Raw genomic sequence first — 115343 nt, forward strand, 5'->3', positions numbered from 1 at the left:
AAGAAAAACAAAGATGGCGACTATAAAATCGTTGCAGATGATAACTTGAAAGAAGTATTATTTGCTAATGCGAAGTCTTTGGAGAAGATGTTTGGTGGGAAGTGATTTAGTTCTTGTAAAAGAGCGATATTCACAAAACGTTAGAGTGAGAATTTGAAAGTAGTAAAAAAAGATGCCAGCATTTGCTGGCATCTTTTTTTATGCAATCTATAAAAATGTGCTTATAACGAGCAATTATTAGTTGGTTATTTGCTTGTATATACTATGTTCCAATATTTATATTAACTATATGATGTTAATAACCAGACAAAGCAAAAATTTTTAGTATAGAGGGATAGGGGCTTACTACATGGAGGGTGTATAAGGTTGGTCATAAAAGCTATTCAAGATGGGAAAGAAGTTAGATGGAATAGTAGACGGGAAATCTTGCATTTTGTAAGTTATAAATGTATTAAATATATGATATATTAATATAATAAATTCAATTAGAGGAATAAATTATGAAAATTGTAAAGTCAAAGAAGTTATGGATTACTTTAGCAGTAATCGTTGGATTAGTAATTTCATATTCAATTGGCGCTAGTGGAGCCAAGGTCGCTATCGAGAAAGAAAAGGTTACATATGAAGAGGCAAAAGTGAAAGCAGAAGAAAAAGAGAATGAATTAATTTACACGAAGAGCAAAGTCAAAGAAGGTATTGATGCAGAGCAAAAGAAGCTTGATGATAAAAAAGTTGAAGTAGAAGAGACTTTGGCTCTAGTAGCTAATAAGAATCAATTAACATCAGAAGTTGATAAGTTGGGCAAAGATGTAGAGGCTAAGAAGGGTGAAGTAGGTAAATTAGATGGGGATATCCAAGCTAAGAATAGTGAACTACAGAAGCTTACAGAAGGCGTTAAAGCTAAGCAGGAAGAGCCTAGAATGTTAGGTGCAGGTGAATACATCGTGGGCAAAGATATTCCGGCAGGTCGTTATAAGGCTACGGCAGTAGGTCATGGTAGTAACTTTGTTGTATTCGATAGCAAGAGTGGTTCAGCAACAGTAAATACCATTCTGGGTAATAGTTCAGTAGGTCGTGGGGATTATACTTTCTTCGCTGGTAGTGGTGATATTATCAAGACAGCAGAGCAAGTTAAACTTATTCCAGTTGAATAAGTTTAAAGAAATACTGGAAAGAAGGAGTTAGAAAGCCTTCTAAAGCAATTACAAGAAGCTAAAGCTAAGAGAATCGACCACAAGTGCAGTCATCTTTGTGAGTAGCGTAGGCTTCATAAAATTAATAAATAATAAGATAGACAACAAGAGTAAATACAATCATGAAAAAATGGATAATTTGGGCGGTAATTTTTATATACATTCGGCGGTACTGCTATATAAGGGAATTGACAAAATCGAAGGGTATTATATGGCTAGTGAATACAGTGAGTTAAATAAACACGTTTATGTGGGGGGAGACGCATATAACTACATTATTAACTCGAATCTACTTAGAGTGTTCTTTGTACTTAGCGCAGCATTCTTTATCGCGGGGACTCTTTTAATCGCTACTGGATCGATTATCAAGGCTCTTAAGGAAAAAAAGTGGCATAAGCGGTTGAATTACCATATAAAAATAGCGATCTACCAACTGGTAGATCGCTATTTTTACGATATGACCCCGGAGAGGCTCGAACTCACGACCTCCACCCTGTCAAGGTGGCGCTCTCCCTGCTGAGCTACGGGATCTTAAAAAATGCTTATGTAATAGCATCTTTAATCATTATGCTAAAGCAATTATATATAATTAACTGAAATTTTACAATATTTTTATAGTAAGTTTTTAAAGAGGGAGCATGTGCAAGTATATTAGTAGTGAATAAAGGGAGAATTAATAAGGAGAGAACTGAATAGAAAGTAGGTTTTGAATGTAGGGGTTATATTATTTTCGATATTTATCTAAAGGATTTTCGTCACTTAGATCAACAAGTAAAGGACATAAGAATAGCAAAGGTAAAGCGGCGTTAGCATGATGAAAGGTATCATTAGACATATATTGTCTTCCGAAACAATACGGACAATCTTTTTCAAATGTTACAAGTATCGACCATACATCTTTTACTTTCCACTTCGTTTTACAATATGTACAACGCGCCATGGAGTTCCTCCTCATTTTAAGGTGTTTTCTAATATATTCCATTTGATTGTACTAAAGTCAAGTGTATTTAGTGTGATAGAATATAAGTTGGTTTGTTTTTTTATATGGATGTATTCCGTAATTTATGACTAAATGAATGTAGTGTGAGGGTTATATAATAAGAGATTTTCATTTTTAATATGCAAATTGGCCAATATATCCTTTTTACAATTTTTAAGAAATCATGTATAAAAGAAGTACAAGATATTTATAAATATTCAGGAGTAGAGGGAGAATAATTGTAATGGTAAGAAAAACGTTTAAGATGCGTGTGTCTAGAAATAGAACGATTTCGATTGATGGTTCGATTCTTGATGTGGATGTGACACATGATGAGTTTTTACAAGAGTTCGTTGAGTGGGTCGATTCTAAAGGTTGGTCGTTTATGGGGATGACAGATGAGATTACACCTGAGGAAGCTAGTCAAAATTTAATAGACTCATTGATTGATGAGAAGGATAAGAAAGAGTAATTCCTTCTTATTTTTTGTTGTATATTTATGTTCCTAATCGTAAAAGTGTGATATAGTAAAAAAGTGAATATTCTTCCAAATTAATACAAATTACATATAGGTTGGTAGAGGTATTTTATAGAATGTGAAAGTAAAGGGAAAAGGGAGAGTCATATGGTAAATTTTAAGAAAATTTCGGTTTTTGTTATGGTTATTTGTTTATTTTTTTTGACACCTATGACGTTATATGCTGAGACGAATATTGGAGTAAATCCGGAGCAAGTGGCACCTCCACCTGCGGAAGGGCCGAATGTTTTTAGTCAGTTTGCGACTACGATTGATGCGAAAACAGGGGATATGTTGTACGACAAAAATGCACATCATCGTGCGTTCCCTGCTAGTATGACGAAAGTGTTAACGGCGATTTTACTGATGGAGCATACGAAGCCAGAGGATCAATTTACGTTTTCACAATTAGCATTAGATCAAGAGAAGAGTAATTATCAAATTGAGTTTCAACCTGGTGAGACTATTAATAGAAATACTGCACTGATGATTTTAATGGTGCTGAGTGCGAATGATGTATCCTATGCGATTGCGGAGCATATTGGAGGAAGTGTTGAAAACTTCGCCAATATGATGAATGAAAGGGCAAAGCAATTAGGGGCTAAAGATAGTCATTTTGTAACGCCAAATGGATTGCATGATCCAAATCATTATACGACGCCATATGATATGGCCATGATTACGAGAGGTGTGCAAAAGTATCCTGAAATTTTACAAGCGATGAATACGAAAAGAACGACGGTTACGACATCTACGCAAACAGTTTCTATTTTTAATAAGTCTACTTATTTTGAAAATCCATATAGCATGGGTGGTAAGACAGGATTTACGAATGAAGCACGCAATACGCTCGTTTTATTAAATGAGAAGGATGGTAATCGTATTATAAATGTAGTAATGGCTTCTCAAAGACCTGAAATTTATGAAGATTTGAAGCAGATGGCGGAATATTCTTTTGGGCAATTTACGAAGCAAACTGTACTAGATAAACATAGTTGGCATCAAAAGACAACGTATTTAAATAAAGATGTTGATTCTGAGCTGGAAAAAAGTGCTGAGCTTATGCTAAAGAAAGATGAAGGGAAAAATATAAAAACGGCTTTTCGGGTTAATTCAGTGGATAAAGAATCTTTGTATCAAAAAGGAATTCATCGCGGTGAAGTAGTTGGTGCGGTAGATATTATAAAGAATAATCAAACGATTGCGACTATAAATGTTCTTTCAAAAGAAGATGTTACTTTTGCGATGCCTAAAAAAGATACAGTTGCACCTGAAGTAAAGGAATCGAATGTGAAAGTGATAAGTGTTGGAATAGGTGCGATTTTATTATTTGGAGCGATTTTATATGTAGTGCTGCGCCGAAATAACCAAGGGATGAAATCAGAAGAAAAATAAATTGCTAGTAGACCGTGATGAGATTTTGTCACGGTCTTTTTTGTATGCATTTCAAAAATGATTTAACTAATAATTGTAAATTTTCACCTTGCATTTCTTGTTTGTTCGTTATATTATTTGTGTATGTTCTTGTTAAAGAACAATTAGAGCGTTATTAATTTCAAAATGATATAAAACAACAGAGAGGGAGAGAGACGATGAAATTAATTTGGAAGGTGATTAGCAACGTTATCTCATTTGTTTTATTTGCGGTAATGGTTTGTTTAGCTTTTGTAGTTATTTCTTCAAAAGCGAGTGGTGGTGATCCAACAGTGATGGGATATCAATTTAAGAGCGTTCTTTCAGGATCGATGGAACCAACATTTTTAACAGGATCAATCATTGCGATAGAGCCAACGAAAGATGGTTCTAAATATAAAAAAGGTGATGTTATTACGTTTAAAGAGAAAGATGACAAAATTATCACTCACCGTATTATCGGTGTGAAAGATACAAATGGAAAAGTAATGTATGAAACAAAAGGAGATAACAACAACGGACCAGATTTAGCACCAGTACTTGCAGAGAATGTAATCGGAAAGTATGCAGATATTACAGTTCCATACGTTGGTTATGGACTGAATTATGCGAGTTCAAAAGCGGGAGCAGCATTACTTCTCATTATTCCTGGAGTCTTTTTACTTGGCTATTCCGCAATTTCTATTTTTGGTGCTATTCGTAGCATTGACGGAGAAAAGAAAGATAAAAAAGTAGAACAATCCGTCTAGTTCGTTTGGTTGTACTTTCCGTTTAGGAAGTTAACAAATATATATATTAAGGGGATATGGACATGACTTTAAAGAAAAAATTAGGAATGGGTATCGCATCAGCAGTATTAGGAGCAGCATTAGTTGGTGGAGGAACATTTGCATACTTTAGCGATAAAGAAGTGTCAAATAATACATTTGCGGCTGGTACACTTGATTTAGCGGCAAACCCATCAACAGTTGTTGATGTATCGAATTTAAAGCCTGGCGATACAATTAAAAGGGATTTTAAACTAGAAAATAAAGGCTCTTTAGATATTAAAAAAGTTTTACTAAAAACAGATTACAAAGTAAGCGATGCGAAGGGCGACAATAAAGATGATTTTGGTAAACATATTAAAGTAACATTCTTAAAAAATGTAGATAAGCATGAAACAATTGTAAAAGAAACAACGCTAGATAAATTGAAGGGTGACACACTTACAGCGGTAGACAATGATTTATCTGCTTGGTTCTGGGATGAAAAAGGTATTTCTGCAGGTAAGTCAGATAAATTTACAGTGAAATTCGAGTTTGTTGATAATAAAAAAGACCAAAATGAATTCCAAGGCGATAAACTAAATTTAACTTGGACGTTTGATGCACAACAAACAGATGGTACAGAAAGATAAATATATTATAAAAGGGGCTATCAATTTGATAGCCCCTTTTATAGTTAAATAGCGTGGATTGGAATGTATTTTTCTAGGATATGGCTATCATTTTGTACAGGTCTTTATTATAATAAAAGTAACGTTCTGTATAAAGAACACATTGTTCGATGGGAGAGATTAAGATGTTGAAAACACCTCGCAAATTAAAAAGGATGCTTATATTGCCGTGTATGTGCTCTATTACGTTTTATTTAGGCTCTCAAGTGATGACGTATACAGAAGCTTCATTTATTCACGAAACGAAAGTAGAAGCCACTCTTTCTACAGCGATTATATTTCCGAAAACAGTTGATACGTTAAAAGAGCAAGCTGAGCAACATAAACAGCTTATTGGACATGAGTATGGAGAAATGAAAGCGAAATTGAAAGTTACTTCTATTGAAGAAATAGAACAAGCAATTGTTGTATGGCAGCAAGGGCGTGAGAAAATTGCTTCTGAGAAGGAGGCTTTACAAAAAGTATATACTTTAATAGAAACGCCTTATAATCAAATACAAGAAGAATTAAAAGTGAACAAAAGTGAATCAATTCATCAAGTATCCTTGTATGTGAACGAAGGTTTTCATAGTATTAAAGAGAAGCGTGATTATGTTGATAAAGAAGCTAGTTTGCAAGCCATTGATGAACAAATTCAGGCTCTACAACAACTATTAAAAGATGAAACAGTAAAGAAACAGAATGAAACAGAAGCACAAAAGAAAGCAGAAGAACAGAAAAAGTTAGAAGAACAGAAGAAAATAGAAGAACAGAAAAAGTTAGAAGAACAGAAGAAAATAGAAGAACAGAAAAAGTTAGAAGAACAGAAGAAAGCAGAAGAACAGAAAAAGTTAGAAGAACAGAAGAAAGCAGGAGAACAGAAAAAGTTAGAAGAACAGAAGAAGTTAGAAGAACAGAAAAAGTTAGAAGAACAGAAGAAGTTAGAAGAACAGAAAAAATTAGAAGAGCAGAAGAAAGCAGAAGAACAGAAAAAGCTAGAAGAGCAGAAGAAAGTAGAAGAACAGAAAAAGCTAGAAGAGCAGAAAAAATAGAAATAGATAAACAGCCTGATCAAGTGGAGCATGAAAAGGCACTTCAACTGATCCAGTGAAACAGCTGGAGAATAACAAAGTGGTGCAAGGTGAATACGAATGCATTAGCTGTAAATAGCTTATAAAAAGGTAATGCTTATATGAGTGTGAGGAAACGTCAGTCCTCACCTCTTTGTCTTATTTTCTTTTCTTATAGGATTAAATATGAATAATGGTTAAGTTATCAAATTATATTTATAAAAAACAGAAAAATCAAAAAGATATTGATAAATAAAAAAAATGAAATATATATTGTATTTATATAGTCTCGTTCGTTATAATGAACTTAAGGTTTTAAAAAAAGAACAAATATTAGCTAAGCTAATATAGTTTTAGTTACACCTCTTATTTTGAAATAAGAGATAAAAATACAAAAAACAGCTAGGGGGAATTGATTGTGAGTCTGAAAAAGAAATTAGGTATGGGAGTTGCATCAGCAGCATTGGGGTTATCTTTAATTGGTGGAGGAACATTCGCTTACTTTAGCGATAAAGAAGTATCAAACAATACATTTGCAGCTGGGACGTTAGATCTTACATTAAACCCTAAAACGCTTGTAGATATTAAAGATTTAAAACCAGGGGATTCTGTTAAGAAAGAGTTCTTATTAAAGAACAACGGTACTTTAGCAATTAAAGATGTTAAATTAGCGACAAAGTATACTGTGAAAGATGCAAAAGGTGATAATGCTGGTGAAGACTTCGGTAAGCATATTAAAGTGAAATTCCTTTGGAACTGGGATAAGCAAAGTGAGCCTGTATATGAAACAACTTTAGCGGATTTACAAAATGTGGATCCAGATCTTTTAGCTAAAGACATCTTTGCTCCTGAGTGGGGAGAAAAGGGTGGATTAGAGGCTGGCACAGAGGATTACCTATGGGTACAGTTTGAATTCGTAGACAATGAAAAAGATCAAAATATTTTCCAAGGTGATTCATTGAATTTAGAGTGGACATTCAATGCTAACCAAACAGATGGAGAAGAAAAATAATAAATAAAAAAAGCGGGGGATTCCCCGCTTTTTTTTATAAAGAAAAAAAGAAGTGCCCGTTTTAAGCACTCTTTTATATGTATTATTGTTGATTTTTCTTCCATTGTGTAAATTCGAGAAATTCACGAAACTGTTCTTTTGAGACACCAGAGCTCATCGCATCTTTAACGAGCTGTGTCCATTCGGAGTCTAGATGACTTTCCGTTGTTGTTTCATCGTGAAGTAAAGTATCAACTGGAATTTGTAGAACAGCTGCAATTTTTTCAAGAAACTGAATAGAAGGGTTTTTTTGTAAATTCCGTTCTATAGAACTAATGTAAGATTTAGCGACACCAGCTTTTTCGGCGAGTTCTGTTAATGAAATGCCTTTTTGTAAACGAAGGCGTTTTATACGTTCTCCTATCATATTTGCGCACCTTTCTATCAATATGTAGTCGTCTTATGATGTGATTATTATAACATAAACTTCGTTAAAAAGAACGAGGCTATTGAGCCTGGCTCGTATGCTTCATACGTTGAAAAAAGTGTTCAATATCTTGCAGGGCAATGCCAGCATCTAGAGCTTCAAGTATTAAATCAATCCATTCTTGATCTAGTGAGTCAGCCTTATCTTTGTACAAATGTAATTCCTCCCTAATTAGTGGTCATAATTGCTGCTACAGAATATATGATAATGCAATCGGATTTTGTATTTTATATAGTGAATTATCAAATATTTTGTAGATGAAACAAAGATAAAATCCCATTAAATTCCCTCTATGGCGATTATAAAGTTTCTGGCAAATATTTTCAATATTTTCTGAAAACATTGTTGAATTGTGATATATTCGTATACTAACTATGAAATTTTTACAAATATATTAAAAAAATTACATAATATAACTAAATATTGAAAATATATTGAATTTTTAATAATATAAAGTATGTAATACATATTTTATATTAGGGGAGGCAATAAGGGATGAAAAAGAAACCATTTAAAGTGTTATCATCAATTGCTTTGACAGCTGTTCTAGGCTTGTCGTTTGGTGCTGGAAGCCAGTCTGTATACGCTGAAACGCCGGAGAATAAGACAGCTACAAGTCCAGTTGATGATCACTTAATCCCAGAAGAGAGATTAGCAAATGCGCTAAAAAATCGTGGGGTAATTGATTCGTCAGCTTCAGAGACAGAAACAAAGAAAGCTGTCGAAAAGTATGTAGAGAAGAAGAAGGGTGAAAATCCTGGGAAAGAAGCGACAAATGGGGACCAACTTACGAAAGATGCATCTGACTTTTTAAAGAAAGTAAAAGATGCGAAAGCAGAAACGAAAGAAAAGTTAGACAAACCGGCAACAGGGACACCTGCAGCGACAGGCCCAGTTAAAGGCGGTCTAAATGGTAAAGTACCAACTTCTCCAGCAAAGCAAAAAGAATATAACGGTGAAGTTCGAAAGGATAAAGTACTCGTTTTACTTGTAGAGTATGCTGATTTCAAGCATAACAATATTGATAAAGAACCTGGCTACATGTATTCTAACGATTTTAACAAAGAACACTATGAAAAAATGTTATTCGGTAATGAGCCATTCGCGTTAGATGATGGAAGCAAAATCGAAACGTTTAAACAATATTACGAAGAGCAATCTGGTGGTAGTTACACTGTTGATGGAACAGTTACAAAATGGTTAACAGTTCCTGGTAAAGCTGCTGATTACGGTGCTGATGCTGCAACAGGTCATGATAATAAAGGGCCAAAAGGACCACGTGATCTAGTAAAAGATGCATTAAAAGCAGCTGTAGATAGCGGTCTTGATTTATCACAGTTTGATCAGTTCGATCAATACGATGTAAATGGTGATGGAAATCAAAATCAACCGGACGGTTTAATCGATCACTTAATGATTATTCATGCGGGTGTTGGACAAGAAGCTGGCGGTGGTAAATTAGGTGATGATGCAATTTGGTCACATCGCTGGACAGTTGGACCAAAACCATTCGCAATTGAAGGTACACAAGCGAAAGTTCCATATTGGGGCGGAAATATGGCAGCATTCGACTACACAATTGAACCAGAAGATGGCGCGGTTGGTGTATTCGCACATGAATATGGTCATGATTTAGGTCTTCCAGATGAGTATGATACAGACTATACCGGTCATGGTGAACCAATTCAAGCTTGGTCTGTTATGAGTGGCGGAAGCTGGGCTGGTAAGATCGCAGGAACAACGCCAACAAGTTTCTCACCACAAAATAAAGAGTTTTTCCAAAAAACAATCGGTGGTAACTGGGCAAATATCGTAGAAGTAGATTACGAGAAATTAAATAAAGGTGTCGGTCTAGCAACATATTTAGACCAAAGTGTTACGAAATCTAGCCGACCAGGTATGATTCGTGTTAACTTACCAGATAAGGATGTAAAAACAATTGCTCCAGCATTTGGTAAACAGTATTACTACAGCACAAAAGGTGACAATCTTCACACAAAAATGGAAACACCACTGTTTGATTTGACAAATGCAACGAATGCGAAATTCGATTTCAAATCATTATATGAGATTGAAGCTGAGTATGATTTCCTTGAAGTACACGCTGTAACAGAAGATGGTCAACAAACGTTAATTGAAAGAATTGGTGAGAAAGCAAATAGTGGAAATGCAGCTACGACAAATGGGAAATGGATTGACAAATCATATGATTTAAGTCAATTCAAAGGTAAGAAAGTAAAATTAACATTTGAGTACATTACAGATGGTGGTTTAGCATTAAATGGTTTCCTACTTGATAATGCGTCATTAACAGTAGATGGTAAAGTTGCATTCTCAGATGATGCAGAAGGTACATCACAATTTAAATTAGATGGTTTCGTTGTTTCTAGCGGAACAGAGAAGAAAAAACATAACTACTATGTAGAGTGGAGAAACCATACTGGATCAGATAGCGCATTGAAATTTGCTCGCGGTCCAGAATATAACTCAGGTATGGTTGTATGGTATGCAGACTCAGCTTACTCAGATAACTGGGTTGGTTTACATCCAGGACACGGTTTCCTTGGTGTAGTTGATTCTCATCCAGAAGCAATTGTAGGAACTTTAAATGGTAAGCCGACAATTGACAGTAGTACACGATTCCAGATTGCTGATGCGGCGTTCTCATTCGACAAAACGCCAGCTTGGAAAGTTGTATCTCCAACGCGTGGAACATATACGTATAATGGCTTAGCTGGTGTACCGAAGTTTGATGATTCGAAAACGTATATTAATCAACAGATTCCAGATGCAGGACGTATTTTACCGAAGCTTGGTCTGAAGTTTGAAGTAGTAGGACAAGCTGATGATAATTCTGCAGGTGCTGTTCGTTTATACCGTTAATACAGTAAAACTACCGGGAGATTTTCTTTCGGTAGTTTTTTGTGAGCAATGAATTTTATATAAAGGGAAAAGTTATATATAATGTAACTTTAAGAATAGAAATTTGTTACATATGAAGTCTATATAAATAATGAAAGAATTGGATAAAAATAGTGGGAGAAGGTGAGTGCATGAGTATTTCCTCTATTGTAAATAAACAAAAGGAATATTTTCACAAAGGACATACGAGAAGTCTAGAGACGAGAAAGAAGAATTTGCAGAAGCTTTATGAAGGAATTCAGCGTTTTGAAGGTGAGATTTTTCAAGCGTTGAAATTAGATTTGAATAAATCAGTTCACGAATCATTTACAACAGAAATTGGATATGTACTAAAAGAGATTTCTTTTCAAATGAAGCATATTTCATCTTGGAGTAAACCGAAGCGTGTTCGCACAGCTCTTACTCATTTTGGATCGAAGGGGAAAGTGGTGCCAGAACCGTATGGTGTGACGCTTATTATCGCACCGTGGAACTATCCGTTTCAATTAGCGATTGCACCACTCGTAGGAGCATTGGCAGCTGGCAATACAGTCGTTTTAAAGCCGTCAGAGTTAACACCAAATGTTTCAAAAGTGCTTACGAGAATGTTAGGTGAATTATTCCCAGAAGAGCTTGTATCGGTAGTAGAAGGCGGCGCTCAGGAAAGCACTGCACTTTTAAAGGAACCGTTTGACTATATTTTCTTTACAGGTAGTGTTGGTGTCGGAAAAGTTGTGATGGAAGCAGCGGCGAAAAAATTAACGCCTCTTACGTTAGAGCTTGGCGGGAAAAGCCCATGTATTGTACATAAAGATGCAAAGCTAGATGTAACCGCAAGACGAATCGTTTGGGGCAAGTTTTTGAATGCTGGGCAGACGTGTGTAGCGCCTGATTATATGTACGTTCATTCTTCAGTGAAAGAGCAGTTAATCGAGGCATTACGACATGAAATCACAGAGCAATATGGAAAAGATGCTTTGCAAAATGACAATTATGTGCGAATTGTGAGTGAGCGTCATTTTGAACGCTTATGTACATTTTTACAAGACGGTAAACCTGTGATTGGCGGGAATTATAAGAAAGAAACATTACACATCGAGCCGACAGTGTTAACGAATGTTACATGGCAAAGTGCTGTTATGGAAGATGAAATTTTTGGACCTATTTTACCAATTATAGAATATGACAAAATAGAAGAGGTAATTGAAACGATTCAGCACCATCCAAAGCCGTTAGCACTATATGTATTTTCTGAAGATAGAAAAGTGCAAGAGAAAGTGACGAGTAATATTTCATATGGCGGAGGATGTATAAATGATGTCGTATATCATCTTGCAACGCCATATTTACCTTTTGGGGGCGTTGGAAGTAGTGGATTAGGCAGCTATCATGGTGAACAAAGTTTTCGGACTTTTTCCCATTATAAAAGCATTTTGTCCCAATCTACAGCATTCGACATGAAAATTCGTTACTCTTCTACAAAAAGTGCTTTAAAATTCATACGAAAGTTGTTAAAATGATGATGGTGTTTATCAGTAGGCGTAGCCGTATGATAAAAACCCCTTCGCAACTGAAGGGGTTTTTCTGTTCGACATATGTATCATGCGAAAATGAATCAAACATACTACATAAAGAATAGAAGAGAACGCTGCTAAACAACCATTTTTGTTTGGATCGAAACAAAAAAATAGTCTATAGAACATAAATATTTATTCATGAATATAAAAATTAAAATTTAAGGTAGATAGGACGGGAAAATGAAAAAGATTATTAAAGTTGAAGCAGTAGAAAAACATTTTGGAAATCAAGTGATTATCCCCCTCTTTCTTTAGATATTAAAGAAGGAGAATTTTTAACAATTTTAGGACCGAGTGGTTGCGGGAAAACGACTTTACTTCGTATGATCGCAGGATTTGAAACCCCAACTAAAGGGAATCTTTTATTAGATGATGAAAAGATTAACGATTTGCCGCCATACAAGCGTCATATGAATTTAGTGTTCCAACATTACGCACTATTCCCACATATGAATGTTGAAAAAAATATTTGTTTCGGTATGAAAATGCAAAAAGTATCAGCAGCAGAACAGAAAGAACGTGCGGAAGAGGCAATGCGTTTAACGCAGTTACTTGAGTTCCGTAATCGTAAACCTTCGAAGCTTTCTGGTGGACAGCAGCAGCGTGTAGCAATTGCAAGAGCAATTGTAAACAACCCACGTGTATTACTATTAGATGAGCCACTTGGAGCGCTTGACTTTAAGTTAAGAAAAGATTTGCAACGTGAATTGAAAAACTTACAACGTAATTTAGGAATTACGTTCATATATGTAACGCACGATCAAGAAGAAGCGATGAGTATGAGTGATCGTATTGTCGTTATGAATAAAGGGCATATCGAACAAGTCGGCACGCCTAAGGAAATTTACAATAAGCCGAAAACATTGTTTGTTGCGACGTTCATCGGTGAAAATAATATCGTGAAAAATGGGGAAAACTACGTAGCAGTTCGCCCTGAAAATGTAAAAGTTCGCTCGGTTGAAGAGCCAATTTTAAAAGAATACCATCTTGGACATATTGAAGATATTGAATTTGTTGGAAATATGGAAAAGCTATATGTACGTGAGGAGAAAACAGCGGAATTACTAATGGCATATCAAACTGCTGAAGAAGCAACGCAGTGGAGCATTGGAGATAATGTATATGTAGGCTGGGAGCAAGAGGACGAGGTGACCTTAAATTGAAGAAAGGGAAATTACTCGCATTACCTACAGTCGTATGGCTGTTACTCTTCTTCCTAATTCCACTTCTGTTCGTATTAGCATTTGCCTTCATGCAGCGCGGAGCATACGGGACAGTGGAAATGAAATTTACATTAGATAACATAGCACGTGTGTTTGATCCATTATATATGGGGACGTTATGGGAAACAGTGAAGATAGCTGTTATTACGACAGTACTATGTTTAGTAATCGGTTATCCATTCGCCTATACAATTACAATTGTTGATCGTAAATATCGTTCTATCCTTCTATTATTGGCAACGATTCCGTTCTGGATTAACTTTCTTGTTCGTTCATACGCATGGATTGTTATTTTACGTTCACAAGGTCTTGTAAACACATTGCTATTGAAACTAGGTATTATTAGTGAACCTTTAAATCTGCTATATAATACGCCTTCTGTAATACTCGGAATGGTATATTCTTTATTACCATTTATGATTTTACCAGTGTATGCAGCAATTGAGCAGCTTGATAAGCGTAAGCTAGAGGCGGCTTATGATTTAGGAGCAACACCAGTAAAGGCATTTTGGAATGTAACAGTACCGATGACGATGTCAGGGATTACTACTGGTTCTATTTTAGTATTCGTTTCTTCTATCGGAATGTTTGTTGTATCAGACGTTATGGGTGGATCGAAAGTAGCATTAATCGGAAACGTAATTCAAAACCAATTCTTAGGTTCACGTGACTGGCCGTTTGGTTCCGCGTTATCTATGATTGTTGTTCTATTCTCTGTTCTGTTAATTTACTTATATTATCGTGCAACGAAAGTATATAAATATGATGGAAACGGAGGGGAATAGGCAAAAATGAAGAAGTTTTTAGTTTCTTATTCTTGGTTAATCTTATTGTTTTTGTATTTTCCAATGATGGTTTTAATGGTATATTCCTTCAACGATTCTCGCATTAATGCGGAATGGGAGGGCTTTACACTCCATTGGTATACAGATTTATTTCAAAAACAAGATGTTATTGATGCGTTTGTAAATAGTATGACGATTGCTGTTATAACGACAATTGTGACGACAGTTCTTGGTGTGATTTTTGCTATTGCATTACACCGTTACAAATATCGTTTTGAAGGGGCCATTAACGGTCTTGTATATTTACCAATTTTAATTCCTGATATTTTAATGGGATTATCTTTACTTATCCTATTTAGTCAATTAGGTATGGAACTTGGAAAAACAACAATTATTATTGCACACATTACATTCAGTATTTCATTTGTTGTTGTTATTTTAGCGGCACGTCTTTCTGGTATGGGACGTGATTTAGAAGAGGCTGCAAACGATTTAGGAGCAACGCCGTGGCAAACGTTTCGTTATGTAACGTTTCCAGCAATTGCACCAGGAGTTATTTCAGCCGCATTATTAACATTCACATTATCGATTGATGATTTTGTAATTAGTTTCTTCGTATCAGGACCAGGATCAACAACATTGCCATTATACATTTATAGTATGGTTAAGCGTGGAGTATCGCCTGAAATTAATGCTCTTTCTACAATATTAATTGTTGTAATTGTAGGATTAATGGTGCTATCGGAAATTTTCCGTAATAAAGGTGCAGACGGTGAAGAGAACTCTGGAGGACACCTTCCTTTATAATACGAATGATATAGAAAGAACGAGGAGGTAATAAACCGATGAAATTAGTGAAGAGATTAGCTGGTATAGCAATTAGCTTCAGTCTTGCTGCAGGTGTACTTGCTGGTTGTGGTGAGAAAAAAGAAGAATTAAACATTTATAGCTGGGCTGACAATTTTGATGAGCAAGTTTTAAAAGATTTTGAAAAGAAATATAACGTGAAAATTAACTACGATAAATATGCAAGTAATGAAGAAATGCTTGCGAAATTACAAGCTGGTGGCGCGACATATGATTTAATTCAGCCATCTGATTACATGGTGAAAACGATGGCGAAGATGGACTTATTAGCGCCTTTAGATAAGAAGAATATCCCGAACATCGAGAACCTTGTTTCTAACTTTAAAACACCTGCGTTTGATCCAGAGAATAAGTATTCTCTAGTATATACTTGGGGTGTAACAGGAATTGCATACAATAAAAAGTATGTGAAAGAAACACCTACAAGCTGGAATGATTTATGGAACGAGAAATATAAAGGACATGTTACTTTATTAAACGATTCTCGTGAAGTATTAGGAATGGGACTTAAGAAAAATGGTTTCTCTAATAGCGCGAAAGAGGATGCACAGCTAAAGACAGCGTCTGCTGATTTGCAGAAGCTACTTCCAAACTTATTAGCATTCGATACAGATAACATTAAACAAAAATTCATTACAGAAGATGCTTGGATCGGGACAGTTTGGTCTGGAGACGCAGCATTCATTGCGAAAGACAATAAAGATGTAGGATACGTTGTACCAAAAGAAGGTGGCACAATTTGGGCTGATACGTTAGCAATTCCAAAAGGTGCGAAAAATAAAGAACTTGCAGAGAAGTTTATGAACTACTTATTAGATGAAAAAGTAAGTGTGAAAAACTACGAGTCAATTGGTTACAGTAATCCAAATGAAAAAGCTCATCCTCTTCATAGTAAAGAATATCGTGATAATCACATGATCTTCTTAACAAAAGAAGAATTAGATCGTACAGAGTGGCTTGTTGATGTAGACGATAAGTTAAAAGACTACGATCGCTACTGGACAGAGCTGAAAACAAAAGGTAAATAAGTAAGAAAATGCGGTTTCTAAAGTAGAAATCGCATTTTTTCATAGTAGGAGGAAATCGATTGAAGAAAAAGTTACATCAGTATGAGTTAATGTGTATCATTTTATTGTTTGTTCTATTTAGCATCATCGCTTGGAGGGTACATGTAGGTGGTGTTACAATGATGGATACATACGTACGTGATATGGTAAAAGGATTACAAACGGAAAGCTCACTTACATTCTTCTCATACTTTACAAAGCTAGGATCTGCAATTGGAGTTATAATGATACTAATTATAAGCTTGCTCGTTTTTTGGAAAAAGCGTTATTATGCTGCTATGATTGTGTATCCAATGGCTATATTAACGACACACCTTGTTAATAAGGGAATAAAAGAAATTGCAAAAAGAGACCGCCCATCATTAAATGAGGCACTTGACGCACTTGGGTATAGCTTCCCAAGCGGACATGCAATGCTATCTATTATAACATTCGGTTTTCTTGCCTATATCATTGCTGCCAATTTGAAGAGTGTAGCTGGAAAATGTGGTATTACGATTTCGATGGGCATATTAATTATATTGATTGGATTAAGTAGAGTTATTTTAAATGTTCATTACCCGACTGATATTTTGGCTGGTTACTGTGCAGGTGGCATTTTGTTAATCATCGCAATTTATTGTCATCGTTTACTTACCGAGAGATTGGGACTTAATAACGAGAGATAAAAAAACGTCTAGAAAAACTAGTATTATAGTTTTTCTAGACGTTTTTTGTTTATGGGGAGATGTGATAAAGTATAAATGACAAGTGAATTATATAAAGTAGGTGAAAATGTGTGAAGACAAATGTACATAAAATTGATAAGTGGGGGAAGTTAGGAACTTTTTTGTATCAATTTCGTTATACAGTAATTGTAGCATTACTACTACTTGCGATAGTGCTCGGTATTTTTGCTCCAAAACTTCCAGGAGTACTGGGCGGTGATGGTTTCCAAACAGAAGGGGATTATCAAAAGACGAAAGAAATTTTAGATAAAGATTTTAAGCAGTCTCAAGATACACTTTTACTCGTTTTTGAGAAGGAAAAGGATACTTCGCATGAGGAGTTCCAAAAGCGTATAGAGGGGATAATAAATCAAATTGAAGAGAAAGAAAAATACGAATCTTTCCATCATCCAATGCAAAATAAAGAGATGTTACAAGATGATATCGGTTATGCGACGATTTTATTTTCCGGGAAAACAAATAAAGAACGAATGGAAAAGACATTACAATTTGCCGGGAAAATCGAGAAGGAAAGTAATAGCGTATTAAAAGTAACACCGACAGGATATCCGAAAATTAATCAAGAGATTAATGAAAGAACGCAAAATGATTTAAAAGTAGCAGAGATGATTGGATTACCTATTGCTTTTCTCGTACTATTATTCTCATTTGGTAGTCTGATTGCGTCTATTTTACCGATTGTAAATGGCGCGCTTAGTGTCATTAGTACGATGGGGATTTTATATTTTATAGGTAGTGATAAAGAGCTATCTATTTTCGTGTTAAATGTTGCACCGATGATTGGACTCGCATTATCAATTGATTTCGCACTGTTATTTGTAAATCGTTTTCGAGAGGAAGTTGCGAAGAGAACAGTGAAAGAAGCGATAGCGATTACGTATCAAACGGCAGGGCGTGCTATCGTATTTTCAGGGTTATGTGTATTCGTCGGTTTATCAGGCTTATTTTTCTTTAAGATAGATTATATTCAGTCTGTTGCTATTAGCGGGATGATTGTCGTTATTATGAGCATTTTGTTTTCGCTCACACTTCTTCCGGCGCTATTATCTTTAATTGGTAAAAAGATATTAAAAAAGAATCAGGCGGCGCCTACGCCATCAAATGTATGGCGTAAATTTGCACAGTTTGTAATGAAACATCCAATCGTCATGATTATTGTTGTTACAACATTTATTGTTATTTGTTTATTACCGCTACGTACAGCTAACTTGCAGTTTCCTGGTGTTGAAGCGTTACCTGAAAAGAGTGATACGAGAGTTGCATTTGAGAAGTATGAAGAAGCCTTTAATAAAACTGTCCAAACACACGCTGATGTGACATTAGTAGTAGAGACGAAGAAAGATATAACAGAAAAAGAAAGTTTACAAAAGATAGAAGCTGTTGTTCAAAAGTTAAAAGACGATAAGCAAGTATATAAGGTGAAAAGTGTATATGACGGGCTAAATGGAATGAAAGCAGATCAAGTTGCTGGAATGTTACAGTCGCCAGAGGCTGCGAAAATAGCTCCTGTATTTGAAGCGTATACGAAAGGGAATAAAACAACAATGGAAGTCTTTTTGGATACGAAGCCAAGTACAGAAACCGCAAAACAATGGGTTCGTGATTTCAAAAAGAATTATAAAGAAAATGATGTTACTTATTATTTGGGCGGTATGACGACGTTCCAGCAAGAGTTAGAAGATGAAATTAAAGATAAAGTTGCAATTGGTATGTCTGTTATATTTGGATCAACCTTTGTCATTTTATTATTCGCATTCCGCTCTATACTCATTCCAATTAAAGCTATTATTATGAACGTACTTAGTTTAAGTGCAACAATTGGAATTGTAATTTGGTTATTTGAAGGTGGTCATTTCGGATTAGAAGAGAGTTCAGTTTTATTTGTATTACCAATCTTTATTTTCGGCCTCGTATTTGGGCTTAGCATGGATTATGAAGTATTTCTTATTTCACGTATTCATGAGCTTTATGAAGAAACAGGAGATAACGATCAAGCAACGTTAGAAGGGCTTGTTTCGACAAGTAGGATTATTACGTCCGCCGCTTTAATTATGATTGTTGTTACCGGTGCGTTCGCCTTTACTGATATTTTACCAGTAAAGCAGATGGGGCTTGGGGTTGCATTAGCAATATTTCTTGATGCAACAATTATTCGTCTCATGCTCGTACCAAGTTTAATGAAATTGTTTGGGGATTGGAACTGGTGGCTACCATTTCGAAAGAAAAGAGAAAAATCATCATAAAAAAACTCATCTATAAGATGAGTTTTTTTTATGAATAGCAGGGCCTATATTTTGCGCATAGTATGTGATAAGAAGATTACATACAAGTAGGTGAAGGCAATGTTTCGTTATTTTAAGTTTAAGCTAAATGATACAGTACAGTTTGCTGAAAACGATGGGCATATGTATCGCATTGTCGGTTATCGGTTAGAAAAAGGGTTTTACCCAAAAGATGAATGGACTCATATTATTTATGAACTACTTAGAGAATTTGACGGGTATACGATGGATGCGGAAGAAGAGGAAATTGTAAAAGTTATTCAAGTAGAGGATGAGTATTACAAAATACAAGAAGTATCGGGGTATCGTTATCCAGTAAAAATGAAGCAAAAGCAGCAAGTTATGAAAGGAGAGAAAATAGACGACTTATTAGATACGTACAACGACTATAAACGATTGGCGGATTTCTTTAAAGATTTGTTGTATGAACAAAAAGCTGAAGAAGTGTTGCAGGAGATGAAAAGGCTTAGAGCGTGAGGGGACAGTCGATTATAAGACTGTCCTCTATTTTTGACGGTGCATCAAAGTATGTTTTCCGTTACAATGAGAGAATCAATAGAAATAAGGTGATTATAGTATGGAAACAAAGAAAAAGGGCGAATGGTGCGAAATTACAGTTCCAACGACGTGGAATGGTATAAGTATTGAGTCGTTGTTAAAAATGGAATGGGAAGTACCAAAAAAGTTATTACATCAGCTTCGTATGGAAAAAGGTGTTACGGTTAACGGAGAACAAAGGAGATGGAATGAACTTTTAAAAGAAGGAGATAAGTTACAAGTTCATATGTTTATGGAGGAGGAGTACGGCGTAGAGCCGGAATATGGTGAATTAAATGTAGTGTTTGAAGACGATCACGTACTCATTGTAAATAAGCAGGGGCAAATGGATACACATCCTTCTGAAAAAAATGGGACGGGAACACTTGCCAATCTTGTTGCTTTTCATTTTCAAATGCAAGGTTTAGAGACGAAGGTTCGGCATATCCATAGATTAGATAAAGATACGACAGGTGGTGTTGTATTCGCAAAACATGGAATTGCGGGTGCAATTATGGATCGTTTATTAATGGAACGGAAAATCAAAAGAACGTATATGGCACTTGTTGAAGGAAAAGTAAAAAAGAAGCAGGGGACAATTGATGCAGCTATCGGAAGAAATCGACATCATGCTACAAGGCGTCGTGTTTCTCCAAAGGGAGACCAAGCTATAACGTATTATAAAGTAGAGAAATATTTTAAAAAACAAAATGCGACGCTCGTAACGTTACAGTTAGAAACCGGTAGAACGCATCAAATTCGCGTTCATATGAGCTATAATGGAAATCCATTAGTTGGGGATGTATTATATGGTGGGCAAACAACATATATGTCCGGGCAAGCGTTACATGCGATGAAGATTAATTTTTTGCATCCGATTACGAAAGAAGAGATCGTTGTTGACGTACCTTTCCCTACAAATTTAAACGATACAATGAAAAAATTTGAAAGAGAAAATAGGTAAAGTGTAAGTTTAAAGTTGAAAAAGGTAGATTTTTGCAGGGATTTCTCTGAAAGAGGCGAAGCCGTTAAGAGAAAAGAGAGGTGAGAATTACTTGATCAAATATAAATATATGCTAGGGATATTTTTCGCTTGTCTTTTACTTACTCTATGTATTTATCCATATTTACCAACTCGTATGGCAGTGCATTGGAACGAGAATGGTGGAGCGAACGAGTTTATGAGTAAACAAGTTGTCGTATTATTTATCCCTGTCCTTATTATTATTTTACATGGATTAGTATATGTTATTTTACATAATATATATAAGTTTAATGAAGGGGAGTATTTCATTATAAATGGATTTATAAAGAGTATTACTTTATTTATGATGTTTGTCCATATACTAATTCTCTTTATTAATTTGGGAAGTATTATATCCTTTCAGACAGGACTAACGATTGGAATTAGTATGTTTCTTTTTATGTTTAGTAAAGTGTTTAAAAAGGTGAAGGATAGAGAGAAAGAACCGATCAAATTACAAAAAATCCGTTTAGTTAGTAGGCGAATCTTTCAAGTGATGGCATGCAGCATATTATTTTCGTTGCTTTTGAGCCTGAAGTGGGGATTTTACTTGTTAATTAGTGTAATAAGCTGCGGGTCTATTTTGTTTATGTTCTACATTTTATACGCATACATATTAGAAAGCTATGAAACATAAAAAGAGAGTCTTCTCCTAGAAGACTCTCTTTTTATTTACTTCGTAATAAATTGTTGTGTCCAGTAGTTGCCGCTTTCTACATAGCCAACACCGATATGAGTGAAGCCACTATTTAAGATGTTTGCACGGTGTCCGGCACTGTTCATCCAAGCTTGTACAACTTCTTCTGGAGTACGTTGTCCTTGGGCGATGTTTTCACCTGCAGATTTATAAGAAATACCAAATTTTTTCATCATGTCAAACGGAGACCCGTATGTAGGGCTGTTATGATCAAAGTAGTTGTTTTTTTGCATATCTTCAGACTTAATGCGTGCTACTTTGCTTAATTCAGTATCGATTTGTAATGCTGATAAGCCTTGTTTTGTACGCTCTGCGTTTGTTAATTCAACAACGCGTTGTTCGAATTCGCTTAAAGATTTTGCTTCTTCAGCAGGCTTTTGCTCAGCAGGTTTTTGTGTTTCGTTTTGAGTATTGTTGTTTTCAGCTGGTTTTTGAGCTTCTGGTTTAGCAACTTCTTCAGCAGGCTTTTGTTCAGCTGGTTTTTGAGTTTCCTCAGCAGGCTTTTGAGCTTCTGGCTTAGCTGTTGGTTGTTCAGTAACAACATTTTCAGTAGGCTGTTGACCAGGAATGAAGCAATCTTGTTGGAATTGTCCTTGGTTCCATTGTGCTAATGATTCAACTCCCATAGATTGTAAGAATGCTTGTAATTCTTGTTGGCTCATTTGCTTCATCATCATTTTTGAATGCTGAATATTTTGAACCTTTATGTTAGATGGTTGTACTGTTGCAGCTTGTGCATCTAAAGAAGATACTCCTAAAGTAAGAGCTGTTGCAGCAGCTACAGATAATAAAACACGCTTTTTCATGATGTGTGTCCCCCTATATAAAGTTTTAATTTGTTTTCACACGATTTGTTTTTGACAGCCTGTCTGACTGACCAATTCATCGTAGCATACAATTTGCGAGAAAAAAGATGGAAAAAAATTCATAGACTTAAAAATTTCCTAATTTATCCTAAGAGGAGGAAAGGGATGAAATAAGAGAAACATAGAGTATAAAAGGAATTTTTAGCATTTTTATACTTGGTTTTAAGAGGGGGTTTTTGGATAAATGTACCTATATTAAAAATGAAGAATCCTATTGTATCAATGATTTTAGCATTTTTTTGAGGAATATACTGGATGTATTTTTACAAAACTGTAATGTTTCTGTTGTTCTTTTTTATAATAAAGTAACATATTTTTAATGTTGTAGCGGACAAAAAAGCGGCTATCTCTTTACGTAGACGAAGGAGATAGCCGTTTTCCTATTATTACGTATGTTACGAGTTATTACGAGTTGGTTTCAATTGCTTCTAATAATAGATCAACAATGTGAATTCCTCTCATTTTATGAGAAAGACCTTCACGTTCAATACCTAGTTTCATTTGTAATAGACATCCAGGGTTTGCAGTAACAATTGTCGCTGCATCTGTTTCATGTACACGGTCCATTTTGTAATCTAGAAATTCCATTGATAACTCCGAATGGACAATATTATAAATACCAGCAGAACCACAGCAACGGTCCGCATCTTTCATTTCGCGGTATGTTGCGCCTTGAATGGCCTCTAGTAACATACGAGGTTCCGAAGATGTTCGCATAACATTGCGTAAATGACAAGAGTCTTGATACGTAATGATTTGCGGCGTGAGTCGTAAGTCATTACGTTTATGGAAATCTAGTTCTACTAGTATAGCAGTAATATCTTTAATTTTAGAAACAAATTGCTTTGCGCGTTCAGCCCATTTGGGATCATCTTTTAACAGATAATCATAGTCTACGAGGTAAGCTCCGCAACCACCTGCATTCGTAATAATATAGTCGATGTTTAAATCTTCGAATGCTTCTATATTTCGTTTTACTAATTCTTTTGCTCCACTCTTTTCACCAGCATGCCCATGTAATGCCCCGCAGCAACTTTGTGTTTTCGGAATAACGATATCACAACCAGCTAACTGAAGAAGTTTCATCGTTGCGTTATTTGTTTCTAAAAACATCGTATCCATTAAACAGCCTGTGAAGAATGCAACTTGTTTCTTCTTTGCCACCTCAGCAGGTAAAAATTCAGGACGATCTTTCATTGCTTTCATTTTAGGGACTTTTGGCAAAACGAGGTCCATCGTTGCAAGTGTTTCAGGGAATAACTTCATAATACCTGTTTTATGTGTTAGCGTTTGTAAACCAGAACGCTGGTAAAATCCGATTAGTCCTGTTAATGTTCGCATTCGGTTTTGATGCGGGAATAGTCCTTCAAAAACAACTTTACGAACAGCTCTCACGGGCATGGAGAACTTTTTATTTTGATTAATAATATCACGAGCTTCTTCTAATAAATGTCCATAATTCACACCAGATGGACAAACAGGTTCACAAGCGCGGCAGCCAAGGCAAACATTTAATGTATCTTCAACATCTTCATCCGGCTCAATTAAACCATCAACGACGGCTTTCATTAAGGCGATACGTCCGCGTGGGGAATGTGATTCTTTATACCCAGATTGAATGTAAGTAGGGCAAGTTGGTAAACAAAAGCCGCATCGCATACAGTTTAGTAGTTCATCTTCACTTAATCGTTCTTTAAATTCCTTTTGAATGTTTTCTTTATTTAATGTGGTCATCGCTCAACCACCACTCTTTTACGAGAGTCTTTCGCGAACATCTTTCCAGGATTCATAATGTTGTTTGGGTCGAAGGCTTGTTTAATCCCTTGCATAGCAGCAATACCTTCTTTACCTAATTTCATTTCTAAATACGGAGCTTTCATTGCGCCAACACCATGTTCACCAGTAATCGTACCACCAAGCTCAATCGCTTTCGCAAATATTTCAGCAAAAGCTTGTTCGGCACGATGCATTTCTTCTTCATTACGGGCATCTGTCATACAAGTCGGATGCAAATTACCATCACCAGCATGACCAAAAGTACAAATAGGAATATTATATTTCTTTGCAATTGCATTAATTGCTTCAACCATTGGAGCGATTTGTGAACGTGGTACAGTTGCATCTTCTAATATTGTTGTCGGTTTTAGTCTTGCAAGTGCTGATAGTGCACTACGGCGTGCTGTACGAAGCGCATCTGCTTCGGCTTCATCTTTTGCAACGCGAACATCGACCGCATTCATAGCACGGCAAACGTTAGCCATTTTTTCGATATCGCGATTGACAACCTCGGGCGGGCCATCTTGTTCAATTAATAAAATTGCTTTAACGTCAGTTGGTAAACCGATTTGTGCAAACTCTTCTACAACTTCAATTGTTGGTTGGTCTAAAAACTCAAGTGTCGCCGGAATAATTTTATTTGCAATAATAGCAGAAACAGCTCGAGCAGCTTCGTTAATATCTTCATATAGCGCAAGCATCGTTTTCTTCGTTTCAGGCATAGGGACAAGTTTTAATATAGCTTCCGTAACAACACCAAGTGTTCCTTCAGAACCAATAAATAAACGAGTTAAATCATAACCAGCTACATCTTTTGCTAATTTACCGCCAGTACGAATGATATCGCCGTTCGGTAAGACAAGTTCAAGCCCCATTACATAATCACGTGTTACGCCATATTTTAAACCACGTAATCCGCCGGAGTTTTCATTAATGTTACCGCCGATTGTAGAAATTTTCATAGAGCTTGGATCTGGTGGATAAAATAAAGCTTTTTCTTCTACTGCTTTAATAATATCAAGTGTAATAACACCAGCTTGTACAGTAATTGTTAAATTCTCTTCGTCAATTTCTAAAATATTGTTCATATGGCGGAAAATAAGGACGATACCACCTTCAAGTGGACACGTTCCAGCGCAAAGATTTGTTCCAGACCCGCGAACGTATACTGGGATTTTATGAGTGTTACACACTTTTAACACGTCTGCTATTTCATTTGTATTACGAGGAGCGATGACTGCATCAGGCATCGCTTGGAAGTTTGGAGTGGCATCATAACTATAAGTTAAACGCCCCATATTGGATGTATCTACATTATCTTCGCCAACAATAGATACGAATGAATCAATAATTTGCTTTTCTAACATTGGAAATCCCCCTCAAACTGTTAACGTATTTCGTCATAATAAAAAACGTTGTAACAGTGCTTTCATTATAATGATAAAAAAGTTGGAGGATTCTTTCTATGTACAATCATCTAAAGATTAATCTATTTTATCGTTATTTTTTGTGTGATTATCTAATAAGAGGAGTGCGAAGTATAAAACATTTAAATCTTTGAATTGTTTCGGGTCAAGTCCTGTATGTTCTTCAATCTTTTTTAGCCTGTAATGCAATGTGTTAATGTGTATATGTAATTGCTCAGCTGTCTGCTTATAAGATTGGTTATAATCGATAAATAAACGTAAAGTGTGCATAAGCTCAGGAGATGATACTAAGTTTTCAATGGTACGCTCTAGAAACTGTTCTCGAGTTTCAGTAGAAATATCTTGTAAGCACATCTCTAAACGTAAATCTTCATTAAATACAATTTTATTCGTTTCAAGTGATACTGAAAGGGCGCGTAATGCTTGTTCGTACGATAAGTTCATATTGCTTGGCGTAACTGTTTGTCCAATCCCGATATATAAAGTAATAGAAAATAAAGTTTCACAGTCTTGTTTTAACCGTTTTAAAAATTGAAAGGTTTGCTCTTTGGATTGGATTGTTGTAAACAAAATAAACCGATCATTTCCCCAGCGAACAAATAAATTTTCTTTTGCTAAAATGTTGCGCATATGTTGCCAAATTTTACGCTGGAGCATCGTATTATCTTGGGCGATTGATAATAAAATAAGTTGTTTCTTCTTATATAAATCAATGCCAAGCGTTTTTGCACGATCGAGAAAACTTGGAGACCAGTCTGTATTTTGAAGCCAATCAAAGACAAATGCTTCATAAGAACGGTGCTCAAGTTCTAGTTGTTCTAAAAAGTAGTTTTCATGAATTAATAATTCGGTCATCTTACGTAATATTTCTCCGTATTGTGAAATATTTTCAGGTTCTCCTGTAATTCCAATCACGCCGATTACTTCGTCATGGAATAGTAAAGGAAGGTTCATCCCAGCTTTTACACCTTGCAGTCGTCGTTCATCGTCTTTTGTAATAATGACAGTTTTCTTTTGTTTCGCACAGCGGAGTGCACCTTCATGAAATTGACCGATTCTTTCCGCATCTGTACTTGCGATAATAACGCCTTGTATATTAATAATAATAATGTTTTCAGTAATTAATCTGCGTACTTCACGTACAATTTTATTCGCTAAATCAGGAAAAAGCATAATTTACACACCTCAAATTCTATTTGTTGTACATTATATATGTAAGTTTATTAATAAAGGAAGATTTCACATTTTCCACACATTTATTTGTTATTTTACAATTATAACGAAATCATCTGAAGATGGAGGGAATCTTTTGAGAAAGTATGTTTTTCTTCTCTGTTTTTTATTTCTATTAGTAGGGTGTCAAGGAAGTTCGTATACACCGATTGCTAAAGATAAAAGTGTTATTATAACAACGAATGTAAAGGAAGGTAGTATTAGTTTTATTGATAAAAAAACAAAGAAGCTATTAACAACATGGGAATTAAATGAGCCGATTGCGGGGGTTACGCTACTTCCAAATGGCGAGGAAATACTTGTTTATGGTAAGCAATTAGAATATATGTATGTATATTCACTAGCAGAAGGAAGACAAGTGGACAAATATAAGATTGGAAAAGGAATTGCTAATGTTATCGCATCAGATGATGGAACACAATTATTTGCTGCCGATCAAAATGAACAAAAGGTAAGGTTCTTTACGATAAAAGGAAAAGAGACAGGGAGTGTTTCAACAGGAAAAGGGCCGATAACGATGGTAGAGCATCATAACCAGTTATCTGTACTCAACTTTTATGATACGAAACTAACGACCATTGATACAATGAAAAAAGAAGTGATACAGTCCTTTATGATTCCACCAGCATCAACAGGAGCTACGGTTAGCGCTGATGGGAAAGAAATATGGATTGGTGGACATGGTGATGGAAGTCAAGTGAATGAGAAAGTATTAGTGTATTCTTTACAGAGCGGAGAGATGATGCGTTCTTTACATGCTCCGTTTATGCCTGTGAATATAACAAAGGATGATAAGTATGTATATGCGCTAAGTCACGGTTCAAATACGCTTAGAAAGTTTGATGCAAGTACGTATCAAGAGGTAGGATTTGCAGAAGTAGGATCTAATCCATTTGCATTTTTGAAAAGCGGTGCAGAAGGATATGTAGCTAGTTATGATAGCGATGAAGTATGCGTAATGGATATGAAGAATATGAAAATAAAACAAACAATTAAAGTCGGAAAAGGACCGTTTCAACTCATAGAGAGAGAAGGGGAAGGACAATGAGTAAATATAACGTGCTAGTCGTAGATGACGAAAGTGATATGAGGCAACTTGTCGGAATGTACTTAGATAACTTCGGATACGAGTGGGGAGAAGCTGAAAATGGAAAAGAGGCACTTCGAAAATTAGAGACGGATCATTACGATTTCGTTGTACTAGATATTATGATGCCTGAGATGGATGGGCTTTCAGTTTGTAAAGAGATTCGAAAAACGTCGGATGTACCTATTATATTTTTAACAGCAAAAGGTGAAGAGTGGAATAGGGTGAACGGCTTACGTATGGGAGCAGATGATTATATTGTAAAGCCATTTAGTCCTGGGGAACTAATTGCTCGTATGGAAGCTGTTTTAAGACGATATACAAAGCAAGAACAGCAAGAAGAGATTCAATTTGGACCGATTCTTATTAATGAAAAAAGTAGGAGGGTCGAGACGAATGGTGAGACGATTCCTCTTACGGTAAAAGAGTTCGATTTACTATATTTTCTTTGCCAACATAATGGACAAGTATTTAGCCGGGAACAATTGCTTGAAAAGGTGTGGGGATATGATTATGCAGGAAGTACAAGAACGGTAGATACGCATGTGAAAACGATGCGTCTAAAGCTGGGGGAAAGTGGAAACTACATTCAAACCGTTTGGGGTGTAGGTTATAAATTTGAGGTGTAACGTATGTTTACGATGGTACAAAAGCTTTGGCTTACAGTAGTATGTGCAGTATGTGTAACAGTTTCCTTTCTTTATTTTGTATCTTTATACTCATATGAAAAGTTATACGTTGATAATTTAAAAGATTCATTAGTAATGGAAGGGAAACGTCTTGCCACGCAATATGATAAACGTGAAGGAGTATCCACTTTTGAAGAGAAAGTAAGGGCATATGATCAAATATCTAGTTCAGATGTCCTTTTCGTATACAATCCGCGTGATTTAAGCGCATGTTTGCCTTTTGATGTTCACCATCATTCTCTTATAAGTGAAGGGGATAGACAGGCGCTATTAGATGGGAAAACTGTGACAAAGATAGGGTATGAAGAACATTTTGATCGTAATATTATGGGTGTTGTCATCCCTGTTTTAGATAATAAAAAATTAGTTGGTATTGTATACTCTTATATTCCTTTAAAAAGTATAAAAGACTTAATATTTGATATGGGTCTTATTTTAGCGCCGTTAGCACTTGCAATGATTTTAATTACAATATGGATTGGTAGAAAAATTATTATCGCCATTACGAGACCGCTTTCGCAAATGGAACGAGTTGCAAATCATTTGGCTACTGGAGATTTCTCAGAGCGGATTACAATTTCTTCAGAAGATGAAATTGGACGATTGGGAAAAGCCTTTAATAAAATGGCAAATTCCTTAGAAACAGAAGATGTAAAGCGTAAGGAATTTTTAGCTAATGTTTCGCATGAACTTAGAACACCGCTTAGTTATATTAAAGGATATAGTGAAGCTATTTTAGACGGTGTAGCGAAGGGGCCGCAGCAGGAAAAAGTAACGCAACTTATTCATAAAGAAGCAGGTCGCATGCAGCGCCTCGTTCATGATTTATTAGATCTAGCGCAGCTAGAAGGTGAACACTTTCCCTTAAAGAAACAACCTATCGTTTTTTCACAGCTTATTGAAGATGTACTAAATACGTACGAGTTACAGTTTGTAGAAAAAAACCTTCGTATTTCAACGAATTTAAATCCTGAAATTATCGTAATGATTGATGAGGATCGTATGCAACAAGTACTTCATAATGTATTAGATAATGCGATACGTTATACAAATCAAAACGGGGATATCATAATAACATTAAAGCAAATCGATGATTATTGTGAATTGCACATAAAAGATACAGGAATAGGTATTGATAGAGAGCATTTAGAAAATCTGGGGGAACGCTTTTACCGAGTAGATAAAGCGAGAAGTCGTCAACACGGTGGAACAGGTTTAGGTCTTGCAATTGTAAGGCAAATTGTTCATATACATGACGGTGAGTGGAGAATAGAAAGTGAAAAAGGTAAGGGCACGACAGTTAGTATTAAATTAAAAGCAGAAGATGAGGAGAGCATATTCTAACTTTTGGAATATGCTCTTCATATTGAAGGTAAATAGTTACGCGTAAATGTATTAATTAATATCAAACAAATATCAAAAATTTGACTATTTTATGAACAAAACATTTGTACTTCTTACTAATTCGTTCTAAAATAGTTATGGATGCTAAGTTCTTATAAAACGTTACAATTGTTGTTTGGAAGATACTGAGGTGATTTAACTGGAGTACAAATCTATTAAACCGAAAAAATTTACGAAGAAGTATCTGAAGCTATTTTAACAATGATTAAAAATGGTACGTTAAAACCTGGTGACAAACTACTTCCTGTTCATCAATTAGCTGAGCAGTTTCAAGTTGGCAGATCTGCTGTTCGTGAAGCGCTAAGTGCGCTAAGAGCAATGGGCTTAATTGAAATGAAACAAGGAGAAGGTACATATGTAAGGAATTTCGATCCTTCTTCATTAACAAAATCACTAAATAACAAGTTATTAATGAAGAAAGAGGATATTTTGAATTTATTAGAAGTACGGAAGGTGCTCGAAGTGGGGGCAGTTCGAGCGGCAGCGGCAAAACGTACGGAAGCTAATTTGCAAAATATGAAGCAGTGGTTAGATGAAATGGCAAAGAGCATTGGAGATGAGAAGGCTGGCGAAAAAGCAGACTTTCATTTTCATATGGGAATTGCAGAATCTTCGCATAATAACATCTTGCTTGAGCTCATGAATCATGTTTCAGAGATGATTGCTGAAACGATTGGTGAATCAAGACGCATTATTTTATATGGTGAACAAACAACATCAGAACGACTTTTAGAAGAGCATCAATCTATATATGATGCGGTGTTAAAGCAAGATGTGGAATTAGCGCAGCAAGCGATGCTAGATCATTTAACAAATGTAGAACATATTGTCACAGGTAAAAGCGATATAAATTCGTAATTTAATCTTTTAAAAATCTAATTTTCTGATAAAATAGAGAGAGATTAAGTAAGCGTTTTCTTTAGAAGAGGGAGAGGATAGGCCATGGTTGAGCCTACTTCTTCTAATCTTAGTCATCTGATGACCATATGATTTTTGGTGGAGTTGTAATGAGGGGGAATTATAGTTATGAAAGTTACTTTATTTGTTACTTGTTTAGTCGATATGTTTGAAACAAACGTCGGTAAAGCAACAGTTGAAGTATTGGAGCGTTTAGGTTGTGAAATTGAATTTCCAGAAGCACAAGTTTGTTGTGGTCAGCCTGCTTATAATAGCGGCCATGTAGAAGCAGCAAAAGAAGCGATGAAACATATGATTGAAACTTTCGAAGATGCAGAATATATTGTTACGCCATCTGGATCTTGTGCGACAATGTTTCATGAGTATCCGCATGTTTTTAAAGATGATCCGAAGTGGGCTAAACGTGCACAAAAGGTTGCTGATAAAACATATGAATTTACACAATTTATTGTAGATGTTTTAAAAGTTACAGATGTTGGTGCAAGTTTACCAGGGATAGCTACTATTCATAAATCTTGTCATATGACACGCCTGCTTGGAGTAAAAGAGGCACCAGGAATTTTATTATCAAGCGTAAAAGGATTAATTGTGAGAGAACTGCCGAACGTGCAAAATTGTTGTGGGTTTGGGGGAACGTTTTCAGTTAAGATGACTCCAATTTCTGAGCAAATGGTAGATGAAAAAGTAGATAGTGTAATGGAAACAGGTGCTGATTATTTAATCGGTGCAGATTGTGGGTGTTTGTTAAACATTGGCGGACGTATTGAGCGTTTAGGAAAAGAAGTAAAAGTAATGCATATTGCTGAGGTCTTGAATAGTCGCTCATGAAGGGGGAACATAAGCTATGTCTATGAAAATCAGTGAGAAAAAATTTAATGATCGCGTTGGCGATGGAATTCAAGATTCGTTTATGCGCGGAGCGGTATCTTCTGCACAAACGCGTTTATATACAAATCGATTAAAAGCAGCTGACGAGTTGGGAAACTGGGAAGAATGGCGTGAACTAGGTGAACAAATTCGTCAACATACGTTAGAAAATCTTGATTATTATTTAATGCAGTTAAGTGAAAATGTATCAAAAAGAGGCGGTCACGTTTACTTTGCGAAAACGAAAGAGGATGCAGCAAAGTATATTCAAGACGTTGCAAAAAAGAAACAAGCGAAGAAAGTTGTAAAATCAAAATCAATGGTAACTGAAGAAATTAGTATGAATCATGCCCTTGAAGAGATTGGTTGTGAAGTGTTAGAGAGTGACTTGGGAGAGTATATCTTGCAAGTAGATAACGATCCACCATCACATATTATTGCGCCTGCACTTCATAAAAACAGAACGCAAATTCGTGATGTATTTAAAGAAAAACTTGGATATGAAAATTCTGATGATCCATACGAAATGACAAAGTTTGTTCGTAAACAACTTCGTGAGAAATTTATGGATGCAGAAATTGGTGTGACAGGTTGTAACTTCGCTGTTGCAAATACTGGCTCTCTTTGTTTAGTGACGAACGAAGGTAATGCCGATCTTGTCATGTCGATTCCGAAAACACAAATTGCAGTAATGGGTATGGAACGTATGGTTCCGACAATGGAAGAATTAGATGTTTTAGTTGGTTTACTATGTCGTAGTGCGGTAGGTCAAAAATTAACAAGTTACGTAACAGTAGCAGGACCAATTCAAGAGGAAGAGGTAGATGGACCAGAAGAGTTTCATTTAGTCGTTGTTGATAATGGCCGCTCTCAAATTCTTGGATCGGAATTCCGTTCAATATTGCAATGTATTCGTTGTGCCGCTTGTGTTAACGTATGTCCCGTATATCGTCACGTTGGTGGACATTCGTATGGATCTATTTATTCAGGACCAATCGGTGCGGTATTAACACCACTTTTAGGTGGGTATGACGATTACAAAGAGCTTCCTTATGCATCTAGTTTATGCGGAGCATGTACAGAAGCTTGTCCAGTAAAAATTCCATTACATGATTTATTATTAAAACATCGTCAAGTCATCGTTGAGCAAGAAGGTCGTGCCCCACTTGCAGAAAAATTAGCAATGAAAATGTTTAGTATGGGTGCTTCTTCAGCAGCTTTATATAAAATGGGATCGAAAATGGCACCGGCAGCAATGAGTCCATTTACATCTGGTAACCGTGTATCAAAAGGTGTTGGACCACTTAAAAACTGGACGGATATTCGTGAATTCCCAGCTCCAAGTAAAGAACGATTCCGTGATTGGTATAAAGATCATAAGAAAGGCGGGGACAAATAATGACAGGATTAATTCAAAACCGTGAGTCCTTTCTAGATAATATCGCAAAAGAACTTGGGCGCGCGCGTAAAACAGAAGGCGTAGAACGTCCAGCATGGAAAAGTAATGTGAATGTAGAAACGTTAAAAGATTATTCACAAGAAGAATTGTTAGAAGTATTTAAAAAGCAATGTACAAACATTCATACAACTGTTGTGGAAACGACAAACGACCGCTTACGTGAAGATATTCAAAAAGTAATCGTTGAAAACGGCGGAGGACCTATTATATTATCAGCAGATGAACGTTTTGATTCCTATGGATTGACTTCTTTATTTAAAGAAGAGCTTCCAAAGCAAAATGTTGAGGTAAATGTATGGGATCCTGAGAAAAAAGAAGAGAATATGCGTATAGCGGAAAAAGCGAATATCGGTATTGCATTTAGTGATTATACTTTAGCTGAATCTGGTACGATTGTTGTACAAAGTCATAAAGGACAAGGGCGTTCTTTACACTTTTTACCGACTGTATACTTTGCTATTATTCCACGTGAAACACTTGTACCTCGTATTACGCAAGCAGTTCAGGATATGAACTCACGTGTGGAAAAAGGTGAAGCAGTCGCATCTTGTATTAACTTTATTACAGGACCAAGTAACTCTGCGGATATTGAAATGAATCTTGTTGTCGGAGTACACGGGCCGTTAAAAGCAGTATATTTCATCGTATAAAATAGGGAAAGCAGGCCGGAAAACGGCCTGCTTTTTTAATAGAATAAAGATAATATGAAGTAGAAGTTCTCTCCTTTTTTTGTTATGTTCTTTTGGAAAGGAGAGGAAGGGATGTTCACTTATTTATATGCATTGTTAATAGGTATGGTGTTTGGTTCTTTTTTTATGGTGATTGCGATGAGAGTTCCAGTAGGGGAATCTATTATTACACCGCGTTCGTACTGTCATTACTGCAAGTATACGTTACAGCCGAAAGAACTTATTCCAATCATTTCATTTTGTATACAAAAAGGGCGTTGTACGAATTGTAAGAGCAAAATCTCAAGTTTGTACATAGTATTTGAATTTGTTACAGGCAGTTTATTTTTTCTTACTGTATATGTAATAGGAATGGAAAGAGAGCTCATCATCATTTTATCGCTTTTTTCGTTACTTCTAATTATTTCAGTTACAGATTTAGTATATATGCTAATACCTAATCGTATTTTAATTTGGTTTGCACTTTTGCTTATTTTAGAATGTATTTTTGTACCGTTAGTTACTTGGATAGATAGTTTAGCTGGTAGTGGAACTATATTCATTTTGTTATATTGCATGCAAAAGATTTATCCAGATGGTCTTGGCGGAGGTGATGTAAAATTACTTTCGTTACTCGGATGTATAGTCGGAGTGAAAGGGGTTTTTATAACTTTATTTTTAGCATCTTGCTTTAGTCTTTGTTTTTTCGGGATAGGTATAGCGCTAAAACGTATAAACATAAGAACTCCAATTCCGTTCGGACCTTTTATTAGCCTTGGAGCAATATGTTATGTGTTGGTCACATATGCAAAATAGAGAGGAGATAGAAAATGAATGTATATATGGATGATCAAAGAAGTTGCCCATACGGATATGTTTTGGCAACTACAGTAGAATCTGCCTTGCAAATTGTTAGGGATAATGAGGTGAATATTATTTCCCTCGATTATAATATGGGATGGCGACAAAAAAGTGGGTTAGATTTCGTAGAAGCTTTCTGCAACGAAGGTTTATATGTTAATGAAATTCACCTTCATACAAATGATGTCATCGGTATGCATCAGATGAAAAAGAGCATAGAGAGAGGGAAGGAAAACGGGGAAATTAATCCTTATATTGCCTTGAAATATGTAGGGAGCTAAAAACTCCAAAGTAAAACTTTGGAGTTTTTAATGTTTCATATGTGCTTGTAAAGGAATAATTTCCTCCGTTTGAGCTCCAACTAATTGAGTTTTCTCTTGTTCAACAACAGGTGCTTTCTTTGTTAAGTAATGATATACCATACCGACAAATACGGATCCGCCAATAATGTTACCGATTGTAACTGGAATTAAGTTATGAATAGCGCCCGCAAAAGAAATTGTCTCAGGATGTGGTGATACTAAAGATAAAGCAAACAGTGATAAGTTTGCAATGCTATGCTCATAACCAGATAAAAAGAAAGTGAAAACGAGCATCATCATCATTAATATTTTTGCTGTGTCACCTTTCACTTGAGAAGGTAAGAAGCAGGCAAGACATACGAGCCAGTTACATAAAATCGCTTTAAAGAATAATTGCATTGTAGGTGTATTCATCTTTCCTTCAACAACTTTATTCATTAAATGACTGTGATCAATTGCTTCGAAAATTCCAGTTGCGTAAAATAGTAAGGCAAAGAATAAAGCGCCAGCTAAGTTACCTGCATAACAAGCAACCCAGTTACGAAGTGTATCAGAAATCGTTGTTTCTTTTCTTAAAGTTGCCACTGTGAAGTACATTGTATTGCCAGTAAATAATTCAGCGCCGCCATATATAATAAGTACGAGAGCAATTCCGAAAAACATGGAGGAAGCTAAATATGTTGCTGGTGAATCTGCAATATGAAAAAAGTTACCTAATTTAAAACATAGTACAATAATAAAACCGATATAAATGCCCGCAAGTGCAGCACGAATGAAATATTGCATTGGATTTATATCTAGCATTTGTTTTTTGCTCTTAGCCAGTTTTACAACGTAATCTAATCCTTGTTCTAGCATGAGTAATACGCTCCTTTAATACATCGTCTATAAATACTCCTTATATGAATAAGGTACATGGATTTGTTCATAGTTTCAATAAGTTTGTGCAATATTTCACAAAAAGGACATACATCTAGAAAGGAAGCGTTTACAAAAGGTAGTATAATGGAATTTTTTCTAAAAATAGAGAGGGGAATTGAAACGAGAAAAAAGAAAAAGCGCTGTAATTACAGCGCTTTTTCGTCTAAATTCTTTTCTACTTTTACTTCTACTTCTTTCGAGAAGAACCAACCGCAAACTGCGATTCCAACTAATACAATCCAGAATGTAAGCTTCCACGGAGTGGATTCTGGGAATGAATGCGGAAGGACATTTAAAGCAGGGTGTGCTAGCGTATAAACTGTTAATTTCACACCAACCCAACCTACAATTAAAAATGCTGCAGTTTCAAGTCCTGGTTTACGTTTTAATATTTGTACGAAAGCAGTTGCTGCAAATCGCATTATAACTAATCCGATAAGTCCACCTGTAAAGATAACGATAAATTGACCTGTATCAAGACTACCAATCGTACCTAATCCTGTTTTCGGTAAAGTCACTGCTAGTGCAACAGCAGCTAAAATTGAATCAACTGCGAAGGCGATATCAGCAACTTCGACTTTAAATACAGTCCACCAAAAGTTCTCTTGTTTTTTCTTTGCTTCTTTTTCTTCTGTTTCTTCATGTGTATTCTTTTTAACATACGTTTTAAATAAGTGATTCCCCGCGATAAACATAAGATAAAGCGCACCAATTGCTTGCACTTGCCATACATCTACTAGGAACGAAATCATAAATAGTGATCCGAAGCGGAAAACGAACGCTCCTGCTAATCCATAAAATAGTGCTTTCTTTCGTTTTTCTTCTGGTAAATGTTTTACCATAATTGCGAGAACGAGAGCATTATCAGCCGCTAAAATCCCCTCTAGTGCAATTAGGATGAGTAATACCCAACCATACTCCAATAATAATGATACATCCATGTACATTCTCCTCTCATTTCTATAAAGACTAAACAAGTGAAGAAGTTCCCCACTGTTTAGTTTCCCCATACTCCTGCTCATCAACGGTGGAAGGAATTTGAAAACAAAAAAGACCTCTGCCGTTGATAGGCAAAGGTCTTGCTAGACATATGTAATGAAAATGCCAACAAAGCCGGAAGAACTAAGTTCTACGTAATGACGACTTTGTTTCCAAGAAATAGTTCTTGGACGCTACTCCCCTTTGGAGATATGCTATTGTAATCTCATTATATGGATAATTTATACGGTTGTCAACCTGTTAAAATATCTTCGTTGGGATATTTTATTTTTCTTTGTTTTTTACGTGCAAATGAAAAGGCTAATGTTAAAGGCCCCATCTTTCCAAAAACATCATAAAGATAATAATTGTTTTGCCGATAATTGTTAAGTGTGGCGTCAAATTCATGCTAAGGCCGACAGTTCCAAATGCTGAAAATACTTCAAAAGCACTCATTAATAAAGGAACCTTCTCAGTGATGCTTAAAATTAAAATGGAAAGAAAAATAAACGAAATTGAAATAATAGTAATCGTTAATGATTTGACAATGAGCGTATCTTTAATGGATTTTTTAAACACGACAATATCATCTTGTTCTTGCAAAAATTTAAATACGCCGAAAAACATAATCAAAAAAGTCGTTAATTTAATCCCACCACCAGTTGAAGCACTGCCAGCACCAATAAACATAAGAAGCATCATTAATAAAAGTGAAGGTTTTGATAATGCAGAGATATCAACAGTATTAAACCCTGCAGTACGTGTTGAAACCGCTTGAAAATAAGCAGCCATACCTTCTTCAAATGGTGTAAAACCTCTCATGGAAATTGAATTATGGAACTCAAATATAAAGATAAAAGCTGTAGCAATAATATTGACGATTAGAGTAGAAGAGAGCATAAGCTTTGAGTGCAAAGTAAGGTTTTTAAAGTTTTTCTTTCTTTTTATATCTACGATAACCGTAAAACCAATCCCACCTAAAATAATGAGGGAAGAAATAACGAGATTGACGAGAATGCTATGGGAGTGCGACATTAAATTATCGCTCCACACAGAAAACCCAGCATTGTTAAAGGCTGAGATAGAATGAAAAAAGCTATAATATATACCTTTGGCAACCCCGTATTTTGGTACCCATTCAAAAGAGAGAAGTAAAGTAGCGATACATTCTACAGTAAAAGAAAATAAAAATAATGCTTTTGCAAGACGAATGATTCCGCCGACATTTGTTTGATTTAATGCTTGTTGTAATAAAATCCGGTTTTGAAGGCCGATTTTTCTACCGAGCATAATTGCGATTAAAACAGCAAAGCTCATAATGCCAAGCCCGCCAACTTGTATAAGTGTTAAAATGACACATTGGCCAAATAAGGTAAATACTTTACCAGTGTCCACAACACCAAGCCCTGTAACCGTACAAGCAGAAACCGTTGTAAATAAAGCATCGAGCCATGAAATAGAAGTTGTTGTAGCAATTGGCAATTTCAATAGGCATGTACCGATAATTGATAGCATAATAAAAGATACAGTAAGAACACGGGGAGGACTCATGCTAATGTTAATCCGTTTCATTTCACATATCGTTCCTTTCGATTTGCTCTTACTAGTATGTGAAGAAGCACTATTATGTATGTTAAAAAAGAAAGAGGCAGAGAATATCTGCCTCTAAGCCATAGGTTATATAGTTATCCGCGTAATTGTTGTTGAGCTAAAGCAACAAGACGTTTCGTTACTTCACCGCCAACTGATCCGTTAGAACGAGATGCTGTATTAGATCCTAAGCTTACACCGAATTCTTGTGCGATTTCATATTTGAATTGTTCAAGTGCTTGCTCTGCACCCGGAACTAGTAATTTGTTTGTTTTCACCATGTTGATACACATCCTTAAAGAGTAATCCAGTTTAGCTAAGTGCTATCTGGTAATGTTATTTTATGTGTAAACGACGTACTCATACACGGAAGTAAACGGTGTGATTAGAAGTTCTTGGATAGAAAAAAGAGTAGCAAATTTGCTACTCTTTTTTCAGTATTGTCGCTGTACCTTCTACGACAATATCATCAGATTGATTATATATGTTTGTTTGCAATGTGATAATTTTTTTATCGTCCCGTTTTTTAATAACTTCTGCCACAACGCGAAGTGTATCACCGATTTTGACAGGAGCACGGAATGAAACGTTTTGTGATAAATAAATCGTATTTTTGCCAGGAAGTTTCGTTCCAAGAATGGTAGAAATAAAACTTGAAACGAGCATGCCATGGGCAATACGTTCTTTGAACATTGTCGTTTTTGCAAAAGAGTCTAGAATGTGAATAGGATTTACATCTCCAGTCAATTTTGCAAAATTGATAACGTCCTCATCCGTAATTTTTTTTGTAAGTGATGCTTGATCACCGACTTGAATCTCATCGTAACGAAGCTCCGGAACAGTTTGTGCTTCTTGAAATGGATTCATTTTGTCCTCCTTCTTTTCCATATCGAAAAATGTAAGCCATCTTGATGTAGTAGGAGGAAGAAAGAGTTTTGTTTGTGCTGCAGTTAGTTGCCACATTTTTCTTACTTGATGGAAGTAAATAGATTTTTTGAGTTTTCCTCGAACTGCTTTGCGAGTTCTAGTTGTTTGGACTTGAACTCTCCCAAAAAAACTTCTAACTGTTTTTGAACCTCTTCACGTTGCGACTGTTGTTGTTCGATAAAGTGTTTTGTTGTTTCTTCAAATTGGCCGCTAGTTTGAGTAAGAATAGACAAAGATGTTTTCGTAGGCGAAACAGTAAGTTGGTGCATTTGATTAGAAAGCTCATTCCACTTTTCTTGCCACTCGTTAATTTGATCATTTAAGGAGTTTCCAGTTAATTGCTTCACATAGTCTGTATATTGGTTATTGAACTGAGCAGTGAATTGGTGTAGTTCTTTTTCTAGTTCATCTACTCCTGATGTTAATTTATGCAAAGCGTCTTGTTGTTGTTTTAACGTTTCTAAAGTAAGTTGCTCTAATTGTTTCCCAGCTGAAGAGAAGAGGGAAAGAGATTGAGACCAGTTTTTCCAAAATGCATCGACTAATTCGTATGGCTTAGTTTCCATTGTTTGACCTCCAAATGTTTTTTTGCATATTGTGAACGCAGATTACTCTGCTGTACCACCAGGTGAAGATGAAGAATCCTTTTCATCCTTTTCTGGAGAAGTAGAAAATGGAAAGAATGCATTAGTGTATAACGTGAAAAACGTCCGCAACATATTTTGATAATGTTCAAAAGAAGTTGCACATGTTGTTAAATATTGCTCTCCATATTCTGTTAAAGAATAAATTCGTTTCGCTGGCCCGCCTTCGCTTGTATCCCAAGTAGAAGAAATAAGATTTTCTTTTTCTAATTTGCGTAGTGTCCTATACACATTACCTTGGTCAACAGAAGAAAAGCCGATGTCCATTAGCATTTGAATAAGTTTGTAACCATGAAGACTCCAGTCTTTTAGACAGAGAAGTAAGAAAGGAACTAAGAAGTTTTTTGGCATGGAGTTTGGTTGTTTCGCTTGGTTTTTTTCCAAACTTTCTGGGTGTTCTGGTTCATTATGTAGCATGATTGTACATCACCTCATGAATCAGTTAGATGGAATTTTTTGCTTATAAGTGCAATTTACACCTATCTGTTTTTAATGTCAATACATTTGTTAGAAAATAAAGAAAAATAAAATATATACTTGAAGTTTTATTCGGAATATTAGAAAATAGTGAATAGGTTGAATTGTTTCAAAAACGAAAAAGGGAGTGTAGTCGAAGTGATTGATCAAAAATTCGATCCATTGCAAGCATGGAAAAATGCTTATGAACAAACCGAAACATTTTGGGGAAAAGCGCTCAATGAAACAATTAAAACAGAAGAATATTCTGCTTGGATGGGCAGCGTTCTAGATTTGAATTTGTTTTATCAAAAAGCATTAAATGATACGACAAAAAATTATTTAGAACAGGTGAATGTGCCGACGAGAGAGGATATCGCTAGAGTAGCTACGCTTGTTATTAACTTAGAAAATAAAGTTGATAATATCGAGGGAATTCTAGAAGAGAAAGTGGATTCATTAGGACAAGCTCCTACATTAAAGCGTGATGTTACGAAAGTAAAACAAGATATGCGCACGTTAGAAACGAAAGTTGATCAAATTTTAGAATTGCTAGAAAAGCAAAATGCAGTACTAGCTAAACTACAAGTACCTGTAAAAGAAGAAGTAAAGCCTGTAAATAAGCCAGAAAATAAAAAATGATAATGGCGTTTGTTTATAACGTGTAAAAGAGGGAGGGAGAATCTCTTTTCATGTATAAACAACGAAACATAATTAATATATGGACTCAATTAGTATGAGTACCAAAATGATTCATAACAATCGTTCACAAATTCATTTAAGGGGGAAAAGAAATGGTTCAATTAAATGGCAAAGTAGCAATCGTAACAGGTGGGGCAAAAGGAATTGGAAAAGCAATCACAGTAGCATTAGCACAAGAGGGAGCAAAAGTAGTTATTAACTATAACAGCAGTAAAGAAGCAGCTGAAAACTTAGTAAATGAATTAGGAAAAGAAGGACATGACGTTTATGCAGTTCAAGCGGATGTTTCTAAAGTAGAAGATGCAAACAGACTTGTAGAAGAAGCTGTGAATCATTTTGGTCAAGTTGATATTCTTGTTAATAATGCTGGTATTACAAGAGATCGTACATTCAAGAAGTTAAATCGTGAAGATTGGGAGCGCGTAATTGACGTGAACTTAAGCAGTGTATTTAATACGACAAGCGCGGTACTTCCATACATATCGGAAGCAGAAGAAGGAAGAATCATTAGTATTTCTTCTATTATTGGCCAAGCTGGTGGATTTGGACAAACAAACTACTCAGCAGCAAAAGCAGGTATGCTAGGATTTACAAAATCATTAGCGTTAGAACTTGCAAGAACAAATGTAACTGTAAACGCAATTTGCCCAGGATTTATTGATACTGAAATGGTAGCAGAAGTACCAGAAGAAGTGCGTCAAAAAATCGTTGCGAAAATCCCGAAAAAACGTTTTGGTCAAGCTGATGAAATTGCAAAAGGTGTAGTATATCTATGCCGTGACGGTGCGTATATCACAGGTCAGCAATTAAACATTAACGGCGGATTATACATGTAATGAAGTAAGAAAAAAGTGCATATCCATAGCAGGAATGCACTTCTTTTTTTAGAAAGAAATTGACCAAAAAGGAGATAGGAAAAATGACTACATTCGTAACGGAATGGGAAAAGCAATTGGAGTTGTACCCAGAAGAATATCGTAAAGCATATCGCCGTGTGAAAAGAGCGAGCGAAGTTTTATTACGCGAACCAGAACCACAAGTTGGTTTAACACCGAAAGAGGTTATTTGGACGAAGAATAAAACGAAGCTGTATCGTTACATTCCAAAACAAGAAAAAACACAGAGAGTTCCAATCTTATTAATATACGCTCTTATTAATAAACCGTATATTATGGATTTAACTCCAGGAAATAGTTTAGTGGAATATTTAGTAGATCGTGGTTTTGATGTGTATATGCTTGATTGGGGCACATTCGGTTTAGAAGATAGTCATTTGAAGTTTGATGATTTCGTGTTCGATTATATTGCAAAAGCAGTGAAAAAAGTAATGAGAACTGCAAAATCGGACGAGATTTCTTTACTTGGTTATTGCATGGGTGGAACGTTAACATCTATTTATGCAGCGCTTCATCCGGACATGCCAATTCGTAACTTGATTTTTATGACAAGTCCTTTTGATTTCTCTGAAACAGGATTATACGGTCCTTTATTAGATGAGAAATATTTCAATTTAGATAAAGCGGTTGATACATTCGGAAATATTCCGCCAGAAATGATTGATTTCGGAAATAAGATGTTAAAACCAATTACAAACTTTGTCGGTCCATATGTTGCTTTAGTCGATCGTTCAGAAAATGAGCGCTTCGTCGAAAGTTGGAAATTAGTTCAAAAGTGGGTAGGCGATGGTATTCCGTTCCCAGGTGAATCGTATAGACAATGGATTCGTGATTTTTATCAAAATAATAAATTAGTGAAGGGTGAACTCGTTATTCGCGGACAAAAGGTAGACCTTGCAAATATTAAGGCGAATGTCTTAAATATTTCTGCGAAACGTGATCACATTGCTCTGCCATGTCAAGTAGAAGCTTTACTTGATCATATTTCTAGCACAGATAAACAGTATGTATGTTTACCGACAGGACATATGTCTATCGTGTATGGTGGAACGGCTGTAAAGCAAACATATCCGACGGTTGGAAATTGGCTGGAAGAGCGTTCAAATTAAAGAGAAGAAATCCAACTAGCGTATGTTAGTTGGATTTTTTTATGGAAAATGACGAAACATAGAAAGGAGAAAATTACATTGTAGGAGTATAATTATGAAGCTTATGACTGGTAAGTTGTTTTGGAATGCTGGAGTTTCTGTACCTTGTTATCCAACGTTAGAAAATGATATGATATGTGATGTACTAGTAATTGGAAGTGGAGAAGCAGGTGCTCATATAGCGTATTCGTTAGCTAAAATTGGAATGCGTGTTATGCTCATTGAAAAAAGAGCAATTGCATGTGGTAGCACAGCTGCAAATACAGGATTATTACAATTTGTTCATGATAAATCGTTAACCTCTCTTATTCATACATTTGGTGAAGAGAAAGGGGTACGAGCATATAGACTTTGTTATGAAGCGCTGCAAACAATGGAGAAGGTTGTGCCAACTCTCGATATTGATCCCCATTTTATTCCGCGAAATAGTTTGTATTATGCAAGTAGAGATGAGGATGTTTCATTTTTACAAGAAGAATATAATACGTTACGCCATTATGGATTTCCGGTTGAATATTTTACAGAGTCTGATATTAAGAAACGTTATTCATTTGCAAAACAAGCAGCGTTATATACAAGCGGTGATGCAGAAGTGAATCCGTATTTATTAGCGCATAGTCTTTTGCATAAAGCGAAACAAATGGGCGCTACTATATACGAACATACAGAGGCATTACATATTAAACAAATCCAAAATGATTTAATTTGTTACACGAATACAGGAAATAAAATAGTAGCAAAGAATATTATTATGGCGACAGGTTATGAAGCAATTTTTGGAAAGAAAGAAAAAAATACAACAGTAGAAACGTCTTATGCCGTTGTGACAAATAAGATAGATTATTTTGAAGGCTGGCATGAGCAATCGTTAATTTGGGAAACAGCACGTCCGTATTTGTATAGTCGAACGTATCAAAACCGCATTGTTATAGGCGGATTAGATGAGGCGCTGAAAATTCAAAAAATCGGCGATACGAAATTATTGCATAAGCGTGATCTTCTTATTAACATTGTAAAAGAAATGTTCCCGCAGTATAAAAATATACGAGCAGAGTACTATTGGGCAGCAGCATTTGGTGGCAGTCATGACGGTCTTCCTATTTTAAAAGAAGATAAAAAAATACATAATTTATATTACGCACTGCCGTATGGGGGAAATGGAACTGTATACGGAATGGTATTTGCGAAACTATTTCAGCAGTTATTTACAAATGAAGAAAGTGATGATTTTTCTTTATTTAATCGATAGAAAAAAGGTAGCGAAGTGATGGAATGAGAGATATAAAAAAGTTTTTACAAAAGTTACGTCCCGTACAACTTATCGTTGTATTTTATTTACTAGCAGTAGTCGTATCGGTAATTTTGCTTAGTTTACCATTTGTTACGAAGCCTGAAGTGAAATGGACATTTATCGATGCACTATTTACATCTGTTAGTGCGGTAAGTGTTACGGGACTGTCTGTTGTTACGATTTCAGATACGTTTACAACGGCAGGAATTATTGTTTTAGCCCTTATTTTACAATTAGGCGGATTAGGAATTATGGCGCTTGGTACATTCGTCTGGATTATAACGGGGAAAAAGATTGGTTTGCAAAGAAGAAGATTAATTATGGCAGACCATAACCAAGGGAATTTATCGGGCCTTGTAGAATTGATGCGTTCTATTTTAATTGTAATTATTTCGATAGAACTCATTGGAGCAATACTGTTAGGTACAAGGTTCTTACTATATTTCCCGACTTGGCAAGAAGCATATTTTCACGGTTTCTTTGCCGCTGTGAGCGCAACAACGAACGGAGGATTTGATTTAACAGGACAATCACTTATTCCGTATAAAAAAGATTATATTGTTCAAATGATTCATATGTTGCTTATTATTTTAGGAGCTATCGGTTTCCCAGTGTTAATGGAAGTAAAACAATTCCTTAGTAAAAGGCGACAACAACTATTTCGCTTTTCGTTATTTACAAAATTGACGACAACGACATTTTTTGTACTCGTTATTGTTGGAACAATTATGATTTTTCTATTAGAACGAAATCATTTTTTAGTAGGAAAGTCATGGCATGAAACTGTATTTTATACATTATTCCAATCTGTGACGACGCGAAGTGGAGGACTCGCTACAATGGACATACGTGAATTATCACAACCAACGCTTTTATTTATGAGTATATTAATGTTCATTGGGGCATCTCCAAGTTCAGTTGGGGGCGGAATACGTACAACAACATTTGCAGTTAGTATATTATCGTTATATACATTTGCAAGAGGCGGGAGAACAGTCCGAGTTTTCAAACGTCAGCTACATGAAGAGGACGTGTTGAAAGCATCTGTCGTTATGACGATGGGGATTTTATTATGTGCCTCAGCGCTATTCATTTTATCTATTACGGAAAATGTACCGCTTATGAGCTTAATCGTTGAAGTTTGTTCTGCTTTCGGAACGACGGGACTATCAACAGGTGTTACTCCTGATTTAACAACTGTTGGTAAACTTGTACTCATTGTACTTATGTTTATCGGACGCGTCGGTATTTTAACATTTATATTAGCTAGTGGCGGAAGAGAGCAACCGCCTCGCTATAAATATCCGAAAGAGAGAATTATTATTGGATAGTATGAAACCATTCTACCTGCGTTAGGTAGAATGGTTTTTTAGTCGTTAATTCCGAATTGGGGATGCATAAAAGCATCATTTTTATTATCAACTTCGTTTTTAAGTAATTCTTGATTTTCTTCTGCAATCCATCCGATATCATTTGTAGGATGGATCCATTCTTCCCCAGCCATAATAGCAGGATCTACCTCATCACTCCAATTATTAAGAGGACTGTTAGTGGAATCGTATTTACTGTCTCCAATTACAACATCATATTGATTTATAAAAGGTTGTTGCATCTTTTTGCCTGTGCCTTTAAAAGAAGGAAAGTTCATTTGATGAGGGAGCGTCTCGTCTAAAATTGGCGATTGTATCGTTTCTTTTTCTTTCAAAGTAATCGCTCCTTTTTGTAATGGCTTGTTCGTATGTAGTATTTCCATTTATAAGCTCTTATGTACTTGTTAACACTTCCCAGTAATAATTAATGTAAGTTGTTTCAAACTAGAATAGAAAGTTATTTCGTGAGAGCAGGTGAGTATGTTGGTAAAAAGAAAAGTAAAACAAAATGCAGCAATTAATAATAATAAAACTCCGAAAGAAAGCTTACCAGATGCAGAATTCGCATTAGAGTATGAAGGAGAAAATAGTGCGAAGTATGCAAATCGTAATTCAAAAAAGGTAAACAAAAATGAGGCGTTTTTTACAAACGCCTCATTTTTTTGTGGGATTATAAAGGTTTTTTTAATTATTTGTAAATTTCACGTTTGATATTAGCAGAAAAATGCGAAAAAACATAGAAGTAGCAACGTATTACACAAAAACAAACAACAAACAAAAGATTAATGTTGGTTTAATACTGCTTTTACACTAGTTGTTTATATTAGAGTTGTACATAAGATTTGTAAAAGGAGAGAGAGACAGTGAAAAAAACAATCTTTAAAGCTGTAGCAACTGGAATGGTATTTTCGTTATTAATGGGGTGTGGTGCAAAGAAAGAAGAAAGTGCTGGAGCAAAAGTAAAAGATGATAAATTATCTGGATCATTAACTGTTTACACAGCGATTGAAGAAGAGCTTGTACCGATTTATCTTGATTCTTTTAAACAGAAGTACCCAGACGTGAAGTTGAACATTGTTCGTGATTCAACAGGAGTTATTACAGCGAAATTGCTAGCTGAAGGGAAAAATACACAAGCAGATGTTGTATGGGGAACTGCAGCGTCTAGTCTATTAGCTTTAGAGAAAAAAGATATGTTAAAAGGATACTCTCCAAAAGGAGCAGATCGTGTCCTTTCGCAATTTAAAGACGATAAGAAACCAGAAAAATGGGTAGGAAATACTGCATTTATGACGGGGATTGCTGTAAATAAAGAAGAATTGAAGAAGAAAAATTTACCGATGCCAGAATCATATGAAGATTTAACGAAACCAGAATATAAAGGAACGCTAGTTATGCCGCATCCGGCTTCTTCTGGAACAGGATTTTTAACAGTTTCTGCATGGCTACAAATTATGGGAGAAGATAAGGGCTGGGATTACATGAAGAAACTTCATGATAATATGGCAACTTATACTCATTCAGGTTCAAAACCAGCGAAATTAGCAGGCGCAGGTGAATATCCAGTTGGTGTATCAATGGTTTATAGTGCTTTGAAAGAGAAACAAAAAGGTGCACCAGTTGAAGTTGTACTGCCGAAAGAAGGATTAGGCTGGGAAGTAGAAGCGAACGCACTTATTAAAAAAGATAATGCTAAAAATGATAAATTAGCGCAAGCATTTTTAGATTGGGCAATTACAGATGATGTAATGAAGTTATACTTCGAGAAAAATGGATTTGCGACAATTAAAAATGATTATAAACTTCCAGATGGATTCCCTAAAGATGTGACAGAAAAGTTATATAAAAAGAATGACTTTAAATGGGCAGCAGAAAATCGTGACAAAATTTTAGAAAAATGGGAAAAAGAGTTTGGCCAAAAAGCAGAACCGAAAAAGTAAGTGAGTGGGAGAGAGAAAAATGAGCGAATATTTATCAATTCAACACATCCAAAAACAGTTTGATGCATTTACAGCGTTAAAGGATATTTCTTTTACTGTGAAAAAAAATGAGTTTGTTTGTTTATTAGGCCCAAGTGGTTGTGGGAAAACGACATTGCTCCGAATTTTAGCGGGGCTAGAAGAGGCAACAACAGGTAGTATTGCTGTGAATGGAAAAGATATTACAGCATTACCACCTGGAAAGAGGAACTTCGGAATGGTTTTTCAATCGTATGCATTATTTCCGAATTTAACTGCACTTGAAAACATTGAATACGGCTTAAAAACAAAAAAATATGGAAAAGCAGAAGTAAAAGAAAAAGCGCTATCGGCGTTAGAACTTGTTGATTTGCTGAATGTAAAAGATAAATATCCTGCTCAAATGTCTGGTGGACAACAGCAGCGAGTAGCACTTGCACGTGCGCTCGCTCTGTCTCCCGATATTTTGTTACTTGATGAGCCGTTATCTGCTTTAGATGCAAAAGTGCGTGAAAAGTTGCGCAGAGAAATGCGTGATTTGCAAGAAAAAGTGGGAGTAACAACTATTATGGTAACGCATGATCAAGAAGAGGCATTAACGATGGCTGATAAAATTGTTGTAATGAATCATGCGGAAATTATGCAGATTGGAACACCAGAGGAGATTTATCAAAGACCAGCCAATCCGTTTGTGGCAGATTTTATTGGTTCTATTAATTTCTTTTCGAAAAATAACGAAGAACATGCGATTCGTCCTGAACATGTAACAGTTGTACAAAATAATGGTATTAAAACAGTTGTAGAAAGTATGGAATTTCGCGGTTCTGTATACCGGACGGAAGTGCGGGTCATAGAAGAGAAAACACACCTTTATAATGAGAAAATTGTAGTGGATATATTGGCATCAGAAGTAGAGGAAACTGCTATTAGAAAAGGAAAGCCAATTCAAATCTCTTTCTCAGAAAATCATATGTTGTCATATGGAAAGAAGGTCATTGTATAGATGGAGATGTTAGAAAACTTTAAGGCAGAAAGTACAAAAAAAAAGATTAAGAGACGTATCGGTAAAGAAGAGTGGATACAAAGACTATTAATTATTGGTATGCTTCTTTCATTTTTTATCATGCTTGTATTGCCTTTATTACAACTGTTTACACAAGCTTTTTATGATAAAGATGGAGCTTTTGTTGGTGTTGCGAATTTCAGTAAATATTTCACAACACCAACGCTAGTTCAATCACTACAAAATACGATATGGATTTCGGGCGCTACAACAATTATTTCGGTTACACTCGCTTTCGCTTACGCATATGCGATCGCTCGTACAAATGTTTTTGGAAAGCGCGTATTTCAATACATAGCATTATTACCATTATTCGCACCAACGATGATGCACGGTATTGCGCTTACATATTTATTTGGTAATCAAGGGTTAATAACAAAAGGAATGTTTGGTTTATTTGAAGGAATACAAATACCGTTATACGGACCAGTAGGAATTGTAATGGCTGAAGTTATGTATACATTTCCGCAAGCATTCCTTATTTTATTAATTGCTCTCCAAGGTTCTGATTATCGTTTATATGAAGCTTCTAATATGTTGGGTGCAAGTAAAGTGAAACAGTTTTTTACGGTTACTTTACCTAGTGTGAAATACGGATTAATTAGTGCGATGTTCGTTGTATTTACACTTAGTTTCACTGATTTTGGGGCACCTAAAATTGTTGGAGGACAATATAACGTACTTGCTACTGACGTATATAAGCAAGTAATTGGACAGCAAAATATGTCCATGGGCGCAACTGTCGGAATGATTTTATTGATCCCAGCTATTTTCGCATTTGCAGTTGATCGTATTACGCAAAGAAAACAGGCGAATCTCTTATCTTCAAAAGCAGTACCTTACAGAATAATAAATAATAAGAAAAGAGATGTTATTTCATTCGTATATTGTAGCATAGTCACGTTTATGATCATTCTTTTATTTGTGGCAGTTGGTATTGCTGCAAGTGTGAAAGTATGGCCATATAATATGAGTTTTACACTTGAGCATTTTAATTTTTCAAGTTTGACAGGAGACGGAATTGAAGCATTTAAAAATAGTGTAATTGTCTCAGCTATTACGGCAGTTATCGGGGCGATTTTAACATTTGTGTTCGCTTATGCGATTGAAAAAATAGAACAGCTACAGTTTTTCAGAAAAGTAGGCTACTTTTTCTCTATTGTACCGTTAGCGATTCCTGGATTAGTACTTGGATTAGGATATGTCTTTTTCTTTAGTCAACCAACAATTCAAATTCTAGGACTTTCAGTAACAAATCCGTTTCATTCCTTATATGGCACAATTGCTGTTTTAGTATTAGTAAATATCATTCATTTTTACTCTGTAACGTTTGTTACCGCAACGACTGCTTTAAAGAAACTAGACCGAGAGTTTGAACTTGTTTCACAGTCGATGAGCGTACCGTTTTATAAAACTTTCTTTCGAGTAACAGTACCGATGTGTTTACCAGCTATTTTAGAAATGGTTATGTACTATTTCGTAAATTCAATGGTGACTGTATCGGCAGTAGTGTTCTTATATGCGGCTGATTTTAAACTAGCTGCTGTATCAATTGTAAATATGGACGATGCAGGAAATGTAGCACCAGCAGCTGCAATGAGTGTACTTATTGTTGTGACAAATATTGTAGTGAGGGTTGTATATGAATGGGGAACGAAAGCACTTCGTAACCGAACGTCACAATGGCAAAAAAGATAAGTAAGAAGGGTGATGGATAGAATGAAAATTGAAGCAGTTATTTTTGATTGGGCAGGTACGACAGTTGATTACGGATGTTTTGCACCATTAGAAGTATTCATGAAAATTTTTCATAAACGCGGTGTTGAAATTACAGCAGAAGAAGCTCGCAAACCAATGGGGTTATTGAAGATTGATCATGTTAGGGTATTAACGGAAATGCCCCGTATTTCGAATGAGTGGAAGCGTGTCTTCGGACAATTACCAACAGAAGAAGATATTCATGAGATGTATGAAGAGTTTGAAAAAATTCTCTTTGCTATTTTACCGTACTATGCCACGCCAATTGATGGGGTAAAAGAAGTGGTTTCTTCACTACGTGAAAGAGGTATTAAAATTGGATCAACAACTGGTTATACGAGAGAAATGATGGACATTGTTGCAAAAGAAGCAGAAATACAAGGGTATAAACCTGATTTTCTTGTGACGCCAAATGATGTTCCAGCAGGTCGTCCATATCCGTGGATGTGTTATAAAAATGCGATGGAACTCTGTGTATACCCAATGAATCATATGATAAAAATTGGAGACACCGTGTCAGATATGAAAGAGGGTAGAAATGCTGGAATGTGGACAGTTGGTGTAATCCTCGGTAGTAGTGAGCTCGGTTTAACGGAAGAGGAAGTTGAGAATATGGATCCGTTAGATCTTCGTGAAAAAATAGAAGTAGTTCGTAATCGTTTCGTTGAAAATGGGGCTCATTTTACAATTGAAACGATGCAGGAGCTCGAAAACGTAATTGAACATATCGAGAAACAAGAACTTATTATTTCATAAAGGGGGGCACACGATCATGAATGAAAATCACTATTTATTATTAACACCAGGACCATTAACGACAACAAAAACTGTAAAAGAAGTTATGTTATACGATTGGTGTACGTGGGATGTTGAATATAACACTATGGTGCAAGATGTAAGAAATAGGCTTGTATCGTTAGCGACAAAGGAAGAAGAAAAGTACACAACAGTTTTAATGCAGGGAAGCGGTACGTTTGCGGTTGAAGCAGTAATTGGTTCTGTTATTCCTAGAAACGGAAAGCTGCTAGTTTGTACAAATGGTGCGTATGGTAAGCGGATTGTACAAATGGCAGAGATGTTACATATAGATGTGGTGGTCAGTCAAACAGAAGAGTGGGAGCCTACTAATATTGTAGAAGTAGAACAGTTATTACAACAAGATAAAGAGATTACGCATATTGTAGTTGTTCATTGTGAAACAACTACAGGTATTATTAATCCAATTGTAGACGTATGTAAATTGGGAAAAAAATATGGAAAAGTTACACTGGTTGACGCAATGAGTAGTTTCGGTGGTATTGAAATAGATATCGCTGAGTTGCAAATTGACTTTCTAATTAGTAGTGCGAATAAATGTATTCAAGGTGTTCCCGGATTCGGTTTTGTCATCGCAAATCGTGATGAACTATTGAAATGTAAAGGGCAAGCTCGTTCTTTATCATTAGATTTATATGATCAGTGGGAAACGATGGAAGAGCAAAATGGGAAATGGCGCTTTACTTCACCTACACATGTTGTACATGCTTTTTATCAGGCATTGCTTGAATTAGAAGAAGAAGGCGGGGTAAGAGCCCGTTACAATCGATATTATAGCAATCAAAAACTACTAGTGCACAAAATGAAAGAAATGGGCTTTAAGCCATTAGTAGATGAAAAATATCAATCTCCTATTATTACATCTTTCATTTATCCAGAAGCAGGATTTGAATTTTTGCAGCTATATAATGAATTAAAGCGATATGGATTTGTTATTTATCCAGGTAAAATTTCGAAAGTAGATACGTTCCGCATTGGAAATATCGGTGATGTACATGAAGACGATATTATTCGCTTAGTTGATAGTATTGCTAAAGGGGTTGTTATAGGGTGAAAGTATTTTGCTTAGGTGGAGCAGGTAAAATTTGTCGTGAAGCAATTTTAGATTTAGTTCAATTTTCATCTTTTGAGACGATTATGGTAGCCGATTTTAATGAAGAGGAAGGCCGAAAAGTAGTAGAGTGGTTAAATGATCCTCGTGTTGATTTTGTGAAAGTCGATGTGACAAATCATGAGGATACGGTCGCAAAAATGAAGGGCTATAACATTGTAATGGATGGTACGACGATAAAGTTAAATGGATTGTCTACTCGCTGTATCGCAGATGCCGGTTGTCACGGTGTGAACTTAAATGGATTTGGTGAAGAAAATGAATCCCACTCTAAATTTGTTCAACATGGAACAACATGTTTACCTGGGTTTGGTATGACACCAGGTGTAACGCAAATGATGGCCATGTATGCAGCAAATCAGTTAGATACTGTAGAGTCAGTTCGAGTAAGTCATGGCTCGTATCGTCCAATTGCTTTTTCTGCATCAATTACAGAGACAACGACATATGAATATGATCCACATTTGCCGACGCGTACAGTGTATGAGGAAGGTGAATTTAAGCAAGTACCTCCGTTTGCGCGCCCGAGAGAAATTGAATTACCAGCACCTTACGGAAAAACAATGCAGTATATAATCCCGCATTCAGAAACGATTACGTTAGCGAAGGCACTGGAAGATAAAGGTGTACAACTTATTGAAACAAGAGGAACTTGGCCAGAGCAAAATATGCAGCTCGTTCGTGCTTTATATGATTATGGTATATTGCGTAATGATCAAATTGAAATAAACGGTAAAGAAATTGGTATTATGGATTGTATTTCGAAGTATCTATTAAAATCGAAAGAAGGACAAGCAACAGAGCTTTATGGTTATGCACTTCATGTAGAAGTAGTAGGTATGAAAAATAATCAAGAACAAAGGCATGTGTTATACCATACGCATCCGCTATCTGACGGTTCTGTAGTAGGTTGGGAGAAATTAAGGGCCTATACAAGAAATGTTGGTATCCCATTTGGAATCGCTACAGAGTTAATTGCAAAAGGAGTAGTTAATAAAGTCGGTGTTATTACTCCTGAAGAAGCTTTCGAAAATCCACAAATTATTTTTGACGAACTAGAAAAGCGCGGTATTTATATTCATGAAGAGATTTCTACTTACAAAGAAAATTATAACTTTGTATAAGTAAGACAGTTTATGAGGTAGATATAAATGGGGTGAGGCTATGTCTGTAGTAGGTGAAGAGAGAAAGAGGACAATTCTTGAGAAGGTAGAGTTTAAAGGAAAAGTAAAAGTTTCAGAATTAGCGAGAGAGTTCGCAGTATCAACAGAGACGATTCGTCGGTATTTAGAAGAATTAGATCGTGAAAAAAAATTGAAGAAAGTGTACGGTGGAGCCGTTCAACTTCCGGGAGCTGGGATAGAGGCACCGATGTTAGAACGAGAGATGCTGCATATAGAAGAGAAGAAAAGAATTGGGTATAAAGCAGCAACGTTTGTGGAAGATGGAGATGTTATTGCGATTGATGATGGAAGTACACCACTTCAAATGGTGCCATATCTTGTTCATCGTAAAAATTTAACGATTGTAACAAGTTCATTTCCAGTAGCAACACAATTAATTTCTTCTATTAATAAAAAGATGTTTCACGGTGAAGTTTTATTTATAGGCGGGAAAGTATCTCCAAAACATTCACGTGTGTCGGGGTCTATTTCACAGCAAGTAATTCATCAATTTCATTTTCATAAAGCATTCGTTTCGATTGATGGGTTGTTGCAAGGTTTTGGGGTTTCTAGCTTTGAATTAGAAAAGGCGAAACTGTCAGAAGCGATGATGAAATTAGCTGAGAAAACGTATATTTTATGCGATCATACAAAGGTAGGCGTAAAAGGGAACTACCGAATAGCAGGATTTTCTCGTATTCAACATATTATTTGTGATAAGAAAATGCCCTATAGTTTTGAAGAAGAAGTCAAAAAGCATAATATTCAATGGACAGTTTGCTAAATGAATTGAATACGTTTAGACTCCCACCTAATTTTTAGGTGGGAGTTTTACTATCAGCAAGTAAAAAAATAAAAGCTTTGTATTTATGCAAAAAGTGGACACATTTTCTCATCTCGTTCATATAATTTACCAATACAAAAAAAGTTGGTCGAAGGAAAGAAGGGAAAGTATGTCGGAACGGATATATAATAAACTTGTATTGTATGCAAACATTTTGCAAAAAATTGGTGTTATTAATGAAAAAGAAAAAAGTGAAATCCTTCATACGATAGGCAAAAAAGCCCTTTGAGTAAAGGGTTTTTTATTTTTTATCTATGGAAATATAAACTTAATGTAATATTCTTGTTGACAATGATAATGATATTCATTATCATTTATTATGTTAGCAATTGATAGTGATTATCAATTGAAATATATATAAGATAAGGGGATATTATTTTGAAAAAAGTTATATTAAAGCTCTAGTAGTAGCAACAACATTAGCTATTCCATTTACTGCGTATTCTACTCCAGCGTTAGCAGCAATAAAAATTGAAGCAAACCAGTCGGTAGCAGCAGCCAGTGATCGCACGTATGATACTGAGATTAAAATATATAAGGATCAAAAAGATGAGCCATCTATGGTTTCTCAGTACATAAAAAATCCTAAAGTAGCAATTGAAGATGGGAAAAAAATCGTTACTGTAACAATACAAGATAGCGATTATTTTCAATATCTTAGAATAGAAGATAGAAATCAACCTGGTGTATTTCATGATGTGAAAGTTCTGTCAGAAGATAAAAGAAAAAATGGAACGAAAGTAGTCCAATTTGAAATTGGCGAATTTGAGCAGAAGCACAATATGCAAATGCATATATTTATTCCGGCTATTGGATATGATCACAAATATCAAGTTCAATTTGAAATTAAAGATCCAACTGTAGGTGAAAAAGAAACAGAGAAACCAGATGATAACTCTAATTCAGGCAATACGGAAACAGATAATCCAGTTGATAATCAAAATATGATAACAGATAACAAATTAAGAGAACTTGTTAATAAAAAAGTATTTAATAGAAAAGATTTAAATACACCAATTACGAAAGAAGAGTTATTACAAGTAAAGGACTTGTTTTTAAACACGAATGAGATTCTGGATTATAGTGCATTAAAATATATGCCAAATTTAAAATCTTTAACAGTTGCGAATGCGAAGATAACAGATCCGTCGTTCTTTGCGAATTTAAAGCAATTAAATCATTTAGCTTTGCGTGGTAATGAATTTTCAGATGTAACACCACTTGTTAAGATGGAAAATTTAGAATCTCTTGATTTGAGTAATAATAAAATTACAAACGTTGCACCACTAATTGAAATGAAAAATGTAAAAAGTTTATATCTATCAGGCAACCAAATAGAAGATGTAACAGCATTAGCGAAAATGGAACAACTAGATTACTTGAATTTAGCAAATAATAAAATTACGGATGTTGCTCCATTAAGCGCATTGAAAAATGTAACATACTTAACTTTAGCAGGTAATCAAATTGAAGATATTAAACCGTTATATTCATTACCTTTAAAGGACTTAGTATTAACGCGTAATAAGGTTAAAGATTTATCGGGTATTGATCAAATGAATCAATTAAATAAATTATTTATCGGTAAAAATCAAATTGAAGATGTGACACCACTTGCTAAAATGACTCAGCTTACAGAATTAGATTTACCTAATAATGAGTTAAAGGAGATTACTCCATTATCAAATCTAGTAAACTTACAAAAACTTGATTTAGAAGCAAATTATATTTCAGACTTATCGCCAGTTAGTAAGTTGAATAAGTTAGTATATTTAAGTTTTGTTGCAAATGAAATAAGCGATGTTAGACCAGTAATAGAACTAAGTAAGAAAGCTTATATTAATGTCCAAAACCAAAAAGTCTTTTTAGAGGATACAGAAGTAAATAAAGAAGTAAAAGTACCTATATACGAAAAAGACGGCGAGGTATCTACAAAAATTCGTCTGAAGAGTGATGGTGGTACGTATAGTAACGATGTAGTTAAGTGGAGTACACCAGGTGAGAAAGTATATGAATTTGGTGTGAAAGATCCATTTGCGGATACAGGAATCTTCTTCACAGGGTCTGTTATTCAAAATGTTGTAAATGAAAAAGTAGCGGAAGAAGTAATTGAATTTAAAGATGTGCCAAAGGGTCATTGGTCAGAAGAAGCAATTAACTATTTAGCGAAAGAAAAGTTATTTATAGGCTATGGAAATGGGCAATTTGGATTTGGTGACAACATTACTCGCGGGCAAGTAGCACTTCTAATACAAAGGTATTTAAAATTAGACACTGATTTAGAACAAAAAACGATGTTTACAGATACGAAAGGAAATATGTATGAAAAGGCTATTGATGCAGTGGTACAAGCTGGAATTATGACAGGATACGGTAATGATAAGTTCCGTCCAGATGGAGTATTAACTCGTTATGAAATGGCAGTGGTATTACAAAGAGTATTCCAGTTAAAGGAAAATGAAAATAGTGTAGAGAGCTTTAAAGATGTGCCATCTGGTCATTGGGCGGAAGGATATGTGAAAGCTTTAGTGGATAATAAAGTATCAAAAGGTGACGGCAAAGGTAATTTTTCAGGTGATGATTTCGTAACACGTGAACAATACGCACAATTTTTATATAACGCAATAATTAAATAACAAATGAGAAAAATACGTTATTCTTTAATAAGAAGAATAACGTATTTTTTATATGTACAAAATCAAGTGCTAAATAGACAGGAGTGTTTACATGTAATAGGCCTATTTTTCCGATAGGTGCTGAAACCATATTGACAAAAAGGCATTCTCGTGTGATAATTCAATTAAATTTTTAGAATAATCAAAAAATACTCCTTTTATATAGAAAGGATTTGAATATTATATTAATATTACGCCGGGGGTGACGAAATGTTATTTTTTCTGAAAAAATGGAACGAATTAAAAGATGTGAAAGCAGAATTGGCACTTCGCGATTGGTTTTATGGTACGAAAATTAGTTTATCGATGTGTACGTCAAAAGAGCCATTAACATTTTTAGTGAATGTAGAGGGAAGAGATAAAGGGGTATTTTCTGAAGAAGATTTTATTGTCGTAAATTGCATGTGTGAGCCAGTATTTGAAAACGAAGAAAAACCAGCTATAGAGTCATTTATGCATGCGGATATTTATAAAAAAAGTAGTGCAGAATGCATTTTACAAGTACAGACTGTAGATAGTCATTTAATGTCAGAGCTATATGGGAAAGAAGGAGAAGTAACATTCGAAAAACGTAGTGTGGAACGTGTTTTTGGAAAAGACGGTATTACAGAAATGACAATTCCAATTGTAGAAGATGAAAAGAAATTCGCTAATTTATTAGAAAATAATGTTCCGAATTTTATTGAAGGTGGAGGAGTAGTCCTTGTTCATAATTACGGAATGATCGTGTGGGGGAAAACTCCAGAAGAAGCGAAAAAATGGTTGGAAGGTATAGAGTATTTAATGAACTATCACGTAAAGCTTTTAATGATAAAAGGGGCAAAAAGTTCTGTTATATAAAGATGTATTCACAGAGATTACCATCCCTTAAAAAAATGAAAGCGTTTTAAAAAGAAATTTCACTCATAAAATATAGGTCTCCTTATTATATATAGATTACATGTTGACATGTAAGGAGGAACATATTTTGCGAGTTAAATATCATTTTCTGCCAAAACAGCAGGTGACATTTTGCAAAACGAATGATTCTGGTGAAAAGGCGTTACAAATTATGAATGAAACGGGATTTCGCGCAATCCCTGTATTAGCAGAAAATGAGAAGGAATTCACGGGGATTATTTATAAAGTAGATCTTTTAGAAAAGAAGTGTAATAGCAGATTAGAGGATGTAAGTACAGAAGATGTACTGGAAAATCCAAATTCGTTTATTTTTGAAAAGGATTCTTTTTTTAGAGCTTTTTACGTTATTCGTCGTCTCCCGTTTTTAGCGGTTTTAAATGAGTATAATGAATTTGTCGGCATTTTAACACACTCTAATGTATTTGATGTTATTGAGGATTCGTTCGGTATGCGGACGGGTGGTTATATATTAACAATTGCAACACAAGATTGTAAGGGAACAATTAAAGAGCTTGGGACATTATTAAAAGCATATAATATCGGTGGACTGTTTACGCTTGATAACGGTGATCAATATATTCGCCGTGTTATCGTAAATATATCGGATGAGTTAAATGAAAAAAAATTAAAGCAATTAATTGAAAAGATAGAGAAAAAGGGATTTAGGGTGAGTCATGTAGATTATATTTAAGTTGAAAAGGAAAGGTACCTATCTGCTATGTGTAGATAGGTATCTTTTTTAGTACGAGAAATGAATTTTATTTTGAAACAGAAGGTGGAGATAATGCTAAATCAGATAAAAAAATAAAGTCTGCATGCTCACGAATTTTAGGAATAGAAGTTTCGATAATACGTGATGTAATTTCACCTGGAGCCCCAACGTGTCCGATAGCTACCATAATGGGTTTGTCTTGGATTTTTTTTATGAGTAATTGTGCTTGTTTTGAAATGTGACTTACCGTATATACATCATCAAAAAATAATTGGTTTTCAATAATAGGAACGCCTAATTCTTTACCGATTTTTGGGACAACACTATTAGGGTTTGTTTTACTATCTAAATAAAATAAACCGTGCTTTTTACAGGCAGAAAGTATAAGACGTACAATCCTTTCATCAGCGGTTACTTTTGATCCCATATGATTGTTCATTCCTATTGCATGAGGTATTTCTTGAATTGCTTGTTCGAGTCGGTTGTTTATTTCTTCATCGCTTAAATCGGTTGTAATCGCTTTTGGTCCAAGCCACTCTTTTTTTCCTCTAATTGGTTCCATTGGCATATGTATAATAACTTCATGCCCTTTTTTATGGGCAGCTATTGCATCTTGTTTAGTAGAAGGAAGAAATGGCATAACAGCAACAGTGAGTGGAATAGGAAGTGATAACATCTTATCTGTGCCTTTCATATTATTGCCGAAATCATCGATGACAATAGCAACTTTATTCGTATGAGCGTTTGCTTGAATAGGAAAGAGGAAGAATGGTATGAACAGGGTGAAGATGAGAACTGTAATAGTATATTTGCGCATATAAATATTTCCTTTCTATTTTATCCCGCTATTTGCGGACAGTAAGACTCCCACCTCAAAATTTGGCTGGAGTAAAGAAGTTAGGTGGAAAATCCACTGCCCGTAAACGCCCGATTGGTGAAGGCTAATAATTAGTGGGGGATGGACAAAACCCCCACTGATTAAAGTTCACTTTATCAATCATCATTATGTTTTGCGTTTTTACATAAATTAAACAAAAAATGTCGAAGAAAAGTACATTGAAAATAGAGAATCCACTGTTTACTGAGTATTTACAAAAAAGAAGATGAAAAAAATGTCTATTATTGCGAATGTATTTACAAAGATAGAATAATTTGTAATAATTCTCAAAGTGAGGGTAAAGATTTGTAAATTACAGGGGAAAAATGTTAAATTTTCTGATTCTTCAATTTTAAATAGAATTAAGTGTTTAAAGGGCTAAAGTAGATGAGGCGTTGAGAGTATGGAAGAAAAATAAGGGGGATATGGATGTTTACTGTAAAAAGGAAGTACACATTAGAAAAGCTTTCGCATGATATTCATATGAAACGTGAAGAAATGATTCATTTAGGATTAACAAGTGGGTTAAATAGTATGGAGACAATTCAAGTTAGTCAAGAATTGGACAAGCTTATCGTACAGTATCAGCGTTACAAAGAAAAACAAACACCGAAATGGTTTTCAATTATAAAGGTTCCTATTTTTCAAATTGAGTATGAAGGGAAATCAAACAATTTTTGGAGAATGTTTGTAGCTAGTTTTATGAAATAAGTATAATTATCCTTTTAGGATAAGGATAATTATACTATGTGTAATGGAATCTCTATATGAACTGTCGTTCCTTTGTTTTCTTTACTATCAATAAATATATGCCCATTGTACATCTCTACAATTCGTTTACATATAACAAGCCCAAGACCTGTTCCAGTATCTTTATTAGTAAAGAACGGATGAAAGAGGTGTTTTTGAATATGTTTAGGAATCCCTTTTCCAGTATCAATAATTTGCAAGTGTGCGTGTTTTTCGTTGTTTGTTACTACAATGGTTAATGAATCACCAGAAGCCATGGCTTCAATTGCATTTTTTGTAATGTTTAAAACCACTTGTTTCATATGGTCTTTTGAGCAACGTATATGAACAGGGTGGTCTGGCAAATGTAAATGAAATACAATGTTATGTAGATTCGATTCAGATTGGATAATTAATGCTACCTCATTAAGAATCGTTCTTACATCATATGTTTGTTCAATGATGGCAGTTGGTTTTCCAAGAATAAGAAATTCGCTTACAATTTCATTAATCCGCTCTATTTCTTGCTCGATTACGGAAAAGTAGAACTGATCCTGTTCATCTTTATATTTCTCTTTTAACAGAGAAACGAGTCCTTTAATTCCAGTAAGAGGGTTACGGATTTCATGAGCTGTACTAGCTGCAAAAGTTCCAACCAATTCAATTTTTTGTAGTTCATTTTGTTGTCTTTCTAGTTTTGTTTGACGTTTTAATAACATATATTGAGCAAGTAAAAATAAAATAGACATTAAAAATAAAGTAGCTATACACTCTATTGAAACTAACTGGTATAAGGTTTGTTGATGAATAGGTAACGGAGAAACAGAGACTTTCCAATTTAATCTTTGGAGTGGGGTAGTAAGCATGTTAGAATGCCCATCGCTTGTTTCGTTATTATCATCGGTTAGAAAAACTACATCATGTTTATCAGTCACTTCGAAATGATATTGTGGTTTAATAGCATTTAAAGAGGCTGAAATGTAGTCAAAGCGTAAACTTGCTAATAATAAGCCTGAGAGTTCCTTTTGTCTATTAAATATTGGAGACGCAATCATAATAGCTTGATGTCCAAGAACGCGATCTGTAATAACTGATGATACAGTTGTTTTCTTAGATTGCAACGCATCTTGGATGTATTGGCGGTCAGAAACGTCAATAGGCGGCGAATCGCCTTGGGATGCGAGTGTAATCATCCCATCTGTCGTAGCGTAATATAGACCGGAAAAACGTTCATCATTTCCATCGGTATCATGTACAATCTGTTTAATCCCATTGATGTTTCCAGTTTCGGTCCCTACGACTTTTGCGAGCATTTCTAAGGCAGATATAGCTTCACCAAGGTGATGGTCTAAATAGTCTCTATATAAAAAGAGAACAGTGTGAGCAGATAGTTTGTTTGCCTGTTTCATTTGATAAGTGTGATATGAAAAAAATGTGGCACCAATCCCTATCGTTGGCAGTATAACAAGCAGTATGTAAAAAACTATGCTTTGTAATTTGACTTTCAAATTTGGTACTCCTTCTTTTTTATTATCATTATATATAAACTATGTTAAAATTGTCATGTTTTTATTCAAGAATCATTTGCATTACATTAGGGAAAGGAAAAGGAATGAGTGAATATTCATTCGGAAGTTGTAATGAAGTGCTACGTTGCTTTTCTTTTTGTTGCGGAGAATTTAAGTGAAGGGTTGAAATGGTATGACATCAAATAATGAGCGAGAAGACATTTCTCAATCTTTAAAAGTATTTATTGCATTATCCCGTGTACATCGTTCTGTTATGGATACTACAAATAAATCCATACAAAGTAACGGATTAAATCCAACTGAGTTTGCTGTATTAGAATTACTATATCATAAAGGAGGCCAACCACTTCAGCAAATCGGTGAGCGTATTTTAATAGCTAGTGGCAGCATTACATACGTTGTAGATAAGCTAGAGAAAAAAGGGCTTGTAAAACGAATTCCATGTCCAAATGATAGGCGTGTTATTTATGCACAATTAACGGAGTCTGGAGAGAGCTTTATTGCTTCTATTTTTCCAGGTCATGAGCAAGTTATATATCAGTCTTTTGAAATGTTAACGAAGGATGAGAAGGATGAATTACTCGAGCTATTGAAAAAAATTGGAAAGTATGAAAAATGATGATATGTTCCAAAGGAGCTTTGGATAAAGAAATCCAAGGCTTTTTTGTGTGCATGTATTTATGACATCATCTACCGCATTTTGCTGAAGAATAAGAGGAGATTTGTAAGTAAGAATTGAATTATAATAATGATGCATATAATGGAGAGGGGGCTCGTTCATGTCATTTAAAGACTATGAATATAAACGGCCAAATATTGAAGAATTAAAAGGGAAATTTACTGTTGCTTTAGAGAAGTTTGATAACGCAAAAACTGTAGAAGAACAAAAACAAGTTATCAATTCAATTAACGAAATTCGTAATGACTTTGGTACAATGGGGAACCTTTGTTACATTCGTCATTCTGTTGATACGACAGATGCCTTTTATAAGGATGAGCAGGATTTCTTTGATGAATTCTCTCCAGTTGTACAAGGGTATGGTACAAAGTATTATAATGCGTTAATTCATTCTCCATTCCGCGAAGAATTAGAAGCGTATTATGGAAAGCAATTATTTGCTCTAGCTGAATGTGATTTAAAAACATATTCAGATGAAGTAGTGAAAGATTTACAATTAGAGAATAAATTGTCTTCGCAATATACACAGTTATTAGCATCTGCAAAGATTGACTTTGCAGGAGAAGAAAGAACGTTATCGCAACTTATTCCGTTTATGCAAGGAAAAGAAAGAAGTGAACGCAAAGCAGCAAGTGAAGCATACTACGGATTTTTAGCTGAGAACGAGGAAGAGTTAGATCGTATTTATGATGAGCTTGTTAAAGTGAGAACGAAAATCGCAAAAACACTTGGTTTTAAAAACTTTGTTGAATTAGGATATGCAAGAATGTATCGTACAGATTATAATGCTGAAATGGTAGCGAACTATCGTCAGCAAGTATTAGATTATATCGTTCCAGTTGCAACCGAGTTAAGAAATAGACAAAAAGCACGCATTGGTGTAGAAAAGCTCGCTTATTATGATGAAAACTTTGAGTTTGCTACAGGTAATCCAACTCCAAAAGGCGATGCCGATTGGATTATTAATCACGGGAAAACGATGTATAAAGAATTATCAGCTGAAACAGATGAGTTTTTTAATTTCATGCTCGATAATGATTTATTAGATTTAGTTGCGAAAAAAGGAAAAGCTGGTGGTGGATATTGTACATATATCGAGAATTATAAAGCGCCATTCATCTTCTCAAACTTTAATGGAACGTCTGGGGACATTGATGTATTAACACATGAAGCTGGTCATGCTTTCCAAGTATATGAAAGTCGTAAGTATGAAATTCCAGAATATAATTGGCCAACATATGAAGCATGTGAAATCCATTCAATGAGTATGGAATTCTTTACATGGCCATGGATGAAGTTATTCTTTGAAGAAGATGCGGATAAATATTATTTCTCACACTTAAGTTCAGCACTTCTATTTTTACCGTACGGTGTATCTGTAGATGAATATCAACATTATGTATATGAAAATCCAGAAGCATCGCCAGCAGAACGTAAGTCAGCATGGCGTAACATAGAGAAGAAGTATTTACCACATCGTGATTATGAAGATAATGATTATTTAGAGCGTGGTGGTTTCTGGCAACGTCAAGGTCATATTTATAGCTCACCTTTCTATTATATTGACTACACGTTAGCTCAAATTTGTGCACTGCAATTTTGGAAACGTGCAAGAGATAATAGACAAGAGGCTTGGGAAGATTATGTGAATCTTTGTCAACAAGGTGGAAGTAAATCATTCTTAGAATTAGTAGAAGTTGCAAATTTAACATCACCATTCGCTGAAGGGTGTGTAAAAAGTGTAATTACAGAAATTGAAGCGTGGTTACGTGCTGTTGACGACACAAAATTGTAAAAAACATACACTTTTTTCCTATGTTTAACATCGACATAATAGAAAAATGATGAGATAATAAAAGAAAATTCAGAATTATTTTAGGGGTGTTTCTAATGAGGAGCGCCCCTTTTCACCAACAAAAGGGGGGAAAGCACTATGCTTCAATCTAATATGGATGTTAGTTTAGAAACTTTAGTCCACTCATTACAGTCTACACGAAGCACGCTGTTATCAGAAATTGAAATGTTAAATGATACGGAGGTGAATGTAAAGCCACGCCGTGATAAATGGAGTATTATTCAAATTTTGCATCATTTGCATTTAGTTGAACAGTTTGTCACATCTGCTCTTGTATATGCTTTGCAAAAAAAAGAAAGAAAACTTGCTCCATTTAAAGACCTCCAACTTACGCTTGATCGCACACATAAAAGGGAAGCTCCTCAACAAATGAAACCAACAGAAACATTAATGAAAAAACTGCAAGGAATTCAATTACTAGAACATTCACGACAAGAATTATTACATGCCCTTCATAGTGTAATAGATGAAAAAGAATTATTTGAAAATGGATTAAAACATCCTATTTTTAATGATTTGAATTTATATCAATGGGTTCAATTTCTAGATTTACACGAACAAAGACATCTTACACAGCTAAAAGAAGCGAAACATGCAATTTTACAGCGTTAAAATGAAAGAAGTGGGGAACCGCTTCTTTTCTTTTTTACTCATGCATAGTTTTCTTTCTCATTTTGGAATACTACATGGAGAAAAGAAAAGAAGGAGTTGAAAAGCATGTCAAAGAAAAAGAGAGAAGAAGAGCGCGCCTGGAAAGCTCGGAAAGAAAATCAAAAGCCGCATGGGAAAGTGAAAGCTTTTGCAGAATTAGTTGAAGGAACAGAAAAAACGTGATGAAGTTCATCACGTTTTTTGTATGAGTGGGAAAGTTAATAAGAAAGTTGTACCTGTACCTTTTTCGCTCATAATATCAATCTTTCCATCCATTGCTTGAATGACGCTGAAGACGACCATCATTCCGAGTCCGGTACCTTTTTCTTTCGTTGAGTAGAAAGGTGATCCAAGGCGTTTTATTTGTTCTTGATCCATACCAACTCCTGTATCTTTTATATATAATTGTATATGTTTATGGTCTGGAACTAATGTAAGAATAAGGTCGCCACCTGTAGGCATAGCCTCAATACAATTTTTAAAAATATTTAATAAACATTGGTTCAGTTTTTGCTTTTCGCCAGCGATAAAGAAAGATGTACTTTGTTTTATATAATTTATACGAACATTTGCTAAATTGGCGAGAGGTGTGATCAAAGACAACGCATGAAGTAATTCTTCCTCTACTTGTAATTTTTGTTCTTTTTCAATACTTGGTTTTGCAAAAGTTAAGTAGTCTGTAAGAACGTGATTTGCTTGTTCGATACCATTAATGGCTATGTCGATATATAATTTTCGTTCTTTCTCAGAACATGCATCTGACTGTAAAAGTTGTAAAAAACCTTTCGTTGCAGTTAAAGGATTACGAATTTCATGAGAGATAGAAGCTGCCATTTCGCCGATTAAATGAAATTTCTCAGCGTTCATAAGTTCATTTTGGAGACGAACTTGCATTTGTAATATGTGTAGTAAATATAAAATAAGGATCGTACCAATCATCGTACATAGTTCGTACACAATGATATGTGGTATATAATCTGCCTCATTTGTAACACTTGCAAGGAAAAATGGTATCCAACCAAATCCATAAGTAAGACTGTAAAAAATAGCAAGTGTTATTTTTATATGATTAGAACTTCGATTAAAAAATTTGTATGTTAATAGTAGAACAATAAATAGGAGAATAGAAGCGATAAAGGATGGAAACGCACCTATTCCTCCCAATAAAAAGCGATAAATGTTTAATACAGCTAAAATAGAACCACCAGCAATAGGCCCTCCCGTTAACGTGCCGACAATTAATACGATATGTCGCATGTCGAACTGAAAACCATTATTTGTTTTTGCTGCGAAAGTGATACATAGTATGGTAGCGAGGCAACACAATACAATAAATATGGCTGAATTTAATTTAGGAGATCGTTTCCCTTTCTGATTCCAAAATAAATGATATACGAGCATTGTAACGAGAATAGATAATATATTTAAAAAGAGGTAAATAATAAAGAGTTCCAGTGGGATGCCTCCTCTCTTTTAACATTAAATTAATCATACTATAAAATGAAATAAATGAAATGCGAAATAGCGGAAAAAATCAGAAATTTTTTCTGGTAGTATACAATATGTTACAATAATCTTTGTCAATGAAAGAAGAAATTCCGTGCACTGCATGGGAGAGGTTCGCGAACTCCCTCTATAAAAAACTATGGAAACAACAATATCATTAGGTATTGTTTTGTTTTTTTATTGTGACAGTTCAAGAACGTTCTTTCTTCTTATTCGTAGTAGAGAAGGAGAATGAGTGAAATGAAAAAAGAAAAAGCAGTTGTTGTTTTTAGTGGTGGACAAGATAGTACAACATGTTTATTTTGGGCGATACAGCAGTTTGAAGAAGTGGAAGCTGTAACATTTAACTACAATCAACGTCATAAATTAGAAATTGATTGTGCAGCGGAAATTGCGAAAGAGCTAGGAATTAAACATACGATACTAGATATGAGCCTATTAAATCAACTTGCTCCAAATGCGTTAACGAGAACGGATATGGAGATTACACATGAAGAAGGTGAATTGCCATCAACATTTGTAGATGGACGAAATTTACTATTTTTATCATTTGCGGCTGTATTAGCAAAACAAGTTGGAGCACGTCATATTGTAACGGGTGTATGTGAAACTGATTTCAGTGGTTATCCAGATTGTCGTGACGTGTTTGTGAAATCATTAAACGTTACATTAAATTTATCTATGGATTATCCGTTTGTTATTCATACACCACTTATGTGGATTGATAAAGCAGAGACATGGAAATTATCTGATGAACTTGGAGCATTTGAGTTTGTTAGAGAAAAAACATTAACATGTTATAACGGAATCATTGGTGATGGTTGCGGTGAATGTCCAGCATGTCAACTTCGTAAAGCGGGATTAGATACGTATCTACAAGAACGCGAAGGAGCGAGCAACTAATGGATAACTTTTTTGGATTTCGCATCGTAGAAAATTTGCAAAAAATGGACAAGGATATTCAGCGTGAACAACTCAAATATCATAATAAAAGAGTAATGGTCAGCAAGGAATTTACATTTGACGCGGCGCACCATTTACACTGCTATGAAGGGAAATGTAAAAATTTACATGGACACACATATAAAGTCGTATTTGGAATTAGCGGATATGTAAATGAAATAGGCCTTGCAATTGACTTTGGAGATATAAAAGAGATTTGGAAAAATGAAATAGAAATTTATTTAGATCATCGTTATTTAAACGAAACATTGCCAGAAATGAATACGACTGCTGAAAATATGGTCGTTTGGATTTATGAAAAGATGGCAGAAGCCTTAACGAAAGATAATCGTGCGAACGAATATAAGGGAGCTCGTGTTGAATTTGTTCGTCTTTTTGAGACGCCGACTAGTTATGCGGAAGTAAGACGGGAGTGGATGCTCGATGAGTAAAATCCCCGTCTTAGAAATATTTGGTCCAACCATTCAAGGAGAAGGGATGGTTGTAGGACAAAAGACAATGTTTATCCGTACAGCGGGCTGTGATTATAGCTGTGATTGGTGTGATTCTGCTTTTACATGGGATGGATCGGCCAAAGATCAAATTAAACAAATGACACCGGAAGACATTTGGAATGAGCTTGTAGAAATTGGTGGAGAAAATTTTTCTCATGTTACGATTTCGGGTGGAAATCCTGTTTTGCTGAAAAATATGCAATTTCTTCTTTCTATATTAAAGGAGAATGGAATGCGAACAGCGGTAGAAACGCAAGGGAGTAAATGGCAAGATTGGTTGCTTCAAATTGATGAGGTAACGATTTCTCCAAAACCACCAAGTTCAACTATGAAAACAGATTTTCAGATGTTAGATTCTGTTATTCATAAACTAGCAGGGAAAGATTTTAGTTTAAAAGTAGTAGTATTCGATGATCAAGATTTTGAATATGCAGTTAAGATGCACGAGCGTTATCCGAATGTACCATTTTTCTTACAAGTAGGGAATGATGATACGAAAACAGTGGATGATGCGGTGCTTATAAAAAAACTATTAGAAAAATATGAGTGGCTTATTGAAAAAGCTGTGAATTGTAAAGAAATGAATGATGCGAAAGTACTGCCTCAGCTTCATGCGTTAGTATGGGGAAATAAACGAGGGGTATAATGAGAAGGGATGTTTAAAATGGCAGGAAGATTAGATGAAGATTTAAAAGATGTAACATTATTAGGAAATCAAAATACAAAATATGTATTTGAATATAGCCCGGAAATTTTAGAGGTATTTGATAATAACCATCCAAACCGTGATTACTTTGTAAAATTCAATTGTCCTGAATTTACAAGTTTATGTCCGAAAACAGGACAACCAGATTTTGCAACAATTTATATTAGCTACATTCCAGAACAAAGAATGGTAGAGAGTAAATCTTTAAAGCTATATTTATTTAGCTTCCGAAATCATGGTGACTTCCACGAAGATTGCATGAACGTTATTATGAATGATTTAATTAAATTAATGGATCCACGCTATATTGAGGTATGGGGGAAATTTACACCACGTGGTGGTATTTCAATCGATCCTTACTGTAACTACGGCCGCCCAGGAACTAAGTATGAGAAAATGGCAGACTACCGCATGATGAATCACGATTTATATCCAGAAAAGATCGATAATCGTTAATATAGAAAGAAAGGATCTGTATGATATACAGATCCTTTCTTTCTATTATATTATGCATGTTGATTAATGACAGTATAGTTTTTATGGCTTACAACTGTAAGAGGTTCCATATCTAGTTCTCTAAAATTCTCCATAATTGTTATATCAACAATAACGGAGTTTTGATTTACCTTTTGAACACGGCCTTGCATTCCACCTTTAAATTCAATGATATCTCCAGTTTCTGCGATCTGCATAAGCAACTCTCCTTGTTCCAGTTTTCCCAAAAAAGAATAATTTGGGCTTTTTTATTTCTTCTTATTTTGAACTATATTTACTACTTTGTAAATGTTTCCAAAGTAAAAATTCGAAAAATATTCACTTTTTGTAAGGAAATATGTAAAAAATATTGTTTAGGAGAGGAATGATGAAAATGCATACATCTTTATACGGGAGTATAATAAAAGATACAATGACCTACTAAAGTGGGGGAAATTAGGGGCTGGAAAATGATGTTTGAAATTGTGGGGAGCTTTATAGCGATTTTATTATTTTTATTTTCATATATACAGTTGAAGAAAGTGCGTCATCATGAAACAACTACATATTTTGATGGACTGGATGGTGTGCACACTTCGATAACACATGATAGTGGTGGGGATATATAACTTTCTTTTTATGCATGGTATGATGGCAATAAAAAAAGTACGTAATATAGTTCGTAAGTGATGAATGGGGAGTGGAAAGAATGCGAATTTCTTTTATTCGTCATGGTCGTTTGGACAGTACTATAGAGCCAATGACAATTATTTCATTTCGTGAATGGATGAAGCAATATGATTTAGGGACTACAGTAAAAGAAACTCCTATACCAATTGAAACAATTGAGGCGATTGAATCAGCGAAACTGGTTGTAACGAGTGATCAAAGGCGCGCTGTACAGTCAGCGGCTGAGTTATTGGATTCCCTATCTTTTGTGCAAAATCATCTTTTTAGGGAAGCTGAAGTTCCAACGAGTTTTTATGCTCCAAAATGGTTGAAATGTAAACCGAATGTATGGATGTTTATTGGACGTACACGATGGATAGTTGGTTATAGCAAAGAGGTTGAGTCTTATAAGGAAGTACGAGAAAGAGCAAGGCAAGCCACTAATATGTTGCACCGCTATGCGCTCGTACATGGACATATTGCCCTTGTAGGTCATAGTTATTTTAATGCGATGATTGGGACTGAACTGAGGGCAATGGGGTGGTCTGGTTCGCCTATTTTCCATAGGAAGCCATGGGGATGTACAACGTATACATTTCATGAGGCGATGGATGGAAATGTATTAAATACAAAATTAATTTAAAAGAGGCTGTCCCTTTGATATGATCCCCTTATAGTAGACAGGAAAAAGAAAGCACATTAACCTGTTTACTATGGAGGGGATTTTTTCATGGGAAAAATTAGAGTCACTTACGATGTAGAATTTAAGAAACAAGCTATAGATTTATACTTAAAAGAAGGCATGAGCTATAAAACCATTGCGAAAGAATTAGGTATTCATCACTCGGTTGTAAGTCGTTGGGTGAAACACTTTGAAGCTGAAGGAATCAAAGGACTAGAAGAAAAACGCGGTAAAGCGAAAGGACCAGGTTTAGGTAGACCAAGGGTTAGACCCGAAGATCCTGAAGCTAAGATCAGACGATTAGAAGCGGAAAATGAAATGTTAAAAAAGCTCTTAGGGATGTAAAAGGAGGAATGAAAGTCGTATCCAAAATAAAAAAATTCGAAGTCATCCATGAAATGACAAAAACAGGTTATACAGTGACCATTCTATGCGATATTGCTGGTGTAACCAGAAGTGGATACTACAAATGGCTAAAACGGCATACGACGCCTTCTAAAAAACAATCAGAGGATATCGAAATTAAGAAAAAGATATTGGAGTGTCATAAAAAATTAAGAGGAATTTATGGATATAGAAGAATACAAGTGTGGCTGAAAGCCACATATAACCTTCATTTGAACCATAAGCACATCCAAAGATTGATGAGTGAACTAGGTATCAAAGCCGTAATTAGGAAAAAACGACCTTATTACGGAAAAAAAGAAGCTTATGTGATTTCAGAGAACCATCTAAATAGGGAGTTTCAGGCTTCAAAACCGAATGAGAAATGGGTAACCGATATTACCTATTTGATTTTCAATGGACAGCGCTTGTACTTATCCGCTATTAAGGATTTATACAATAATGAAATTGTTGCCTATGAAACCAGTCGTAGAAACGACTTAAAGCTTGTGTTAGATACGCTTAAAAAGGCAAAGAAAAAACGAAATGTGAAGGGAATCCTCTTACATAGTGATCAAGGATCCCAGTATACATCTCGTCAATATAATCAATTACTTAAAAAATATCAGATGAAGGCAAGTATGTCTCGAAGAGGCAACTGTTGGGATAATGCTTGTATGGAAAACTTCTTCAGTCACTTTAAGGCAGAGTGTTTTCATTTATACTCCTTCCGTAAAGCGAATGAGGTCAAACTTGCCGTGCGTAAATATATGCACTTTTATAATCATCAAAGATTTCAAAAGAAATTAAATAACCTGAGTCCATATAAATATAGAACTCAGGTTGCTTAGTTGCGCTTTTTAAATACTGTCTACTTGACAGGGGTCACTGCACTTTGGCAGCCTCTTTCTCTGCATAACAAGTAAAAAAGAATTGTCCTTTTAAGATATAGAAACCAATGACCGTAATGGTTTTATTAGATGGGCATACGGTTCACCGACGAGCATAACGGTTTTATCTTCTTTGAAACCAAGTTTTTCATATAGTGAAAAAGCGCGTTTGTTTTCTAAATTAACAAGTAAGGCGATTTTTTCATGCCCTTTTTCAGTTGCATGAAGTTCAGCTGCATCGATTAATTTAGAGCCAATACCACGTCCACTGTACATACTTGAAACTGACAACGTGTCAATATAATACTCATCAAGTTCAGCTTCTTTTTCTAACGTAATGGATTCGTCTTCATGTAGTTCTCTTAAGTAGTGTAGGATTGGTGCATCAAGTTGTTCAGCGTCACTACCGTGATAAACGACAATAACCCCAACTACCTTTCCACCTTGTTCAGCCACTAAACAGTTTTCATAGCTCAATCGATTATTTTCTTTTACGAACCATGTTTCAAGTCCTAGTATTACTTTTGCTTCAACTGTGCTACCTGTGATTTTTTCAGCAATTTCGTGCAGAGCGTTATACAATAAAGGTGCTACTTCTACCGCATCTGTCTTTTTTGCTTTCCGAATCATAGTATCCCTCCTAGTTCTAAATGTATATTGTAGCATAAAATAAAATATCAAACAGTGATTTGGAACTTTGTTATACAGGGCATCAAAAAGTTTGATATAGAGAAGTAGCTATGTTAGTATATGATATTTAGTGCGAATATAATAAAGTGATATAGATATAAAAATAATGAAAGTGAATTACATAATAGTAACGGGATAATTTTACCGTTGTGGACCTATAGAAGATGCGATAGAATAAAATATTGCAGAGAGGTGAAATACATGGATAAACAATTAGCAAATACAATTTTGGATCAGCTGAAAAATGATGAAATAAAGGAGTATGTTGCGAAGAAAGATGTATTTTATACGTTCAGAGAAGTTGTTGTGAATCGAGAAGATTTTAAACATATTATCGGGAACGCACAGCGCGGTGGACAGGTAATTTATACATATTCAGAAACACCACGTTCATAAATAGAAGATAAAGGAGAGGAGAATTATGGGGGATTTTAAACAAGGCATATTGCCACATTGGGATTATATGTGGAAAGATAGAGCTGGGAATAGGTTTATGGGAATGGTTATGTATCCAGAGAAACGAAAATGTTCAGCAAAAATGCTTCAGAAAATAAAAAGGGCGTATGAACAAGCAGTAGAAATTAAAGTAACGGTACAAGTTCAACATACATATCAGTACGTAGAAGGAATGATCGTATACTTTGATGAAGAAGCTCCTATATGTACAATGCTCGATAAAGATGAGAATCCACATCATATATTTGTAAGAGATATTTTGCGTATTGAGCACCCTGAATAATTTTTTTCATAAATAAATTGAAGTTCCATAATAATAATCTTTTTCTATAATAGTTATCTTTTAGTATGTAACGAGGAACGAAAGAATATGTATAATATTTAATAAAGTAAAATTGATAAATGTAATCGTTTGTTAGAACAGATTATCGTTTAATATCTGTTCTTTTTTGCGTGATGCTGGAGAAATATATTACTCCAGCATTTACTGTTTTATGACAAAAAATATTGGTAACTTTTTTAAAAATAAGGTTAAATTCGTTGACAACTTTTTTGAAAAGCACTTTATTGACATGAGTTTTAGAATGTTGTTTCATAGTCTTTGTATTGAAAAAAATCGACGGTCATGTCGAAAAGTAAAATTTAAAAAAAGAAAGAATTTATACATATATCTTGTGTCTTATTTTGAAACGTAATACAATATATAGAGAAATCAAGAAACGACATACAGAGAATATAGATTGGAGAGGGAGGGTCGGAAATGTTAGTTGCATATGATTCTATGACAGGAAACGTGAAGCGTTTCATTCACAAATTAAATATGCCGGCCGTTCAAATTGATGAAGCTCTAGTATTAGATGAAGACTTTATTCTTATTACGTATACAACAGGTTTTGGAAATGTACCGGAACGTGTTTTAGACTTTTTAGAACGCAATAATGAAAAATTAAAAGGCGTATCTGCAAGTGGCAATCGTAATTGGGGAGACATGTTTGGTGCAAGTGCTGACAAAATCTCTACTAAATATGAAGTGCCTATTGTATCAAAATTTGAGTTATCTGGAACAAATAATGATGTAGAATATTTTAAAGAAAGGGTGCGGGAGATTGCGACACATTGAACTGAATAATGAAATCACGCAAATGCAGGACGGTTTTTATCAGCTTCATAAAGATAAAGAGGCATTAGAAGTCTTTATGGAAGAAGCTAGAGAGAATACCGTTCATTTTAATAGCGTGGCAGAGCGAATGGAGTATATGAAAGAACATGATTACTATTACAACGTTCTGGACGAGTATAGCTTGGAGGAAGTAGAAGGAGTTTATAACATCGCTTATGGTGAAAACTTCGAGTTCCAATCTTATATGGCAGCATCTAAGTTCTATAAAGATTATGCGTTAAAAACGAATGATCAAAAACAATACTTAGAAAGCTATGAAGATCGTGTAGCAATTGTGTCATTATACTTAGGACGCGGTGATGTTGCGAAGGCAAAACACTTCGCAAGCATGATTGTAAAACAAAACTACCAACCAGCGACACCAACCTTTTTAAATGCGGGACGAAGCAGAAGAGGAGAAATGGTGTCTTGTTTCTTGTTAGAGATGGATGATAGCTTAAATTCAATCGGCTTTAACATTAATACTGCAATGCAATTATCGAAAATCGGTGGTGGAGTAGCTTTAAACTTATCTAAGCTACGTGCACGTGGTGAGCAAATTAAAGGTATTGATAACGCCGCAAGTGGTGTAGTACCTGTTATGAAATTACTTGAAGATTCGTTTTCGTATGCGAATCAGTTGGGTTAACTTTATGGCTCAACTATAAAACCAGGTCAATTGCTGGAACGCCTGAGTATATCAAGGTAGGATACTACGAAGAAATTACGTAGCGAACCCTGAAAATCCAAGATTGCAGGAAATCAGCAGCCGAGCTCCTAAATTTATTAGATAAGGAGAAGGTTCAACGACCAAGTGGCTATGTAGGTGACTAAGTAGCTCGAACCTGGCTTCTCAAAACAACCAAATTCAAAGGGTGTATACATTTATTATAGTTTATGCCATATTCATGTGCATCAAACATATGATAAATGGTTAAATGAAGAATTTGGCGAGAAGAAGATATGGTCTGAACTCTATAGCGATATAGAGAGGATAGCAGAAATGACTATCCCCCATACGTTTTGACGATATGGAGTAACAATATGCAACGAAAAGGTGCAGGTGCAGTATACTTAAACATTTTCCATTGGGATATTATTGAATTCCTTGATACCAAAAAAATAAATGCCGATGAGAAGAGCCGTATTCAGTCTCTATCAATCGGAATTATCGTTCCAAGTAAGTTCTTTGAGCTTGCTGAGAAAAACGAACCTTTCCATGTTTTCGCGCCTTATACAGTATTTAAAGAGTACGGAAAACATTTAGATGATATAGATATCGACGAAATGTACGATGAATTAATGAGCAATCCGAAAGTGAAGAAGAAGCCACTAGATATTAGTGCGCGTGATATGCTTATTAAAATTGCTATGATTCAGCTTGAGTCTGGTTACCCATACTTAATGTTTAAATCAAATGCAAATAACCAGCATCCACTGAAGGATATTGGAACTGTGAAGATGTCGAACTTATGTACAGAAATCTTCCAGCTACAAGAAACTTCTGAAATAAATGATTACGGTACAGAAGACATTATCCGCCGTGATATTAACTGTAACTTAGGATCGTTAAATATCGTAAACGTAATGGAAAATAAAGAAATTCGTGAAGCAGTTCATGCGGGAATGGAAGCTTTAACAGCTGTTTCTGATATGACGATCATTCCGAATGCCCCAACTGTGAAAAAAGCAAATGATGAGCTTCATTCAGTTGGACTTGGAGCAATGAACTTACATGGATATTTAGCAAAAAATAAAATCGCTTATGAAAGTGCTGAAGCGAAAGAATTCGCTCGTACATTCTTTATGATGTTAAATTACTACTCGATTGAGAAAAGTATGGAGATCGCTAAAGAAAAAGGCGAAACATTTAAAGACTTCGATAAGTCTGATTATGCAAACGGCACATACTTTGAAAAGTATGAAACGACAGATTACAGCCCAGTAACTGAAAAAATTCAGCAATTATTTGAAGGAATTCATATTCCAACAAAAGAAGATTGGACAAGTTTAAAAGAGCAGGTACAGAAGAATGGTTTATACAACTCATATCGTCTTGCAATCGCTCCGACACAATCGATCAGTTACGTTCAAAATGCAACTTCAAGCGTAATGCCAATCGTAAGTCAAATTGAATCAAGAACGTATGCGAATGCGACAACATATTATCCAATGCCGTATTTATCAAAAGATACGTTCTGGTACTATAAATCTTCTTATGATATGAATCAGTTTAAATTAATTGATTTAATCGCAGAAGTTCAAGAACATATTGACCAAGGAATTAGTACAATTCTTTATGTTAATAGTGATATTTCAACACGTGAGTTAGCACGTTACTACATTTATGCACATAAAAAAGGCTTGAAGAGTCTTTATTATACGAGAACACGTAAATTAAGCGTGGAAGAGTGCGTGGCTTGTACCGTTTAATATAAAAAGTGAGACATTATGAGCAGGGTTTTTCTGAACCCTGCTCATGCTTAGTTATCAATTTTTTATGTTTATTTAGAGAAGGGGCGATTTAATGCGTGCGGTAAACTGGAACAAAAAAGAAGATGATTTTAGTTTAATGTTTTGGAAGCAAAACATCGCTCAGTTTTGGACAGAAGAAGAAATCGCAGTGTCTTCTGACAAAAATACTTGGGCACAATTATCAAAAGAAGAGCAAATTGCTTATAAGCGTGTATTAGGTGGTTTAACACTTTTAGATACGAAACAAGGTGGCGAAGGGATGCCACTTGTACTTGTTCATCTTGAAAATTTACAAGCGAAAAGTGTATTAGCTTTCATGGGCGCTATGGAAGAAGTACATGCGAAGAGTTACAGCCATATTTTCACAACGTTAGCTACTGAAGAAGAAATTGATGATATTTTTGAATGGGTAGATAACCATCCATTACTTGAGAAAAAAGCTGGTATTGTTACTAGTTACTATCGTCGCTTATTAAAGCCTGAAGTAACGAAAAAAGAGTTATACATGGCAATGGTAGCAAGTGTGTTCTTAGAAAGTTACTTATTCTATAGTGGATTCTTCTATCCACTTTACTTAGCGGGTCAAGGTAAATTGACGGCAAGTGGTGAGATTATTAACTTAATAATTCGTGACGAGTCAATTCACGGCGTATTCGTTGGTATTTTAGCACAACAAATCTTCACAGAACTTTCTGCAGAAAAGCAACAAGAAGTACAAACGGAAACGCAAGAGTTATTAATGGAACTGTATGAAATTGAATTGGCATATACAGAAGAAATTTACACTTCTATCGGTCTTGTAGAGGATGTAAATCGTTTCGTTCGTTACAATGCGAATAAAGGACTTATGAACTTAGGACTTGAGCCGAAGTTTGAGGAAGAAGAAATTAACCCAATCGTTTTAAATGGTTTACGTACAGATACGAAAAACCATGACTTCTTCTCTGTAAAAGGAAATGGTTACGTAAAAGCAACGAATGTTGAAAAGTTAGCAGACGATGACTTCGTATTCAATTTTTAATATAGTGTTATAGAAAAAGCTGTCTTTATAGAAAAGACAGCTTTTTTGCTATGAATAGTTTACATAATGTTATTATTTCATGGAGATATTTTAATCTTGTAAAAGCCCAATTTTTGAGGAAGTGGGAATGAAAAAACAAGGATTAAAGTTGTATTTTTCATATTTAGTCGTATGAGAGATTGAATAACTTATGTCAAAATGAATAAAAAATGAGAAGAAATGAGGACCAACTCCACCTATACGTTCTTTCTAGTATTGAATTTTCAAATGCTAGAAATTTTGGCTTGAAAATTGCATGAATATTTAAAAAGTAACAAAAAGGGAGGTAATACTCGGTGTGATATATAGTTATTTGAAAACGCTTCCTTTTGATTGTCGATTTTTAAATGGAAATTAGATAGAGAACGTAGGAGGAATGATAGGTGGGGAAAGTAGTTGGTTTAAAACGTTCATTAGGGCTTTGGTCAATTGTTATGCTAGGGGTCGGGTATATGACACCGATGGTTGGGTTTGATACATTTGGAATCGTTTCTGAAAAAACGGGTGGTCATGTTCCAGGAGCTTATCTTATTGCATTAGCGGGGATGTTGTTTACCGCTGCAAGCTACGGCAAAATGGTAAAGGCTTTTCCTACCGCAGGATCTGCTTATACGTATACACAGAAGACAATTAGTGCAAGGCTTGGGTTTCTTGTTGGATGGTCCGCGTTATTGGATTATTTGTTTCTACCAATGGTGAACGCACTATTAACGAGAATTTATATGTCAGCATTTTTCCCAAGTGTTCCTAGTTGGGTATGGGTCATTGGCTTTGTTCTCCTGGTTACATTAATAAATATGATTAGCGTAAATGTTACTGCTAATTTCAATACGTTCTTAGTAATATTTCAAGTGTTAGTAATGGCCGTATTTGTTTTTCTAGTTATAAAAGGCTTATTAGCGGGAGAGGGAACAGGAGAAGTTTTTTCCATTCAGCCGTTTTTTCAATCAGATATACAAATATCACCGTTAGTTGCAGGTGCAACAATTCTTTGTTTCTCATTTTTAGGTTTTGATGCAGTAACTACATTTTCAGAAGAGACACCAAACGCCAAAAAAACAATTCCTCGAGCTATTTTTCTTACTGCTTTAATCGGCGGAGTTTTATTCATTACTACAACGTATTTTACACAATCTATGTTTCCAGATACATCTGTATTTAAAAATCAAGAATCAGCATCCCCAGAAATTGCGCTATATGTTGGCGGGAAATTATTTCAAGCTTTCTTTTTAGTAGGAACCCTTATGGGGACACTTGCGTCCGGTTTAGCTTCTCATACAAGTGTATCCAGGTTATTATACGTAATGGGGCGAGATAATGTAATTCCGAAGAAAATATTCGGATACATCCATCCTCGCTGGAGAACCCCAGTATATAATATTATTTTTGTAGGAATTATTTCGCTCTTCGCTATATTCATTGATTTAGAAACAGCAGCATCTCTTATTAACTTTGGAGCGCTTATTGCATTTACATTTGTTAATTTGTCTGTAATTTCTTACTATATAATCAAGCAAAAAAGATATAAGACGATAAAAGATTTCTTAAATTACTTAGTTATGCCTATTTTGGGTGCTGCTACTGTAGCCGTACTATGGTTTAATCTCAATATCCATTCACTTATTTTGGGACTTTGCTGGGCTGCTATTGGAATTGGGTACCTTCTATATGTTACAAATATGTTCCGTTCAGCTCCTCCGCAAATGCATTTTGAAGAAGCACAGGAAATATAAAAAGAAAAAGGCATCGGATAAGTTCCGATGTCTTTTTCTTTTTATATTTGATAATCATGCAGCATTGCATAAGTCACTCAAAGATTCATAAGTAAAGGGGATGACACGATATGATTAACGTAGTATTTTCACTTGGCACGATTATTGCTTTGTACAATTAGTAAAAGTATAAAGAGGGGTGTTATCGTGCCGATTCAATCAGAAAAACATACAAATACAGTTGAAGTTGAAAATCCTTTAGAGGAATTTCAAGCTATATTAAAAGAGGCGCTTCATTTTTTAAGTTATCCAGAAGAAGTATTCGAATTTCTGAAAAAACCAATGCGTTTTTTAGAAGTAAGCATTCCTGTTCGAATGGATGATGGAACAACAAAGGTATTTCAAGGGTATCGCGCTCAGCATAACGACGCAGCAGGGCCAACAAAAGGTGGTATTAGATTTCATCCAGATGTTACGGCAGAAGAAGTAAAAGCACTTGCTGGCTGGATGAGCTTGAAATGTGGAGTGACAGGACTGCCATATGGAGGCGCAAAGGGCGGGATTATTTGTAATCCACAGGAGTTGAGTTTTAGAGAACTAGAGTTACTGAGTCGTGGGTATGTAAGAGCAGTAAGTCAAATTGTGGGGCCGACGAAAGATATTCCAGCACCTGATATGTATACAAATGCGCAAATTATGGCTTGGATGCTAGATGAATATGACCATATCAGGGAGTTTGACTCTCCAGGATTTATAACCGGGAAGCCATTAATGCTAGGAGGATCACAAGGGCGGGAAACAGCAACGTCTAAAGGTGTATTGTATACACTTCAGTTAGTAAGTGAGTTAAAACAAATTCCGCTACAAAATATGGGAGTTATTATTCAAGGGTTTGGGAATGTTGGAGGTTATTTGGCAAAATATTTATATGATATTGGTGTGAAAATAGTCGGGGTATCAGATGCTATAGGAGGAATTTATAATCCAGACGGTCTAGATGTTCCTTATTTAATAGAAAACAGAGATTCTTTCGGTGTAGTATCGAATCTCTTTAGTAAAACAATTTCTAATCAGGAGTTGTTAGAAAAAGAATGTGATGTACTCATTCCGGCGGCAATTGGAGGAGTCATTACAAAACATAATGCAGGAAAGCTTGGATGTAAGATTATCATTGAGGCTGCAAATGGACCAACAACAAAAGAGGCGATAACCATGTTAGAAGAAAAGGGAATTTTGGTTGTTCCAGATATTTTAGCAAACTCTGGTGGCGTGATTGTTTCATATTTTGAATGGTGTCAAAATAACCAAGGATATTACTGGACGGAGCAATATGTTGATCAATGTTTAAAGGAGAAAATTACATCTAGTTTTTCTAACGTACTTGATACTTCTAAACGCTATGGAGTAAATATGAAAATTGCTGCCTATATGGAAGGGGTTCGCAAGATTGTAGAAGCATCGCGCCTAAGAGGTTGGTTGCATTTTTAACCTAAAGGGAGGGCTAAAATGAAACTGGATATTTTATTAGAAGAAGTGGAGAGACAACAAATCGGTTATTACTGTATTGTGTCGAATAGTCATCGTTACGATATAGCTGTTACGTATTCGCAACAGTTTCTTGGAAAAGCAATGGTTACCTCAATTCAAAATGGGAGAATGGTTTTATTAAGCCAAGAAGATATTGGAGAGGAACAATATTGGGCAACAAGGCTAGGCATTGAGGTAGAGGACATAGAAGAGTTTCAAAGCTTTTTCTATATGATTCTTCAGTCACAAAGGTTAGAAGAACAATATTAATAGAATAAAAGAAAGGGATGATTGATTATGTATTATGATATTATTACGAGTCCGTGTTATGGAATAATTGAAAAAGTGTCTATCGATAAGGATTCTCGAATTTATGAATGGGAGCCATTATTCGCTATTAAAGATATGAATGGTAAACTGGAAGTAATTAAGATGGGATGTAGTGGAGAAGTTCAATCTTTAGAAGTAGAAGCGGGAGATAAAGTAATTCCAGGTATGGTATTAGCTTATATTCAAGAAGATCTTTTCGTTAGTGGTAGTGATTAATGATAGAACTATGAGGAAGATGGAGGCACTCATCTTCCTTTTTTTATTAAATAAAGAAAGAAATGTTTTATTTTCAGATTAATTAAAAAAATCTGTTTTTAATGATACAATACAAATTAAATAGTTCAAAGGAGGAATAGCAGAATGTTTTCCATCGCTCATACAAAAATTAGACCCATAGTTTCTCTACCTATCGATCAATCTGAAAAGGAATGGAATATAGATGTTAAAAATATAAAAGAATCGTTTCTATTTTTAAAAAGTGGAGAGAAATTATTTGCATACGTTCATGTGAAGGATCTGCTATCAAATAGTAAGGAATTAACTTCTAAGCTATTACTTTCAAATGCTGTTTCACTAGATACAATATGTCATCTTAGTAAAGATATTTCTTTAACAGCTCTTTTTCAAATTATTGGAGCGCCGATTGCCATAGTAAAAAATGAAGTGGATGAGCTAACAGGATATATAAGAAGAGAGGATGTTTTTGCAGAACTATTTAAACAAGAAAATCAGAGTGTTGATATATTAAAAATTATTTTAACGTCTATTCCAATGGGGATTTTTGTAGTAGATCGTGAAAAGAAAATTGTAAATTGCAATGAGTCTGGTTTGAAGATGATTAAATCGACTCCTGAAAAAGTTATGAATGTACAAGCAAAACTGATTTTTAACGAAGAGCACATTAATAACGTATTTACAACGGGAAAAACGATCTTGAATCAATTACAAATCACAAATGAGATGGGTGTATTAGTTGACTATAGTCCAATTCCAAACTTTGATCAAAGTATTGAAGGAATGGTTATTATTGTGCAAGATTTGCCGATGGTCGAGGACATGGCGATGGAAATTGAATATATAAAGGATTTAAATAAAGATTTACATGCAATTTTGTCTAGCATTTATGATGAAATATTAGTTGTTAATCATAAAGGGGAATTAATTCGTTATAGTGAAACTGTTATCAATGATTTTTGGGGGAGTAATTTGAAGGACTTATTAGGAAAAAATCTTTTAGATCTAGAAAAGAAAGGATTATTTAGTCCATCGGTTACGCGATTAGTGTTGGAAAAACAAAAAAAGGTATCAGTTGTACAAGAAACAAAAAGTGGAAGAAAAATATTAGCAGTTGGAAACCCTGTATTTAATGAAAACGGAGAGCTTCATCGTATTATTATTGCCTCCAGGGATATTACCGAAGCAACGAGATTGAAGACGGAATTACATGAAATAAAGAAGATATCAGAGCAATATAAGAAGGAGTTAGATGACTTTAAAAATAAAGATCGTTTTCTTAAGAAGCTTATTTACTGTAGTCCGAAAATGGAGCAAATTATTAACCAAGCTAAAAAAATAGCAGATTTTTCTTCCAATGTTCTTATTTCTGGAGAATCTGGCGTCGGAAAAGAAGTAATTGCTCAGGCAATTCATCAACTTGGAAACCGATCTTCAAAGCCATTTTTAAAATTAAATTGTGGTGCAATTCCAGAAACTTTGCTAGAAAGTGAACTATTTGGTTATACGAAAGGTGCTTTTACAGGAGCCGATAAAAATGGAAAAGAAGGATATTTTAAGCGAGCTGATCAAGGTATTTTATTTTTAGATGAAATTGGAGAAATGCCTTTACATTTGCAAGTAAAATTGCTTAGAGTCCTGCAGGAACAAGAAGTAATTCCTATTGGAAGTACAACACCTATGAAAATAAATGTACAAATTATTGCTGCTACAAATAAGAGCCTTGAAAAGATGGTCGAATCTGGAACATTCCGTGAAGATTTATTTTATCGCCTCAATGTAATTCCACTGCGAGTTCCTTCTTTACGAGAGCGAATGGAAGATGTTCCGGTACTTGCCTTTCATTTCTTACAACAGTTAAATGAAAAATATAATAAAAATTATCATTTAACTCCAGATGCGCTTAGCTTACTAGAGTTTTACTCATGGCCAGGAAATGTACGTGAATTACAAAATATGATTGAACGTTTAGTAGTATCAGCAGACGATCCAGTAATTGAAGCGGAGTTTGTTAGTAAGTTTTTAACAACTGGTTATGACTTTAAAAAATCAAAACCAGTTATTACAAGAGTATTACCATTACAAGAAGCACTACATTCTGTAGAAGAACAATTGATTTTACTTGCAATGAAGCAGTACAAAACAACGACTAAGGCTGCAAAAGCTCTTGGAATCAGCCAATCTTCAGTGAGTCGTAAATATCAAAAGATTGTTAGTGAAAAAGAGATAGCGGCTGATATCATCTCATATTCCTAAAAAAGGAGAAGGTCACATAGACTTCTCCTTTTTGTGTGTGCTCAGCATGTACATATTCTCTGGGATTCAAGTCCCGAGTGGTGAAGGCGGTAGCGGAAATGATTAAAGTTTCGCTTTATGCAAAATGGAATAGTGTATGCGGAAATGCATAAAATGTTTGTTGTTGTTAAGAAAATAGTCAGTTTATCCCGCTATTTGTGGGCAGTAAAACTCCCACCTCAAAATTCAGGTGGAGCAAAGAAGTTAGGTGGAAGCCCTGCTGTCCGTAAACACCCGATTGGCGAGGGCTAATTAAAGTTTCACTTTATGTATGATTCTTTTGAATTTTAAATATTGGCATGGAAATTGCTTATAAATATATAAACGATCGATGAAGGGGGATTCAATATAGTGCTAGATTTAAAAATGTATGTAAACGGTGAATGGAGAGACTCTAGTGATCAAGAAAAAAGAACGATTATTAACCCTGCGAATGGCAAGGGTATAGCATATGCACCTGAGGGAACGATTGAGGATGCAAAATACGCGATAGAAGTGGCAAGAACGGCTTTCGATAGCGGAATTTGGTCAGCAACATCCACTGCTGAAAGGGCATCATATTTATTTAAAATAGCAGATGAAATTGATAAAAATATGGAAGAATTAGTATACCTTGAAACAATGGATAATGGAAAAACATACCGTGAGGCAGAAGGAGATATTGGAGATGCAGCGGCTTGTTTTCGCTATTATGCCGGATTGATTACAAAGCCAGATGGTCAAACATATCATGTAGCCGATCCGATGCAAGCGATGGTTGTAAGAGAGCCAGTTGGTGTTTGTGGATTAATTGTTCCATGGAATTATCCGCTATTGATGAGTGTATGGAAAATTGCACCTGCTTTAGCAGCTGGAAATACAATTGTGTTTAAACCTTCTGAAGTGACACCAATCACTGCAACAAAACTATTCGAAATCCTTGAAAAAGTAGGGCTACCAAAAGGTGTTGCCAATATGGTAATGGGGGTCGGTCCAATAGTAGGAAATGAAATTGCAGCGAGTAATAAAGTGGACATGATTTCCTTTACAGGTGGAACAAAAACAGGTAAGCACATTATGAGAACAGCGGCAGATAATATGAAAAAGATTTCGTTAGAACTTGGAGGGAAATCTCCAAATATTATTTTTGCAGATGCAGATTTTGAGACCGCTATTGATTATGCTCTATTCGGTATTTATGCAGGTAGCGGACAAGTATGTTCAGCAGGATCAAGAATCCTTGTAGAGGAAAAGATTTATGATAAATTTGTTAATAGTTTTGTAGAGCGAGCACAGCAAATTAACGTTGGGCCTGGTGATAATCCAGAATCAGAAATGGGGCCACTTGTAAGTCAAGAACATATGGAAAAAGTATTACGCTATATTGAAGTTGGGAAAGACGAAGGTGCAAACGTTGCTTGCGGAGGTAGACGAATAATGGAGGATGGAAAAGGTGATGGTTTCTTTATTGAACCAACAGTCTTTGTCAATGTAAAACCTGATATGCGCATTGTCCAGGAAGAAATCTTCGGTCCTGTTGTAGTAATTCAAAAGTTTAAAGACGAACAGGAAGCAATTGAGTTGGCAAATGGTACAGACTATGGTTTGGCTGGAGGAGTATTTACAGTTGATGGTGCAAAAGCAATGCGTGTGATTCGCAAACTTCGCGCAGGAATTACGTGGATTAATAGTTATCATCCAACATATAATGAGGCACCTTGGGGCGGATATAAGCAAAGTGGTATAGGTCGTAGTCTAGGAACTTTTGGGTTAGAAGAATTTCAAGAAATTAAGCAGATTAATATAAATCTAGAAGTAGAGCCAATAGGTTGGTTTGCAAATAAAAAAAATGTAGGAGTGAATTAGATGGAAACGAACGTGAAAAATAAATTGAATGAGAAAGAATCAAATGTAAATGAGTATATTACGAAAGTACTACAGTTAATTGAAAAAGAAAAGGTTACTGAAGAAGAGGCAAACTGGATTCAAAAAGAAACAGTAGACGGATTTAGAGAGCATGTAAACCCTGGTTTTCTTGCTTATAGAAAAACAGTAACAAAAGATGGACAATTTGCAGCAGTAGAGTGGTCAGATGAAGGATCTTGTTTCATGGATATTAACGGTAAAAGATATATTGACTGTTTAGGTGGATTTGGAATTTATAATGTTGGTCACCGTAATCCGAAAGTGGTAAAAGCTGTGACAGATCAATTAAAACGTCAAGCATTGCACAGTCAGGATTTACTGGATCCACTTCGAGCAATGCTTGCAAAGATTTTAGCGGATATTACACCTGGTGATTTGAAATACGCCTTCTTCACAAATAGTGGAACAGAAAGCGTAGAGGCAGCATTAAAACTAGCAAAAATGTATAGTGAACGAACAACTTTCATTGCTACAACGCGTGCTTTCCATGGTAAGAGCCTTGGTGCTTTATCTGGGACGGCAAAAGGAATGTTCCGTAAGCCATTTTTACCATTAATTCCGGGTTTCCGTCATGTTCCGTTTGGCGATATTGAAATGATGAGAAAAACATTTGAGACATGTGCATTAGTAGGAGAAGATGTTGCAGCAGTTATTTTAGAACCAATTCAAGGAGAGGGCGGTATTATTTTACCTCCAGAAAATTATTTGAAACAAGTACGAGAGCTTTGTGATGAGTTTGGATCACTCCTTATTTTTGATGAAGTACAAACTGGAATGGGACGTACAGGAAAAATGTTTGCTGCAGAATTATATGATGTAGTGCCGGATATTATTTGTCTTGCGAAGGCGTTTGGTGGAGGTGTAATGCCGGCGGGAGCTATTGTTGCGAAAGAAACAGTATTCAAAAGTTGGTTTGAAAATCCATTTATGCATACAACGACATTTGGAGGAAATCCTCTTGCATGTGCTGCTGCAATTGCAACAATTCATGTATTATTGGAAGAGAAATTACCGGAACGAGCTATGGAAGTTGGGGAGTATTTCTTAAATGGATTGAAACAAGCTGCAGAAGGGCACGAAGATAAAATTTTTGAAATTCGTGGTCAAGGTTTAATGATTGGGATTGAATTCCATAAAGACGAGATTGGTTATGAAGTGTCAAAGGCGATGTTTGATCAAGGTATTCTTGTTGCGGGAACATTAATTAACTCAAAAACAATTCGTATTGAACCATCCCTTACAATTAGTTATGAAGAAGTAGATACAGTTATTAATACGTTTAAATCTGTGCTAGCTCAAGTAAAAGTAAAATAAATTTCGCATAAGGTTATATGTGAATTCAAACGATTGAAACTATAATTAGAATAGATTTACCTGTATTTTATTACAGGAAGGCAGTGTAACGAAAAGTTACACTGCCTTTTTATTACATTTTTTGTTGTTGAGTATTTACATATAATTTGTCTTAGTGTACTATTTAACTAACACACTAAGACAGGAGTGGAGAAATGAAAATCGAGTTTTCTCCAAATACACCAATTTACATTCAGGTAATGGAATACACAAAGAAAGAAATTGTAACGGGTCATTTATTGCCTGGCGATAAAATTCCCTCCGTACGTGAATTAGCGAGTGAATTACAAGTAAATCCAAATACGATTCAACGCACATTTCAAGAACTAGAACGGGATGGAGTTGTTGTAACACGTAGAGGAATGGGGCGATATGTAACGAATGAAGGGGAGAAAATTATGGAGCTGCGAAAAGATATGGCGAAAGAATTGCTTCATTCTTTTATAAATGGAATGGACAATTTAGGTTTTTCAGAAGAAGAAATTCTTTCAATTCTTAGTTCTTCATTAAATAAGAAAAGGGAGGAGAACGAATGACAGAGCTATTAAAAATAGAAAATCTATGGAAGCGATACGGATTGAAAGCAGTAATCCGGGAATTAAACATAGAGATTACAGAAGGGAAAATCGTTGGGCTTGTTGGAGATAACGGGAGCGGGAAAACGACGTTATTGAAAATGATTGCAGGCTTGCAGCACCCTTCTGAAGGTAGTATTACAATAGATGGTAAAAAGGTAGGATTAGAGACGAAAAAAATCGTTTCATTTATGTCCGATAAGCTAGTATTTGATGATTGGATGACTGTAAAAGATGCTTTATTTTTCTATAGAGATTTTTATAAAGACTTCGATATTCAAAAAGCAGTAGATACGATTGTAGAATTCAAAATACCGTTAGAAGAAAAAATTAAAGCATTGTCAAAAGGGATGATTGAGAAGCTGCAAATTATTTTAACATTTTCTCGAAAAGCGAAGTTATACGTACTGGATGAACCGCTTGGCGGGATTGATCTCGTTTCTAGGGAGCATGTACTTGAGCTAATCCTTAAATTTTATCGTGAAGATTGTACGCTGCTTATATCAACTCATTTAATAAGAGAAATCGAAAATATATTTGATGAAGTAATCTTTTTGAAAGATGGAGAAATAATATTGCATGAAAATGTGGAAGAACTACGATTTCAAAAGGGGAAAGCAGTACATGAGCTGTTTAAGGAGGCCTATGAGAAATGAATCAGCTTTTTCTTTATCTGTATAATTGTAATAAGAGAAAAATAGCCATTATTTACTTTGGATTTATTACAGTTTCATTAATTCTTTTATTTAATATGAAAGGAGTTTCAGGAGCTAGAATTTCAGGTAGGCAAGATATAATCATTATTATATTTTTTATCGTACTAGGTATAAATGGATTCGCAATTCTTCTAACAGGTATATCGTCTTTTCGAAAAATGCTAAAAAACTCTATGCTACGTTGTACTTCTATTTCAGCACAAAAGTATATATGTGCAAATGTTTTATTTTGTGTACTACTTTTTATGATTTTGCTAGGAATAGGAATCATTTTTCTATACTATTTTTCTTTAAATATTTATAATGGAAAAACAGATTTAGGTGTTCAGCAAGCAATCCACAGTTTATATGATTATGGAATATTACATCATATGTTATCTATTTTCTTATGGGGACTAGATTTTGTTAATATGCTAGTTTCTATTTATTTAATTATAGTAATTACGAAGCTATTCAATGTGAAATCATCGATGAGTAAGATTGTTTGCGTAATCTTATTCGTTGTTTTTATCGCATTTAATGGGGGAATAACGTATATCTTTCAGCAAATAGAAAAGTATGTGTTTGCCATAAATAATATTGGATTTATAGATCAAAACGGCTTTTTAAATACATCATTTTATTCTGGTACAGATATTACAGTTTTAAATCTATGTTTTAACTGTTTATTAACAATTATATTATTAGTAGTTACAGGGCGCATCATCGACAAAAAACTAGAAGTTTAAAGGAGGAATCATCATTGGGAAATGTAGTAGTGAAATTAGAAAATGTCCGAAAAAAAATCGGTAGAACAGAAATTATTCGGGGCTTATCATTTGAGGTTCGAGAAGGAGAGGTATACGGATTCCTTGGACCGAACGGTAGCGGTAAGACAACGACAATTCGTATGATGACAGGTCTTATTTCTATGACAGAAGGCGATATTACAATTTGTGGTCATAGTATTCGCACAGAGCGTGAAAAGGCGCTAGAGCAAATTGGAGCGATTGTAGAAAATCCCGAGCTATATGATTATATGACTGGAATGCAAAATTTAAAGCATTTTGCGAACATGGCGATTACCCCAATTAGTAAAGAGCGCATCGCTGAAATTGTAAAGCTTGTTGAATTAGAGCATGCGATTCATAAAAAGGTGAAAACATACTCACTTGGTATGAAACAGCGTTTAGGAATTGCGCAGGCGTTACTTCATCAGCCGAAAATCTTAATTTTAGATGAACCGACAAATGGATTAGATCCAGCTGGTATTCGCCAAATTCGTGATTATTTACAACGATTAGCGAAAGAAGAAAATATTGCAGTCATTGTATCAAGTCATTTATTAAGTGAAATTGAATTAATGTGTGATCGCGTAGTTATTATAAAGCAAGGTGAGTTTGTACAAGAGTATAACTTACATGAACAAGCGAAGCATGATGAAACAGTTGTAGTTGCATTTGAAGTAGATCAAGTTCAAAAAGCGAACGAAATTATTAAAGGTAAAGTACAAGGAAAGGTAGCTGTGGCATCTGTAATGAAAGAAGAGATTCCGCAAATTGTAAAACAGTTAGTGAATGCTGATGTACTCGTATACGGTGTTACTGTTCAAAATAAAACGTTAGAGGATGAGTTCTTAGCGATTACAGGGGGAGTGAAAGCGTAATGTTTAAATTAATTCAAAATGAATTTTTAAAGTTACATGCGAAAAAAGGTATGTACATTTTAATAGGTGTAATTGCAGCATTGGAGATTTTGGGAGTTTTAGCGATGCTGAAATGGGGAGGAGGAAATGAGTTTAAAGGATCATATTTAGATTTTGTAAGTTCAGAGATTGGTTTAATTACCTTATTTGCAACAATTTTTGGAATTACGATTGCGTCTCGTACAATTACTGATGAGTTCCAAAAAGGTACAATTAAGCAGTTATTAATCCGTCCGAGAAAACGAATTACAGTTTTGTTCTCTAAATATATTACAGTGTTACTTACTATATTATTTATCATATTTGCTAGCACGTTAATCTCAATGATTATTGGCGGGATTGTAATGGATGGTAGTAAAACAGGAGTAACGTTAGGAATCGTAATGAAGTCCATTTTATATCAAGTACTTTCACCGTTCTTCTTTGCAACTCTTTCATTTTGCTTAGCTAATGTATTTAGAAATTCTGTATTACCATTAATTATTTCGTTGTTCTTATTCTTCTTACAAAGTGCAATTACAATGGTGCTTATGATGTTTGCTAAAGGTGTTGCAAAGTTTGTTGTATTCTCGCATTTAAATTTAAGTGTGTACGACAGCAATAAATTAGTAAGTGGCGGAGTAGAACCACCATTTACAGAATTTACGTTTACAACTTCATTATTACTTGTAGTTGCATACTTTGCTGTATTACTTGTAGCATCAAGTGTATTATTCCAAAAACGTGACGTATTATAGTAGAAAAATCCCCGTGTTAACGGGGATTTTTATTAACCAGCTTTTTTGATTTATGTAGCTTTTAAGTGTGGCAGATACATATTTACTTAGGAACATAATTGTAACTAAGTTGAAGAACATTGATATGGTATATCAAATAGGATCGTTATTATATAATTTAATACGTATATTATTCGGAATAAAGTGAGAAAAATAGGAAGATTTTCAACTATATTCATATTATAATTTAGTTATCCGGCCATTTGTGGAGAAGGGCTACCCATAAAATACTGATTAAAGTTTCACTTTATCCCGCATTAACGGGCAGTAAAACTCCCACCCAAAAATTCGGCTGGAGCAAAGAAGTTAGGTGGGAGATCAACTGCCCGTAAAAGCCCGATTGGTTCAACTAATAATCAGTGGGGGATGAACAAAACCCCCACTGATTAAAGTTTCACTTTATATCATCTCTGGAGGTGTTCCATATGCAACATGCATTTTCACGTATAAGGCTACGTAGTTTTTTTGGATGGATGATTATAGGGATGTTCCTGACGATGATTCCATTAAGGTTATCAGGTGCTTCTGACAATACGATAGAGTTGCTGTCACAAATATCAATATTTTTTGCATTTCCACTATTGTGGCTATATTTAAAAACAAGTAAAAATAATGTTGTTTTTAAAAGTTTTTTTGATAAGCCCGGACGTTTACATTGGGGGTTAATTGTATTAGCAACGATCATGGGAATGATTTTTGCAGTCGGTATATCCCAAATTCAATTTTATATTTTAGCACATACTTTACCTAATTTCTTAGTTACCATGTTAGAAGATGGAAATGTAATTAATACGAGTAACATATACATGACGATATTTACTTTCATTTCAGCATGTGTATTAGCCCCAATAATGGAAGAGGTTATTTTTAGAGGTTTTTTCTTGCAGCGAATGGCGTACAAATGGGGGATTAAACGAGCGGTTATTATATCCTCTCTTATTTTTGGACTAGGACATTTTGATGTTATCGGTGCTTTCATGTTCGGTGTTATTATGTGCCTTCTATACATAAAGACAAAAAATATATGGACGAATATTGCTGTGCATGCTCTAAATAATTTGATTGCAACGAGTATGCAATTTGTAGGTGGAGATGGAAGTGACGCAATCTCGATTACTGAATTACAAGCACAAAGTAATTTATGGATCGGCATTGGTCTTGTGATTATCGGTTTATTATGGTTCATTCCTTTTACTTGGAACCAATGGCGTACAGTAAAAGAAGTTGGTGTGCCACCGATTCGTTTCATAAATGAAGAAAAAGTAGTGAATACATCAAAAGAAAATGAAATATATAGCCAAGTGATAGTAACAGATAGATTGATGGCTGTAGAACTACCTGATGAAGCTGTAAATAAGCTTCGGTTAGAAGAAAATGATTATGTAACAGTTTCTGTAGAAGAAGATAAAATTGTTATAAAGAAAGCGCATAATAGATAATTAAAAAGTAGCTCCTAAAGAGCTACTTTTTAATTTGTAATAATCTCTACACGAAAATTATTACCGTTCTTTACATATTTAATATCTGTAACGATCCGAACGGTTTTTAGAAGTTCAACTTTTTCACCAATTCGAGGGATGGTCGGAACATTGTCCCAAATACCAAGCAAGTCATCTAATTGTGCCGTTTTTTCATAAAACCAGATTTTCAATGTAAAGCCCCTTTCTCGAACTTTATGTATTTTAATACATGATATATCATTTTTATTCTTAATGTAAGGGGTTTTTACTCTTTTTGTGAATAAAGATGAATTAATCTTCTGGGAATATATGTTCAATGTCCGGAGTAAGAGCTACTTCTGATAATACGATATGAGAAACTGTCGTTGCATATGAAGAAACATCATTGATAAATTCTTCAAGTTCAACGAGTGAAGGAACAGAGATTTTTACAATGTAGCATAAGCTTCCTGTTACTCGGTAACAAAAACTTGCAGATGGATAAGACTGAATAAACTGTTGCATACGTGTTGTATCACCATTTTTTAAAGTGATTTCTAAAATACAATCTAAAACAAGTCCTGCTTTTTTATAATTGATATCGATTGTGTATTTTTGAATAATCCCTTCACTTTCAAGTTTACGTACACGTTCTGTAGTAGACGGAGCCGATAAGTTTACTCGTTTTGCTAATTCACGCATCGAAAGGCGGCTATCATTATATAATTCATTTAAAATTTTTCGATCAACACGGTCTAATTGCATTTGTAAATATACCTCCAGTAAAATGATAATTTTTGTAAAGAAAAATTTGAAATTAAGATTCATATGAAATGTAAAGTGAACTTTATTTATTTTACAATAAAAAAGAAGGAAATAGGAGGGGAAATGATGGAGAGAATTACATTATCAAATGTAGGAGATACAAAGTTTCAAAAATTATTAGGTCATAATCCGGATTTATTACATTCGTGGAGTACGTTAGAGGATACAATGTACAATAAAGGAACTCTTTCAGCAGAGTTGAAGGAGCAAGTAAGAAGAACATTAGCTTACGGGAATGAATGTCCGTACTGTATGGCAAAGGGAAGACCTGATGATATGCAAAAGGTAGAAGAAATGAGTGTCGCAGTTACTTTTGCGTATACATTTGTTCATGACCGAAAGGCGATAGATGATAATATGTTTCATGTCTTAAAACAATATTGGACGGAAAAAGAAATTGTAGAGCTTTGCGTGTATATTTGTTTTATTACTGCGTCGCAGCAACTTGGTTTTCTGTTTCAATTACAGCCCAATTAAATAGGAGGATAGTATGCTTAATCAAGTAGCACTTATAATCATTGATGTACAAGAAGCATTCAACTTGCCGTACTGGGGCACGAGGAATAACCTTTTTGCGGAAGAAAATATGAAAAGTTTGTTAGAGGAATGGAGAAAAAGGAAACTGCCAGTTTTTCATATTCAACATGTAAATAAAGAAAATGTTCAGTCGATGTTTTATCAATATGTGGAAACGGTAAACTTTAAAGAAGAAGTGCAACCGATGCCAGATGAAATAATAATCCGGAAATCCGTTAATAGCGCGTTCATTGGGACAAATTTAGAAGATCAATTAAGAGAGCAAAAATGTAATACTGTAGTGATTGTAGGATTAACAACAAATCATTGTGTGGAGACTACAACACGGATGGCAGGTAATTTAGGGCTTACAACGTATTTAGTGAGCGATGCGACGGCTACATTCAATCGTAAAGGTCTGGACGGGACAGAGTATAGTGCAGAGGACATTCACAATATGACACTTGTAAACTTACATGATGAATTTGCCAAAATCGTTACGACTGAAGGTGTTTTAAAATTATTTTAAGAAAATAATTGTGGAATTATGTAGAAAAAAATAAGAATATTTCGTATAATCTAAGTATAATCATTTTGAAAATAGGGGTGTCATCATATGGAGCAAATTCCGGTAAAGAAAATAGAAGAAGTACTCGTTTTAGCAGGAGATGATAAACAAAAGCAAAAGGAATTTTATGAATTGCTCTTAACAACGGAGTTTTATGTTGCTGGTTCACTTGAAGCAGAAGACGGGGCAACGGAAGGAACACTTCGTTTGCGTCATTTCCAAGGAGAGGGTAGATGGATCGTTCCGTTCTTTACACAATTGAAATTTGTAAAAGATGTGTTGCCAGAAGGTACACCCCTTATTACGATACGTGGAAAAGAATTATTGGGTAGCATCGAGAAAGATGCGACAGCTGTATTAAATGTTGGAACAGATATGAGTAAAACATTTATTCCAGAAGAAATTGCAGAGATAGCATCAGGACGAATCTTTAATTATTATAAGTAAAAGGAAAAGCTTAGCAGCTTTTCCTTTTTAATTTGAACATGGAGTGGCTATACCAGAAGAAATAGAAACAGTTTTGTTAGTTGTATTTATTGTTGCTGTAGCTCCGAGGGGAATACCGATATTTGGACTTATATGTCCAATCGGTAAACCGAATAACACAGGTATATTATATGGCGTGAAATATTCATATAATATTGTTTGCAATGATTGAGATGGCTTAGAAGGGTTGCAGTCGTGACAACTTGTAAAAATAACGCCGCTGCATTCATTAAACTGTCCAGATAAAAGTAGTTGATTTAACATCCGGTCAATGCGGTACGGTTCTTCACCAATATCTTCAAGCAATAAAAGTTTATTTGACGTATTTATCTCATAGGGCGAGCCAATTATACTTGTTAACACAGTTAAATTCCCTCCAACTAATGTGCCTGTAACTGTACATGGAGAGGTAGGTACGATACATTCTGATGCATATAAGATAGATGAATACGGATGGAATAGTTGATTGAAAGAAGATAAGGAGAGAGAATCTATACCTTTTCCTAATTCTTCAATCATTGGACCATGAAAAGTAACCAGCTCCGCATAACGTGAAAAGGCAGTATGTAAAGCCGTAATATCGCTATATCCCCAAAAAATCTTTGGATTCCGTTGAATGATTTCATATTGAATGTAAGGGAGGAGACGAGCGCTGCCGTAACCACCTCGTGCACAAAAGACTGCTTTGACCTCAGTATTTGTAAATGCTTCATGTATATCATCAAGACGAACTTGATCACTTCCAGCTAAATATCCATATTTTTCATAAACACTCTTTCCAATTATTACGGATAATCCCATCTCTTGTAATACGTTCACACCTTTTAATATATTCTCAAGTGTTGGTGGGCCAGACGGTGCAATAACCATTACTGTATCACCTTTTTGCAAAGCATTTGGATAAATCATTGTTCTCAGCCTCCTTCTCTTTCAATATATTCGCTTGAGCGAAAGTTCAATCCTTGTAAAAGAAGGGGAAAGCATGTCATATAAAGAAGGTATAGGGAAAGTAGGAGGGAAAATGATGTTTACAAGTCGAGTAATAGATATATTACAAATTAAGTATCCGATCATTCAAGCAGGTATGGCAGGAGCGATTACAACGTCAAAACTTGTTGCAGCTGTGAGTAATAGCGGAGGATTAGGTACGCTTGGAGCAGGGTATATGAGCCCAGAACAAATCCGTGAAGCGATTTATAAAATAAGGGAACTAACAAATAAGCCTTTCGGTGTTAATTTACTTTTAACGAAAGAGATACAGATAGAAGAAGAGAAGGTAAACGAGGCGAAAGTATTACTTAGTGGAGTGAATAGAGAATTAGGTATAGAGGAAGAAAAGACTTTAAAACTTCCAAAAAGCTATAAAGAACAATTACAAGTATTATTAGAGGAAAAGGTACCAGTCGTTAGTTTTGCATTTCAAACGTTAGAAAAAGAAGAAATAGATGATTTGAAAAAGGAAGGGATAAAAGTTATCGGAACAGCTACCCATGTAGCGGAAGCGAAAGCACTTGCTAAGTTAGGGGTAGATATTATTGTCGGGCAAGGTAGCGAGGCAGGAGGGCATAGAGGAACGTTTATTGGGAAAGAACAAGATGCGATGATTGGTACATTTGCATTAATCCCGCAATTAGTAGCGGAAGTACCTCATATCCCGATTGTTGCAGCAGGTGGTGTAATGAATGGGCAAGGGCTTGTTGCGGCATTTGCGTTAGGGGCAGAGGCTGTTCAAATGGGATCAGCCTTTTTAACGAGTGAAGAAAGTATTACGCATGACGTGTATAAAGAGGCGATTTTACATAGTACAGATACGAGTACAACGGTAACCCGTGCGTTTTCCGGGAAATATGCACGGGGTATTCGTAATGAATTTATAGAGAAACATGAAGGAAGAGAAGAGAATTTACCGATGTATCCAGTGCAAAACGTATTAACTTCAAAAATACGTCAAGAAGCAGCGAAGCAAAATAAGGAAGAGTATATGTCGCTTTGGGCGGGACAAGCATCATCATTAGCGCGAACGGAATCAGCTCAACACGTAGTGAAACGTGTCATGAAAGAAGCAGAGAACGTAATTGAACAATTACAAGATGTATATAAAAAAAGACCACTTGAATAATTCAAGCGGTCTTTTCGTTAGTTTGCTTTATAAAATTGTTGGATAGCTTCGTCGATGTAAACCCAGCCTTTCCAACCTAAGTGCATATGATCTTTTAAGAAGTACTTATCATATTCATGATTTGAGAAATCAGCAATTGGATAGCCAGCTTGCTTAATTTGCTCATGAACTTTATTGTAGTATAATTCGCGTTTTTCTTTCGGGAAGCCAGCGTAATCATACCAAGGACCTTTTACAGGAACAGAAATGAAGAGCGGTTTTGCGCCAGATTGTTTTAATAAATCAAGTACAATTTGTAAATCTTCATATTCTGGTGATTGGTCATAAGCATCATTTTTTAAGTAACCTTCACGTTGTTTTAATTTCTTCTTAATTTTGCTATTGAAGTAATCATCTTCGATACCATATTCGTTGGAGCTTGATTCTACTGCACCTGTTTGATCAGCATGCTTACGAGCTTCTTCCCAGTTCATTTGTTTCAATGATGGATCAAGCTGTTCTTTATGCGGCTTAATATTAAACATAACTGTAAATAAATCTTTACGATCTAGAATGTTACGATAAATATAAGCGAAAGGTTTAGCAGCAAGTGCTTTTACTTTATACTTTGTATCATCGTAGGCGATACCTTCAAGCGAAATTTTTAATAAAGTTTCTTTTTTAACAATCTCAAAGTTTAATAAGCGTTTTGCAATTTGTTTTTTCATTTCAGGTTTTAAATCATCGTTGAAAATGAAGTGGTAACCTTGTTGTTTTGAAAAGTTAGGTGCAAAGTGTGTCTCATCAATACCTTGTGGTACAAACCATTGCGGAGAAAGAACGAATATCATTTTCTTATCTTTCAATTGATCCATTGTAGATGTGAAGTTTAATACATGTACAAGGTCTTGTGTTCCACCGCGCCCAAGTAGGAATGGTGTGAATCCTTCAGGCTTTACTTTGAAATAATTCGATGGATGGAAAGCATCCATACGTGCGAATTCCGATGAACCGTACATCGGAAGATATTTCGGGTCTGCTAACATCTTTTGCTGTAAAATCATACTTTGAATCTTTTCTTCTTTTAAAGAAGTCGCAGCTTGTTCTACTTTCTCATCACTTAAAAGTGGGAGTAGGAAGCGCGTAGGAATAAGTAAGAATACAGCAAAAAGGGCCAATGCTAAAAGCATCGGACCAAATTTCACTTTGTTCATCGGATTTCTTCTAACTTTTTAATAACCATATTTGGTGTAGCCCACTCATCGCGGTCAAAATCAGAAATAGAAACTTCAATCTCTAAACGCTCTTGGAATTCTACTAATAAAGATACTACAGCGAAAGAATCAAGAATACCTTCTTCAAATAATTGAACATCTAAGTTTTCTTTCACAATATCGTTTTCACATACTTCTTCTAAAATATCTAATACTTGCTCTTTGAATTCTGCCATTTTTAAAATCTCCTTTATATCCGAAATATATTATATGTGCAACTTCTTAATAGTATAAGAAGGGTGCATTAAAAGTATCTGTTAAGGTGTCCAGAGAAGATCAGGAAACCGAAACATACAACGTGGAACGTAATTACAATCGCAAGGACGTGTGTAAATTTATTGTTTGGCCAAAACTTATGCTTCTTGTTTTTTCGTTCGAAAATATCGAATAAAATAAACAGTGCGGCATGATATAGACCATAAATAACATATTGCGCAACAGCGCTTCCTTGGATGTGCCAAATTCCCATAATGAAAAAGTTTAAAAATGCACCGATATACGAAATTGTGTAACGGTTCTTAATTAACTTTTTCTTCGTTGCAAAAAAGACGAAACGCATGTAAATAAAATCACGGAACCAGAATGATAAACTCATATGCCAGCGGTTCCAGAAGTCTTTAATGTTACGACTAAGGAATGGCTTATTAAAGTTTTCTGGAGTTTTAATTCCCATCATGTAACTGATACCAATTACGAATGCACTATAACCTGCAAAGTCAAAGAATAACTGCATGCTAGTAGCGTACATAAAAATCACATTAGATAAAAGTGTATCTTGATTGGCGAATACTGCCTTTACAAGATATGTTGTTATCAAGTGCGCGATTATAAATTTATACAGAAAACCTTGGAAAATACGGTTAATCCCTGTATATAGTAACTTTTGATATTCCTCAGCACTAGGCGGCTTTTGAATATCTTTTTGGAATCTACGGTAACGATCGATAGGTCCACTTGAAATCGCAGGGAAGAATAAAACGAATTCCCAGAAATTAAAGAAGGAAAGTTCTTTAATTAAATTATCACGAACTTCAAAGACCATCTGTACAGCTCTAAATGTTACGTAAGACATACCTGCGAAAACAATAAAATGCAATTCAGGTACAAACGGTGCGATTTTTGCCAAAATAAGCGGTAAAATCGATAAAATAACAGCTATACAAAACGTGAATGTACTATTATTTTGTTTTCTTAAAATTAAATAGCCTTTAATAAGGGCATATTGCCAAATAATAAATGCGGCTAACATGATTGCTTGCTTCGGTTTATCAGAGAAGATAATAACGAGCATTACTAATGTTAAAACGGCATTATATTTACGCAACATTTTACCTTTTAATCCAGCTATGATAGTAGGTATTAATAAAATGCCTACTATAGCGAAAAAATAAAATGATCCATATGCGGTCATGCTGTAACCTCACTCAATAATTTTTTGCGATCTACCTTTCCATTTGGTGTCATTGGAATAGAAGAGTGATACATGAATTTACGTGGAATCATGTAATTTGGTAATCGCTCATTGAGTTCTTTTTTGATTGCAGATGTTAATTTGAATTCTTTTTCAAACGAATGCTCTCCAGGAACAACAACCGCTAATAAGTAATCATATTTTTCACCTTTTTTAATTGGAACAACAACTGCACCTTCTACGTAAGAACACGCGCGAAGATGATGTTCGATTTCTTCTAATTCCATTCGATAACCATGAAGCTTAATTTGGAAATCAAGACGACCATTATAGAATAGAAGACTATTTTCTAAATAGCCAGCATCACCTGTTTTATAGGCACGCTCACCATCAATCATGGTAAATACTTTTTCTGTTAATTCAGGGCTTCCTAAATAGCCAACGCTTACGCTTGGACCGACAATTACGATTTCACCTTTTTCACCGTCAGGTGCAATTGTACCATCTTCTTTCATAATAAGAAGGCGACAGTCTGATTTACAGTAGCCAACTGGAAGTGATTTGTATTGATCAAGCACTTCTTCTGTAACGTGAATGCCTGTTACAGCAACAGTAGCTTCTGTTGGACCGTACGTATTCATAATTGCTGCTTTCGGGAAACGCTCAATTAATTTTCTAGCTACTTCATTTGGTAACACTTCACCGCAGAATAAGAATGTTTTCATGTTTGGTAGCATACTTTCAGAGAAAGAGGCTTCCATTAAACACATTTCTGCGAAAGATGGTGTCGAAGTCCATACTTGTATATCCGATTGCTCTAAAGAAGCAAACAAGTCTTTTGGACGTGCAATCATATCTTTATCGATTGCCCAAAGTGTACCACCTGTTACTAATGATGGGTAAATATCCATTACAGATAAATCGAATGAGAAAGGTGCTTGGTTTAAGAATACTTGCCCTGTTTGTAAGTTGAAATCTTCTACAGCCCATTTTGTAAAGCTAACAAGACAGTTATAAGTAATCTGAACCCCTTTCGGATTACCTGTACTTCCTGATGTGTAAATAATGTAGAAGTTCTCATCACCTTTTACCGCATGTTCAGGATTTGGAGTATTCCCTTTATGAGTAAAGAAAATATCTTTTAAGTTATCTTCACTTGTAATGCGAACTGGTAAGTCCGTTACCGTTACTTCTGCCCCTGATAACAGTAATTTCGCACCAGAACTTTCAGCAATACGTTGTACACGATCAGCTGGAATAGATAAATCTACAGGAATGTAAGCATGTCCAGCTTTTACACAACCTAAAAAGTTAATAATCATTTCAGGTTGCATATGGCCATAAACCATAATTGGTGAACGATCATCTGGATACTCAGAAGAAATCCAATGTGCTAACGCATCAGAATCTTCCTTTAATTGTTTGTACGTAATTTTCGCATCTCGCCAAACAAAAGCGGTTTGATCAGGCGTTTCTACAGCCCACTTTTCAATTTGTTCTAATAACTTCATAACGTTCCCACCCTAGAATTCATTGTAAATAAATGTACTTGTGTTTGTATCATGGAATCCATACAACCAAAGTAATGCAAATAAAATTGCAAGGTAATAAACCGTCTTTGCAACCCATTGTGTGAGTGGTTGAGACCATATCTCTTTTAATCTTTCCATGTCTTTCCCTCGCTTAATGAAATAATAGCTCTTTGTAGGTATCATGTCCTACATTATTGTGAAAAAAACAAAATCCCACATTTTAGGTAAAAATAAGTCAAAAGGCTCTTTTCTGATATTAGCACTAAATACTAAAAAAGAAAATCCCTAACTTAGCAATTATATTACATTCAGCATGAATTTGTAATGGGTTTGACATGTAAATAGGAAGTGGATTGTGTGAATGTATAAAAGTGGATTGTGAGAAGGCGGGAAAATATAATATTTGTTTTGTTATTCCTGAATTGGAGTGGGTTAATAATCACTGGGTACTTAGTACATTTTCAAGGTATAGAGCCTTTTAAAAGGAGGTAATTATTATGAAAAGAGAGTGGAGGAGTTTTATTTCAGAGGAAAATATCATTAAATGGAGACGGCATTTCCATAAGTATCCGGAATTATCGTTTCATGAAAAAGAAACTTCGCAATTTATATATGAAACATTATGCTCATTTTCTTCTTTTGAAGTAACGAGACCAACGCAGTACAGTGTGCTAGCAATTAAAAGAGGAAGGCAACAAGGGAAAGTAGTTGCGATTCGAGCTGATATAGATGCTTTACCAATCCAAGAGGAAACAAGGAAACCTTATACGTCTGTGCATAAAGGAATAATGCATGCATGCGGGCATGATGCTCACGCAGCTATTTTATTAAGTGCAGCAGAGACGATAGCAAATATGAAGGAAGATTTTGCAGGCGAAATCCGTCTGTTCTTTCAGCACGCAGAGGAAGTGTATCCCGGTGGTGGACAAGAAATGGTGGAGGCCGGTGTTATGGACGGCGTCGATTATGTAGTAGGTTTGCACGTTATGTCTGGATTAGAAAGTGGAAAGATAGGAATTGTATATGGCCCTATGATGGCAGCACCAGACGTATTTACAATTGAAATTTTAGGAAAGGGTGGTCACGCGGCACGACCAGAAGAAACGATAGATCCTATTGCTATCGGAGCACAAATTATTACAAATTTACAACATATCGTATCAAGAAATACAAGTGCTTTTATGCATAGAGTAGTGTCAGTTACACAATTTCATGGGGGGATGGCCGATAATATCATTCCTAGTGCAGCAGCTTTAATGGGAACTGTTCGATCTTTTAATCAAACATTAAGAGAGGAAGCAAAAGAGAAAATTGAGCAAATTGTAAAAGGAATTACAGAAGCACATGGGGGAGATTATACATATACGTATCGTTACGGATATGATCCAGTTGTTAATAATGAGTACATTACGAAAATAGTAGAAAAAAGTGCGATAAAATTGTTCGGAAATCAGCGTATTGTGCATCTTGAACCTTCTATGGGAGGAGAAGATTTTTCAGCGTATTTAAGAAAAGCACCTGGTTGTTTCATTAAATTAGGAACAGGGAATAAAAATATTGATACTTGTTATCCACATCATCATCCGAAATTTGATGTGGATGAATCGGCTTTAATTAATGGAGTGGAACTATTTTTAGAGACAACTATAAGACTACTAGAAACTGATAAAGCATAAAAAAAGGCAACTGCACTCTATTGCAGTTGCTTTTATTTCTTCCGTCAGAGAGGGCTGAGAAAGAACTATGCTCATTTATAGTATATGAATAGCTAACGGACAAGCTTGTACATTTTAACTATTTTTTTAAAAATAGTTATTGACTTTGATAATCAATTTCAATTAATCTAATGGTATAATTGAAATTGATAATTATTATCAATGAAACAGATGAGGAACCTTAATGAGAAAAACATTTCACCTTTTACGAAGGGGATTAAAAAATAAAGATGTTGATAAGCATATTGAATGGCAACGAAATGTAATTCGTTCTGAATATGTAGATGAGAAGAGTACACTTCAAACAGAAAAAGAGATACAAGGTAAAAGGAGAGGTTCAGTTGAGTAAGTTAGTAATGATTTTTGCAAGTATGAGTGGAAATACAGAGGAAATGGCTGACCATATTGCGGGTGCGATTCGTGAAACAGAAAATGAGATTGAAGTAATTGATATTATGGATACACCAGAAGCTTCTATATTAGAGCAATATGACGGGATTATTTTAGGTGCTTATACTTGGGGAGATGGTGATCTTCCTGATGATTTTTTAGATTTTTATGATGCAATGGATTCTATTAACTTAACTGGTAAAAAAGCAGCTGCATTCGGTTCTTGTGATTCGGCTTATCCGAAATACGGGGTAGCGGTTGATATTTTAATAGAAAAGCTGCAGGAGCGCGGGGCAGCAGTTGTGTTAGAAGGATTGAAAGTAGAATTAACGCCAGAAGATGAAGATGTAGAAAAATGTTTACAGTTTGGAGCTGAATTCGTAAAACACCTTTCTTAATGGCAGAAGGGAGATGAAGAGCAATTGCATGAGAAAATCTCAATCAAAACGATGACAGATTACCATTTGTATGATTTTATGCGTTGTCCGCATAAATTTTATTTCCGTCATATAAAAAGAAGAGAACCTTCTTCATTTGAATGGCAACAAATAGCGCAAATGATTGTGAATCAAATTATTAATGAATATTACACGCTACCTGCGGGCCAACAAACGAAAATTGTACTTTTAATATTAATAGAAAAGTATTGGAAAAAAGTAAGAATTAATATGTTTGCTTCAAAGGCGGAGTACTATATTGTTTTAGCGAAGCTAACTGATCACTTATTACAGTTTGTTGAAAGGGATGATAGTCAGGCACCGCCGTTATTTTTATATGAGAAGTTTCAAACATATATGGAAGAGTTAGGTGTCCACATGTCATTGACATTTGAAGTTGGTGAGTGGAGTGCTGAATCGTTTGTAATTAAAAAGTATGTTATCGATGCGGATGAGGAAATGCTTGCTCTTTGTCAGAAGCTAATGACAGTATTCAGTTATAAAGCTTTCGGTATTCTTCCAGGGAAAATTGAAGTTATTAATTTAATAGAAGGAACTAAGTATGAGTACATTCCAAAGCAGGAAGATATTATAACTGGAATGGATGATTTATTTAGAATGAAAGAAATGTTGCAGCAACCTGAGCACTATACAGAGCGTCATTTTCGTTCTGAGTGTATGAGTTGTGCGTTTCGTAGTGAATGCCAAAGGGAAGAAGTAAAGAAAGAAGCGAAGCAGAAGAAAAATATAGTACATTAAAGGATGCAATTTTGCATCCTTTTTATTATTGACATGAAAAGCTTTTCATCATTTACGGTATATAAGTAGCAGATTTTAATAAGAGGAGGAATAATCAATGAAAGATGAAACGGCAGTATTTCAATGGTTAAAAGAACAGAATGCTCCTTTTGGAATTCAACTGCAAATTTTACAGGCGTTTCAATTGTATAAAGTTATTGTTGAAATTGATAAAAAGTTAATGATGTATGAGGAGAGAGAGTATAGGGAGAGAATTTAATCTCGTCCCTGTAGTATTGCTTTAAGCTGTTCTTCATTCTTCTTTAATATTATTTCGTTGTTTGTTTCAATGTTATAAATAAGGTTATGTAGTAAAGGGCTGTATTGATAAAAGGTAGTGATGCGGTGAATGAGTAATGGATCGCGGTGAGAAATAAGTGCACTGTATTGTTCATATACAGATGTAGTAAACTCACGACCGAAATCATAATATAGCCCAGCAAAATCAAAAGCGGGATCGCCAATTTGAGCATCTCCAAAATCGATAACACCTGAAATGTTTTTGTGCAGGTTGTTAAATAAAATGTGATGATGTGTAAAGTCAGCATGAATGATTGCATTTTGAAAGGTAGATTTAGTTATACAGGTAAAGAAATTTTCGAATAAACGATTTAAGGCTGATTTCTGTAATGAAGTAAGACTGTTAGTAAAATATTGATTTAATTTTGTTTGTAGTTCTTTCCAGTAGGTAAGTGTTTTTTCGATAGGGAACCCTAGCGTTTCAGTACGTTTTAAAGGAATACTATGTAAAGTCGCAAGGAAAGTGGCTAATTGTGTAATAATTACTTCAAGTTCTTTTTTCTCTAGCTTTGCAACTAGTTCACTTGTTAACGGTTCACCATGAATGAGAGGATAATAGCTGCAAAATGGAACAGTATTACAATCATTCTTATACAATAAATGATACTTAGGAATCTCGATTTCTTGTAATGAATGAGAAAGAATTGTGCACAGTTCTTTTTCTAACGGAATTCGGTTTGCATATTCAAGTTTTCGTGGGAAACGAAATAGTAGTTCATCATTTATAATAACAGTTATATTATCCCACCCTTCTTCATTTTGCATATATGAATGTATAGAAAGATCTGGTAGAGCTTCTTTTATATATTGTTTGTAAGAGTCCATAATTGTTCCTCGTTTCTAAGTTAAAGGTAGGTTATTCCACTTTATGATATCAGAATTTTCTTTCTGTATGTTAAAATATAACTATCATTATGGATGAGGGTGGGGTGCATTACGAAGAAAAGAATATTAATCATTTCTCTATGTATCGCTTTTGGATTGTTTTGGCCATATAAAGAGGAGGTTTTTGCTACCTTTAAACCGATAGATCGCTACGAGTTAAATAAGGAATTAAAGAACAAAAGTATAGAAACTTTAACTGATAAAGAAATGAAAATGATAGGAGAACACTTTGTGACAGTGCAACTATCAGTGTTTGAGTTTAATAATAAAGAAGATGTGAAACGAAAAGGTGAAGAAATATTTGTAAATAGAGGGTATGAACAGTTAATAGAAAATTAGTACCCAAACCGTTTTCGGGATTTAGAGTATAAATTTACAAACGAAGAGATACGTGAAGAGACAGATGAGAGTTTTCGCTATCATGCTGTAGCGTACGTTGCTGGTATTGAAAATGGTAAGAGAAGTGAAATGAAATTAAATTATGACATGAAAATTGTAAAGGTTAATAATATATTTATGGTGTTAGATCAAAAACAGTACGTACAATAAAAAACCCTCTAGAAGCAGAGGGACTTTAAAGATTTTCATTTTGTTGACCAAGTTCTTTTTGAGCAATGTATAAATTTCCTTGCTCAACTTGTTTCAGTGTATGAACAGAATCTCCTGCATATCCTTTTTCTGTTTTAACAGTTCTTTTTGAACGATTTGAATCTTGTTTCTTCATATAATAGACCACCCTTCCTTAAAAATAGACGAAAATGATGAGCACGAGTAATACAGCTGCGAAAATGGTAATGCCCATTAAAAAAGAAGTGTTTTTATATTTAGGTGGCTTATGTACATCTTGCCGATATCCAGGTGAAATTTCAGGGGCGAATTCTTCATCGAATGATTGTTTCTTTTGTTTTTCGTCCATATGTATCCACCTTTCTTTTTCATTATGTTACACGTTACAAGAAAAAATATGCATGAAGAAAACAGCCGCTATATCATTAGCGGCTGCTTTGTGTTGTATATTTTCTTTGTACTTGAAAGAGACGGATAAGCAGGAAGATTGCTCCAAATGCTAGACCGATAATAAGACCGATCCAATAACCTTTTGCTGCCCAGTCAGTATAAGTTGCTAACATGTAGCCAAGAGGTAGACCTATTACCCAATAAGCTATTAATGTCATAATTAAGGCAACATTTACGTCTTTATAACCACGAAGTGCTCCTTGTACTGGAGTTGCAATCGCATCTGAAATTTGAAATAAAATCGCGAATATAAGAAATTCTTTAGCTAAATGATGGACATTTGCATTTGTCGTATAAATAGAAGCAATTTCATCATCAAAGAAATAAAGAAGGATTGAATATAAAAGAGCGAAAGCAAGGGCTAACCCAATTCCGATAAACCCATATTGTTTCGCATTATTGTATCGTTTTGCTCCAACTTCAAATCCAACGGCTATCGTCATTGCCATTGCTAAACTTAAAGGAGTCATATATAACAAGGAAGCAAAGTTCATAGCTGCTTGATGTGCTGCTATTGTTGTCGTACTAAAATTACTCATCATAAGTGTTACCGCAGCGAAAATACTCGTCTCAAAAAAGATAGCAAATCCGATAGGGACGCCAAGTTTCAGGAATTCCTTCCAGATTGTAAAGGAAGGGCGGTATAACTGTTTAAAGATATTGAAAGAAGCGAAAGGCTCTTTCGTACGAATAATAATAACCGTAATAATTAAAATACACCAATAGGTTGCTGCAGAAGCGATTGCCGCACCAACACCACCGAGTTTAGGAAAGCCAAAGTGACCAAAAATTAATAAGTAATTTAATACTACATTAATTGGTAATGATAGTAATGTAATAATCATCGTTGTTCGAGTTTTTCCTAATGCATCAATAAACCCGCGTAAAACAGTGTAAGTAAATAAAGGGATAATTCCAATTGCAATAATAATTAAAAATTGTGCTGCAATACGTTCCACGGGTTCTTCTAATTGCATGCCATTTAAAATAGGTGAAACAGCGAAGAATCCGATAAGGATAACAACGAAACTAGCACAAATTGCTAAATATACTGCTTGAATGACAATGTGGGGAACGTCCTCCTTTTTCTTTGATCCAACGAGCTGTGCAACAATAGGAGTAGTAGCCATTAAAATTCCTGTTAAGCCGGTACTAACGGGAAGCCATATACTTGTTCCGATAGCAACACCCGCTAAATCAATAGGACTCGCATGTCCTGACATTGTCGTATCAAAAAAGCTCATCGCAAATAATGACATTTGCGTTACAAAAATCGGGAAAAAGAGTAATAAAAATTGCTTTAACTTTTGTGAGAATGAAGTAGTTTCTTTCATAAAATCCCCTTTCAACGTAAAAAACAAACTCTTATTATCATACAATTTAATCAAAAAATAGAAAAGAAATAAGCGTATACAACAAATGAAATCAATAAAAAAAGGATGCACTTTGAAAAGGGATAAGGTATTATGATAAGGTGTGAAAAAATTACATATTCGTTATTAAGGAGGCACTACTTGTGGCTGATTGGTTAATTGGATTAATCATGGGTGCTGTTGAAGGTTTAACAGAGTTTTTACCAGTATCATCAACAGGACATATGATTTTAACAGGACACTTAATTGGATTTGAAGACGATAGAGCGAAAGTTTTCGAAGTTGTTATTCAGTTGGGATCGATTTTAGCAGTTGTTGTTATATTTTGGAAACGTTTATGGTCATTAGTTGGAATAGGGAAAGTAACTGATGGACCATCTTTAAATTTATTACATATTATTATCGGGATGATTCCTGCCGGCATACTCGGCGTACTATTCCATAGCGCAATTAAAGAAGTTTTATTCGGTCCAGGACCGGTTGTTATTAGTTTAGTAGCTGGTGGTATTTTAATGATTGTTGCTGAGAAGTTTTCAAAACCAAGTACAGCAAGAACGTTAGATGAAATCACATATAAGCAAGCATTTACAATCGGAATGTTCCAATGTTTAGCACTTTGGCCAGGATTTTCTCGTTCTGGATCAACAATAAGTGGTGGTTTATTAGCACGTGTTTCGCATACAGCGGCAGCGGAATATACATTTATTCTAGCGGTGCCAATGATGGTAGCTGCAAGTGCCTTAGATTTAATTAAAAGCTGGGATATATTAAGCGTGGCTGATATACCGTTATTTGCAACTGGATTTATTACAGCATTCGTTGTTGCGATGCTTGCAATTGTTTCATTCTTAAAATTATTAGGTCGTGTAAAACTAACACCGTTCGCTTACTACCGTTTCATTTTAGCTGCGGTATTCTATTTCTTCATTATGTAAGTATAAAATATCAGCAATACCCTATAGAATAGACACTTGAAAAAAAGTCTACTCTGTAGGGTATTTTTTTATAGAAAGAGAAAAATGAAACTTTTACCTTCAATTACTTGTATTTCACCATGTGAAATATGCCATAATGATTTCGTTATAATAATTTTAAGGGAATCGATAGGGTATTTGAGAGGAGCAATTTAGTGAGTTTTGCAATAGAAATAGTAATTCCAGCACCAATTGATGTTGTATTTGATTATGTACACAATGACGAGAAAATACTAGAATGGAGTACCTTTATGGTAGAAAATAGGTATCCTTCAAATATAGATGTTGAAAACCCTCGTGAAGGTGACAAATATATATCTGTGCAAAAGATGGGGAAGAAAATATATGAATTTGAGGCGGAAATTTTAGAGTATGATGAACCGTATATCGTTTCAGTTGGATGTGAGATGAAGCAAGGCTATACAGCTGCAACTTATATGTTAGAAGAGGATGAAGAAGGTACCTCGCTTACTTTAATTGTAGAATTTGAACCGAAGAATTTTTTATATAAGATTATGTACAAGTTGACTGGGTGGATGACACGTGGAATATACATGGGTGAAATGGAACGTTTAGCAGCGTGCGTAGATGCTGTATGTTCTCAGAAAAAAGGATTATAATTTAGTAAAATAAAAAACCTGCCGAAATCGGCAGGTTTTTTATTTTACTACTTTCTCAATCATGCTTTCCATTACATGTTCCCAAAGAGAAGTATCATCAGCTAATGTAGCACGGAAATTAGCATACATTTCTTTTTGTTTCTCTTCGAATGTTGGATCTTCTTTTTCAGGTAATGTAGCGCGCATTGAAGTTACTAATTCTTGTATTTTTGGAGCTCGTGGTCCAAAGACGGCTTGTTCATTTCCGTCTTTATCAATGAAAATAAAGATTGGAATCGCACGTGCTGTTCCGTTTGTTAAGTATTGATCCATTAACTCTAAGTTTTCATCGCGAATTAATAAACGCATATCAATATTTGCAACTTCAGAAATTCGTTTCATAACAGGTACACATAAAAGAGCGTCGCCGCACCAGTCAGCTGTTAATACGATAACGCGCCAGCCATCATTTTGACGTTCTTCTAAAACTGGAAGTAATTCATTTGGAATTAAAAAGTTATTGTAAATGTGTAGTAGCTCGTATTGGTTTACTTTCATTTCATTCACATATGTATCAAAGGACATGCCTTTATCAGCCCATTGTAGTAAGTTCATAAGTAACACCTCTTTAGTATGATTTATTTTTATTGTACCAATTTTTATATAGAAAAGCTTGTATTCTTACTCTTTCTTATCACTAAATAATTTATTTAGTGTGTAAAGGAATAGTGCGACACATAATTCAGCTATGTTGGGCATTTGTACACTCTCTATCCAGTCATCGGCGGTATGTATGACAAACCAATCTAACGTAATTTCAATTATAGAGAGCAGAACAATTGAGAGCCAATTGGGCATACTTGTCATCATTGGATGTAGGAGCACTTTAAAGAAAATGAATATAAAATATGTAATACCGTCTAATAAAAGAATGAGTAAAAAAAAGAGTAGTAGAGCTGTTCTTGATGAATATTCTATACCTGTAATATGAAAGATTCCCACATATACAAAAAATATAAATGCAAAGAATATAATGAGAATAAGAATAACAACACTAATAATAATAGTCTTATCTTTTAGACTGAGATTAGAAAGTTTGTCTTCTTCACTCATTACCCCAACTCCTTTTTCTGGAAAATCAATTTCATTGTACCATGAAATATCTATTAAAAAACTACGAATTATGGGGAAATAAGGTGACAAAAAGTAAGATTTCGTGTAAAATTATTAATAAGGTTTTTATTTAACTAAATTAAATAAAAGGGGCTGTCAAAGTTGTCTCAAAATCGAGAACAATTAATGGAAGAACTATCGACAAATGTTTTTGCAATGTTTCGCACGTTGCGTAATGATATTGGAAAAATATTTGGTGGTTACATACCGTGGAATGAGTTCATTGTCCTTAGAATATTGAACCGTACGAATAAAGAAATGGTCTCACGTGTAGCTAATGAGTTAAATGTGTCGAATAGTCATATTACAGCTGTTACAGAAAAATTAATTAATAAAGGCTTTGTAACTCGTTCACGTTCTACATCAGATCGCCGAGTTGTATATTTAGAGATTACAGAACAAGGGAAAGAGTTAGTTGCGAAAATGGAAGGTGAGAAAAAGAGATATTTACAAGAAAGATTTTCCGCACTTTCAGAAGATGAAATGGATATAATGATATCTATTTCTAAAAAACTTATTTAAATAATTACAAATAAGAAAACGCTTACCTAATTAAAAAGAAGACCTTCCTCATATATGGAAGGTCTTCTTCTGTGTGTAATAGATGATAAAAAATAAAATGTGTATGAAAAAAGATAGAGCGCCATACTACTAATAAAGGAAGGAGGGAGAAATATGACGAATCGTAATGGTAGTCAAGGAAGTGGAAATCAAGGTTCACCAAAATCAGGGCAATTCCAGCAGGAGTTTAGTACTGAATTTGAAACGGGAAATGATAATAAAGGAAAAGAATATCGTTCGAAAAAAGGAAGTAAATCAAAAAAGGAGTGAAATGATTCACTCCTTTTTTGATTTAAGATGCTGCAGATTGATCCGTATTATATTTTTCTTCTGATTTTGCAACAATCATTGCACAAATTGCATCACCGGAAATATTTACAGCAGTTCTAGACATATCTAGAATGCGGTCAATACCGATAATTAAAGCAATGCCTTCTACTGGTAGATTTACTTGATTTAAAACCATCGTAAGCATTACTAGTCCAACACCTGGTACACCTGCAGTACCGATACTAGCTAGTACAGCAGTTAATACGACGACAGCTAATTGAGTCACTGTAAGTTCAACGCCGTATACTTGAGCGATAAACACAGTTGCTACACCTTGCATAATGGCAGTACCATCCATATTAATCGTTGCACCTAGTGGTTGTACAAAAGAACTTATCGCTTTTGGAACGCCAAGTTTTTCTTGGGCTGTTTTCATTGCAAATGGAAGAGATGCATTAGAGCTAGATGTACTAAATCCAATTGCCATTACTGGTCCGAAATGTTTAAAGAAACGGACAATGCTTTCTTTTGCTAATACCTTTAATAAGCCGCCATAGACGAAGACGCCGTGAATAATAAGTACTAGCATAACGACAATCATATACTTGAACATCGCAGCGACGCCTGCAAGACCCATTTTACCAACGGATGAAGCGAGCAATCCAAATGTTCCGATTGGAGCTAATTTCATGACGAGATTAACAAGATACATCATTAATTCGTTGCCCTGTTCAAGTAATGAATGGATACCTTGAACTCGTTTTCCTAAAACAGCTAAACCGAGTCCGATCAATGCGGCAAAGGCAATAATTTGTAGCATGTTCCCATCAGCCATCGCTTTCGCTGGATTATCTGGTACGATATTTAGCAATGTATCGACGAAAGATGTTTCAGTTTTTGCACCTTCATACTTAAGCCCGTCTGTTTTAAAGTTACCGCCAGCTCCTGGTTTTATGATAAGTGCAAATGTAACTGCAATAGAGATAGCGACAGCTGTTGTTACGAGAAAGAATGAAATTGATTTTAAACCAATTCTTCCAAGTTGTTTCGGATCTCCAAGACCAGCAGCCCCAAGTACGATAGAAATGAACACAACAGGAACAACTAGCATTTTAATAAGTCGAATAAACAGTTGACCAAGTGGATTGAACGCATATTGATTCAATGGCTCAAAAATAGATGGAGCAGCTAAATTTAAAGTGAGTCCGACAACTAGACCGAGAAATAATGCAATTAAGATTGCCTTTGTTTGTTTCAATAAAAACCCCCCTTTGTTTTTGTAAAATTGCTTTCTAAATTAATTATACCGAAAAAATACCTATTTTGACAATATTTTCTGAATATTTAGTATAAAACTGTCTGTTTCAATGTATATAGTCCAGTTTTGCTGAAATATGTGGAAAGAATACATTTATGTATTTGGAAAAAAATAGACCATCACATGATGGCCTAGGGAAGGGGACAATTTATATCAATTTAATTAGGGATGGAAGCTATTCAAAGACACTGGGGAATGTCTTATAAATTAGGGAGGAACAGCTTCGATACATATACTATAAAAGATAGATGTGAACATAGAGTGAAATAGAGAGGGAGTTTTAAGTAAGAAGAAAGAGAGAATAAAAAAATAAGACCATCACATATAGGATGGTCAAAGGAAGGGGACAATTTATGTCAATTTAATTAGGGATGGAAAGCTGTTCAAGACACTGGGGAATGTCTTATAAATTAGGGAGGAACAGCTCCGATACGTATACTATAAAAGGTAGATGTGATCCTCGTGTGAAAATGGAGTGAAAGAGAGAGGGAGTTTTAAATAAAAGATAGAGTAAACAAAAAAATAAGACCATCACATATAGGATGGTCAAAGGAAGGGGACAATTTATGTCAATTTAATTAGGGATGGAAAGCTGTTCAAGACACTGGGGAATGTCTTTGAATAGCTTCGATACATATACTATAAAAGGTGGATGTGATCCTCTTGTGAACATGGAGTGAAAGAGAGAGGGAGTTTCAAATAAAAGATAGAAAGAATAAAAAAATAAGACCATCACATATAGGATGGTCAAGGAAGGGGACAATTTATGTCAATTTAATTAGGGATGGAAAGCTGTTCAAGACACTGGGGAATGTCTTATAAATTAGGGAGGAACAGCTCCGATACATATACTATAAAAGGTAGATGTGACCCTCGTGTGAACTTGGAGTGAAAGATATGGGAATTTGAAAAGGGATAAAATAGTTGTTGTAAGAGTCATAGTATAAGTGGAGATATAATAGAAAATATTCTTTTGTAAAACGATAGGAGTCTGAATATAAATAAAAGTTGAAATCTATGAAAAAAAGGATTATGCTCAACTATATTATAAGAATATAAGGTTTATCCCGCTACTTGTAGGCTCTTAAAGAGTCTTTATTTATGAGGGGATAAAAGCTTCACTTGATAAAGGGAGTTAGTGATATGGAAGTAGCAAAAAAACAAGGGTTGTATAATCGTTTTATACGATTGAATCCACCACAAATTTTAGCATTAGGCTTTTTTTGTTTAATTGTGGTCGGAGGATTGTTATTAAAGTTACCGTTTGCAACGAAAGTACATATTAGTTGGGTAGATGCTTTCTTTACAGCTACGTCGGCAGCGACTGTAACCGGTTTAGGTGTTGTAGATACTGCGAGTACGTTTACGATGTTTGGTGAAATTGTTATTATGTTTTTAATTCAAACGGGTGGTCTCGGTCTTATGACGATAGCCATTTTAATTGTTTGGGTATTAGGGAAAAAAATTGGTTTACGCCACCGATTATTAATTGGAGAAGCATTTAATCAAACAAATATTGGTGGTCTTGTGAAATTAGTAAAACGTGTTTTTATTTTTTCTATTTGTATTGAGCTAATTGGAGTTATCTTTTTATCGATTCGCTTTATTCCAGAGTTTGGTTTTGGAAAAGGTTTATACTATAGTATTTTTCACGTTATTGCGTCATATAATAATGCCGGCTTTGCGCTTTGGCCAGATAATTTAACAAGATATGTAGGAGATCCTATTATTAATATTGGGATTTGTTCTTTAATTGTAATAGGAGGGTTAGGGTTTACGGTATTAATTGATATATGGTATAGCCGTAGTTTCCGAAAATTATCACTGCACTCCAAAATCATGATTGTTGGAACGATAGCACTTAATGTTATTGCGATGATTGTGATTTTTGTATTGGAATATAATAATGTGAAGACTTTGGGGCACTTATCTTTAAATGAAAAATTATGGGCTTCGTTCTTCCAAGGAATTACACCTCGTACAGCTGGTTTTAACACGGTAGATTATGGGGGGATGGAAGAGTCATCGATACTATTTACAATGGTATTAATGTTTATTGGTGCGGGAAGTGTATCGACAGGCGGTGGAATTAAGTTAACGACATTCGTTATTTT

At 35.1% G+C, this 115343-nt stretch carries 121 protein-coding genes, 1 tRNA gene, 5 pseudogenes and 2 riboswitches (2 of these 129 cut by a window edge); of the genes and pseudogenes, 91 read left to right on the plus strand and 36 right to left on the minus strand.

Annotation, left to right across the window (positions count from 1 at the left end):
• Together JFT95_RS04575 and JFT95_RS04580 are read left to right on the plus strand one after the other, a co-directional pair.
• Positions 1 to 105, plus strand: the final stretch of a protein-coding gene (locus JFT95_RS04575) for a hypothetical protein (protein ID WP_201051599.1). The gene continues 492 nt to the left of window position 1, outside the view; only the last 105 of its 597 coding nucleotides appear in the window; its start codon lies beyond the left edge, outside the window; the stop codon is at positions 103 to 105.
• Positions 106 to 500: 395 nt separating this feature from the next.
• The gene (locus JFT95_RS04580; protein WP_201051600.1) at positions 501 to 1154 is read left to right on the plus strand and encodes a hypothetical protein; all 654 of its coding nucleotides are present in this window, start codon (positions 501 to 503) and stop codon (positions 1152 to 1154) included.
• 497 nt (positions 1155 to 1651) lie between these two features.
• Here JFT95_RS04580 and JFT95_RS04585 read toward each other — a convergent pair.
• Positions 1652 to 1724 (minus strand) — tRNA-Val (locus tag JFT95_RS04585).
• A 193-nt stretch (positions 1725 to 1917) separates the two neighbouring features.
• Positions 1918 to 2133 carry a hypothetical protein gene (locus JFT95_RS04590; RefSeq protein WP_061689075.1) on the minus strand — a complete coding sequence of 72 codons (216 nt, stop codon included), beginning with the start codon at positions 2131 to 2133 and terminating at the stop codon, positions 1918 to 1920.
• 283 nt (positions 2134 to 2416) lie between these two features.
• Between JFT95_RS04590 and JFT95_RS04595 the strand changes: the two genes are divergently transcribed.
• The 6 genes from JFT95_RS04595 to calY all read left to right on the plus strand — a co-directional run bounded on the left by JFT95_RS04595 (position 2417) and on the right by calY (position 7601).
• The gene (locus JFT95_RS04595; protein WP_002086892.1) at positions 2417 to 2644 is read left to right on the plus strand and encodes a hypothetical protein; all 228 of its coding nucleotides are present in this window, start codon (positions 2417 to 2419) and stop codon (positions 2642 to 2644) included.
• Between the two features lie 153 nt (positions 2645 to 2797).
• Positions 2798 to 4084 (plus strand): D-alanyl-D-alanine carboxypeptidase family protein, encoded by a 1287-nt coding sequence (locus JFT95_RS04600; RefSeq protein ID WP_201051603.1) that lies wholly within the window; start codon positions 2798 to 2800, stop codon positions 4082 to 4084.
• Between the two features lie 197 nt (positions 4085 to 4281).
• Positions 4282 to 4851, plus strand: a complete 570-nt coding sequence (sipW, locus tag JFT95_RS04605) for a signal peptidase I SipW (RefSeq protein WP_002064334.1) — start codon at positions 4282 to 4284, stop codon at positions 4849 to 4851.
• 62 nt (positions 4852 to 4913) lie between these two features.
• On the plus strand, positions 4914 to 5501 hold the full coding sequence (locus tag JFT95_RS04610) for a CalY family protein (protein WP_063217402.1): 588 nt from the start codon (positions 4914 to 4916) through the stop codon (positions 5499 to 5501).
• 164 nt (positions 5502 to 5665) lie between these two features.
• Entirely contained in the window at positions 5666 to 6571 is a 906-nt protein-coding gene (locus JFT95_RS04615; RefSeq protein ID WP_201051605.1) for a DUF4047 domain-containing protein, read from the plus strand.
• 436 nt (positions 6572 to 7007) lie between these two features.
• Complete coding sequence (gene calY / locus JFT95_RS04620) at positions 7008 to 7601, plus strand: biofilm matrix protein CalY (protein WP_201051607.1); 594 nt, start codon at positions 7008 to 7010, stop codon at positions 7599 to 7601.
• An 82-nt stretch (positions 7602 to 7683) separates the two neighbouring features.
• On the opposite strand, the gene JFT95_RS04625 is transcribed toward calY, so the two are convergent.
• Both JFT95_RS04625 and JFT95_RS04630 read right to left on the minus strand, forming a co-directional pair.
• Positions 7684 to 8007: a helix-turn-helix domain-containing protein gene (locus JFT95_RS04625; RefSeq protein WP_002011473.1), complete on the minus strand. Its 324-nt coding sequence runs from the start codon at positions 8005 to 8007 to the stop codon at positions 7684 to 7686.
• 79 nt (positions 8008 to 8086) lie between these two features.
• On the minus strand, positions 8087 to 8221 hold the full coding sequence (locus tag JFT95_RS04630; RefSeq protein ID WP_002011474.1) for an anti-repressor SinI family protein: 135 nt from the start codon (positions 8219 to 8221) through the stop codon (positions 8087 to 8089).
• 341 nt (positions 8222 to 8562) lie between these two features.
• Between JFT95_RS04630 and inhA1 the strand changes: the two genes are divergently transcribed.
• From inhA1 to JFT95_RS04685, 11 genes and pseudogenes are all read left to right on the plus strand, one after another.
• On the plus strand, positions 8563 to 10950 hold the full coding sequence (gene inhA1, locus JFT95_RS04635; RefSeq protein ID WP_201051609.1) for a M6 family metalloprotease immune inhibitor InhA1: 2388 nt from the start codon (positions 8563 to 8565) through the stop codon (positions 10948 to 10950).
• Between the two features lie 170 nt (positions 10951 to 11120).
• Positions 11121 to 12488: an aldehyde dehydrogenase gene (locus tag JFT95_RS04640; RefSeq protein ID WP_201051611.1), complete on the plus strand. Its 1368-nt coding sequence runs from the start codon at positions 11121 to 11123 to the stop codon at positions 12486 to 12488.
• A 237-nt stretch (positions 12489 to 12725) separates the two neighbouring features.
• Positions 12726 to 13708, plus strand: a pseudogene (gene potA, locus JFT95_RS04645) (spermidine/putrescine ABC transporter ATP-binding protein PotA).
• Complete coding sequence (gene potB / locus JFT95_RS04650) at positions 13705 to 14553, plus strand: spermidine/putrescine ABC transporter permease PotB (RefSeq protein ID WP_002188855.1); 849 nt, start codon at positions 13705 to 13707, stop codon at positions 14551 to 14553. The pseudogene potA and the gene potB overlap by 4 nt, the downstream one beginning before the upstream one ends.
• Before the next feature lie 6 nt (positions 14554 to 14559).
• Positions 14560 to 15360, plus strand: a complete 801-nt coding sequence (potC, locus tag JFT95_RS04655; protein ID WP_002011483.1) for a spermidine/putrescine ABC transporter permease PotC — start codon at positions 14560 to 14562, stop codon at positions 15358 to 15360.
• Positions 15361 to 15398: 38 nt separating this feature from the next.
• On the plus strand, positions 15399 to 16448 hold the full coding sequence (gene potD / locus JFT95_RS04660) for a spermidine/putrescine ABC transporter substrate-binding protein PotD (RefSeq protein WP_201051612.1): 1050 nt from the start codon (positions 15399 to 15401) through the stop codon (positions 16446 to 16448).
• Positions 16449 to 16507: 59 nt separating this feature from the next.
• Positions 16508 to 17155, plus strand: a complete 648-nt coding sequence (locus JFT95_RS04665) for a phosphatase PAP2 family protein (RefSeq protein ID WP_201051613.1) — start codon at positions 16508 to 16510, stop codon at positions 17153 to 17155.
• Positions 17156 to 17265: 110 nt separating this feature from the next.
• Positions 17266 to 19458, plus strand: coding sequence for an MMPL family transporter (locus JFT95_RS04670; protein WP_201051614.1), 2193 nt, complete (start codon positions 17266 to 17268; stop codon positions 19456 to 19458).
• A gap of 99 nt (positions 19459 to 19557) precedes the next feature.
• A complete protein-coding gene (locus tag JFT95_RS04675) occupies positions 19558 to 19974 on the plus strand; it encodes a hypothetical protein (protein ID WP_002011605.1) in 417 nt (138 codons plus the stop codon).
• Positions 19975 to 20074: 100 nt separating this feature from the next.
• Positions 20075 to 20998 (plus strand): RluA family pseudouridine synthase, encoded by a 924-nt coding sequence (locus JFT95_RS04680; protein ID WP_201051615.1) that lies wholly within the window; start codon positions 20075 to 20077, stop codon positions 20996 to 20998.
• 91 nt (positions 20999 to 21089) lie between these two features.
• Positions 21090 to 21695, plus strand: coding sequence for a DUF1648 domain-containing protein (locus JFT95_RS04685; RefSeq protein ID WP_002126129.1), 606 nt, complete (start codon positions 21090 to 21092; stop codon positions 21693 to 21695).
• 35 nt (positions 21696 to 21730) lie between these two features.
• Here JFT95_RS04685 and JFT95_RS04690 read toward each other — a convergent pair whose 3' ends face one another.
• From JFT95_RS04690 to JFT95_RS04705, 4 genes are all read right to left on the minus strand, one after another.
• Positions 21731 to 22561 (minus strand): CAP domain-containing protein, encoded by an 831-nt coding sequence (locus tag JFT95_RS04690; RefSeq protein ID WP_002030537.1) that lies wholly within the window; start codon positions 22559 to 22561, stop codon positions 21731 to 21733.
• Positions 22562 to 23026: 465 nt separating this feature from the next.
• Entirely contained in the window at positions 23027 to 24355 is a 1329-nt protein-coding gene (locus JFT95_RS04695; RefSeq protein WP_201051616.1) for a (Fe-S)-binding protein, read from the minus strand.
• Positions 24352 to 25764: a glycolate oxidase subunit GlcD gene (gene glcD, locus JFT95_RS04700; protein ID WP_002168855.1), complete on the minus strand. Its 1413-nt coding sequence runs from the start codon at positions 25762 to 25764 to the stop codon at positions 24352 to 24354. Before glcD ends, JFT95_RS04695 begins: the two co-directional genes overlap by 4 nt.
• A gap of 117 nt (positions 25765 to 25881) precedes the next feature.
• Positions 25882 to 26997, minus strand: a complete 1116-nt coding sequence (locus tag JFT95_RS04705) for a CdaR family transcriptional regulator (protein WP_201051617.1) — start codon at positions 26995 to 26997, stop codon at positions 25882 to 25884.
• Between the two features lie 136 nt (positions 26998 to 27133).
• Here JFT95_RS04705 and JFT95_RS04710 point away from each other — a divergent pair, with 136 nt between their 5' ends.
• From JFT95_RS04710 to JFT95_RS04750, 9 genes are all read left to right on the plus strand, one after another.
• Entirely contained in the window at positions 27134 to 28105 is a 972-nt protein-coding gene (locus JFT95_RS04710) for a YncE family protein (protein ID WP_002126136.1), read from the plus strand.
• On the plus strand, positions 28102 to 28773 hold the full coding sequence (locus JFT95_RS04715) for a response regulator transcription factor (protein ID WP_002126137.1): 672 nt from the start codon (positions 28102 to 28104) through the stop codon (positions 28771 to 28773). Before JFT95_RS04710 ends, JFT95_RS04715 begins: the two co-directional genes overlap by 4 nt.
• Positions 28774 to 28776: 3 nt before the next feature.
• Positions 28777 to 30177 carry a sensor histidine kinase gene (locus tag JFT95_RS04720; protein WP_201051618.1) on the plus strand — a complete coding sequence of 467 codons (1401 nt, stop codon included), beginning with the start codon at positions 28777 to 28779 and terminating at the stop codon, positions 30175 to 30177.
• Between the two features lie 261 nt (positions 30178 to 30438).
• Positions 30439 to 31095: a FadR/GntR family transcriptional regulator gene (locus JFT95_RS04725; RefSeq protein ID WP_002011589.1), complete on the plus strand. Its 657-nt coding sequence runs from the start codon at positions 30439 to 30441 to the stop codon at positions 31093 to 31095.
• A gap of 168 nt (positions 31096 to 31263) precedes the next feature.
• Positions 31264 to 31983 carry a (Fe-S)-binding protein gene (locus JFT95_RS04730; protein WP_002011587.1) on the plus strand — a complete coding sequence of 240 codons (720 nt, stop codon included), beginning with the start codon at positions 31264 to 31266 and terminating at the stop codon, positions 31981 to 31983.
• A 16-nt stretch (positions 31984 to 31999) separates the two neighbouring features.
• A complete protein-coding gene (locus tag JFT95_RS04735) occupies positions 32000 to 33421 on the plus strand; it encodes a LutB/LldF family L-lactate oxidation iron-sulfur protein (protein ID WP_002011586.1) in 1422 nt (473 codons plus the stop codon).
• A complete protein-coding gene (locus JFT95_RS04740) occupies positions 33421 to 34131 on the plus strand; it encodes a LutC/YkgG family protein (RefSeq protein WP_002030525.1) in 711 nt (236 codons plus the stop codon). The genes JFT95_RS04735 and JFT95_RS04740 overlap by 1 nt, the downstream gene beginning before the upstream one ends.
• Before the next feature lie 111 nt (positions 34132 to 34242).
• Entirely contained in the window at positions 34243 to 34965 is a 723-nt protein-coding gene (locus tag JFT95_RS04745) for a prepilin peptidase (RefSeq protein WP_002086842.1), read from the plus strand.
• A gap of 14 nt (positions 34966 to 34979) precedes the next feature.
• Positions 34980 to 35291 carry a cyclic-phosphate processing receiver domain-containing protein gene (locus JFT95_RS04750; protein WP_002064363.1) on the plus strand — a complete coding sequence of 104 codons (312 nt, stop codon included), beginning with the start codon at positions 34980 to 34982 and terminating at the stop codon, positions 35289 to 35291.
• Between the two features lie 27 nt (positions 35292 to 35318).
• Here JFT95_RS04750 and JFT95_RS04755 read toward each other — a convergent pair whose 3' ends face one another.
• The 7 genes and pseudogenes from JFT95_RS04755 to phaQ all read right to left on the minus strand — a co-directional run bounded on the left by JFT95_RS04755 (position 35319) and on the right by phaQ (position 40789).
• Positions 35319 to 36170, minus strand: a complete 852-nt coding sequence (locus tag JFT95_RS04755; protein ID WP_002011581.1) for a formate/nitrite transporter family protein — start codon at positions 36168 to 36170, stop codon at positions 35319 to 35321.
• A 209-nt stretch (positions 36171 to 36379) separates the two neighbouring features.
• Positions 36380 to 37174 (minus strand): TerC family protein, encoded by a 795-nt coding sequence (locus JFT95_RS04760; protein WP_002086840.1) that lies wholly within the window; start codon positions 37172 to 37174, stop codon positions 36380 to 36382.
• A 79-nt stretch (positions 37175 to 37253) separates the two neighbouring features.
• A riboswitch (yybP-ykoY riboswitch) is annotated at positions 37254 to 37426 on the minus strand.
• Between the two features lie 38 nt (positions 37427 to 37464).
• Positions 37465 to 38783: pseudogene (locus tag JFT95_RS04765) on the minus strand (TrkH family potassium uptake protein).
• A gap of 113 nt (positions 38784 to 38896) precedes the next feature.
• Positions 38897 to 39082, minus strand: a complete 186-nt coding sequence (locus JFT95_RS04770) for an alpha/beta-type small acid-soluble spore protein (RefSeq protein WP_000241212.1) — start codon at positions 39080 to 39082, stop codon at positions 38897 to 38899.
• 142 nt (positions 39083 to 39224) lie between these two features.
• A complete protein-coding gene (locus JFT95_RS04775) occupies positions 39225 to 39668 on the minus strand; it encodes a MaoC family dehydratase (RefSeq protein ID WP_001067911.1) in 444 nt (147 codons plus the stop codon).
• A 101-nt stretch (positions 39669 to 39769) separates the two neighbouring features.
• Complete coding sequence (gene phaP / locus JFT95_RS04780; RefSeq protein ID WP_002011575.1) at positions 39770 to 40294, minus strand: polyhydroxyalkanoic acid inclusion protein PhaP; 525 nt, start codon at positions 40292 to 40294, stop codon at positions 39770 to 39772.
• 42 nt (positions 40295 to 40336) lie between these two features.
• A complete protein-coding gene (gene phaQ / locus JFT95_RS04785) occupies positions 40337 to 40789 on the minus strand; it encodes a poly-beta-hydroxybutyrate-responsive repressor (RefSeq protein WP_000903018.1) in 453 nt (150 codons plus the stop codon).
• Between the two features lie 198 nt (positions 40790 to 40987).
• On the opposite strand from phaQ, the gene phaR reads away from it, so the two are divergent.
• The 5 genes from phaR (at position 40988) to JFT95_RS04810 (ending at position 46196) form a co-directional block, all read left to right on the plus strand.
• Positions 40988 to 41470, plus strand: coding sequence for a polyhydroxyalkanoic acid synthase subunit PhaR (gene phaR, locus JFT95_RS04790; protein ID WP_201051622.1), 483 nt, complete (start codon positions 40988 to 40990; stop codon positions 41468 to 41470).
• Positions 41471 to 41622: 152 nt separating this feature from the next.
• A complete protein-coding gene (locus tag JFT95_RS04795; protein ID WP_002030515.1) occupies positions 41623 to 42366 on the plus strand; it encodes an acetoacetyl-CoA reductase in 744 nt (247 codons plus the stop codon).
• Between the two features lie 83 nt (positions 42367 to 42449).
• Positions 42450 to 43535: a class III poly(R)-hydroxyalkanoic acid synthase subunit PhaC gene (phaC, locus tag JFT95_RS04800; protein WP_000206840.1), complete on the plus strand. Its 1086-nt coding sequence runs from the start codon at positions 42450 to 42452 to the stop codon at positions 43533 to 43535.
• Between the two features lie 94 nt (positions 43536 to 43629).
• Positions 43630 to 44823 (plus strand): NAD(P)/FAD-dependent oxidoreductase, encoded by a 1194-nt coding sequence (locus JFT95_RS04805; protein ID WP_002030511.1) that lies wholly within the window; start codon positions 43630 to 43632, stop codon positions 44821 to 44823.
• A 23-nt stretch (positions 44824 to 44846) separates the two neighbouring features.
• Positions 44847 to 46196, plus strand: a complete 1350-nt coding sequence (locus JFT95_RS04810) for a TrkH family potassium uptake protein (RefSeq protein WP_002126155.1) — start codon at positions 44847 to 44849, stop codon at positions 46194 to 46196.
• 38 nt (positions 46197 to 46234) lie between these two features.
• Here the strand turns inward: JFT95_RS04810 and JFT95_RS04815 are convergent, their stop codons facing one another.
• A complete protein-coding gene (locus JFT95_RS04815; RefSeq protein WP_002011568.1) occupies positions 46235 to 46618 on the minus strand; it encodes a DUF3905 domain-containing protein in 384 nt (127 codons plus the stop codon).
• A gap of 97 nt (positions 46619 to 46715) precedes the next feature.
• Here JFT95_RS04815 and JFT95_RS29450 point away from each other — a divergent pair, with 97 nt between their 5' ends.
• From JFT95_RS29450 to cbpA, 11 genes are all read left to right on the plus strand, one after another.
• The gene (locus JFT95_RS29450; protein WP_242487641.1) at positions 46716 to 46946 is read left to right on the plus strand and encodes a hypothetical protein; all 231 of its coding nucleotides are present in this window, start codon (positions 46716 to 46718) and stop codon (positions 46944 to 46946) included.
• A 152-nt stretch (positions 46947 to 47098) separates the two neighbouring features.
• Positions 47099 to 48175 (plus strand): putative 2-aminoethylphosphonate ABC transporter substrate-binding protein, encoded by a 1077-nt coding sequence (locus JFT95_RS04825; RefSeq protein ID WP_002030507.1) that lies wholly within the window; start codon positions 47099 to 47101, stop codon positions 48173 to 48175.
• A 19-nt stretch (positions 48176 to 48194) separates the two neighbouring features.
• A complete protein-coding gene (locus JFT95_RS04830; RefSeq protein WP_002086828.1) occupies positions 48195 to 49196 on the plus strand; it encodes a putative 2-aminoethylphosphonate ABC transporter ATP-binding protein in 1002 nt (333 codons plus the stop codon).
• Positions 49197 to 50954: a putative 2-aminoethylphosphonate ABC transporter permease subunit gene (locus JFT95_RS04835; protein WP_002126162.1), complete on the plus strand. Its 1758-nt coding sequence runs from the start codon at positions 49197 to 49199 to the stop codon at positions 50952 to 50954.
• A gap of 21 nt (positions 50955 to 50975) precedes the next feature.
• The gene (gene phnX / locus JFT95_RS04840; RefSeq protein ID WP_088038995.1) at positions 50976 to 51770 is read left to right on the plus strand and encodes a phosphonoacetaldehyde hydrolase; all 795 of its coding nucleotides are present in this window, start codon (positions 50976 to 50978) and stop codon (positions 51768 to 51770) included.
• A 16-nt stretch (positions 51771 to 51786) separates the two neighbouring features.
• Positions 51787 to 52884, plus strand: a complete 1098-nt coding sequence (phnW, locus tag JFT95_RS04845) for a 2-aminoethylphosphonate--pyruvate transaminase (protein ID WP_088038997.1) — start codon at positions 51787 to 51789, stop codon at positions 52882 to 52884.
• Positions 52881 to 54065: a saccharopine dehydrogenase family protein gene (locus JFT95_RS04850; RefSeq protein ID WP_201051623.1), complete on the plus strand. Its 1185-nt coding sequence runs from the start codon at positions 52881 to 52883 to the stop codon at positions 54063 to 54065. The genes phnW and JFT95_RS04850 overlap by 4 nt, the downstream gene beginning before the upstream one ends.
• A gap of 40 nt (positions 54066 to 54105) precedes the next feature.
• Positions 54106 to 54888 carry a DeoR/GlpR family DNA-binding transcription regulator gene (locus JFT95_RS04855; RefSeq protein WP_002030497.1) on the plus strand — a complete coding sequence of 261 codons (783 nt, stop codon included), beginning with the start codon at positions 54106 to 54108 and terminating at the stop codon, positions 54886 to 54888.
• Between the two features lie 422 nt (positions 54889 to 55310).
• Entirely contained in the window at positions 55311 to 57584 is a 2274-nt protein-coding gene (locus JFT95_RS04860; protein WP_201053589.1) for an NEAT domain-containing leucine-rich repeat protein, read from the plus strand.
• 249 nt (positions 57585 to 57833) lie between these two features.
• Positions 57834 to 58463: a class II aldolase/adducin family protein gene (locus tag JFT95_RS04865; protein WP_002011549.1), complete on the plus strand. Its 630-nt coding sequence runs from the start codon at positions 57834 to 57836 to the stop codon at positions 58461 to 58463.
• 127 nt (positions 58464 to 58590) lie between these two features.
• Positions 58591 to 59214, plus strand: coding sequence for a cyclic di-AMP binding protein CbpA (gene cbpA, locus JFT95_RS04870; RefSeq protein ID WP_002140932.1), 624 nt, complete (start codon positions 58591 to 58593; stop codon positions 59212 to 59214).
• Positions 59215 to 59281: 67 nt separating this feature from the next.
• Here cbpA and JFT95_RS04875 read toward each other — a convergent pair whose 3' ends face one another.
• Positions 59282 to 60052 (minus strand): divergent polysaccharide deacetylase family protein, encoded by a 771-nt coding sequence (locus tag JFT95_RS04875; RefSeq protein ID WP_002011545.1) that lies wholly within the window; start codon positions 60050 to 60052, stop codon positions 59282 to 59284.
• Between the two features lie 489 nt (positions 60053 to 60541).
• On the opposite strand from JFT95_RS04875, the gene JFT95_RS04880 reads away from it, so the two are divergent.
• A complete protein-coding gene (locus tag JFT95_RS04880; RefSeq protein ID WP_088039002.1) occupies positions 60542 to 60823 on the plus strand; it encodes an aspartyl-phosphate phosphatase Spo0E family protein in 282 nt (93 codons plus the stop codon).
• Between the two features lie 29 nt (positions 60824 to 60852).
• Here the strand turns inward: JFT95_RS04880 and JFT95_RS04885 are convergent, their stop codons facing one another.
• Positions 60853 to 62349 carry a DUF3149 domain-containing protein gene (locus JFT95_RS04885; protein ID WP_088039004.1) on the minus strand — a complete coding sequence of 499 codons (1497 nt, stop codon included), beginning with the start codon at positions 62347 to 62349 and terminating at the stop codon, positions 60853 to 60855.
• A 193-nt stretch (positions 62350 to 62542) separates the two neighbouring features.
• Between JFT95_RS04885 and JFT95_RS04890 the strand changes: the two genes are divergently transcribed.
• The 4 genes from JFT95_RS04890 to JFT95_RS29455 all read left to right on the plus strand — a co-directional run bounded on the left by JFT95_RS04890 (position 62543) and on the right by JFT95_RS29455 (position 65738).
• A complete protein-coding gene (locus tag JFT95_RS04890) occupies positions 62543 to 62989 on the plus strand; it encodes a MarR family winged helix-turn-helix transcriptional regulator (protein WP_002011538.1) in 447 nt (148 codons plus the stop codon).
• 160 nt (positions 62990 to 63149) lie between these two features.
• A complete protein-coding gene (locus JFT95_RS04895; RefSeq protein WP_002011536.1) occupies positions 63150 to 64844 on the plus strand; it encodes a M3 family oligoendopeptidase in 1695 nt (564 codons plus the stop codon).
• Between the two features lie 138 nt (positions 64845 to 64982).
• A complete protein-coding gene (locus tag JFT95_RS04900; protein WP_201051624.1) occupies positions 64983 to 65516 on the plus strand; it encodes a DinB family protein in 534 nt (177 codons plus the stop codon).
• Positions 65517 to 65621: 105 nt separating this feature from the next.
• Positions 65622 to 65738, plus strand: coding sequence for a DUF6254 family protein (locus JFT95_RS29455; RefSeq protein WP_000038354.1), 117 nt, complete (start codon positions 65622 to 65624; stop codon positions 65736 to 65738).
• A 9-nt stretch (positions 65739 to 65747) separates the two neighbouring features.
• Here JFT95_RS29455 and JFT95_RS04905 read toward each other — a convergent pair whose 3' ends face one another.
• Positions 65748 to 66956, minus strand: a complete 1209-nt coding sequence (locus JFT95_RS04905; protein ID WP_002140936.1) for an ATP-binding protein — start codon at positions 66954 to 66956, stop codon at positions 65748 to 65750.
• 208 nt (positions 66957 to 67164) lie between these two features.
• A riboswitch (PreQ1 riboswitch) is annotated at positions 67165 to 67208 on the plus strand.
• Between the two features lie 93 nt (positions 67209 to 67301).
• On the opposite strand from JFT95_RS04905, the gene queC reads away from it, so the two are divergent.
• The 4 genes from queC to queF are packed head-to-tail and all read left to right on the plus strand — an operon-like array spanning position 67302 to position 69680.
• The gene (queC, locus tag JFT95_RS04910) at positions 67302 to 67964 is read left to right on the plus strand and encodes a 7-cyano-7-deazaguanine synthase QueC (protein ID WP_002086813.1); all 663 of its coding nucleotides are present in this window, start codon (positions 67302 to 67304) and stop codon (positions 67962 to 67964) included.
• Complete coding sequence (gene queD, locus JFT95_RS04915; protein WP_002011526.1) at positions 67964 to 68455, plus strand: 6-carboxytetrahydropterin synthase QueD; 492 nt, start codon at positions 67964 to 67966, stop codon at positions 68453 to 68455. The genes queC and queD overlap by 1 nt, the downstream gene beginning before the upstream one ends.
• Positions 68448 to 69164: a 7-carboxy-7-deazaguanine synthase QueE gene (gene queE / locus JFT95_RS04920; protein ID WP_088039008.1), complete on the plus strand. Its 717-nt coding sequence runs from the start codon at positions 68448 to 68450 to the stop codon at positions 69162 to 69164. Before queD ends, queE begins: the two co-directional genes overlap by 8 nt.
• An 18-nt stretch (positions 69165 to 69182) precedes the next feature.
• Positions 69183 to 69680, plus strand: a complete 498-nt coding sequence (gene queF, locus JFT95_RS04925; RefSeq protein ID WP_002140938.1) for a preQ(1) synthase — start codon at positions 69183 to 69185, stop codon at positions 69678 to 69680.
• A 50-nt stretch (positions 69681 to 69730) separates the two neighbouring features.
• Here queF and JFT95_RS04930 read toward each other — a convergent pair whose 3' ends face one another.
• On the minus strand, positions 69731 to 69916 hold the full coding sequence (locus JFT95_RS04930) for a YkvS family protein (RefSeq protein ID WP_002064385.1): 186 nt from the start codon (positions 69914 to 69916) through the stop codon (positions 69731 to 69733).
• Between the two features lie 252 nt (positions 69917 to 70168).
• Here JFT95_RS04930 and JFT95_RS04935 point away from each other — a divergent pair, with 252 nt between their 5' ends.
• From JFT95_RS04935 to JFT95_RS04950, 4 genes are all read left to right on the plus strand, one after another.
• Positions 70169 to 70327 (plus strand): hypothetical protein, encoded by a 159-nt coding sequence (locus JFT95_RS04935; RefSeq protein ID WP_002086806.1) that lies wholly within the window; start codon positions 70169 to 70171, stop codon positions 70325 to 70327.
• An 80-nt stretch (positions 70328 to 70407) separates the two neighbouring features.
• Positions 70408 to 71010, plus strand: a complete 603-nt coding sequence (locus tag JFT95_RS04940; RefSeq protein WP_201051625.1) for a histidine phosphatase family protein — start codon at positions 70408 to 70410, stop codon at positions 71008 to 71010.
• Positions 71011 to 71097: 87 nt separating this feature from the next.
• On the plus strand, positions 71098 to 71394 hold the full coding sequence (locus JFT95_RS04945; protein WP_002135468.1) for a transposase: 297 nt from the start codon (positions 71098 to 71100) through the stop codon (positions 71392 to 71394).
• A gap of 8 nt (positions 71395 to 71402) precedes the next feature.
• Positions 71403 to 72284, plus strand: coding sequence for an IS3 family transposase (locus JFT95_RS04950; protein ID WP_002140633.1), 882 nt, complete (start codon positions 71403 to 71405; stop codon positions 72282 to 72284).
• A gap of 90 nt (positions 72285 to 72374) precedes the next feature.
• On the opposite strand, the gene JFT95_RS04955 is transcribed toward JFT95_RS04950, so the two are convergent.
• Positions 72375 to 72953 (minus strand): GNAT family N-acetyltransferase, encoded by a 579-nt coding sequence (locus tag JFT95_RS04955; RefSeq protein WP_002030560.1) that lies wholly within the window; start codon positions 72951 to 72953, stop codon positions 72375 to 72377.
• A 261-nt stretch (positions 72954 to 73214) separates the two neighbouring features.
• On the opposite strand from JFT95_RS04955, the gene JFT95_RS04960 reads away from it, so the two are divergent.
• The 19 genes and pseudogenes from JFT95_RS04960 to JFT95_RS05050 all read left to right on the plus strand — a co-directional run bounded on the left by JFT95_RS04960 (position 73215) and on the right by JFT95_RS05050 (position 92709).
• Positions 73215 to 73409, plus strand: a complete 195-nt coding sequence (locus JFT95_RS04960; protein ID WP_002030563.1) for a hypothetical protein — start codon at positions 73215 to 73217, stop codon at positions 73407 to 73409.
• A 25-nt stretch (positions 73410 to 73434) separates the two neighbouring features.
• Positions 73435 to 73752 carry a hypothetical protein gene (locus JFT95_RS04965; RefSeq protein WP_002030565.1) on the plus strand — a complete coding sequence of 106 codons (318 nt, stop codon included), beginning with the start codon at positions 73435 to 73437 and terminating at the stop codon, positions 73750 to 73752.
• A gap of 477 nt (positions 73753 to 74229) precedes the next feature.
• Positions 74230 to 74589 (plus strand): class Ib ribonucleoside-diphosphate reductase assembly flavoprotein NrdI, encoded by a 360-nt coding sequence (gene nrdI, locus JFT95_RS04970; RefSeq protein WP_000959445.1) that lies wholly within the window; start codon positions 74230 to 74232, stop codon positions 74587 to 74589.
• Positions 74576 to 75274: pseudogene (locus JFT95_RS04975) on the plus strand (ribonucleotide reductase N-terminal alpha domain-containing protein); the annotation flags it as partial. The gene nrdI and the pseudogene JFT95_RS04975, both read left to right, overlap by 14 nt.
• Positions 75275 to 75675: 401 nt before the next feature.
• Positions 75676 to 77061 (plus strand): annotated as a pseudogene (locus JFT95_RS04980) (ribonucleoside-diphosphate reductase subunit alpha); the annotation flags it as partial.
• 94 nt (positions 77062 to 77155) lie between these two features.
• Complete coding sequence (gene nrdF / locus JFT95_RS04985; RefSeq protein ID WP_201051626.1) at positions 77156 to 78124, plus strand: class 1b ribonucleoside-diphosphate reductase subunit beta; 969 nt, start codon at positions 77156 to 77158, stop codon at positions 78122 to 78124.
• Between the two features lie 422 nt (positions 78125 to 78546).
• Positions 78547 to 79896 carry an APC family permease gene (locus JFT95_RS04990; protein ID WP_002140942.1) on the plus strand — a complete coding sequence of 450 codons (1350 nt, stop codon included), beginning with the start codon at positions 78547 to 78549 and terminating at the stop codon, positions 79894 to 79896.
• Positions 79897 to 80082: 186 nt separating this feature from the next.
• A complete protein-coding gene (locus tag JFT95_RS04995) occupies positions 80083 to 81363 on the plus strand; it encodes a Glu/Leu/Phe/Val family dehydrogenase (protein WP_201051627.1) in 1281 nt (426 codons plus the stop codon).
• Between the two features lie 18 nt (positions 81364 to 81381).
• Positions 81382 to 81672 carry an SAV0927 family protein gene (locus tag JFT95_RS05000; protein WP_000762559.1) on the plus strand — a complete coding sequence of 97 codons (291 nt, stop codon included), beginning with the start codon at positions 81382 to 81384 and terminating at the stop codon, positions 81670 to 81672.
• A gap of 27 nt (positions 81673 to 81699) precedes the next feature.
• Positions 81700 to 81948: a biotin/lipoyl attachment domain-containing protein gene (locus JFT95_RS05005; RefSeq protein WP_002011502.1), complete on the plus strand. Its 249-nt coding sequence runs from the start codon at positions 81700 to 81702 to the stop codon at positions 81946 to 81948.
• Between the two features lie 144 nt (positions 81949 to 82092).
• Positions 82093 to 84222 carry a sigma 54-interacting transcriptional regulator gene (locus JFT95_RS05010; RefSeq protein ID WP_201051628.1) on the plus strand — a complete coding sequence of 710 codons (2130 nt, stop codon included), beginning with the start codon at positions 82093 to 82095 and terminating at the stop codon, positions 84220 to 84222.
• Positions 84223 to 84612: 390 nt separating this feature from the next.
• Positions 84613 to 86106 carry an aldehyde dehydrogenase family protein gene (locus tag JFT95_RS05015; RefSeq protein WP_201051629.1) on the plus strand — a complete coding sequence of 498 codons (1494 nt, stop codon included), beginning with the start codon at positions 84613 to 84615 and terminating at the stop codon, positions 86104 to 86106.
• Entirely contained in the window at positions 86107 to 87480 is a 1374-nt protein-coding gene (locus JFT95_RS05020) for a putrescine aminotransferase (protein ID WP_201051631.1), read from the plus strand.
• A gap of 194 nt (positions 87481 to 87674) precedes the next feature.
• A complete protein-coding gene (locus tag JFT95_RS05025) occupies positions 87675 to 88055 on the plus strand; it encodes a GntR family transcriptional regulator (RefSeq protein ID WP_002064403.1) in 381 nt (126 codons plus the stop codon).
• Complete coding sequence (locus JFT95_RS05030; protein WP_201051633.1) at positions 88052 to 88750, plus strand: ABC transporter ATP-binding protein; 699 nt, start codon at positions 88052 to 88054, stop codon at positions 88748 to 88750. The genes JFT95_RS05025 and JFT95_RS05030 overlap by 4 nt, the downstream gene beginning before the upstream one ends.
• Positions 88747 to 89538 carry a hypothetical protein gene (locus JFT95_RS05035; RefSeq protein WP_002140946.1) on the plus strand — a complete coding sequence of 264 codons (792 nt, stop codon included), beginning with the start codon at positions 88747 to 88749 and terminating at the stop codon, positions 89536 to 89538. The genes JFT95_RS05030 and JFT95_RS05035 overlap by 4 nt, the downstream gene beginning before the upstream one ends.
• Positions 89539 to 89552: 14 nt before the next feature.
• Positions 89553 to 90455, plus strand: coding sequence for an ABC transporter ATP-binding protein (locus JFT95_RS05040; protein WP_012260598.1), 903 nt, complete (start codon positions 89553 to 89555; stop codon positions 90453 to 90455).
• Entirely contained in the window at positions 90455 to 91231 is a 777-nt protein-coding gene (locus JFT95_RS05045) for an ABC transporter permease (protein WP_002064410.1), read from the plus strand. Before JFT95_RS05040 ends, JFT95_RS05045 begins: the two co-directional genes overlap by 1 nt.
• Before the next feature lie 464 nt (positions 91232 to 91695).
• The gene (locus JFT95_RS05050; protein ID WP_201051635.1) at positions 91696 to 92709 is read left to right on the plus strand and encodes a CPBP family intramembrane glutamic endopeptidase; all 1014 of its coding nucleotides are present in this window, start codon (positions 91696 to 91698) and stop codon (positions 92707 to 92709) included.
• A 29-nt stretch (positions 92710 to 92738) separates the two neighbouring features.
• Here the strand turns inward: JFT95_RS05050 and JFT95_RS05055 are convergent, their stop codons facing one another.
• Entirely contained in the window at positions 92739 to 92921 is a 183-nt protein-coding gene (locus JFT95_RS05055; protein WP_000707108.1) for a DUF3913 family protein, read from the minus strand.
• Between the two features lie 100 nt (positions 92922 to 93021).
• Positions 93022 to 93474, minus strand: a complete 453-nt coding sequence (locus JFT95_RS05060; protein ID WP_002011610.1) for an Lrp/AsnC family transcriptional regulator — start codon at positions 93472 to 93474, stop codon at positions 93022 to 93024.
• Positions 93475 to 93537: 63 nt separating this feature from the next.
• On the opposite strand from JFT95_RS05060, the gene JFT95_RS05065 reads away from it, so the two are divergent.
• From JFT95_RS05065 to JFT95_RS05075, 3 genes are all read left to right on the plus strand, one after another.
• Complete coding sequence (locus tag JFT95_RS05065; RefSeq protein ID WP_201051637.1) at positions 93538 to 94011, plus strand: carboxymuconolactone decarboxylase family protein; 474 nt, start codon at positions 93538 to 93540, stop codon at positions 94009 to 94011.
• Between the two features lie 13 nt (positions 94012 to 94024).
• The gene (locus tag JFT95_RS05070; protein ID WP_012260602.1) at positions 94025 to 94579 is read left to right on the plus strand and encodes a cysteine hydrolase family protein; all 555 of its coding nucleotides are present in this window, start codon (positions 94025 to 94027) and stop codon (positions 94577 to 94579) included.
• Between the two features lie 87 nt (positions 94580 to 94666).
• Positions 94667 to 95065: an SseB family protein gene (locus tag JFT95_RS05075; protein WP_002011614.1), complete on the plus strand. Its 399-nt coding sequence runs from the start codon at positions 94667 to 94669 to the stop codon at positions 95063 to 95065.
• Between the two features lie 27 nt (positions 95066 to 95092).
• Here the strand turns inward: JFT95_RS05075 and JFT95_RS05080 are convergent, their stop codons facing one another.
• On the minus strand, positions 95093 to 96013 hold the full coding sequence (locus JFT95_RS05080; protein ID WP_002011617.1) for a S66 peptidase family protein: 921 nt from the start codon (positions 96011 to 96013) through the stop codon (positions 95093 to 95095).
• 73 nt (positions 96014 to 96086) lie between these two features.
• On the opposite strand from JFT95_RS05080, the gene JFT95_RS05085 reads away from it, so the two are divergent.
• A complete protein-coding gene (locus JFT95_RS05085; protein WP_012260603.1) occupies positions 96087 to 97223 on the plus strand; it encodes an NAD(P)H-dependent flavin oxidoreductase in 1137 nt (378 codons plus the stop codon).
• A gap of 17 nt (positions 97224 to 97240) precedes the next feature.
• Here JFT95_RS05085 and dltD read toward each other — a convergent pair whose 3' ends face one another.
• From dltD to JFT95_RS05110, 5 genes are all read right to left on the minus strand, one after another.
• On the minus strand, positions 97241 to 98416 hold the full coding sequence (gene dltD / locus JFT95_RS05090) for a D-alanyl-lipoteichoic acid biosynthesis protein DltD (protein WP_002126231.1): 1176 nt from the start codon (positions 98414 to 98416) through the stop codon (positions 97241 to 97243).
• Complete coding sequence (gene dltC, locus JFT95_RS05095; RefSeq protein ID WP_002011622.1) at positions 98413 to 98652, minus strand: D-alanine--poly(phosphoribitol) ligase subunit DltC; 240 nt, start codon at positions 98650 to 98652, stop codon at positions 98413 to 98415. The genes dltD and dltC overlap by 4 nt, the downstream gene beginning before the upstream one ends.
• A gap of 68 nt (positions 98653 to 98720) precedes the next feature.
• Entirely contained in the window at positions 98721 to 99887 is a 1167-nt protein-coding gene (gene dltB, locus JFT95_RS05100) for a D-alanyl-lipoteichoic acid biosynthesis protein DltB (protein WP_002126234.1), read from the minus strand.
• Positions 99884 to 101398 carry a D-alanine--poly(phosphoribitol) ligase subunit DltA gene (gene dltA, locus JFT95_RS05105; protein ID WP_201051639.1) on the minus strand — a complete coding sequence of 505 codons (1515 nt, stop codon included), beginning with the start codon at positions 101396 to 101398 and terminating at the stop codon, positions 99884 to 99886. Before dltA ends, dltB begins: the two co-directional genes overlap by 4 nt.
• Before the next feature lie 12 nt (positions 101399 to 101410).
• Complete coding sequence (locus JFT95_RS05110) at positions 101411 to 101557, minus strand: teichoic acid D-Ala incorporation-associated protein DltX (protein ID WP_002011626.1); 147 nt, start codon at positions 101555 to 101557, stop codon at positions 101411 to 101413.
• 359 nt (positions 101558 to 101916) lie between these two features.
• On the opposite strand from JFT95_RS05110, the gene JFT95_RS05115 reads away from it, so the two are divergent.
• From JFT95_RS05115 to JFT95_RS05135, 5 genes are all read left to right on the plus strand, one after another.
• Complete coding sequence (locus JFT95_RS05115; RefSeq protein ID WP_002188904.1) at positions 101917 to 103095, plus strand: amidohydrolase; 1179 nt, start codon at positions 101917 to 101919, stop codon at positions 103093 to 103095.
• Positions 103096 to 103318: 223 nt separating this feature from the next.
• On the plus strand, positions 103319 to 103483 hold the full coding sequence (locus JFT95_RS05120; protein ID WP_002011628.1) for a hypothetical protein: 165 nt from the start codon (positions 103319 to 103321) through the stop codon (positions 103481 to 103483).
• Entirely contained in the window at positions 103476 to 103922 is a 447-nt protein-coding gene (locus JFT95_RS05125) for a flavodoxin (protein ID WP_002086759.1), read from the plus strand. The genes JFT95_RS05120 and JFT95_RS05125 overlap by 8 nt, the downstream gene beginning before the upstream one ends.
• 24 nt (positions 103923 to 103946) lie before the next feature.
• Positions 103947 to 104720, plus strand: coding sequence for a hypothetical protein (locus JFT95_RS05130; protein ID WP_012260605.1), 774 nt, complete (start codon positions 103947 to 103949; stop codon positions 104718 to 104720).
• A 97-nt stretch (positions 104721 to 104817) separates the two neighbouring features.
• A complete protein-coding gene (locus tag JFT95_RS05135) occupies positions 104818 to 104979 on the plus strand; it encodes a hypothetical protein (protein ID WP_088034946.1) in 162 nt (53 codons plus the stop codon).
• On the opposite strand, the gene JFT95_RS05140 is transcribed toward JFT95_RS05135, so the two are convergent.
• Positions 104976 to 105884 carry an aminoglycoside phosphotransferase family protein gene (locus tag JFT95_RS05140; RefSeq protein WP_002030620.1) on the minus strand — a complete coding sequence of 303 codons (909 nt, stop codon included), beginning with the start codon at positions 105882 to 105884 and terminating at the stop codon, positions 104976 to 104978. The two genes, JFT95_RS05135 and JFT95_RS05140, sit on opposite strands and share 4 nt — an antisense overlap.
• 93 nt (positions 105885 to 105977) lie before the next feature.
• Between JFT95_RS05140 and JFT95_RS05145 the strand changes: the two are divergent.
• A pseudogene (locus JFT95_RS05145) lies at positions 105978 to 106493 on the plus strand (biotin transporter BioY).
• Between the two features lie 25 nt (positions 106494 to 106518).
• Here JFT95_RS05145 and JFT95_RS05150 read toward each other — a convergent pair.
• The 3 genes from JFT95_RS05150 to JFT95_RS05160 all read right to left on the minus strand — a co-directional run bounded on the left by JFT95_RS05150 (position 106519) and on the right by JFT95_RS05160 (position 108295).
• The gene (locus tag JFT95_RS05150; protein ID WP_000743737.1) at positions 106519 to 106668 is read right to left on the minus strand and encodes a hypothetical protein; all 150 of its coding nucleotides are present in this window, start codon (positions 106666 to 106668) and stop codon (positions 106519 to 106521) included.
• 18 nt (positions 106669 to 106686) lie between these two features.
• Positions 106687 to 106860, minus strand: a complete 174-nt coding sequence (locus JFT95_RS05155) for a hypothetical protein (RefSeq protein WP_000343684.1) — start codon at positions 106858 to 106860, stop codon at positions 106687 to 106689.
• A gap of 76 nt (positions 106861 to 106936) precedes the next feature.
• Entirely contained in the window at positions 106937 to 108295 is a 1359-nt protein-coding gene (locus JFT95_RS05160; protein WP_002140955.1) for an MATE family efflux transporter, read from the minus strand.
• A gap of 182 nt (positions 108296 to 108477) precedes the next feature.
• Here JFT95_RS05160 and uppP point away from each other — a divergent pair, with 182 nt between their 5' ends.
• On the plus strand, positions 108478 to 109269 hold the full coding sequence (gene uppP / locus JFT95_RS05165; RefSeq protein WP_002030627.1) for a bacitracin resistance undecaprenyl-diphosphatase: 792 nt from the start codon (positions 108478 to 108480) through the stop codon (positions 109267 to 109269).
• A 194-nt stretch (positions 109270 to 109463) separates the two neighbouring features.
• Entirely contained in the window at positions 109464 to 109928 is a 465-nt protein-coding gene (locus JFT95_RS05170; protein ID WP_016101493.1) for an SRPBCC family protein, read from the plus strand.
• A gap of 39 nt (positions 109929 to 109967) precedes the next feature.
• On the opposite strand, the gene JFT95_RS05175 is transcribed toward JFT95_RS05170, so the two are convergent.
• On the minus strand, positions 109968 to 110555 hold the full coding sequence (locus JFT95_RS05175) for a thioredoxin family protein (RefSeq protein ID WP_137076219.1): 588 nt from the start codon (positions 110553 to 110555) through the stop codon (positions 109968 to 109970).
• Between the two features lie 33 nt (positions 110556 to 110588).
• Entirely contained in the window at positions 110589 to 111020 is a 432-nt protein-coding gene (locus JFT95_RS05180) for a regulatory YrvL family protein (protein WP_201051640.1), read from the minus strand.
• Positions 111021 to 111182: 162 nt separating this feature from the next.
• Between JFT95_RS05180 and JFT95_RS05185 the strand changes: the two genes are divergently transcribed.
• A complete protein-coding gene (locus JFT95_RS05185; protein WP_137076218.1) occupies positions 111183 to 111602 on the plus strand; it encodes a MarR family winged helix-turn-helix transcriptional regulator in 420 nt (139 codons plus the stop codon).
• A 153-nt stretch (positions 111603 to 111755) separates the two neighbouring features.
• A complete protein-coding gene (locus JFT95_RS05190) occupies positions 111756 to 111911 on the plus strand; it encodes a hypothetical protein (RefSeq protein ID WP_002011733.1) in 156 nt (51 codons plus the stop codon).
• Between the two features lie 22 nt (positions 111912 to 111933).
• On the opposite strand, the gene JFT95_RS05195 is transcribed toward JFT95_RS05190, so the two are convergent.
• Positions 111934 to 113169, minus strand: coding sequence for a dicarboxylate/amino acid:cation symporter (locus tag JFT95_RS05195; RefSeq protein ID WP_137076217.1), 1236 nt, complete (start codon positions 113167 to 113169; stop codon positions 111934 to 111936).
• Positions 113170 to 114372: 1203 nt separating this feature from the next.
• Here JFT95_RS05195 and JFT95_RS05200 point away from each other — a divergent pair.
• Positions 114373 to 115343, plus strand: partial view of a TrkH family potassium uptake protein gene (locus JFT95_RS05200; protein WP_002140965.1) — the 5' portion only. Its footprint extends 373 nt past the window's final position; the window shows 971 of its 1344 coding nt (coding positions 1-971); the start codon lies at positions 114373 to 114375; its stop codon lies off the right edge, out of view.

Source organism: Bacillus sp. TH17, from assembly GCF_016651125.1.
Classification (GTDB): domain Bacteria; phylum Bacillota; class Bacilli; order Bacillales; family Bacillaceae_G; genus Bacillus_A; species Bacillus_A mycoides.

Excerpts from the sequence above, each read along its gene's own strand:
- JFT95_RS04580 (WP_201051600.1), top strand. The coding sequence starts at position 501 with ATGAAAATTGTAAAGTCAAAGAAGTTATGGATTACTTTAGCAGTAATC.
- JFT95_RS04590 (WP_061689075.1), bottom strand. The coding sequence starts at position 2,133 with ATGGCGCGTTGTACATATTGTAAAACGAAGTGGAAAGTAAAAGATGTA.
- JFT95_RS04595 (WP_002086892.1), top strand. The coding sequence starts at position 2,417 with ATGGTAAGAAAAACGTTTAAGATGCGTGTGTCTAGAAATAGAACGATT.
- JFT95_RS04600 (WP_201051603.1), top strand. The coding sequence starts at position 2,798 with ATGGTAAATTTTAAGAAAATTTCGGTTTTTGTTATGGTTATTTGTTTA.
- sipW (WP_002064334.1), top strand. The coding sequence starts at position 4,282 with ATGAAATTAATTTGGAAGGTGATTAGCAACGTTATCTCATTTGTTTTA.
- JFT95_RS04610 (WP_063217402.1), top strand. The coding sequence starts at position 4,914 with ATGACTTTAAAGAAAAAATTAGGAATGGGTATCGCATCAGCAGTATTA.
- JFT95_RS04615 (WP_201051605.1), top strand. The coding sequence starts at position 5,666 with ATGTTGAAAACACCTCGCAAATTAAAAAGGATGCTTATATTGCCGTGT.
- JFT95_RS04625 (WP_002011473.1), bottom strand. The coding sequence starts at position 8,007 with ATGATAGGAGAACGTATAAAACGCCTTCGTTTACAAAAAGGCATTTCA.
- inhA1 (WP_201051609.1), top strand. The coding sequence starts at position 8,563 with ATGAAAAAGAAACCATTTAAAGTGTTATCATCAATTGCTTTGACAGCT.
- JFT95_RS04640 (WP_201051611.1), top strand. The coding sequence starts at position 11,121 with ATGAGTATTTCCTCTATTGTAAATAAACAAAAGGAATATTTTCACAAA.
- potC (WP_002011483.1), top strand. The coding sequence starts at position 14,560 with ATGAAGAAGTTTTTAGTTTCTTATTCTTGGTTAATCTTATTGTTTTTG.
- potD (WP_201051612.1), top strand. The coding sequence starts at position 15,399 with ATGAAATTAGTGAAGAGATTAGCTGGTATAGCAATTAGCTTCAGTCTT.
- JFT95_RS04675 (WP_002011605.1), top strand. The coding sequence starts at position 19,558 with ATGTTTCGTTATTTTAAGTTTAAGCTAAATGATACAGTACAGTTTGCT.
- JFT95_RS04680 (WP_201051615.1), top strand. The coding sequence starts at position 20,075 with ATGGAAACAAAGAAAAAGGGCGAATGGTGCGAAATTACAGTTCCAACG.
- JFT95_RS04690 (WP_002030537.1), bottom strand. The coding sequence starts at position 22,561 with ATGAAAAAGCGTGTTTTATTATCTGTAGCTGCTGCAACAGCTCTTACT.
- JFT95_RS04695 (WP_201051616.1), bottom strand. The coding sequence starts at position 24,355 with ATGACCACATTAAATAAAGAAAACATTCAAAAGGAATTTAAAGAACGA.
- glcD (WP_002168855.1), bottom strand. The coding sequence starts at position 25,764 with ATGTTAGAAAAGCAAATTATTGATTCATTCGTATCTATTGTTGGCGAA.
- JFT95_RS04705 (WP_201051617.1), bottom strand. The coding sequence starts at position 26,997 with ATGCTTTTTCCTGATTTAGCGAATAAAATTGTACGTGAAGTACGCAGA.
- JFT95_RS04715 (WP_002126137.1), top strand. The coding sequence starts at position 28,102 with ATGAGTAAATATAACGTGCTAGTCGTAGATGACGAAAGTGATATGAGG.
- JFT95_RS04720 (WP_201051618.1), top strand. The coding sequence starts at position 28,777 with ATGTTTACGATGGTACAAAAGCTTTGGCTTACAGTAGTATGTGCAGTA.
- JFT95_RS04725 (WP_002011589.1), top strand. The coding sequence starts at position 30,439 with ATGATTAAAAATGGTACGTTAAAACCTGGTGACAAACTACTTCCTGTT.
- JFT95_RS04730 (WP_002011587.1), top strand. The coding sequence starts at position 31,264 with ATGAAAGTTACTTTATTTGTTACTTGTTTAGTCGATATGTTTGAAACA.
- JFT95_RS04735 (WP_002011586.1), top strand. The coding sequence starts at position 32,000 with ATGTCTATGAAAATCAGTGAGAAAAAATTTAATGATCGCGTTGGCGAT.
- JFT95_RS04740 (WP_002030525.1), top strand. The coding sequence starts at position 33,421 with ATGACAGGATTAATTCAAAACCGTGAGTCCTTTCTAGATAATATCGCA.
- JFT95_RS04745 (WP_002086842.1), top strand. The coding sequence starts at position 34,243 with ATGTTCACTTATTTATATGCATTGTTAATAGGTATGGTGTTTGGTTCT.
- JFT95_RS04750 (WP_002064363.1), top strand. The coding sequence starts at position 34,980 with ATGAATGTATATATGGATGATCAAAGAAGTTGCCCATACGGATATGTT.
- JFT95_RS04755 (WP_002011581.1), bottom strand. The coding sequence starts at position 36,170 with ATGCTAGAACAAGGATTAGATTACGTTGTAAAACTGGCTAAGAGCAAA.
- JFT95_RS04760 (WP_002086840.1), bottom strand. The coding sequence starts at position 37,174 with ATGGATGTATCATTATTATTGGAGTATGGTTGGGTATTACTCATCCTA.
- JFT95_RS04770 (WP_000241212.1), bottom strand. The coding sequence starts at position 39,082 with ATGGTGAAAACAAACAAATTACTAGTTCCGGGTGCAGAGCAAGCACTT.
- JFT95_RS04775 (WP_001067911.1), bottom strand. The coding sequence starts at position 39,668 with ATGAATCCATTTCAAGAAGCACAAACTGTTCCGGAGCTTCGTTACGAT.
- phaP (WP_002011575.1), bottom strand. The coding sequence starts at position 40,294 with ATGGAAACTAAGCCATACGAATTAGTCGATGCATTTTGGAAAAACTGG.
- phaQ (WP_000903018.1), bottom strand. The coding sequence starts at position 40,789 with ATGCTACATAATGAACCAGAACACCCAGAAAGTTTGGAAAAAAACCAA.
- JFT95_RS04795 (WP_002030515.1), top strand. The coding sequence starts at position 41,623 with ATGGTTCAATTAAATGGCAAAGTAGCAATCGTAACAGGTGGGGCAAAA.
- phaC (WP_000206840.1), top strand. The coding sequence starts at position 42,450 with ATGACTACATTCGTAACGGAATGGGAAAAGCAATTGGAGTTGTACCCA.
- JFT95_RS04805 (WP_002030511.1), top strand. The coding sequence starts at position 43,630 with ATGAAGCTTATGACTGGTAAGTTGTTTTGGAATGCTGGAGTTTCTGTA.
- JFT95_RS04810 (WP_002126155.1), top strand. The coding sequence starts at position 44,847 with ATGAGAGATATAAAAAAGTTTTTACAAAAGTTACGTCCCGTACAACTT.
- JFT95_RS04815 (WP_002011568.1), bottom strand. The coding sequence starts at position 46,618 with ATGGAAATACTACATACGAACAAGCCATTACAAAAAGGAGCGATTACT.
- JFT95_RS29450 (WP_242487641.1), top strand. The coding sequence starts at position 46,716 with ATGTTGGTAAAAAGAAAAGTAAAACAAAATGCAGCAATTAATAATAAT.
- JFT95_RS04830 (WP_002086828.1), top strand. The coding sequence starts at position 48,195 with ATGAGCGAATATTTATCAATTCAACACATCCAAAAACAGTTTGATGCA.
- JFT95_RS04835 (WP_002126162.1), top strand. The coding sequence starts at position 49,197 with ATGGAGATGTTAGAAAACTTTAAGGCAGAAAGTACAAAAAAAAAGATT.
- phnX (WP_088038995.1), top strand. The coding sequence starts at position 50,976 with ATGAAAATTGAAGCAGTTATTTTTGATTGGGCAGGTACGACAGTTGAT.
- phnW (WP_088038997.1), top strand. The coding sequence starts at position 51,787 with ATGAATGAAAATCACTATTTATTATTAACACCAGGACCATTAACGACA.
- JFT95_RS04855 (WP_002030497.1), top strand. The coding sequence starts at position 54,106 with ATGTCTGTAGTAGGTGAAGAGAGAAAGAGGACAATTCTTGAGAAGGTA.
- JFT95_RS04865 (WP_002011549.1), top strand. The coding sequence starts at position 57,834 with ATGTTATTTTTTCTGAAAAAATGGAACGAATTAAAAGATGTGAAAGCA.
- JFT95_RS04875 (WP_002011545.1), bottom strand. The coding sequence starts at position 60,052 with ATGCGCAAATATACTATTACAGTTCTCATCTTCACCCTGTTCATACCA.
- JFT95_RS04880 (WP_088039002.1), top strand. The coding sequence starts at position 60,542 with ATGTTTACTGTAAAAAGGAAGTACACATTAGAAAAGCTTTCGCATGAT.
- JFT95_RS04890 (WP_002011538.1), top strand. The coding sequence starts at position 62,543 with ATGACATCAAATAATGAGCGAGAAGACATTTCTCAATCTTTAAAAGTA.
- JFT95_RS04895 (WP_002011536.1), top strand. The coding sequence starts at position 63,150 with ATGTCATTTAAAGACTATGAATATAAACGGCCAAATATTGAAGAATTA.
- JFT95_RS04900 (WP_201051624.1), top strand. The coding sequence starts at position 64,983 with ATGCTTCAATCTAATATGGATGTTAGTTTAGAAACTTTAGTCCACTCA.
- JFT95_RS29455 (WP_000038354.1), top strand. The coding sequence starts at position 65,622 with ATGTCAAAGAAAAAGAGAGAAGAAGAGCGCGCCTGGAAAGCTCGGAAA.
- JFT95_RS04905 (WP_002140936.1), bottom strand. The coding sequence starts at position 66,956 with ATGCTCGTATATCATTTATTTTGGAATCAGAAAGGGAAACGATCTCCT.
- queC (WP_002086813.1), top strand. The coding sequence starts at position 67,302 with ATGAAAAAAGAAAAAGCAGTTGTTGTTTTTAGTGGTGGACAAGATAGT.
- queD (WP_002011526.1), top strand. The coding sequence starts at position 67,964 with ATGGATAACTTTTTTGGATTTCGCATCGTAGAAAATTTGCAAAAAATG.
- queE (WP_088039008.1), top strand. The coding sequence starts at position 68,448 with ATGAGTAAAATCCCCGTCTTAGAAATATTTGGTCCAACCATTCAAGGA.
- queF (WP_002140938.1), top strand. The coding sequence starts at position 69,183 with ATGGCAGGAAGATTAGATGAAGATTTAAAAGATGTAACATTATTAGGA.
- JFT95_RS04930 (WP_002064385.1), bottom strand. The coding sequence starts at position 69,916 with ATGCAGATCGCAGAAACTGGAGATATCATTGAATTTAAAGGTGGAATG.
- JFT95_RS04935 (WP_002086806.1), top strand. The coding sequence starts at position 70,169 with ATGATGTTTGAAATTGTGGGGAGCTTTATAGCGATTTTATTATTTTTA.
- JFT95_RS04940 (WP_201051625.1), top strand. The coding sequence starts at position 70,408 with ATGCGAATTTCTTTTATTCGTCATGGTCGTTTGGACAGTACTATAGAG.
- JFT95_RS04945 (WP_002135468.1), top strand. The coding sequence starts at position 71,098 with ATGGGAAAAATTAGAGTCACTTACGATGTAGAATTTAAGAAACAAGCT.
- JFT95_RS04950 (WP_002140633.1), top strand. The coding sequence starts at position 71,403 with ATGAAAGTCGTATCCAAAATAAAAAAATTCGAAGTCATCCATGAAATG.
- JFT95_RS04955 (WP_002030560.1), bottom strand. The coding sequence starts at position 72,953 with ATGATTCGGAAAGCAAAAAAGACAGATGCGGTAGAAGTAGCACCTTTA.
- JFT95_RS04960 (WP_002030563.1), top strand. The coding sequence starts at position 73,215 with ATGGATAAACAATTAGCAAATACAATTTTGGATCAGCTGAAAAATGAT.
- JFT95_RS04965 (WP_002030565.1), top strand. The coding sequence starts at position 73,435 with ATGGGGGATTTTAAACAAGGCATATTGCCACATTGGGATTATATGTGG.
- nrdI (WP_000959445.1), top strand. The coding sequence starts at position 74,230 with ATGTTAGTTGCATATGATTCTATGACAGGAAACGTGAAGCGTTTCATT.
- nrdF (WP_201051626.1), top strand. The coding sequence starts at position 77,156 with ATGCGTGCGGTAAACTGGAACAAAAAAGAAGATGATTTTAGTTTAATG.
- JFT95_RS05000 (WP_000762559.1), top strand. The coding sequence starts at position 81,382 with ATGAAACTGGATATTTTATTAGAAGAAGTGGAGAGACAACAAATCGGT.
- JFT95_RS05005 (WP_002011502.1), top strand. The coding sequence starts at position 81,700 with ATGTATTATGATATTATTACGAGTCCGTGTTATGGAATAATTGAAAAA.
- JFT95_RS05010 (WP_201051628.1), top strand. The coding sequence starts at position 82,093 with ATGTTTTCCATCGCTCATACAAAAATTAGACCCATAGTTTCTCTACCT.
- JFT95_RS05020 (WP_201051631.1), top strand. The coding sequence starts at position 86,107 with ATGGAAACGAACGTGAAAAATAAATTGAATGAGAAAGAATCAAATGTA.
- JFT95_RS05025 (WP_002064403.1), top strand. The coding sequence starts at position 87,675 with ATGAAAATCGAGTTTTCTCCAAATACACCAATTTACATTCAGGTAATG.
- JFT95_RS05030 (WP_201051633.1), top strand. The coding sequence starts at position 88,052 with ATGACAGAGCTATTAAAAATAGAAAATCTATGGAAGCGATACGGATTG.
- JFT95_RS05035 (WP_002140946.1), top strand. The coding sequence starts at position 88,747 with ATGAATCAGCTTTTTCTTTATCTGTATAATTGTAATAAGAGAAAAATA.
- JFT95_RS05045 (WP_002064410.1), top strand. The coding sequence starts at position 90,455 with ATGTTTAAATTAATTCAAAATGAATTTTTAAAGTTACATGCGAAAAAA.
- JFT95_RS05050 (WP_201051635.1), top strand. The coding sequence starts at position 91,696 with ATGCAACATGCATTTTCACGTATAAGGCTACGTAGTTTTTTTGGATGG.
- JFT95_RS05060 (WP_002011610.1), bottom strand. The coding sequence starts at position 93,474 with ATGCAATTAGACCGTGTTGATCGAAAAATTTTAAATGAATTATATAAT.
- JFT95_RS05065 (WP_201051637.1), top strand. The coding sequence starts at position 93,538 with ATGAAATGTAAAGTGAACTTTATTTATTTTACAATAAAAAAGAAGGAA.
- JFT95_RS05070 (WP_012260602.1), top strand. The coding sequence starts at position 94,025 with ATGCTTAATCAAGTAGCACTTATAATCATTGATGTACAAGAAGCATTC.
- JFT95_RS05075 (WP_002011614.1), top strand. The coding sequence starts at position 94,667 with ATGGAGCAAATTCCGGTAAAGAAAATAGAAGAAGTACTCGTTTTAGCA.
- JFT95_RS05080 (WP_002011617.1), bottom strand. The coding sequence starts at position 96,013 with ATGATTTATCCAAATGCTTTGCAAAAAGGTGATACAGTAATGGTTATT.
- JFT95_RS05085 (WP_012260603.1), top strand. The coding sequence starts at position 96,087 with ATGTCATATAAAGAAGGTATAGGGAAAGTAGGAGGGAAAATGATGTTT.
- dltD (WP_002126231.1), bottom strand. The coding sequence starts at position 98,416 with ATGAACAAAGTGAAATTTGGTCCGATGCTTTTAGCATTGGCCCTTTTT.
- dltC (WP_002011622.1), bottom strand. The coding sequence starts at position 98,652 with ATGGCAGAATTCAAAGAGCAAGTATTAGATATTTTAGAAGAAGTATGT.
- dltB (WP_002126234.1), bottom strand. The coding sequence starts at position 99,887 with ATGACCGCATATGGATCATTTTATTTTTTCGCTATAGTAGGCATTTTA.
- dltA (WP_201051639.1), bottom strand. The coding sequence starts at position 101,398 with ATGAAGTTATTAGAACAAATTGAAAAGTGGGCTGTAGAAACGCCTGAT.
- JFT95_RS05110 (WP_002011626.1), bottom strand. The coding sequence starts at position 101,557 with ATGGAAAGATTAAAAGAGATATGGTCTCAACCACTCACACAATGGGTT.
- JFT95_RS05115 (WP_002188904.1), top strand. The coding sequence starts at position 101,917 with ATGAAAAGAGAGTGGAGGAGTTTTATTTCAGAGGAAAATATCATTAAA.
- JFT95_RS05120 (WP_002011628.1), top strand. The coding sequence starts at position 103,319 with ATGAGAAAAACATTTCACCTTTTACGAAGGGGATTAAAAAATAAAGAT.
- JFT95_RS05135 (WP_088034946.1), top strand. The coding sequence starts at position 104,818 with ATGAAAGATGAAACGGCAGTATTTCAATGGTTAAAAGAACAGAATGCT.
- JFT95_RS05140 (WP_002030620.1), bottom strand. The coding sequence starts at position 105,884 with ATGGACTCTTACAAACAATATATAAAAGAAGCTCTACCAGATCTTTCT.
- JFT95_RS05150 (WP_000743737.1), bottom strand. The coding sequence starts at position 106,668 with ATGAAGAAACAAGATTCAAATCGTTCAAAAAGAACTGTTAAAACAGAA.
- JFT95_RS05155 (WP_000343684.1), bottom strand. The coding sequence starts at position 106,860 with ATGGACGAAAAACAAAAGAAACAATCATTCGATGAAGAATTCGCCCCT.
- JFT95_RS05160 (WP_002140955.1), bottom strand. The coding sequence starts at position 108,295 with ATGAAAGAAACTACTTCATTCTCACAAAAGTTAAAGCAATTTTTATTA.
- JFT95_RS05180 (WP_201051640.1), bottom strand. The coding sequence starts at position 111,020 with ATGAGTGAAGAAGACAAACTTTCTAATCTCAGTCTAAAAGATAAGACT.
- JFT95_RS05190 (WP_002011733.1), top strand. The coding sequence starts at position 111,756 with ATGACGAATCGTAATGGTAGTCAAGGAAGTGGAAATCAAGGTTCACCA.